The organism is Nitrincola lacisaponensis, assembly GCF_000691225.1.
Taxonomy (GTDB): Bacteria; Pseudomonadota; Gammaproteobacteria; order Pseudomonadales; family Balneatricaceae; genus Nitrincola; species Nitrincola lacisaponensis.
Map to the genome: position 1 here is coordinate 340,588 of NZ_JMSZ01000016.1, position 115,343 is coordinate 455,930.

Here is a 115,343-nt window from a genome sequence, read left to right on the forward strand (position 1 = left end):
CGAAATAGGGGACTACGGCTGTAATGCGCATCGCAGATGCACGACGCATGGCGTCGGCAAAGACAATCAGTTCCATCAGATTGTCATTGGTCGGTGCACAGGTAGACTGGATAATGAAAACGTCCTTACCGCGGACATTTTCCTGAATTTCAACGCTGACTTCGCCGTCGCTGAAACGACCGACATCGGCCTTGCCCAGTGGAATATCTAAGCGTTCTACCACCTTCTTTGCCAGTTCAGGATTGGCATTGCCGGTGAAGATCATCATGCTGGACATGCGCTTTACCTTCTTGATCGCTTCAGAGTGGATTTCAGGTGCTGAAAGGTTATCAGTCATCATAACATTTGGCTGGGGTAGTAGGACTCGAACCTACGCATGCTGGAATCAGAATCCAGTGCCTTACCAACTTGGCGATACCCCAGTAACTCCTCCGGCATAAACTAGCCTTGAAAGGAAGGCGCGTATTCTGTGCAAATTCAGATCAAAAATCAACCCCTATGCGTTGGCCCGTGCCAGAATAATGGCGATTGAGCCTGAGAGGTTACAGGTTAAGATCCCAGCGACCAATCACCAGGTTAACGGTGAGTCCATTATGCACCATTCGTAAGCGTGAGGGTAGGCGGTTACCGGGCGTGACTTCCTGGTAACGCAGGATGTCGACATCCCATCCTTGCTGCTGGAAGCGAAAGCTGGTTTCGTTGGTGACTACCTGATGAGGTCGTGTCGGATCCGGTATGCCGCGTATCCACCAGACGGCATGGCTGACCGGCAGGTTCCAGCCCAGCAGTGCCTGCATCAGTGCTTCAGGTGAGCGGGCGACATAACGGTCATCCTCACCAGCTACCTGAATTTCCACACGCCCGGGTCTGCCTGTCATGATCGCGACGGTCTGATTAAACGGGCCTGCAGTCAAGTCAATGCGGTAATCTGCCTGTTGTTGGTCCCAGCTGACTCTGGCGGTATCCGTCCGATCTGTTTGTGTAATGCTGATACGCCCGTCCATGGACCAGTTCTGCATGCGGTAGATAAATTGCTGCTCGTCTGTATCCGGTGGCGGCAGTCGTGGTGTTGAGCTGCAGGCTGCCATGATCAGGAGTAGGGGCAGCAGTGCTAAAATTTTCATCTGTTTAGTGAGCTCCGATGCGCTCGGCTGCATCCAGCAGATGGCGATCATCCGGTGTTTGCTGCAGATAGTGTTCGAGTATCTCCAGGGCTTCCTCCTGGCGGTTCAGGCGATGCAGTACGCGAACCAGATGGGCGACGACTTCAGTGTCCGGAAACAGTGCGTAGGCGCGCTGGAGAAAGGCCAGGGCTTCTTCAACACGGTTGAGCTTGAAGAGCACCCAGCCCATTGAGTCCAGCGTAGCTGGATCGTTGGGTTGTTGCGCCAGCGCCAGCGCGATCAGGTGATGGGCTTCTTCGTATTTTTGTGTGTGCACAGTCAAAGTGTAACCCAGGGCGTTCTGAAATACCGGATTGTTGGGCTCAAGCTCAAGTGCGCGGCGCAGGTCAGCCAGGGTGCGTTGTGGTGCTTCCGGTTCATAGAAGAGTGCCCGGGTGTACAGCAGGCGAGTGTCATCCGGTGTTTTGTGTAATTCGTTACTCAGTCTGAGCAGGGCTGCAGGTTTGAGATCGTGACGCTTGTACCACTCGGCCAGCATGATGATCAGGCCGCTGCGAAAGCCAGGTTGTTGAGCAATGGCTTCATTAATAGTGTTTTCAGCGCGCTGCCGGTAACCTGCATCGTTGAATAGCTCAAGCATTCTCGCCCGGGCTTGCAGGAATGTATTGCCTTGCTCTACAGCACGGTAGTAAGACAGCGCCATGTCGCGCTCGCCGCGTTGTTGTGCCAGATGCCCCAGATAGAAGTCGATCTCGGTATTGTAAGGTGTTTTGCGTTTCAGTGACTCTAAAAGCTCCCGACTGGCATCATAGCGTTCGTGATCAAGCAGTAGCAGTGCAAAGTACAGATGGAGCTGATTATCCTGTGGGCGTTGCTCCAGCAGCTCTTTCATCATCAGCTCGGCACGTTGAAAGTTACCGGATAGCATCAGTAGCTGCGCTTGTTGTATATGCAGTTGGTTATGGTGAGGGTGCCGCAGCGCTGCGCGATTGACCAGGTCCAGTGCGGCGGTGATCTGATTGCGTTGACGCAGGAGTTCTGCTTTTTGCATGACCAGTTGTGGCTGGTAAGGCTCGATGCTCAGGCCGCGATTAAATGCCTGGAGTGCGGCATCCGTTTCTTCCATGCGTAAAAACAGCAGGCCGGTTGCCAGATGCAGATCAGTACGTTGGGGTTGCTCTGCAATAATCTGGTCGAGCAGTGCAAGATAGTGCGTCGCTGTTTGAGGGTCTATGGCTTCAGCCTGAGAGCTGATCAGTAGTGCAGCATCTGATTCCGGGTCGCTCAGGACGGTTTCGAGCCAGGGGAGTGCTTCATCAAAGCGACGTTCATGTAACAGGATGCCGGCCAGCAGTTCACGGGGCTCGCTGTTGTGTGGATCTGCCTTGGCCCAGACCGCTGCGGCGGTCAGTACCGCTTCGCTGTCGCGCATAAACTGCGCAATACGTGTGGCTCGTTCAGCAACTGCTGCATCGCCGGTATGGTTTGCCTGGCGCAGGTAGAGGCTCAGGGCTTCATCATATTGTCCGATATGGCCTGCCATTTCTGCACTGAGCAGATCCAGCAATATCTCTCGGTTCAACTGCCCCTGTTGATAACTGACTTCGGGCAAAGGGATGTCCAGCAGTTCGAATCTGCTGGTTTCTGTGGAATCATGGGGCAGGCTGGAGCAACCGCTCAACACCAAGCCTGTCATGAGAGCCAACAGCATCTTTTTCATCTTTAACCATCCTTCAGCAGATCGCTACGCATCTGCACTATAGTGGAAACCGGTCCTGTTTGTCGATTGTCGTTACCCTGTTCTACTACGCAGGCAGGTCGTACTTGGTTCCTTCCTGTGCATCGGCAACGCATGGCTTAATCCGCGCTGCGTAAAGGTGTATGATAGGCGGCTTATTTCAAGGTAGTCGGGTTGCTGATTCTATTCTATGACACTGCTGGCATTAGGTATTAATCACAAAACAGCGCCGGTTGAGGTGCGTGAACGGGTTGCGTTTGCACCTGAACGCCTCGCTGAGGCCATGCAACATGCCTGTCAGGCAGCTGGCTTGCGTGAAGTTGCGATCTTGTCTACCTGTAATCGTACAGAGGTTTATGGCAGCAGCCTTGAGCCGGGTAGTGAGAAACTGCTGGCATGGCTGGCACATTATCATGGTCTGGATGTGGCCCGGCTGCAGGATTGCAGTTATCGTTATGAAAATGATGCTGCAGCGCGTCATATGATGCGTGTTGCTTCGGGGCTGGATTCGCTGGTGCTGGGAGAGCCTCAGATTCTGGGGCAGCTGAAGTCTGCCTACAGTGTGGCTCAGGAAGAAGGGGTTGTGGGTGCCGAGCTTGGGCGCCTGTTTCGTCATGCCTTTAATGTTGCCAAACAGGTACGCACACATACAGCGATCGGTCAGAACCCGGTTTCAGTCGCCTATGCTGCAGTCAGTATGGCGCAGCATATTTTTGCTGATCTGAGTCAGTCTCGTGCGTTATTGATTGGTGCGGGTGAAACCATTGAGCTGGTTGCTCGACATTTGTACCGTGCCGGGGTCAGGCAGTTGACAGTTGCTAACCGGACGCTCAGCCGCGCACTGGATCTGGCGGCCCTGTTTGATGCCAGGGCGATTGCATTGGGTGACATTCCTGATGTGTTGCCAGATGTCGATATCATTATTTCTTCGACGGCCAGTCAGTTGCCGATACTGGGCAAGGGGGCTGTCGAGTCAGCGTTGAAAAAACGCCGCCATAAGCCATTCTTTATGGTTGATATAGCAGTACCCCGGGATATAGAACCTCAGGTCGGTCAGTTGGATGACGTGTATCTCTATACCGTCGATGATCTGAAAGAAGTTATCGAAGAAAATCAGCGTGGCCGAGAGACTGCTGCGCGCGAAGCAGAGCAGATTATTGAGGTGGGCGCTAATGAGTTCATGCGTCAGTTGCGTGAGCTGGATGTGGTGGATACCGTTACAGCCCTGCGTCAGCATGCACACAACCTGTGTGAATCCGCACTGGAAAAGGCTCAGCGTCAATTGCAGGCAGGCAAGGCACCGGAGCAGGTGCTGGAAGTGCTGGCTCGCGGTTTGACCAATAAACTGCTGCATCAGCCAACAGTGAAGTTACGGGAAGCCTCGGCTGAAGGGCGCGATGAGTTGCAGCAACTGGTAAAAGAACTCTTCCAACTTCCAGGTGCCGATCTGCCAGATCGACAGGACTGAAAACAGGTATTCATGAAAGCCTCTATACGTAATCGATTGGAAACGCTGGCCGAGCGTTTTGAAGAACTGTCTGCTTTGCTCAGTGATGCTGGCGTAATCAGTGATCAGGCGAGTTTTCGCCGTTACTCGGTTGAGTATGCTGAACTGGAGCCAGTTGTGGAGCACTACCGTGAGTGGTGTCAGACGCTGGCCGACCATGAAACTGCTCAGAGTATGGCCCAGGACAGTGATCCTGAGATGCGAGCCATGGCGCAGGAAGAAATTGAGGTCGCATTGCAGCGCCGAACTGAGCTGGAACGTGCGTTACAGCTGTTGCTGTTGCCCAAAGATCCGAATGATGACCGTAATGTGTTCCTGGAAGTGCGGGCCGGAACCGGTGGTGATGAAGCGGCTATCTTTGCCGGTGATCTGTTTCGCATGTACTCCCGCTATGCCGAACTGCAGGGTTGGCGTGTGGAAATCATCAGTGCCAGCGAAGGTGAGCATGGTGGCTTCAAGGAAGTGATCAGCCGCATCAGCGGTCAGCAGGTATATGCCCGGCTGAAGTTTGAATCCGGTGCGCATCGGGTGCAGCGTGTTCCTGAAACTGAATCGCAGGGCCGCATTCATACCTCTGCCTGTACTGTAGCTGTCTTGCCTGAGTTGGATGAAGCCGCAGCGATTGAGATCAACAAGGCGGATTTGCGTGTGGATACTTTTCGTGCGTCCGGTGCTGGTGGGCAGCATATCAACAAGACTGATTCGGCGATTCGTATTACCCATTTGCCGAGCGGCCTGGTGGTGGAGTGTCAGGATGAGCGCTCACAGCACAAGAACCGTGCCAAGGCCCTGGCGCTGCTGGCATCACGTCTGCAGCAGGCCGAAACCGATCGTCAGCATGCCGCTCAGGCTTCAACGCGCAAAAGTCTGGTAGGTAGTGGGGACCGCTCTGAGCGTATCCGAACCTATAACTTTCCGCAGGGACGTGTTACTGACCATCGCATCAATCTGACACTTTACAAGCTGAATGAAGTCATGACGGGTGATCTGGCATCGGTTATTGAGCCACTTCGGAATGAATATCAGGCCGAGCAGCTGGGTGCTTTGAGTGATGAGGGTTGATCAGGCATTGGCATTGTCTGAGCGTCTGGCCGGGTTGACGGAAACGCCCCGGCTGGATGTAGAGCTGTTGCTGTGTCATGTGTTGCAAAAGCCGCGCAGCTATCTGTATACCTGGCCGGAAAAACGCTTGAGTGCCGAACAGCAGCAGGCATTTTTGTCGCTGTTGGCGCGTCGTGAATCCGGTGAGCCCGTTGCGCATCTGACCGGCGAACGGGGCTTTTGGACCCTGGCACTGGAGGTGAATGCCTCAACCCTGATTCCCAGGCCTGAAACTGAGCTATTAGTGGAATGGGCGCTGCAGCACTTGCCGGAAGCCGGAGTGCGTATGGCTGATCTGGGGACTGGAACGGGCGCGATAGCGCTGGCTCTGGCCAGTGAACGGCCAGACTGGCAGATTCAGGCTACAGAGTTGCAGGTTTCTGCAGTTGAGTTGGCACGGCGCAATGCTCGACGTCTGGGTCTCGATCAGGTAGAAGTATTGCAGGGCAGCTGGTGCGAGCCACTCAGTGGTCACTATGATCTGTTGATCAGCAATCCGCCCTATATCGATCCTCAACACCCCTGCCTGATTGAGGGCGATCTGCGTTATGAGCCGCGTAGTGCGTTGGTAGCGCCGCTGCAGGGGATGGCTGATATTCTCACGCTGATAGCACAGGCGCCTGACTATCTGAAGCCGGATGGCTGGCTGGTGTTTGAGCATGGTTATGATCAGGGGCAAGCGGTACAGCAGGCGCTGCTGGGTGCGGGGTTCAGTCAGTGCTTTACCTGGCAGGACCTGAATGGCAAGGATCGGATTACTGGAGGTCGCTATGTTACTGAATGATGATCAGTTGTTGCGTTACAGTCGTCAGATACTTTTGCCAGATGTGGATATTGAAGGTCAGCAGCGCCTGTTGTCCAGCCGAGTTTTGATTCTGGGGTTGGGTGGATTAGGAAGTCCGGTCAGTCTTTACCTGGCCGCCGCCGGTGTGGGGGAGCTCTGGCTGGTCGATGATGACCAGGTTGATCTGACCAATCTGCAGCGTCAAATAGTGCATACGCATGACCGTATCGGCATGAGTAAAGTGGCGTCTGCACGACAGGCGCTGCAGGCGTTAAACCCTGACGTGAGTCTGCACTGTATTGAGCAGCGGCTGGATGCTGACAGTCTGCAGGCGCAGATTGCTCAGGTTGATCTGGTCGTGGATTGCAGTGATAACTTCAGTACCCGCTTTGCACTGAATGCAGCCTGCTTTGCGGCGGGTGTGCCGCTGGTATCGGGTGCGGCGATTCGTTTTGACGGGCAGATCAGTGTATTTGACCCGCGTAATCCGCAGTCACCCTGTTATCAATGTTTATACCCGCAGGGGGATGATGCTGCACTGACCTGCTCTGAATCAGGCGTTTTGGCACCACTGGTGGGGGTGATCGGTTCGATGCAGGCGATGGAGGCAATCAAGTTGCTCAGTGGTGCAGGTAAGCCGCTGACCGGGCGCTTGCTGTTGCTGGATGGGCGTCGCATGGAATGGCGTGAGATGCGTCTGTCGGCTGATCCAGACTGCCCGGTGTGTGCCGGGCGACATCTGCATCCGTCTTCAGACCCAGCCCAGTAAGCTGGCGAGGTAAATGGCCAGACTGAGTGTCAGCACAGAGCCCAGTGTGGTCGTCAGAATAATGTTGGCAGTCAGTTGGGCGTTGGCGCCCATGGTTTTGGCCATCACAAAACTGGCGGCTGCGGTCGGGCAGGCAAAGAGCACCATCATCACGGTCAGATCCTGACCTCTGAATCCGACCAGCCAGGCCCCTAAGGTCAGTATCAGGGGTAAAAAAAACAGTTTGGTACTGGTCGCCCAGAACGCCTGGCGTGAGCTGTCGCGCAGGCTTTTCATATTCAGCGTACCGCCGATTGCCAGTAGTGCCAAGGGTAGTGTCAGATTGGCAAAGTAGCGTCCCGTGGTGGCAACCACGTCCGGGAGTTTGATACCAAAATACGAAATAGGCAGTGCCAGTACGACGGCCAGAATCAGAGGGTTTTTTGCCACTTCTGCAAGGGTTGACCAGAGGCTGATTGACTGGCTGCTGCGTAGCGGGAATGTCAGGCAGATAATTGCCAGCACGTTGTACATGGGAATCACCAGCGCCAGCAGCAAGGAAGCCTGAGCCAGTCCGGACTGACCGAACAGGTTAAAACTCACTGCCAGACCAATAATGCCGTAATTGCTGCGGAAAGATCCTTGAATGAAGGCGCCCAGATCGGCGGGACTGTCAATCCAGCGTGCTGCCAGCCACCAGATCAGAGCGTAGCTGATCAGGGTCCCGATGATTACATAGCTGAGCTGCCCAGGGTTAAAAACAGCGTGAAAGTCCATCTGGGCAATCGACATGAACACCAGTGCCGGTAAGGTTACCGTAAACACCAGACGTGAACTGACATTGACAAAACCGGTATCGATAATCCCCAGGCGGCGCAACAGATAGCCCAGAAATACTATAAAGAAAATCGGTGTGACGATGGTGGCGGTAAAGCCCAATGCTTCAATATACAGGTCCACAGTATAATTCCTGATTCAGAAAAACAGCTGATTTAGTTCGCATGCAAGCCAGGGTAGTCCAGTCTCAGGCAGCGTCCTGTTTGCGGGGCGCAGTCAGACCAGTGATCTATATCGAGTTGCAGTTGTAACACTGCACTGGTTGGAAAATGCGGTACTGTATCGCCTAGCAGGAAGCTGCCCAGGTCCTGCAGGCCAGGATTATGGCCCACCAGCATCAGGTGGTTGATGCTGTCTGGTTGTATCTGGATCTGTTCCAGCAGTGCTGTAGTGCAGGCCTCATAGCAGTCTGGGCATTCCTGGCAGTGTTCCAGTGGAATACTCAGTCGCTCAATAATCCTCTCTGCCGTCAGGCGTGTTCGGGTCGCTGGACTGAATAACAGTCTGTCAGGCTGAGCGCTGAAAGCGATGAGGCGTTCGCATAGAGCAGGAAGATCACGCTTTCCGCGTTTATTTAACGGGCGCTCAAAATCCGGCAGATCTACTGCCTTCCAGCTGGATTTTGCATGACGTACCAGTGTCAGATATTTCATTGCTGATTCACCTTGTGGGTGCTGTCACTCAGGAAATTTTCAGGCCAACCCGGATAATGGTGTCGCCCTGCATCGCTTTTACCACCAGAGTTACTGGACCGATTTTTACCCGGTCACCGACAACGGGATGATTTGGCAGTCGACTGGCTACATAGTCTGCCAGGCTTTGCTGTGAGTCGGCGCCTTCAACATCTATACCAAAGCTGGTTTGCAGATCTTTAATCTGTATGGCGGCGTCCAGTTCGAACAGACCGAAAAAGACATTCTCCCGCAAGGCGGGGATGGACTCTGTTGAGCTGAACAAGCGCGCCAGAGCCGCTTCGGTGTCAACCGGACCGATAACAGCCAGACGGTCGCCGCCACTCAGTTTCAAGGTTTCTTGCCAGGGTATCAGCTGATCATTACGCAAAACGGCGCAGACTACAATGCCATCGGGTAGGCGAATACCCGTCAAGGAGCGAGGCGGTGTCCAGTGTTCGCCATCCAGCTCAAACACCATCAGTTGATGTTGTGTATCATCACTCCATTCCAGGGCTCTATGTTGCAGGGCTTTGGGTTCGGCAGGCAATTCCAGCTTTAACCAGCGCGCAGATGCGGCCAGCGTGGTGCCCTGTACCAGCAGTGACATAATCACCACAATAAAGGCGATGGTGGGGAACAGGTGGGCGCTGTCGATGCCTGCCATCAGCGGGAAGAGTGCCAGTACTATGGGTACGGCGCCGCGTAAACCTACCCAGGCGATGAATAGCTGCTCCTTGAAACGAAAACCGAATGGCCAGAGCGTCAGGGCAACAGCCAGTGGACGTGCAACCAGAATCAGCACAGTACCCAGCAGCACCCCTTCCAGAATATGACTCATTTTCTCTTCCGGTGCCAGCAGCAGTCCAAGCATCAGGAACAGACACAATTGCGCCAGCCAGGCGAGGCCGTCGTGGACCTGAAGAATGTCCTCCATGCGCCGGACTTTACGGTTCCCGACGATAACGCCCATCAGATAGATGGCTAGAAAGCCACTGCCATCCAGAAGTGTGGTAGCTGAGAAAATGCTTAGTCCGGCAGCGGTGACCAGCAGGGGATAAAATGCATCAATGAGTGCAAAGCGCTTCAGCAGCCAGGCAAGCAGAAGGCCGCCAAGAACGCCGCCGATACCGCCGAGAGACAGTTGCTTGATCAATAACCAGACGGCTTCCAGTGCATTGGGTGGCGTTTCCTGAATGATCAGTTCCAGCAGAACGATGGTGAGGAAGATCGCCATCGGGTCATTGCTGCCGGATTCAATCTCCAGTGTGGCACTGACGCGCTGATTGAGTCGCAGTCCGCGGTTTTGCAGCAGTGCAAATACAGCGGCAGCGTCTGTTGAGGAGATAATGGTACCGATCAGCAATCCGTAGATCAGCGGAAGATCCAGTATCCATACGGCAGCCAGCCCCGTAATGGCTGCCGTGATGACGACACCGAGTGTCGCCAGCGTCAGGGCCGGTTTCAGACCGACCCGGAAGGTTTCTGCCCGGGTGCGCATGCCACCATCAAGCAAAATGATTGCCAGTGCCAGGTGCCCGACCATGAAAGTGGTTTCGGTATCTGCCGGTAACAGATGCCCAAAGCCGTTTTGTCCGGCCAGCATGCCGACCCCGAGAAACAGCAACAATACCGGTAAGCCGATACGGTTGGAGAGGGGGCTCAACAGAATGCTGATCATCAGCATCGCCGCGACAAAAAACAGGGTCAGGATCATAATGGCGTCGGTCCTTGGTCACTTGGGATCCTATTATGCCATAAACCCCTAGCAGCGCGGCGCCGGACTTTCTTTTTTGTGTAAAAGAGGCAATAGTTGAAGCGCCAGGTCAGTTCTACTGAACAATATTGTTACTCAGGCTGGCGGCTAGTGTTATTGAAGCGGGTGCCCGTATACGCGATGCTTTCGGTCATCTATATCCTGTATAAATGCAATAAAAAGGATCTTGTCATGAAAACCCGTGACGTTTATGTCGTAGCAGCTGTCAGAACAGCGATTGGTGGTTTTGGTGGGTCGTTAAAAGATCATCCCCCTGCTGACTTGGCTGGAAAGGTGGTTGCGGAAGCCTTGACGCGCAGTGGTCTGGATGCCTCTCAGATAGGTCATTGCGTATTTGGTAATGTGGTGCCGACGGAGCGTCGTGATCTGTATATGTCTCGTGTTGCCGCACTGCAGGGTGGCCTGCCTGACACTACGCCTGCGCTGACGGTGAATCGTTTGTGTGGCAGCGGCCTGCAGGCGATTGTGACGGCCGCTCAGCAGATTGAGTTGGGCGTGTGCGAAGCCGCCGTTGCCGGTGGTGCTGAATCCATGAGTCGTACCAATTACTGGATGCCATCTGGCCGCTGGGGACAGCGTATGGGGGATGCCCAGGTGCTGGACTCAATGGTGGGTGCGCTGACCTGTCCGATGGAAAATGTCCATATGGGCGTCACTGCCGAGAATATCGCTGAAAAATGGCAGATCAGCCGTGAAGATCAGGATATGCTGGCGATGCAGAGTCACTTGCGTGCACAGCAGGCGATAGAAGAGGGTCGGTTCAAATCTCAGATTTTACCCGTTGCGGTCAAAACGCGTCAGGGTGAACAGCTGTTCGATACGGATGAGCATCTGCGTTATAACTGCACACTGGATGATATGGCAAAATTACGCCCGGTGTTCCGTAAAGATGGCAGTGTCACGGCAGGTAATGCATCAGGTCTTAACGATGCAGCCGCTGCCGTTGTACTGGTCAGTGGTGAGTTGCTGGAGTCCAGTGGTGCAAAGCCTATGGCGCGTCTGGTGGGTTACACCTTTGCTGGTGTTGAACCTCGCTATATGGGAATCGGGCCGGTACCCGCTGTGAAGTCACTCCTGGATCAGCATGGCTTGCAGGTTGGTGATATCGACCTGTGGGAGGTCAATGAAGCCTTTGCTGCACAGGCCTTGGCGGTGTTGCGTGATCTGGATCTGCCCAATGAGCGGGTAAATCCGAATGGCAGCGGTATTTCACTGGGGCACCCCATTGGTGCCACGGGGGCGGTGATCAGTGTCAAGGCGCTTTACGAGCTGGAGCGTATCCATGGGCGCTACGCAGTCGTCACCATGTGTATTGGTGGAGGTCAGGGCATCGCTGCATTGTTTGAGCGCAGCTGATGTTCGGTCCCCTGGTTTCAAAAAAAACTGACAGCGATACAACAATAATATGCTGAAAATGCGTGTGTTACGTTTAATTCTGGTCGTGCTGGCGATATTGGTCATGCCGGTGTCAGCTGGTCTTCCTGACCGGCTGACGCAGACTGCTCCACAAACTGCTGCGGCGCATGCGGTGATGTTGACCGATCTTGCGCGGGCTGGAGAGCGCCTGGTCGCCGTGGGCGATTTCGGTGTGGTGCTCTATTCCGATGATCATGGCCAGGTTTGGCAACAGGCTCAAGTGCCTGTTACAACGCTGCTGACGTCCATACACTTCACCTCGGACAATCAGGGCTGGATTACCGGTCATGATGGTGTGCTGTTATCCAGTGATGATGCGGGTATGACCTGGGTGGTGCGCCTGGATGGTGATCGTATCAATCAGTTGCGTATCGAGTCGCTGGAAGCGGCGCTTGGCGCTCTGACAGATGAACTGCTTGAGGACGATCCCTATCTTGAAGAGGATCTGGCTTTTGCGCTTGAAGATGCCGAGCTGGCTCAGGAAGAAGGCCCTGTTAATCCCTTGTTGAGCGTCTGGTTCCGTAACCCGGATGAAGGTTATCTGCTGGGTGCCTATGGTCTGGCGCTGCGGACGCGGAATGCCGGAGAAAGCTGGGAGTTTATCAGTGAAGAGCTGCCTAATCCGGATCAGTTGCATCTGAATGCGATTACTCAGCATGATGGTAGTCTGATTATTGCGGGTGAGGCCGGGTTGTTGATGCGTTCAGATGATCAGGGTGACAGTTGGTACGAGCTGCCTTCTCCTTACAGTGGTTCTTTCTTTGATCTGCTGGCGCATGATCGCAGTCTCTATGCGCTGGGTTTGCGTGGGCATCTCTTTGAAAGTCTGGATGGCGGTTTTGAATGGCAGGCAGTGCCTGTTGATACCACTGTCAGTTTCATGGGTGGCTACAGCGACGGTCGGCTGCTGGCCATTACCGGACTGGGTGGCACGCTGCTAACGGCCAGTCAGGAGAGCTCGCTGCAGCCACTTGATCTCGGTGTGCGACGTCACTTCAATGCAGTGATCGCAACGCCAGAAGGTTGGGTGTTGGCAGGAGAGCAGGGCATCTTTCGTGTGAATTTCCAGGGAGTTGCTCAATGAAGCGCATGGCTGAACGTTTGTTGTTACCTATTCGCCGTTCAGAGCAATGGGTTGAATATCTGCTGTTTCATCAGCGTCCCTGGGTTTTATCCCTGTTTGTGCTGGTGACGTTGATACTGGGCTGGCAGGCGGTGCAGATTCGTCCTGACGCCAGCTTCGTCAAAATGATTCCCGCCAGTCATCCCTATGTGGAAAACTATTTAACCTACCAGCAGGACCTGTCAGGTTTGGGGAATAGTGTTCGTGTGGCGGTGGCGACCACTGAAGATGATATCTTTAACGCGGATTTTCAGGATGTGCTGCGTCAGGTGACTGATGAGCTGTTCTTTATTCCGGGTGTGGATCGCGCTGCCATGCAATCGATCTGGACGCCAAATGTACGCTGGACCGAGGTGACAGAACAGGGTTTTGTCGGTGGCCCCGTGATTCCGCCGGATTATGATGGCAGTGAAGCCAGTCTGGATCAGTTGCGTATCAATGTGCTGCGTTCAGGTCAGGTGGGGCGTCTGGTTGCCAATGACTTCCGTTCTGCAATTATCGAAGTGCCTTTGCTGGATTTCGATCCAGAGACTGGCGAACGGCTGGACTATCAGGCTTTTTCACAGCGTCTCGAACAGCGTGTTCGTGATGCTTATGTGACAGACTCAGTCAGTATTCACATTACCGGTTTTGCCAAAATTGTGGGTGACCTGATTGATGGTGCCAAGCAGGTAGCGCTGTTCTTTGCGCTGGCTATTCTGATTACCCTGGTATTGCTCTATCTCTATTCCCGCAGTATCAAGGGTACGCTGGTACCGCTGCTATGTTCGCTGATTGCCGTCATCTGGCAGCTGGGTTTGCTGAATGCATTGGGCTACGGGATTGATCCGTACTCCATGCTGGTGCCTTTCCTGGTCTTCGCCATTGCGGTGAGTCATGGTGTACAGATTGTTAACGCCATACGTCTTGAAAGTCTCCAGGACCAGGATAAGTGGCGTGCAGCGCGCAGTGCTTTTCGCCTGCTGTATATTCCCGGGCTGACAGCGCTGGTCTCGGATGGTATTGGTTTCCTGACCCTGATGGTCATCGATATCCAGGTGATTCAGGAGCTGGCTGTTGCAGCCTCGTTGGGTGTAGCTGTGATTATTCTGACTAACCTGTTGTTGCTGCCGCTGCTCATGTCTTACGTGGGTGTCGGCTCCCGGGCGATAGAGCATGCACGCCGACAGGCTGAACAGGGTGGTGAGCATTGGCGAGTATTGACCTGGTTTGCGACAACGCGTGGCGCTGCAACGGCATTGAGTGTGGCGGTTGTTTTGATGGTGCTCGGGCTGTATGTGGCTCAGGGGCTGCAGATCGGTGATTTGGATCGTGGGGCACCTGAGTTACGGGCAGACTCGCGTTACAATCAGGATAATGACTTTATTACCGCCAATTACTCCACCTCCAGTGATGTGTTTGTGGTCATGGCTGTCACCGCTGCGGATCAGTGCAGTGCTTTTGAAACCCTGTCATCGGTTGAGCGCTTTCAGTATGCCATGCAGTCTGTGCCAGGCGTGCAGTCCAGTGTCTCATTGGCTGATCTGTCAAAACGTATTACTGCCGGCTTGAATGAAGGTAATCCCAAGTGGCGTGCAATCAGTCGTAATCAGTTTGTTATCAATGCTTCATTGGCCTATGTGCCAGGTGGGTTGATGAATGCAGACTGCTCTCTGCTCCCGGTTATTCTGTTCCTGGATGACCATAAGGCGGATACGCTGACCCGTGTCAGCCAGGCAGTCGAAACCTTTGCTGAAACCTATAACAGCGATGCGCTTGAATTTGTTTTGGCTGCCGGAAACAGTGGTTTTGAAGCGGCGACCAATCAGGTGATTGCGCGTGCACAGTACGAGATGCTGGCATGGGTATACGGGGTAGTGAGTTTGCTCTGTTTGCTGACCTTCCGTTCATTCAAGACTGTACTCTGTATCATTTTGCCACTGGCGTTGACCTCGCTGCTGTGTCAGGCACTGATGGCGATCCTGGGTATTGGTGTCAAGGTGGCGACGCTGCCAGTGATTGCTCTGGGTGTCGGTATAGGTGTGGATTATGGTATCTATATCTACTCACGCTTGAGCAATTACCTTGAGCAGGGGTTGAGTCTGACCGATGCCTACTTTGAAACCTTGAAGACCACCGGGAAGCCGGTTGCTTTCACCGGTTTGACCTTGGCGATCGGTGTGGTTTTGTGGGTCTTTTCGCCTATCAAGTTTCAGGCGGACATGGGCATTCTGCTGACCTTCATGTTCTTGTGGAATATGCTCGGAGCCTTGATTTTGTTGCCAGCACTGACCGCTTTCCTGAAGCCTCATCCTGAGCTGACCTCCAGTCCGGAGCTGTTTGCACCTGATCGGTGACCTTTTACAGGCGTTCGCTGTTAAAATCCTGTTCATTGGAATGATGAACAGGATTTTTTTATGTTGAAGAAGTTACTCTTGCTGCTGTGTTGCAGCTGTGTCTTGTCAGTGCAGGCGCAATATGTACAGATCGAACAGGCGACCATCGAGGCCTACATCAGCAGTTTGCCGGATGTAGACGCGCTAGGTCAGCGTGTCGAGGCCAGTGGGCAGGTGGATCAGTGGTTTGTTGAGCTGGTACCGATGCCGGGAATGCCATTTAATCCACACCAGCAGGCAGTTGAGCGTATGGCTCAGCATGCACCTGCATATCATGCTGAATTGAACAAAATTGTTATAGGCTATGGCTTTACCAGTGTGCAGCGTTGGGCAGAGATGGGTGATCGTGTGCTGCTGGCGTATGCGGCAGTAAAAGCAGAGCAGGAAAACCCGACGTTATGGCAGCTGGCCAGCCAGGAATATACTCAAGTCCCGGCAGAAATGGTCAGAATGTTGCCGGAAAACCTCAAGGATGAGGTCAATCAGGCCCTGACAATCACCCGTGCGCTGGTGTTGGCGCCACGTGCAGATCGTTATGCGATAGCCCCCTATATGACACAGCTGGATACGGCTTTACCACGCTAGATCGGTTTTGTCAGTGATATTGGTAGCTTTTGTTATTGGTGTATTGCAGCGCTTCGTCCATCCTTTACCCATCAAGTGAGTACAATAACGATAAAGATGAGGTTTGCGTTATGGCCGAATATAAAGCTCCGCTGCGTGACATGCAGTTTATCCTCAACGAGGTATTGTCGCTGGAGTCGCACTATCAAAACCTCCCCGGGTGTGAAGAAGCAACCCCGGACATGGTTGCTGCCATATTGGAAGAGGGTGCAAAGTTTGCAGAGCGGGTTCTGTCTCCGCTGAATCAGGTTGGAGACCAGCAGGGCTGTCAGTTCAATGATGGCGAAGTCAAAACGCCAGAAGGTTTTCGTGAAGCGTACCAGGCGTTTGTTGAAGGCGGTTGGCCTTCCCTGGCGCATGATCCCGAGTGGGGAGGGCAGGGGCTGCCTGAGTCGCTGGGTATTGTGCTGAATGAGATGGTCGGTTCCGCCAACTGGGCCTGGAGTATGTATCCGGGGTTAAGTCATGGTGCGATGAACACCCTTGAAGCCCATGGCACTACCGAGCAAAAACAGACCTACCTGACCAAGCTGGTATCCGGTGAGTGGACAGGCACCATGTGTCTGACTGAGGCGCATTGTGGTACTGACCTGGGCATGCTGCGTACCAAAGCTGAGCCGCACGCTGATGGCAGTTATCGTATTACAGGTACCAAGATTTTTATCTCCGCCGGTGAGCATGATCTGGCAGACAACATTGTCCACATTGTCTTGGCGCGTTTGCCGGACGCACCTGCGGGTACCAAGGGTATTTCCCTGTTTATCGTACCCAAGTTCCTCCCGGATGCGAATGGAGAGGCAGGTGAGCGCAATGCGGTCAGCTGTGGTTCCATTGAGCATAAAATGGGTATTCATGGTAATGCGACCTGTGTGATGAACTTTGATGGTGCGACCGGGTTCCTGATCGGTCCTGCCAATAAAGGCCTGAATTGCATGTTCACCTTTATGAACACTGCACGTATCGGTACGGCATTACAGGGTCTGGCGCATACTGAATGGGGTTTCCAGAATTCACTGACCTATGCGCGTGAACGTTTGCAGATGCGTGCGTTGAGTGGTCCGAAGCAGCCTGAAAAAGCGGCAGATCCAATCATTGTGCATCCGGCTGTTCGCAACATGCTGTTGACCCAGAAAGCCTTTGCTGAAGGTGGCCGTGCGCTGATCTATTTCGCTGCACAGCAGGTTGACCGTTCACGCCTGGCTGCGACTGCTGAAGAGAAGCAGGAAGCTGAAGATCTGTTGTCCTTGCTGACGCCGATTGCCAAGGCCTTTTTGACAGAGGCGGGTGTGGAATCTGCCAGTCTGGGTATGCAGGTCTATGGTGGTCATGGCTATATTGCTGAGTGGGGTATGGAGCAGAACCTGCGTGATGCACGTATCTCAACGATTTATGAAGGTACGACACAGGTTCAAGCACTCGACCTGCTGGGACGCAAGGTGCTGATGACTCAGGGTGAGTTGCTCAAGCGCTTTACCAAGATGATTCATAAGTTCTGCCAGGCTCAGGAAGGTAATGCAGCAATGCAGCCGTTTGTTGCGGCCCTGTCCCGTCTGAATAAAGAATGGGGTGATCTCACCCTGCAAATCGGCATGAAAGCGATGAAAGACCGTGAAGAGGTCGGAGCGGCTGCAGTTGAGTATCTGATGTATTCGGGTTATATCACGCTGGGATGGCTCTGGGCACGGCAGGCAGAGGTTGCGTTGCGCAAACTTGATGAAGGTGTGGCGGATGCTGACTTCTACCAGGCCAAGCTGAAAACAGCGCAATTCTACTTTGACCGTCTGTTGCCGCGCACTCGTACGCTGGCGGAAGTGATGCTGTCAGGTGCGGATAACCTGATGTCGCTGGAAGCTGAACACTTTTCATTCTGAGGAATACTGAAGAATGAAATCTTTACTTCGTACAAAAGCCGGGCAGCGTGTGCTGTCCGCCGCTTTGAACCTGAATGCCAAACGCTATAAACATCAGCCCCGAACAGGAGATACCCCTATGGCAGATTTGAATGCAGTATTTGCAGCAATGGAACAGCGTTTCAACCCGGCCGCAGCAGGTGATCTGCAGGCTGTTTTCCAGTATCAGATTACCGACGGTGATCCCTGGGCGGTTACTGTGGATGGTGGTAGCTGTAAAGTTGAACAGATCGCTCACGATGCACCGACAGTGACACTGACCATGGATAGCCAGACACTGGAAGAGGTCATGAGTGGCGAGACTGATGGTATGCAGGCGTTTATGACAGGACGTATCCAGGCAGATGGCGACATCATGCTGGCGACGCGCCTGGCTTCCTTGTTCCCGTTATAAGTGCCCGGTACCGGATTACCTGCCGGTAACCGGTACGGCCTGCTATACTCAGGCTATGTGATTGAATGTATAAAAATAATATCAGGATCGTCCTATGGATATGCCACGCGGGAGTCAAATACCCGAGTCGCTGAACCCTCAGGGTTACAGCAATATTGTCGATGTCTTCGAAAAAACGTGTCAGGCGTTCTCGTCCAAGCCAGCATTTACCAGTTTTGGTCGTACACTGGATTACGCTGAGCTGCATCAACTGGCGGATGCTTTCGCTGTGTATCTGCAGCGGGAAACAGACTTGAAGCCAGGAGACCGTATCGCTATACAGCTGCCCAATTTGATTCAATATCCTGTGGTGCTGTTTGGTGCGCTGAAAGCGGGGTTGGTGATTGTAAATACCAATCCGCTCTACACCCCTCGTGAGATGGAGCATCAATTCAAGGATTCCGGTGCCAAAGCACTGGTAATTCATAAAAGCATGGCGCACAAGGCAGAAAAAATTCTGGCCAATACGGATATTAAAACGGTTCTGTTAACTCAGGTTGGCGATCTGCATGGCTTTGTTAAACGCTACTTGCTGAATGCTGCTGTGAAGTACCTGAAGAAGATGGAGCCGGATTTCTATCTGCCGGGCGCATTGCATTTGCGTGAAGCGCTGCTCAAGTATGTGGGGCAGCAGCCAGAGCCTGTAAGAATACAAACGGCCGATATTGCGGTACTGCAATATACAGGCGGCACGACTGGACTTTCCAAAGGTGCCATACTCACCCATGGTAACCTGATCTCCAATATGCTGCAGGGCGTAGATGTGCTGGATGAAGCGCCGTCAGGGTGTGTAGAAACCGCGATTGCTCCTCTGCCTTTGTATCATATTTATGCCTTTACCATTTCCCTGATCATTATGGGCTATGGCGGACACAGTGTCCTGATCCCTAATCCGCGTGATATCGATGGCTTTGTCAAAGAGTTGCGTAAATGGAAAATGACCGCATTTATGGGGTTGAATACTCTGTTTATTGCGCTGTGTAACCATAAGGATTTCCCTACGCTGGATTTCAGCCAGTTCAAGCTGACCATATCAGGTGGCTGTGCCTTGACGCACAAGGCGGCTGATCTTTGGAAAGAAAGTACGGGCTGCGAGATCATGGAAGGTTATGGTCTGACAGAAACTTCGCCGGTCGTGTCAATTAACCGCCCTGGTGCGATTCGTCTGGGTACTATTGGTGTACCGGTAGCCGCTACAGATGTCGCTATTCTGGATCCTGAAGGGCGTCCTGTCGTTGAAGGGATGCCGGGTGAACTCTGTGTCAAAGGCCCCCAGGTTATGGTGGGCTATTGGCAGGCTGAACGTGAAACAGCGGCCTGCTTTACCGACGATGGTTATTTCATGACAGGTGACGTCGCCGTTCGCGAGGCAGATGGTTTCCTGCGTATTGTTGATCGTGCCAAGGATATGATTCTGGTGTCGGGCTTTAACGTCTACCCGAATGAAATAGAGGATGTTTTCTGTTCACATCCAGCGATCCTCGAATGCGCTGCCATCGGTATTCCCGATGAACACAGTGGCGAGGTCGTGAAGCTGGTAGCAGTCGCTCGCGATGAAATACCGGACGTTGAAGAGCTGAAAGCATGGAGCAAGGAGCGGCTGACCCGTTACAAAATACCCAAACAGATAGAGTTTGTGGATGAGTTACCGAAAACCAATGTTGGTAAAGTACTCAGACGCAAATTAAAAGAGCAGCAGGTCAATAAAGAAGTGGCCTGATCTGTGATCTACAGGCCATTTCAGGAGAGTACTGCATGCCGTTATCCAAACCTGTTCGTCGTACACTGCATCATCGCCGTCAGATCGTTTGTGAAGGCTATGAGCGTGAAGACGGTTTATGGGATATCGAAGCACGCATGACCGATAAGAAGGCGCATACTCTGGATAACCCCGAACGTGGCGGGTTTGTCGCAGCGGGTGAATATTTTCATGATATTCGCATGCGCCTGACGCTGGATCGGGGACTGCAGATTCATCAGGTTGAAGCCAGTATGGATGCAACACCCTTTCAGATGTGTCCCGGAATTGTCAGTGTGTATAAACGTTTGGAAGGTACGCGCATCGGTCCGGGGTGGCATCGTAAAGCACTGGAGCTGACAGGCGGGGTGCAAGGTTGTACGCACCTTAATGAGTTGTTGAAACCACTGACTACGACGGCCATACAGACGCTTTGGCCCAGTGGAGATGATGATATGGTCAAGCTGGGTGCCAAGGGTTTGCTGAACTCTTGTCATACCTGGGCACAAAACTCACCGGCAGTAGAGCGCTATCTGCCGGAACTCTACCACTCTGAGCCGCTGGAAAGCTGACGCTCAGATAAACACATGGAGAACAATGTCATGAGTATCCCTGAATCCTTTCAGGGCAGGTTACGCTTGCCCCTGATTTCGGCGCCGATGTTTCTGGTCTCAGGTCCGGAGCTGGTGATTGAAGCTTGTAAAGCAGGCGTGGTTGGCACCTTCCCGGCATTGAATGAGCGCAGCAGTGAAGGCTTTGAGCAATGGTTGATTCAGATTCGTGAAGCCCTGGACACCTACGAGAAAGAGACCGGTAAGCAGGCTGCCCCGTTTGGCGTCAACCTGATCGTGCATCAGACAAACCCTCGCGTAGAGGCAGATCTGGCGTTATGCATCAAACACAAGGTACCGCTCATTATCACATCACTGGGTGCGGTCAAGGACCTGGTGGATGCGGTGCACGGTTATGGCGGTCTGGTGTTTCATGATGTGATTAACCTGCGCCATGCGAAAAAAGCCGCCGCTGCAGGTGTTGATGGATTGATTGCGGTGTGTAATGGTGCGGGTGGCCATGCAGGTACTTTGAACCCCTTCGCGCTGCTGAATGAAATTCACCAGTTCTATTCAGGTACAGTGATTCTGTCGGGTTCCTTGTCCAGTGGTCAGGATATCGCCGCTGCGCAGATGATGGGCGCTGATCTGGCGTATATGGGTACACGCTTTATCAATACCCGGGAAAGCCGTGCGGTGCCTGAATACAAAGAGATGATTATTGCCTCGACGGCAGCGGATATTACCTACACACCGAAAGTGTCTGGCATCTGGGCAAATTTCCTCAAGCCCAGTCTCACTCAGGCGGGTCTTGACCCCGAAAGCGGGGAAAAGAAAAAAGTGGATCTGGGTGAGGAACTGCAGGCTCCTGAGGGCGGTGCCAGTGCCTGGAAGAGCATCTGGTCAGCGGGACATGGGGTCGGCTCTATCAGCGATGCACCCGCGACCTCAGAGCTGGTGGACCGGATGGTGGTTGAATATCAGCAGGCATTCGATCAGTTTCAGCAGGCTTCAGCGGCCTATCGGGAGTCTTGAACATGACGGATACTCTGCTTAAATCATCTGTTGATACCGGTATTCTGCAGCTGACGCTGAACCGTCCGGAAAAGAAAAATGCCCTGACTGGTGAGATGTATCAGGCACTCACAGATGCCCTGCACGAAGCCGCACAGGATGATGCTGTCCGCGTGGTCGTGTTGCGGGGTGCGGGCGAAGACTTCTCGGCGGGCAATGATATTCATGATTTTGTCGTTGCCATCAATGACCCGGAAAAAATCCGCATCCCGCTGGGATTTCTGCAAACCTTATCCACGTTTCCCAAACCGATTATTGCCGCCGTATCAGGCGTTGCCATAGGTATAGGTACCTCTCTGCTGCTGCACTGTGATCTGGTCTATGCCGATTCCAGCGCACGCTTCCAGTTGCCTTTTACGCGTATGGGGCTGGTGCCGGAAGGGGGCACCAGCTTGCTGTTGCCGGGAGCCTTGGGGCATCGTAAAGCCTTCGAGCTGCTGGTGCTGGGAGAGCCCTTTGGTGCCGATGTGGCGGAACAGGTCGGATTGATTAACGCCTGTCTGGACAGTACCCGGTTGATCGATTTTGCCATGGAAAAAGCCAGAAGTCTGGCAGCGATGGGGCCAGACGCCGTTCGACAAAGCAAGGCAATGATGAAGCAGTACGATGAGAACAAGCTGCAGTCAGTGCTGGTCTCTGAGGTGGATGCTTTTGCTGCTCGCCTCAACTCGGAGGAAGCACGGGCTGCGTTTATGGCGTTTTTGCAAAAACCTAAAGCTAACCGGGACTGATCACTTTTGTCATCGACACGGGTGGATTTTGTTATTGTTAAATCCACCCCTCTGAACCATATTGTTACCATTCCGTATGGAGCAGTCTCAAACAATAACAATGCGAGGAATGGTAATGAAAATACTCGTCGCCGTGAAACGGGTGATCGATTATAACGTCAAGGTGCGGGTCAAGGCAGATCGCACGGACGTGGATCTCGCCAATGTGAAAATGGCCCTTAACCCCTTCTGTGAAATTGCCGTTGAAGAAGCGGTGCGTCTGAAAGAACAAGGCGTTGCCAGTGAAATCCTTGTGGTATCGATTGGTAGCAAACCCTGTGAAGAGCAACTGAGAACAGCGTTGGCGCTGGGAGCGGATCGTGCCCTGCGGGTGGATACCGATGTGTTGCCGGATGCTTTGTCTGTGGCGCGTGTGCTGGCCAAGGTGGCTGAAACGGAACAGCCTGATCTGATTTTACTGGGTAAGCAATCCATTGATTCTGATAATAACCAGACAGGTCAGATGCTGGCTGCACTGCTGGACCGTCCTCAGGCAACCTTTGCGTCTGAAGTGAAAATTGACGGGGATCAGCTGCAGGTGACCCGTGAAGTGGATGGTGGTTTACAAACCCTGAATCTGAAAATGCCGGCGGTGGTGACCACTGATCTGCGTTTGAACGAGCCGCGTTATGCTTCCTTGCCAAACATCATGAAAGCGAAGAAGAAACCGCTTGAAGTGAAAACGCCTGCAGATCTGGGGGTGTCCATCAGCTCCCAAATCAAGCTGATTTCTGTCGAGCCGCCTGCTGAGCGTAGTGCGGGTATCAAGGTGGGTTCAGTGGCTGAGTTGGTAGAGAAACTGCGTAATGAAGCAAAGGTGATCGCATGAGTATTTTGATTCTGGCGGAACATGATAATCAAACCCTGAAACCGGTCACGCTGAATGTGTTGGCTGCTGCCGGTGAAATCGGTGGTGATATCACACTGCTGGTGGCCGGACATGGGTGTCAGGCGGTTGCGGAGCAGGCCGCGCAGGCTGCTGGTGTTTCCCGGGTATTGTTGGCTGACGCGCCGGCATATGCGCATCAGTTGGCTGAAAATGTCAGCAAGCTGTTGCTGAATTTGGCTGATGATTATGAGCACATACTGGCTGCGGCCACGACAACAGGTAAAAATATTTTACCTCGTGTTGCCGCACTGCTGGGTGTTAATACGCTGACTGATGTGCTGGGTGTTGAGTCTCCCAAGCGTTTCAAGCGAGCTATTTATGCAGGCAATGCCATCGCGACCGTAGAAATTGATGAGCCCAAAGTGGTGATGACCATCCGTGGAACTGCGTTTGATCCGGTGGCTGCAACGGGCCACAACGCCAGTATTACACAGCTTGATCAGGTTTATGAAAGTGACGATGTCAGCTTCAGGCATGAAGCATTGGCAGCATCGGATCGACCTGAGCTGACCGCTGCCCGTATCGTGGTTTCGGGTGGTCGTGGCTTGGGTAATGGTGAAAACTTTGACCTGCTGTATCAGATGGCTGACAAGCTTGGCGCAGCAGTGGGGGCCTCCCGTGCCGCTGTGGATGCAGGCTATGTGCCCAACGATATGCAGGTAGGACAGACCGGCAAGATGGTTGCCCCCGAGCTCTATATAGCCGTTGGTATTTCCGGTGCCATTCAGCATCTGGCGGGTATGAAGGATTCCAAGGTGATCGTTGCCATCAATAAAGATGAAGAAGCACCGATTTTTCAGGTGGCCGATTATGGCCTGGTAGCGGATCTGTTTGATGCCGTTCCCGAGCTGCAAGCCAGCCTCTAATACAGGAGAACACGCATGATATATCAGGGTAAAGCCATTACGGCCCAGCAGATTGACGGGGGCGTTGTTGAGGTCCTGTTTGATCTTCAGGGCGACAGTGTCAATAAGTTCAATCAGCTGACGTTGAATGAGCTGCGTGAAGCTGTGGCTGCTATTCAGTCAACCAGCGACGTGACCGGTGTACTGTTCAGCAGTGCCAAAGACTGCTTTATTGTCGGTGCCGATATCACTGAATTCAGCCAGATGTTTGACCAGACCGAAGAGGCAATTGTTGAACACCTGCTGTCTCTGCATCAGATCTTCAATGCGATTGAAGATTTGCCTTACCCAACGGTAACGGCCATCAATGGCATCGCTCTGGGTGGCGGGTTTGAGTTGTGCTTGTCAACCGATTTTCGGGTGATGAGCGAGTCTGCCAAAGTGGGGTTGCCGGAAGTGAAGCTGGGTATCTACCCTGGTTGGGGTGGTACTGTGCGTCTGCCGCGTCTGATTGGTGTGGATAATGCCAATGAGTGGATCTGTGGTGGTGCTGAAAAACGCGCTAAAGATGCACTAAAAGATGGAGCTGTTGATGCGGTTGTAGCCACCGCTCAGGTGCGTGAGGCTGCACTGGATCTGCTGCAAAAAGCACGTGAAGGGGTGTTTGATTACCAGGCACGTCGTACAGAAAAAACCACGGCGATCAAACTCAATCAGATTGAGCAGATGATGGCATTCGAGTCTGCCAAGGGTTTTATCGGTGCCAAGGCGGGTCCACACTATCCGGCGCCGATGGCGGCACTGAATACGATTCAGAAAGCAGCCAATATGGGCCGTGATAAAGCCATTGAAGTGGAAGCCAAGGGATTTGCCAAACTGGCAACCAACAGCGTCACCAAGGCGCTTGTTGGTCTGTTCCTGAAAGACCAGTATGTGAAAAAGGTCAGTAAGGCCTTCGAGAAAGACAGCCAGCCAGTTAAACAGGCTGCGGTGTTGGGAGCCGGCATTATGGGCGGCGGTGTGGCCTATCAATCCGCATCCAAGGGCGTTCCTATCCTGATGAAGGATATTAATGACAAGGCACTGCAACTGGGTCTGGATGAGGCGACCAAGCTGTTGAACGGTCAAATCAAGCGTGGTCGTATGGACGCGCAGAAAATGGCCAAAGTGCTGACCCAGATTACCCCGACGTTGAGCTATGGTGATTTTGGTCGCGTCGATCTGGTAGTAGAGGCCGTTGTTGAAAACCCGAAAATCAAAGGTGCTGTTCTGGCCGAGGTGGAAGCTGCTGTCGCAGAAGATGCAATTATCACGTCCAATACCTCAACGATTTCTATTACAGAGCTGGCCAAAAACCTCAAGCGCCCGGAAAATTTCTGTGGTATGCATTTCTTCAACCCCGTACATCGTATGCCTCTGGTTGAGGTCATCCGTGGTGAGAAGAGTTCAGAGGTGGCGATTGCACGGACAGTCGCGTATGCCAAAGCGATGGGCAAAACGCCTATCGTTGTTAATGACTGCCCAGGCTTCCTGGTGAACCGTGTGTTGTTCCCTTACTTTGCCGGCTTCAGTCTACTGATGCGTGACGGGGCAAACTTTGTCCAGGTTGATAAAGTGATGGAGCGTTTTGGCTGGCCAATGGGTCCGGCTTATCTGCTGGATGTGGTCGGTATCGATACCGGTCATCATGCCGATGCCGTGATGGCAGAAGGTTTCCCTGATCGTATGGGGCATGAAGGTGAAAATGCGATTGATCGCATGTACAAGCTTGAGCGTTATGGTCAGAAAAACAGCAAGGGCTTTTACCGCTATGAGCTGGATCGCAAAGGCAAGCAGGTCAAGGTCATTGATGAAGACGTGCCGGCGCTGCTTGAGGGTGTTGTGGGTCAGTCTCGTGAGTTCTCTGATGATGAGATTATCGCACGTATGATGATCCCGCTCTGTATTGAAACGGTGCGTTGTCTGGAAGATGGCATCGTCGCGACTGCTGCAGAAGCCGATATGGGGCTTATTTACGGTATAGGTTTCCCTCCGTTCAGAGGTGGAGCGCTGCATTACCTGGATCAAATGGGGCTGCAGAGCTTCATTGACATGGCAGCACCCTATGCAGACCTGGGACCGCTCTATCAGCCAACTGAGCGGATGAAGCAAATGGCTGCCAATGGCGAAACCTATTTCGGCGAATAACGGAGGAAGGCACATGAGTTTACAACCAAATGATGCGGTGATCGTGGATGCAGTGCGTACCCCGATGGGCCGTTCCAAAGGCGGTTCCTTCCGCAATGTCCGTGCAGAAGCGCTGTCTGCGGCAGTGATGCAGGGTATTCTGAAACGCAACCCGTCTCTCAATCCGGCGCTGATTGATGACATTATCTGGGGGTGTGTGAACCAGACCCTGGAGCAGGGCTTCAATATTGGCCGTAATGCTGCGGTCATCGCAGGTCTGCCGCATACGGTAGCGGCGCAAACGGTTAACCGTTTGTGTGGCTCTTCCATGGCGGCAATGCATACGGCTGCAGCCTCTATTATTGCAGGTCAGGGTGATATTTATCTGGTCGGCGGTGTAGAGCATATGGGGCATGTGGATATGACCCATGGTGTGGATATCAACCCACAGGCATCCAAGTATGCCGCCAAAGCGGCGATGCTGATGGGTGTTACGGCAGAAATGCTGGGCAAGATGAACGGTATCAGTCGTGAAATGCAGGATGAGATGGGCGCACGCTCACATCGTCTGGCACAGGAGGCGACACTCAACGGTGGTTTCAAAAATGAAATCATCCCGGTAGAAGGGCATGATGAACAGGGCTTCAAGTCCTTGCTCACCTACGATGAAGTGATACGTCCGGAGACGACCGTTGAAACCCTGTCACAACTGAAGCCGGTTTTTGTTCCCAAGGTGGGTACAGTCACTGCAGGGACCTCTTCCGCCTATTCTGATGGTGCTTCTGCCATGCTGATCATGTCAGCTGCCAAGGCGCAGGAGCTGGGCCTGAAACCGCGTGCCAGAATTGTCAGCATGGGTGTGGCCGGTTGTGATCCGTCTATCATGGGCTTTGGTCCGGTTCCCTCAACGCAAAAAGCGCTGAAAAAGGCCGGGCTGACCATTGAAGATCTGGATTATGTCGAGTTGAATGAAGCGTTTGCTGCACAGGGACTGGCTGTGCTGAAAAACCTGAAGCTGCTGGATAAAATGGATGACAAGGTTAACCTGAAAGGTGGCGCAATCGCCTTGGGTCATCCGCTGGGCTGCTCAGGTACGCGTATCAGTACAACGTTGCTGAATATTCTTGAAGAAAAAGGTGGCCGTCTGGGCCTGGCAACCATGTGTGTTGGCATGGGTCAGGGTATTTCGACCATTATTGAACGACTGGACTAATTATCCAGCTGCTGTACTTCGCCCGCCTTGCGGGCGAAGTCCTTTTTGTTACTAGTAATCACCCTTCTCTGACCAGAGCGCTTTATGAAAGCGCACGACCTGATTGCGACCACCTTCCTTCGCGGCATAAAGTGAGACATCTGCAAATTTGAGTACTTGCCAGAAGGCTTGCCCATCATTGGGATAGTCCGCAAGTCCCGCTGAAATTGTTTTGCTGAGACTGGTGCCACCCACCTTGAACTTGTGTTTCTCGACAGCAGATCGAATTTTCTCAGCCACCAGCAGTGCTGCTTCAGCATCTGTTTCCAGCAGTACGATTAAAAACTCTTCGCCACCATAGCGGATCACCAGGTCGGATTCGCGTACATTGTCCTGCAGTATCACAGCCAGTTCACGCAGCACCTGATCACCGGCATCATGGCCGTAGGTGTCATTCACGGGTTTGAAGTAATCCAGGTCCATCATCAGTAATGTCATCGGTACTTTGCGCCGTTTGCATTGGCTGATCAGGGTTTCTGCATACTCTTCCAGGAAGCGGCGATTGCGCAGGCCGGTCATGGCATCTTTCAGGCTCGACTCTCTGAGACTGGCCATCAGGCGTTTGGCTTGCAAAACAGGTGCAGCCTCACGCAGATAGGCTTCCAGCATCGGACGCAGATTACGGACACGCTGCGCATCGGCAGGATCAAACACCAGTTGGACGACACTGCCGACGCTGCCACTTTCGATGACTGGCAGGCAAAGATAGCGCTTGTCCTGACTGGCCGCTTCCATACTGAAGGAGCGGCAGATCTGTGTATTGTCTGATCCATCGATCATATGACCGGTGCGCACAGCCCGACACCCGGTGCAATGATCATGAATGGCCTGTTCACACCAGTGAATTTTGGCATCCGGAACGCTGTCGACCATCACTGAACGGAGGATTTTCTTCTGCGCGTTGACTTCATAGATGGAGAAGGTTTCGATGCCAAACTCCTGTTCCAGCACTTCACTGATACGCAGAAACACCTCGCTGGCCGTCTCATCCTCTTCTATCGCCTGTTTAAACCGGGATACGCGCACCAGTCCCGATACGGTTTCAGCGGTTTCTGTCAGCAGGTTACTGCCGTTATAGTCTGGCTTGGATTGCACCAGTTGTACGACGTTTTCACGTATGCGACTGAGTTTATGAGTAATGCCTTCAGACAGCGCATTAAACTGCCGGGCGATCTTGCCGATTTCATCATTGGTACGGCTTTCGACCCGATGGCTGAAGTCGCCCGCAATAGCGCCTTCAACCGCTATTTCGATCTCATTGGCGGTCATCACCAGGGGTTGCAGCAAGCGACGCAAAAACAGAATGGAGATAATGGCGAACAGGGCTACGGCCATGACCAGGAAACTGACGGTCATGATTGCGGCTGATTTCATATGCTCAATGGAGGCCGTCAACGTGACGGCACCCAACACGGTATTTTCAGGAACGCTATGACACAAAAGACAGTTTACATCGCCATCTGAGGTGGCTATGTAAGGAATCGTGGCCCTGAATTCGGGGCTGAAGATGCCACCAATAAGGGTGAAGACGGGTTCACCACTATTCAGTACACTGAGATCTATCGGATCGGCGGCCATTTCTGCCAGGAGCCCGCTGCCATATTGCTGTTCGACTTGGTGGCCACGGATTACGCGTGCTTCATCCAGGCCATTCACGCTGGCGATACGTTGAAGTAGCGAGTCGCGCTTGTCGATGGTGCCGGTGAGCATGGCTTCAGTCAGGGCAACGCGAATCACTTCAGCCGCTGTTCGGGTGTGCTCAGTGGCCGCGCGAATGGAAAAGTCTCGAAAAGACGCGAGGCTGGCAAGGGTGATGACCAGGGTCAGTAGCAGCATGACACTGGACAGGGCGAAGATAATTTTGGTCTGTAGCTTATGCATGGACAAAGCCGCTATTCCATTAGTATTTTTAGATGAGCTTAGACTATGGCTCAGTCGCATGCAGTTTATCAATAGAAAATATAGGTATTTGTTTTGAAATCATCCATAAAATTGACTTTTATCAGTAGTTTGTTTTCTGCTTATGTTTTGAAAACGCTGCTGCTTCTGAGTTTGTCCACGGCTGTGCATGCAGGCAGCTGTGATCTTCCGGATGCTGCTGTGCTGCATTCGGTTAAGCGGGTGATTGATGCGGATACCCTTGAGTTGGCGGATGGGCAGCGCGTTCGGCTGATAGGTGTGGATGCACCTGAGCTTGGCTATCGGGGACAAGCTGATGAGCCCTTTGCGCGTGAAGGTAAACAGGCGCTGGAGGAGCAGTTACGCCATGTTGGTTGGCAGCTCTGGGTGGCGTCAGGAGAAGATGCTCAGGATCGCTATGGTCGACTCTTGGCGGATCTGTTCCTGCCTGATCAGCGATCCCTGCAAGCCTGGTTATTGGAACAGGGGTGGGTGATGCAGGTGCATGTGCCGCCAAATCTACGATATGCTGATTGTTATCGCGTCGCTGAAGCGTCTGCCAGGAAAGCAAGACTGGGTATCTGGAGTCTGCCAGCTTATGAACCGGGGATCGCTTCGACACAGATTCCTGAGGGAACACGGGGAGCCGTGATTTTGCATGGAGCTGTTGTACGTATTGGTCAGAGTCAGGCCAATATCTGGTTGAACCTGGAGGGGGGGGTTGCAATACAGATTCCCCGTGATGCCTTGCACCGTTTCAGTGAACCCCTGGAAGATCTGCAAGGCCAGACCCTGCGTGTCAGAGGTTGGCTGATCCCCGAAGAGACGCGTCATCACCAATGGCGTATTCGGGTAGAGGATGGGCGGGCACTGGAACGATTGTAAGCGCTTGCCAGCAGAGGTTGACCCTCCGCTGGTGGCTGTTGATCAGGTTTTTGTTGATCAGGCTTTGCGATTACGCAGGTAACAGATTGGATGGAACACCAGCCAGGCATAAATACCCAGACCGATAGATGCACCAATCAAATTCATCCAGTCCACCCAGGTATTAACATACGCCAGCGTAGACTGGGTATGGATGGGCAGCAGGAACAGGGATGCAATCGCTACAATGGGCGGCAGTATTTTCGAACCCAAGCCGCCTGTTGAACCAAATCCATAACCTTTCATGCGCGCAATAATCTGCGGTACCAGAAAAATTACCAGCATCAGGGCAATCAGCCACAACCAGGGCAGGGCGGAGTACCAGAGTACAGTCAGAATACCAGTCAGTGTCATTGGGGGCTCCTTAAATCTTGCCTTCAAGCATGGCGTAATATGCGGGACGTAGCATGCGTTCTTTCATTACCCAAACTGTCCAGGACTCTTCTTTGGGGTCGATAAAGGAGAACGAAGGTAGCAGTTTGCTGTCCCAGCCAAACTCCACCAGCATGGCTTTACCTATGCCGGTAATCAATGGACAAGAGGTATATCCATTATGACGTGCAGGTAGAGGCTGGTCCTGCAGAAATGCCAGGAAGTTTTGTTCCAGCACATTAGCCTGCATTTTGACACTGGCAGCAGTTTTGTTACTGGGCATGCCCATCACGTCACCGATACCCCAGACATTGGGATAGTTGGGGTTTTGCAGGGTTTCCCGATCCACCTCCATCCAGTCCCGGAAGGGCGAGTCATCCGCAAAACGCAGCGGGCTGTTCAGCAGTGAATCTGGAGCAGTCATTGGAGGCACTACGTGGATAAATTCGTAGTCCTTAACCTGATCTTCGCCATCGCGTACGCTGTAGTATGCCTTTTTGGTGTCCGCATCAATGCCGGTCAGTGTCCAGAAGTCATTTCGGACAACACCTTGATCGGTAAAGCGCTGCTTGACGAAGTCATTATAGAAAGGTACACCAAACAGGCCACCTGAGGGTGTCATGAACTCTACAGTAAATTGATTGCGACGACCGGAGTCCTCCAGACGTGACAGGGTCGTAAAAGTCATTTTCAAGGGGGCGCCGGCACATTTGAGTGCTGTGGGCGGCAGATTGAAGAGACCTGTCCCCTGTCCGCGACTGATCCAGCGGCTGATTTCATCGTTGGTAGCTGCTGCCGCATCAATACTGGCATAGACGCTACCAACACCTTTCCCTTGACCGATCAGAGCTGTATCCATGCCTTCAATACGCTCATAACGAAGTTGCAAACCACAGGCGACGATCAGATAGTCATAACGGATGGTTTCACCGTTGCTGACTTTGACCTGGTTATTGTCAGGGTCATACTCGGTGACCATGCCGCGTACCCAGTTAACCCGTGATGGTATCCATTCGCCTGTCTTTGACAGGGTTTTGGATTTGTTCCATACACCGGAAGCAACCAGTGTCCAGCCAGGCTGATAGTGATGATCCTCACGGGCATCAATAATAGTAATGCGTGCATTGGGCAGGCTACGGGCAAAACGGTTTGCCATGGCAATGCCACCAGCGCCGGCACCACTGATGACTATATGGGCATTGCTCTGCACACGGCTGGCGGCAGCATTCCCGGCCATACTGAGAACGGGGGCGGCTACAGCCGCGCCAAGACCTATTTTCAGCAGGTCGCGTCGGCGTTCATTCGCCGTGGAAAAGGGTTTGGATGACATACTGGGCTCCGGATTTGTTCTTCTGATCAGTTCCCGGTCCTTGGTGAAGGAAGTTCCTGGCTGAGTATATGAATTATAGGTTAGATTGACCTAAAGTAAATATAACTAATGTATTATGTGCATATGCGGAAAATTTATAAAGCAGAACGGCCATACTGTTCAGGCTGGATTGATTATTCTGCTGCGCTGCTGGTCACAGCTTTAAAACTATCGTTATACTAGCGATATCATCAGGCTGACGACGAACTGGATGAACCCAAGAAAAATTACCTATGCAGATAAGCATGTCCTGTTGATCGAAAGCAGCGGAAACATGCGCGCCACAATCGTGCAGATGTTGAGGCAGCTGGGAGTGGTCAATATCAAACCCATCACAGTCAGTGAGCGGGTACTGGAGTTATTGCAGCAGGAGCGTTTTGACATCATTCTGCTGGGCCATAACGCCAGTGACAAGGTGACCGGGATTCAGTTGCTGGAAGAAGCACGCTATCGAAACTATATGCGTCCAACGAGTGGCTGGATCTTCATGACCAGCGATTCCTCACAGCAGGTTATTCTGCATGCTATCGACAGTAACCCTGATTATCTGCTGACCAAGCCTTTTACCGTCGAAGAGTTAAAGCACCGTATTGATGCCTTGATTGTACGCAAGCAGGTATTGCGTCAGGTGGATGAGGCTGTTGAGCGTGGTGACCTGGATGAAGCGCTGCAAGCCTGTGATCTGATTTCTGTGACTGATCCCAGCTATGACTTGGCGCAGCGTTACAAAGGGCGCTTGTTATTGTGCCTTGAACGTCCTGAGGAAGCGCTGAATCTGTTGCAGGAACGCTTCTGGCAAAACGGTGAGAAGGATACCGGGTTGTTAATTGCACAGGCGCTGCTGTCGTTGAAGCAGCCAGAAGAAGCTATTCAGCAGTTGCAGGAGTTGATCGAGAGTTATCCTCTTTTGGTGCCTGCGTTAGATCTGCTGGCTCAGGCTTATGAAATGCATGGCGATCTGGAGCAGGCTCGAGAAGTGCTGCGCGAAGCGGCACGCAAATCCCCTTTGGGTATTCCCAGACAAATGGAGTTGGGACGTATCGCTACGCAGACGCGTGCGTTGTCATTGGCGGAAGGTGCATATAAACGCTCTATTGTGTTAGGACGCTCCAGCTGTTATCGCTCACCAGAGCCCTATCTACGGCTGGCCAATATTCGTCGTCTGGAAATGCAGGATGCAGATAATGACCGGCGTATAGAACTGCATAATGATCTGGACGCACTACTCAATCATGCCGAGTTCAGTTTTCCCAAAGATGAATCCCTGAAGGTTAAATCGTTACTGGTACGCTCGCAGGTGTATCGTGATCTGGGCAAGCAGGTTAAGGCGGATGGATTGCAGCGAGAAGCAGAAAAGCGCAATACCCAGCTGGCCGAGCCACTTGACCTGGCACGTGAGTCGTTGTTGCTGGCCGGTGACTCTGTCCCTGTCTTGCAGGAACAATCGGAACAGACAGAAGTGAAAACACGTTTACCGTACGACGAGGCCTTGAGTGACAAGATGAATCGTATGGCAATACGTCATTACATGGCTGGAAAATATGCCCAGGCGATGCGCTGTCTGAATATGTCGATTGAATACAATCCAACCAATGGTTCGGCGATGTTGAATCTGGCTCAGTTGTACCTTGAGGTTGCACGGGATCAGTCTGAACGCCGTGAGGAGCGTTTGACAATGGTGAGGCGCTTTGTAAAGTTAAGCTTAAGAGCGCAGCTGAGTGAAATTGCCAAACTACGTCAGCATGAGCTGATCGGGTATCTGCGTCAGTCTATTGAAACCTTGCCCAAAGGTTCGCTGGGTGTTTTGTTGCGTTAAGCTTCCCGGATGCTCACAATGCATGGAATCGAGCACAGGATAAAATGATCATGGCTGACAGGTTGATTCGAGTCCGTTTCCGAGCAGAGAAGGTGGCCTTGGCCTATTTTCTGTTTGCTATGTTGTGGATTCTGACGTCAGATCATTTGCTGGGAATGTTAGTTGACGATCCCGCGCTGCTAGTGTCGCTCAGCACCTATAAAGGCATTTTGTTTGTTGCCACAACGGCGTTACTGCTCTATCTGGTGTTGCGTGTGTGGATTTTGCCTGAGCAGGAAACATCCGCACAGGTGGAAACACCCCGAGGCCTGATTATTGTCTTCTCAGGTATGGCGTTGTTAGTACCGCTATTGGCGCTGAGTCTGTTGCAAATTGCGACACCTCAAGCACTGCAGACGGCTCGAACCAATGTCGAGATGGTTGCCGGTATGAAGGCAGTCCAACTGGATCAATGGCTTACTCATCGCCAGATGCAAGCTGATCTGATTCAGTTGGATAACTCGCTGAATCGCCGGTTGAACGCCTGGGAAAGCGAATCTGATTCACTGGTTATTGTGGGTGAGCTCACTGATTACCTGAACCGTCTGCACGCGTATCATCAGTTCGATGGCGTCTATTTGTACCACCTGGATGCTGGCAGGGGACTGTCTGTTGGACAGATACGTCATCGTCAGACAGATATTGAACGGTTTATTGAGCAGTCGCAGCATACCCGAGCACCTTTCTTGGTCGGCTTGCACCCGGTGATACAGGGGTTGGGATTGTCCTGGGTGATTCCTTTACGCCAGCCTGGACATTTGAGTGAGCTGCAGGCAGTGCTTGTACTCAGTCTTGATCCTGAAATACACCTTTATCCGCATCTATCGCAATGGCCTGTGGAGAGCCGGTCGGCTGAGCTGGTTTTACTTGAGCGCTCACCATCGGAAAGTGTGCGGCTGTTAAGCCCGAGTAAAATGACTCAGGCTGAAGTGTTGTCGTTTGTGAATGCTTCTGTTGATGCGGAGGCCAGAAACGAGGATATGTTGACAGCCCTGCTACCCTTATCTCATCCGCACTGGTATTTGCTGGCACAACAAAGCCGCCAGGAGGTATTGGCGCCTGTCTATATGATGGCCGCCTGGCTGGCACTACTGTCTCTGGCGACAGTGATCAGTATTATGTTTGCGCTGCGTCTGGTTTGGCAGCAGAACCGCCGCTTGCAGCAGGCAGCATTTCAGGTACAGGCTGCCGAGAAAGACAAACTGCTGCTCAAGTTTTTTGAAATGCCCTTCGTGGGTATGGCGATTACGGATCCTGAATCAGGTCGCTGGTTAAGGTTTAATCCTGAACTCTGTCGTTTATTGGGCTACCCGGAAGAGGAACTGAAAACCCTGACCTGGCAAGCCGTCACGCATCCGGATAGTCTGGAGGCGGATCAGCAGGCCTTTCAGCGTTTGCAGGAAGGCTTGATTGACAGTTATACCCTGGAAAAACAGTTTGTACGCAAGAGCGGCAGTGTGTTTACGGCACTTTTGAATGTCGGTGCAGTCAGGTTTGCCGGTGGGCAGCTGCAGTATTGTATTGCTACGCTGCAGGATATTAGTGATCAGAAGCGCTATGAAAGTGATATTTTGCATCAGCGCGACCTTTACAGCACCTTGTCTGAGACTAATCAGGCAATTATTCGTTGTACCCATCGAGCCGAACTCTTCTCTGAGGTTTGCCGTATTGCTGTTGTGTTTGGCAAGATGCGCTATGCCTGTTTGATTGAAGTGAATGAAACGTCAATCAAACTGGCGTCTGCTTACGGCGATATGCCTGTCTCCCTGGATTGGCTGGCGAGGGATGAATGGGTGCCACTGCACCAGAGTACGGTCTTTTCCAGTGTGATCGACAGTGCAAACCCTGTGATTATGAATCCGCTGGAAGGGAAGTCATCACAGGCCTGTTTTCCGGTAATGGTGGATACACAGGTTGTTGCACTATTGACGTTGTATGCTGAGGACACCGAGTTTTTCAGTCCGGATATTATTGAAACCCTGTCGGAAATGGCTGGTGATATTGGTTTTGCCATTCGCTTTATTGAGCAGGAAGAAGCACTCAAAGCGGCTGTGCAGGTGGTTGAGGCCAGTCCGGTCGTACTGTTCCGCTGGGAAAATCAGCCAGGCTGGCCGGTTACTTACGTGTCTGCTAACGTCAGTCGTTGGGGCTATTCAGCCCATAACTTTCTTTCCGGAGAGGTGAATTTCGATCAGTTGGTCCATCCGGATGACCGCCAGTGGTTGGTCGAAGAGGTTGCACTGTATCTGTCACAGCGCCGTGAAGAGTATTTACAGGAGTATCGCGTGCTGACCCGAGAGGGACAGGAGCTGTGGGTAGAGGATCATACCAAGGTTATTTATGGCCTGACAGGAGAGGTTGAGGTGATTGAGGGGGTTGTGACGGATGTCACTTCGCGAAAAACCATCCAGCAGCGCATAGAGTTTTTAGCTCGGCATGATTCATTAACGGGATTGCCTAACCGGCTGGATGTGCTCACCTCTATCGAGACTCGCGGTAATCCGCAAACTGCCTTGTTAATGCTGGATCTGGATCGCTTCAAGGATGTGAATGACAGCTTTGGCCATCGCACGGGTGATCAGCTGCTTTGTCGGGTCGCAGAATTATTGCGTAAGGAGTGCCCTGCCGATGGGCTTTTGGCACGTTTTGGTGGTGATGAGTTTGGGGTGTTGATTGATCGGGATCAGGATGCTCTGATGGAATTGGCAGAGGCGCTGATTGAAGCACTGCGGACACCGATTCAACTGCCTCAGGGGATGGAGATCAGGATCGGTGCCTGTGTTGGGGTTGCACGTTTCAGTGACGCAGAGCAAAGTGCTGAAGAATTGATGCGACAGGCAGATGCGGCACTGTATAAAGCCAAGGAAGCAGGTCGTGAACAACTGCGCTTCTATACCAATGAACTAACGCGGGCGGCCCTGATTCGTCTGGATACTGAGGCCCGACTGCGTCAGGCAATGAGTGACAGGCAGTTATCAGTTTATTTCCAGCCACAGATTGATATTGAGACAGGTCAGCTGCTGGGCGCTGAAGCGCTGTTACGCTGGCAGGATCCGCAGTTGGGGTTCGTGTCGCCTGCCAGTTTTATTCCGGTTGCTGAGCAAAGTGGTCTGATACATGTCATCGGTGAGTGGGTGATGGATCAGGTCTGTATGACCGGACGTCGCTGGCTGGATCAAGGCTACCCGCCATTGCGTCTGGCCGTTAACCTGTCATCTTTCCAACTGCGTCACGGTGATATTGTCGGCATGATTCGCCAGACGCTGGAAAAGCATGACTATCCGGCTTCCGGGCTTGAAGTTGAACTGACGGAAAGTGCGTTGATGCGGCGGGAAGATGAGGCTGAAAAAGTGTTTGAGGCCTTGCAGGCGATGGGCGTTTCGCTGGCAATTGATGATTTTGGCACAGGTTACTCGTCACTGGCTTATCTGAAGACCTTCCCTCTGGATGTGCTGAAAATTGATAAAAGTTTTATTGAAGACCTGGAAGTCAGTGCGGATGACCGAGAGATTGCTGCCGCTGTGATTGTAATGGGGCATACGCTGGGCTTGAAAGTGTTGGCAGAGGGTGTTGAAACAGAAGCGCAACTGGCGCTGTTACGTGAGCTGGGGTGTGATTATTACCAGGGATACCTGAAAAGTCCGGCAGTCAGTGCTGATGCATTCGAGCAGTTCTTCAGAAATTGATGGCCTCCCCACAGGGACTCGAACCCCGATCTGGCCCTTAGGAGGGGCCCGTTCTATCCAGTTGAACTATAGGGAGAAGGCGGCATATTGTAGCGGGATTTATAGTGGCCTGCCAGACGATGGCTGTATTCAGGCCTTGCCAATACGCCGTTGTGCAGCGTAATTCCCTTTGCCGCCTGTCGGGTCATAGAGCACGTTGGAGCTTTGGTGGCCCTGAAGTAAGGCCAGGAGCTGATCAACGTTTTGCTTGCTGCGGACCAGAACCTGTTCATTGCGTCGGCTGATGGCTCTGACGTCATTGAGTAGCCATTGGAGTTTTTGCCAGCTTTCCAATAAGGAAGCTCGTGCTGACTCAGGTAGTTCGAGTATAAACTCTTCAAAGCCGCTTTCGGAAGGCGAGTGCCCGGCTTGTGTCAGCAGTTGGTTACGCTCACGAATATTGGCTTCGATCTTGAGTAGCAGGTCATGCTTGTCGCGAGTGGTTTGCTTGAGGGCTTCAAGATCGCGTTGCTGAAGCGCATGATGCTCCTGCTCCAGCGCATCCTGCAAGGCGCCCAATAGCACACAACCCTGATGAGTCAGGGTTGCGAAGGATTCATGCAGCGAGCCTTGCGGTGGTGTGTGTATCACACGGTCAGCCTTCAGCTAAACAGTTTTTCAAACTGTAACATTTTATCGGCAACCCGTTCAGGGTTAATACTGTAACTACCCTCTGCAATGGCTGCCTTGATTTCGGCAACGCGATCGGCATTGAAGTCACTGCTTTGGTCCGACTGACGGTTGGCAGCCTGGAGTGCCTGGACTGTATCACTCAAACGCACAGTATCTGCTTGCACAGGGGCCGCAGCATTGCCTTTTTTCTCGGCTGTAACACCGCTCTGTTCCGCGGGTTTGCCTCGTGTGGCTGTCGTCTGATTGGAGGACAGGCCGTTCAGTTCAATAGCCATCCTGAATCACCTCGTAATCTGGTTATGCTGTGGTTATCGGTCAACTGTTGAACTTCTTTAGCATTATTTTAATTATTTATACGACAGCACGGCATTTGTGCTCTCAGTATAGCAAATCTGTCGCATCACTGTACCTGAATCATGCCATTGCCGATCACGGTACCGCGAATCTCTGTGCCGCTCTGTTCGTTTCGGACACGGATCTGTTGTCCTAATTGGCCATCTTCCAGCGCAATGCCGGGTGTGCGTATGACCAGACTGCCACGACGTGCTTCGATGCTGACCTGGGCGCCACGGGTGACAGCCAGTGCTGTCTCAATCATGCGTGATGTGATGACCTGGTCGTTCCCTATTGGCCGCCGAACCTGCTGTCCTATGACATCTTCCAGCCGGACAAAATAGTCACCACTCATACGAATGACATCCTGTTCAGACAAGCGGATATCGCTGGCACTGATCCGGCTGTTTCGGGGCAGGGGGCGGTTAGTCACAATAACATCCATGAGCTGTCTGACCTGAGCCGTGACAAACAGACTCCATACAGGGCTGTGGCAGTTAACGCGTGCTGTAATGCGTTGACCACTACTGAACGGCAGGGTGATTTCCAGGGGCGTCAGACATCTGGGCAGATCCAGTGTTGTATTTACTGGGTTTATTATGACTTCAACCCGGCTTTCCGGTAATCGTGTGTTAAACTCAGTTAAGATGGCATCGTGAACCTGTTGCTCTATGGTTTCCGGGGACATTTGAGCATTGGCAGAAGTTATGGCCAAAAAATTAGCCAAAAACAATGCAACTAGTGTTAAATTAACAGTATTCACGCGTATCCTGTCTCAACGGGAAGATGCAACCCTTGTATAACGTCGGCTTGAGGTTTATTGAATCATGTCAGGTATCTTGGATAGTGTAAACCTTCGGACCCAGATGGTCGGTCAGAACCGCCTGGAACTGCTGTTGTTTGGTCTGGAAACAGATCAGCGTTATGGTATCAACGTCTTCAAGGTGCGCGAGGTGCTGCAGTGCCCTGAGCTGACAGAAGTGCCACGTAAAACCAGTGTGATCAAGGGAATGGCGCATATCCGTGGTGAGACAATACCTGTTCTGGACCTGTCGGAAGCGATTGGTCGCAACGCGATACCACCTGAAGAAGAGCGTAGCTGTTTTCTGATTGTCGCTGAATACAACAAGCGCACCCTGGCTTTTCTGGTACGAAAGGTTGACCGTATTCTGAATACCAACTGGGATCAGATCATGGCGCCTCCAGCGGAAATCGGTTCTGATAATTACCTGACAGCCGTATTCGAATACGAAGGTAAACTTATCGAAATTATTGATGTTGAGCAGATTCTGGCTGATATATATCCTGCCTCCACGGATGTCAGTGGTGATATTGCTACCAAGGAAGTTAAATCCAAAGCGGAGCAGTTTCGCGTATTGATCTGTGATGACTCGCAAGTTGCCCGGACACAGATGATCCGCAGCCTTGAGGGGATGGGGCTTAAGGTGACGGCCGCTAATAACGGTCGCGAAGCCTGGAAAATCCTGAAAGACCTGGCTGAGCGCGATGTGGATGTAGCCAGTTACTATCTGTTGCTGATTTCGGATATCGAAATGCCGGAAATGGATGGTTATACCCTGACCTCAATGGTTCGCGGTGATACCCGAATGGATAAACTGCACATCATCCTCCATACTTCGCTGAGCGGTGGCTTTAACGTGTCCATGGTTAAAAAAGTCGGTGCGGATGGTTTTCTGGCGAAATTCAATCCGGATGATCTTGCATCGGTGGTGGTTAAGCGTATTAATGCCGTCAATCAACACTGACGCCTGACAGGTGGTATCGAGTGAAAAGTGGATTCACGATTACCTCTGATGAATTCAGGGGGTTTAGTCAGTTCCTGGAAAAGAGTTGCGGCATTCTGTTGGCTGAGCATAAGCAATATCTGGTACAGAGTCGTCTGAGCCGGATTATGCAGAAGGAAGGCTACAGTAGCTTGTCAGAGCTGATTCACCGTCTCAATCAACCCGGTAATGCAACCCTCAAAGAGCAGGTTATCGATGCGATGACTACCAACGAAACCTTATGGTTTCGTGATATTCACCCCTATGAGATTTTGAAAAACCAGCTGTTACCTGAACTGAGTAGTGGTACCGGGTTCCAGAAGCTGCGTATCTGGTCAGCTGCCTGTTCCACAGGTCAGGAGCCCTATTCTATCAGTATGGTGATAGAGGAATTCAGGCAAACCAAACCTGGTGCTTTTTCCTCCGGGCAGGAAATTGTTGCAACCGATATCTCATCGACAGTACTGGATCAGGCGCGTAAAGGTGAGTATGAGATGCTGGCGCTGGGGCGTGGTTTGTCACAGGATCGTTTAACCCGTTTTTTTGCCAAGACATCAGAAGGCTCCTGGCAGATCAAACCAGAGGTGCGTAACCGGGTCAAGTTTCAGAGTCTGAATCTGCTGGGGCAGTACTCTATTCTGGGACAGTTTGATATCGTTTTTTGTCGTAATGTGTTGATCTATTTTTCATCAGATGTGAAAAATGAGATTTTGCGTAAAATTCACAAGCAGTTGAAACCCGGTGGTTATTTGATCCTGGGTGCATCTGAGTCCCTGTCAGGCCTTCCGGACCTGTATAAAATGATTCATTGCCGTCCCGGTATCATTTACCAGGCGATCTGATTTGCCGCCTGGGTGGCAAAAACAGGTGGCAGCTCCTTGCCGCTTTTTCACACCTGCCTCTTCTTTATTTTGACTCAAGCCCGCTATTGCGGGCTTTTTCATTTCTGGCATAACTATTGCTTTGATTATGTAAACAGATATTACAGTGCGTTTGGGAGCAGGTGGCAATATGGCATTCAGTTTTGATTCAGCGTTAGGCATACATGCAGATGCATTGGTGTTGCGCGCCCGCCGTGCTGAAATTCTTGCCAATAATATCGCTAACGCGGATACCCCTAACTTCAAAGCACGTGATATCGACTTTGCCAGTGTGCTTGAGGGTGTCAATGCCGGACAGGCTTCTCCGCTGAAGCTGAGTACGACGCATGCAGGCCATAAAGCGCAGATTGCCGACCCGGATTTTGCCGCTGATTTGATGTTTCGTATTCCCAATCAGCCTGCGGTAGATGGCAATACGGTTGAGGTGCAGGAAGAAATGGCGCGCTATACCGATAATGCCTTGCGTTATCAGGCCAGTTTTGAATTTTTGAACAGCAAGTTTTCCGGTTTAACCAAAGCCATTAAGGGTGAATAAGCATGTCACTGTCGAATGTTTTTAACATTTCGGGTTCGGCAATGAGCGCTCAGACCATTCGTCTGAATACGACCGCCAGTAATATGGCGAATGCGCAGAGTGTCAGTTCCAGTGAAGGTGAAACCTACCGGGCACGCCACCCAGTATTTTCGTTAAAAGCACCGGAGCCTGAGCAAATGCCCTCTCTGCAGCCAGGGCTGGTCCCGGGTCAGGGGGTTAAGGTACTGGGGATTGTTGAGAGTCAGGCGCAGCCGCGTATGAGCTATGAGCCCGATCACCCGCTGGCCGATGAGCAGGGTTATGTCTACTACCCGAACGTGAATGTGGTGGAGGAAATGGCTGACATGATCTCTGCATCCCGTTCGTTCCAGATTAATGCCGATGTTATGAATACGGCCAAGCAAATGCTTCAGCAGACCCTGAGGCTGGGTCAGTAAGCAGATTAAGAGGAAATCGTCATGAGTACGATTAATACCAATAACATCTTTGATCAGATTAACCAGAAGAATCAGCAGAACTCTACGCAGAAGTCTGGTAATGATGACAATCAGATGTTCATGAAGCTGCTGATTGCTCAGCTGCAGAATCAGGATCCTACCAGTCCGGCGGATACCAGCGATTTTATGCAGCAGATCTCCAGCATGACCATGGTTGAAACCATGACTGAAATGTCGAAAACCTTTCAGACCATGAGTAACAGTCTGCTGAGCAGTCAAAGCGCCTTACAGGCGTCTTCCATGGTGGGGCAGCGTGTCTTTATCAATACCGATATTGCCCAGCTGACACAGGATGGGGGTGCAATTCAAGGCACTCTGAGCCTGGATACTTCATCAACGAATGTACGGGTTTCTATCTATGATCAGGGTGGCAATCTGGTAGATCGGGTGAATATGGGCAGTGTACCGGCGGGTGAGCGCAGCTTTGTCTGGAATGCTGGTGAGGATGTGCCTGCGGGTAACTATCAGATAGTGGCAGAAGCTTTCGAAGGTGACCGTTATAAGCAGGTTGATACCTGGATGCCCTTTACCGTGAACAGTGTTTCACTGGGACAGAACGGGATAGGCATGAAAGTGAATACATCGATCGGCAGTATCGATTTCAGTGATGTAAAACAATTGGGTTAAGGTGAGGATAGCGCCATGTCATTCAATACCGCGATAACCGGTCTTAAAGCAGCGTCAGCGATGCTGGATGTGACCGGTAATAACATTGCAAACGTTAGTACCACGGGCTTCAAATCCTCGCGCACTCAGTTTGCGGATATCTATGCAACCGCTGTTGTCGGTGCAGGCTCCAGTAATACGCCGGGCTCCGGTGTTACCGTCTCCGGTATTTCCCAGGACTTCAGTGCCGGTACGATCGAATTTACCAATAATAATCTGGATCTGGCGATCAATGGGTCCGGCTTTTTCCAGCTGGATGATGGCCAGGGCAGTGTTACCTACACCCGTTCAGGCGCTTTTGAACTGAATAAAGACGGCTTTATCGTGTCCAAGAACGGCAAATATCTACAGGGCTATGGACTGGATGAGCAGGGCAACCGCTTGCCGATCGGTAATCTTGCGGTGACTCAGAAAGAGAGCCCCCCTAAAGCAACTGAGCGCATTGATTTGTCATTTAACATCGATGCGCGAGCCGATTCATCTTTGCTTTTACCCGATTATAACAAGGATGAGCCGGGGTCCTTTACCTATACCACCACGGTCAGAACCTATGACAGTCTGGGTAATGAACACACCATCAAGTATAACTTTGCTGAGCAGCGTCCAGTTCGCGAATTTTTTACCTTTAATGTCGCAGATGCCGGTGGTACTGCGAGTGTTTTGGTCTCTGGCGAAACTCTGACGATTACCGAAACCTCTCCAGGTGTGTGGGCGTTTTCAGCGGCAGAGCTTGAAGCACTGGAGCAAAAAGATCCGCGCTTTGATCCGGCATCCTTTACCTATAACGGTTCTCAGCTCTATTTTGAGCTTAAGGCAAGCTCTACTGATGCGGGTGATGTGGTAGTTACAGACGGTACGGATCGTTTAGATCGAACTAACTCTGCCAATAAATACCGTGATGCCAATGAAGTCAGAACCTACAGTTTTACAGGTGGAACTCCTGGTACTGTTGTCATCGGTGGTATTACAATTAATGTTGATGGTGCCACAGGAGCGGCTAATGCTGAATCTATTGCCGCCCGAGAGGCGCAAATTATTGACCGAAATCCGTCCATTGAGTCGGTACAGGTGAATAGTGCAGGGCAATTAGAGGTGCGCTTCAAAGCTGATGAAGGAAATATCCCGGATAGTCCGGATGCCTTCCCTATAACCGCTACAGGTATTTCTGTCACGATGGAAAATACCGTTGAGGGGGATAACTCCTACCGTGGCTACTACCGCATGTACGCCTACCTGAATGGCGAAGAGCTGCTGGATCTGGGTAAGGTGAAAGACTGGGGTAACGGTGGAGGGCCGGCTGCGCTTGGTGGTACTGGCGATACTGAGCCGGGTCCTATCCTGCTGCAGTTTAATCCAACCAATGGTTTGCTGCGTTCAATTAATGGTACTCAGTTCCCGGCCGGTGGACAGGTACCAGCTATCACGATCAGTGGGGCAGATCCTGCCAATCCTCTGACGCAGATTTCGTTGCGACTGGATAATACAACCCAGTTCGCGTCAGCTTCAATTGTGAAAAATAACCAGCAGGACGGTTATACCAAAGGGGATTTGATTGGTGTGACCTTTGCGCCTACCGGTGAAATGATCGCGTCTTTCAGTAATGGTCAGAATCAGGCGCTCGGTGTTGTGGCGTTTGCAACCTTTGAGAATCAGGATGGGTTGCAGCCATCGGGTGATACGGAATGGATTGCGACGCTGGAATCTGGTAATGCGATTTTGAACCCACCGGGTACCGGTCTGAATGGTACGTTGCGTTCAGCCGCTTTGGAGCAATCCAACGTTGATCTCTCCACTGAGCTGGTGAATCTGATCCAGGCACAGCGTAACTTCCAGGCCAGTTCTAAAACCCTGGAAACTGCGAACAACATTACTCAGACAATCTTGAATATCTAATCCTTTCCTGGATAGAGGGGCTGGCTTATGTAGCCTGCCCCTCTTTTTTTCTATCTGTACGAGCAGCTACAGCACCTTCCTGATACCGATCTGATCGCTACCTGACAATACTTGGCACAGCAATTGCTTTATACCCTGTAGTCCCGATAAAAGCGGCAAGTCTCTACCGCCGCACAGAGGAGAGCAGATGGATAAAGTCTTATATGTTGCCATGACCGGCGCGCGCGAGAATATGAACGCGCAGCAGGTGCGTGCCAACAATCTGGCTAATGTGACCACCACAGGCTTCAAGCAGGACTTCGAGCAGGCTCGCTCCATGCGCGTGTTTGGTGATGGCCATGCGTCGCGGGTCTATTCCATGGCGGAGTCACCGGGTACGAACCGTGCTTATGGGACGTTGCAGCAGACGGGACGAGATCTTGATGTGGCGGTGGCCAATGGTGGCTGGTTGGCCGTACAGGCACCGGATGGCACAGAAGGTTATACCCGTGCCGGTGACCTGCAAATCAATGCCGCCAATCAGTTGGTCACGGGCAGTGGCTTGCCGGTCCTGGGAGTCGGTGGTGCTCCTATCGTCATACCACCGGCTGAAAAGATTGAGATTGCCAATGATGGCTCGATCAACATCCGCCCTCTGGGGGATGATGCCGTGGGCCTGGCAATGGTGGATATGCTCAAAATTGTTGAGCTGGATCCAGCGACATCGTTTAAAGGAACATCGGGTCTGCTGCGCACCAATGATCAGCAGCCTCTGATGCCCATGGCTAATGCCCAGGTACGTTCCGGGTATCTGGAAAGCAGTAATGTGAATGCCGTTGAAGAGCTGACGGCGATGATCACTTTATCTCGTCAATATGAGATACAGGTGAAAATGATGAAAACAGCCGAAGAGAATTCCAGCGCTGCCGCCCGCGTGCTGCAGTTGAGCTGATAAACAGGAGAATACAATGCACGGTGCACTTCATGTCGCAAAAACCGGATTGAGCGCTCAGGATACCAATCTGCGTGTAATTTCCAATAATCTGGCGAACGTCAGTACGGTTGGGTTCAAAAAAGATCGTGCGGTATTCGAGGATCTGCTCTATCAGATTCGTCGTCAACCCGGTGCGCAGAATGCCGATGATGCACAGCTTCCTTCCGGTCTGCAGTTAGGCCACGGCGTGCGTACTGTCAGTACCCAAAAGCAGTTCGAAACCGGGGATCTGCAGATTACCGATCGCACCTTTGATATTGCCATCAATGGCCGTGGTTTTTTTCAGGTACTGCAGCCTAATGGTGATGCAGCTTACACCCGTAATGGTCAGTTCCACCTGAACGGTGATGGCCAGATCGTCACTGCTGAAGGCTACTTACTGGATCCGGAAATCACCTTGCCCGGTGAAGTAGTGAACTTCAGTGTTGGTGTCGATGGTACGGTATCAGCTGTCATTGCCGGAGATCCCAACCCACAGGTACTGGGTCAGATCGAGCTGGCAGACTTTGTGAACCCTGAGGGCCTTCAGGCTATCGGACAGAATCTGTTTATTGAAACAGCTTCGAGTGGTCCTGCCAATATTCTGAATCCAGGTGAAGAAGGTGTAGGTATTTTGAAGCAGGGTATGCTGGAAGGTTCTAACGTCAATGCTGTTGAAGAACTGGTCAATATGATTACCACTCAGCGTGCCTATGAGATCAATTCCAAAGTGATTTCAACTGCGGATCAGATGCTGGGCTTCGCGACACAGCAGCTGTGATGAATGATTGAGTAAAGGGGCAGAAAATGAAAAGTTGGATGAAAACTCTGTTATTGGGAAGCTGTATGGTGCTGATGGTGGGCTGTGTCAATAAAGCGCCCAAGCCAGATAATCCTTATTATGCACCCGTGCAGATGCCCAGCTTTGAAACGCCCAAACCGATCAATGGTGCCATTTATCAGGCATCAACCAGCCGGGATATCTACAGTGACGGGCGGGCGCATCGTGTGGGTGACATCATCACCATTAATCTCACTGAGCGCACCCAGTCATCCAAACAGTCCAGCACCAGTCTGGACAAAAGCACTAACGTGAATCTGAATGCGCCGACGGTCATGGGATCTCCGGTGACCATCGGAGGGCGTGAGTTGTCAGCAGGATTATCCAGCAATAGTGCCTTTGATGGTGATTCTTCATCGGATATGAGTAACCGTCTGACCGGCAATATTACTGCAACTATTCATGAGATTTATCCTAATGGGGTGATGCTGGTGCGCGGTGAGAAATGGCTCACGCTGAATCAAGGGGATGAGTATATCCGCATCAGTGGTCTGGTCAGACCTCAGGATATCGCCGCTGATAACTCACTGGACTCCACTCGGCTGGCCGACGCACGTATCACCTACAGTGGTACCGGTGCTACATCTGACGTCAATGTGATGGGTTGGCTGGGACGCTTCTTCATCAGTGCATTGATGCCGTTTTAAGTGAGGTGGACGATGAAAAAAATACTGTGTTGCCTGGTCATCTTGTTACTGAGTGCAGAAACAGCCCTTGCGAATGTAAACACGTCACGTCTTAAAGACCTGATTACGGTATCCGGAGTGCGTAACAACCAATTAGTGGGCTATGGCCTGGTTGTCGGCCTGGATGGCACGGGTGATAGTCGTGCTAATTTTACCTCTCAGACATTCCGCAACCTGCTGAACAATATGGGTGTGGCGATGCCGCCGAATGTGAACCCTCAGTCCAAAAATATTGCGGCTGTTGCGATTCATGCTGATTTACCGCCCTTTGCAAAACCGGGGCAGGCGATCGATATTACTGTCTCTGCCATAGGGGATGCGAAAAGTCTGCGTGGAGGCTCGTTATTGATGGCTCCCTTGAAAGGGGCCGATGGACAGGTTTACGCCATGGCGCAGGGAAATCTGATTGTTGCCGGTTTCGGCGCAGAGGGGCGTGACGGATCGCGTGTATCTGTCAACGTACCCAGTGTCGGCCGTATACCAAATGGTGCGACGGTGGAGCGAGAGGTGGTCAGTGGCTTTAATCAGGGTGATAGTCTGACACTCAACCTGAAAACACCTGACTTCACCACAGCGCGGACAGTATCAGAGCAGATCAATAATCTGCTGGGACCGGATGTCGCTGCTGCGCTGGACTCCACCTCTATTCGTGTCAGGGCACCACGTGATCCATCGCAACGCGTAAGCTTCTTGTCAGTGCTGGAAAATCTGCCGATCGAAACAGCAGAGGAAACAGCCAAGGTCATCATCAACTCGCGTACTGGCACCATTGTGATTGGCCAGCATGTGCGGGTTTCGCCCGTTGCGATTACGCATGGTGGTCTGACGGTAAACATCACCGAAGCTTTTGATGTGGATCAGCCTGAGGCGCTGTCGGGCGGCAGAACAGTGATTACACCACGTACTGAACTGGAGATAGGTGAGGGCTCTGGCCGGATGTTCGAATTCTCTCCAGGCGCTTCGCTTCAGGATATCGTAGAAGCTGTCAATAATGTGGGTGCTGCACCAGGTGACCTGATGGCGATCCTGGAAGCACTTAAACAAGCCGGCGCGCTACGTGCTGAGTTAGTGGTGATTTAAATGGTTACGGGTAAGCCACCAGTCATTTCACAAAGTCCGCAGTTCTACACTGAGCTGAACCAGCTAAATGATTTGCGTCGGCGTGCGGGTTCAGATGAAGAGGCTGCTTTGCGCGAGGTGGCCCAGCAGTTTGAACAGATATTCCTCAGTATGATGCTGAAAAGCATGCGTGACGCCAATGCATCCTTTGGTGAAGACAACCCGTTCAATAGTCACAATACACGTTTTTTTCAGGACATGTATGACCAGCAACTGACACTGGAATTGTCTGGAAAAAGTGGCCTGGGACTGGCTGATGTGATGGTCAGACAGTTGAGTCAACACAGTGATATCCGTTCTGATCGAGAGCGGGATGAGCGCGAGCGTCCGCTGACAGAAGCCGAAATGCTGCTGAATCGTGCCATGAATGCCACAGCAGGTATGGCGGCATCTGCCGTGCTGGGACAGGCGCATGCCAGTGCATCGCGAAACAATGCATCGGCCGCTGAGCCTGACGCGGATGAGGCCAACCGGGTAGATGCCGTGTCGTCCAGGGCAGAGCGGCTGGCTTCGCCTGAAAATCTGCCTGCACGTTTTGAGTCACCCCAGCAGTTCGTCGACAGTTTGTTACCTCTGGCGGAAGAGATGGGGGCAGAGCTGGGTGTGGATCCTCGAGTTTTACTGGCTCAGGCAGCACTGGAGACAGGTTGGGGGCGTTTTATCATCAATGGCAGCAATAATCTGTTCAATATTAAAGCAGACAGCCGCTGGCCGGGTGAGCGGGTCAGTGTGTCTACCCTGGAATATCGGGATGGCGTTGCGGCTAAAGAGGTGGCTGCTTTCCGTGCTTATGGTTCCTATGCAGAGAGTTTCCGGGATTACGTCGATTTTCTGAGAACGAATCCGCGTTATCAGGTGGCATTGCAGAATACTGCAGATCCCGCTGCCTATTTACGAGAGTTGCAGGCCGCGGGTTACGCTACGGATCCGGCCTATGCTCAAAAAATTGAACGTATTTTTACCGGCAACCTGCTTGCACAAGCCGGACGTGATACTCAAGAAGGTTAAGCGCTGGCCGATATAATCTGTCAGTAACAGGCTGTACACAGTGACAGCGGGGAGTGGGAAATGTCATCTTTATTGTCGTTGGGTGTGCAGGGCGTCAGGGCCAGTCAAGGTGGTTTGAACGTCACCGGTAATAACGTGGCCAACGTGAATACTCCGGGGTATACCCGACAGGTACCGCAGTTCCAGAGCCTGGAAGGTGGTGGCGTCAAACAGGAATATTCCCAGCGGATTGTTAACCAGTTTATTAATGCACGTATCTGGGCTGACAGCTCCCGTTTCGAAGCGGCGCGTGCGTTTGAACAGTTGTCCAACCAACTGGATAACACTCTGGCCAGTGAAAGCAGTAGCCTGGCGATTAAACTGGATGACTTTTTTGGCGCACTGCAAGCCGCCAATGATGATCCAACATCCATCACCAGTCGTGAACTGATGGTGGCTGAGAGTGAAGCGACTGTCAGACGTTTTCGGGATCTCTATGGTCGTATTGATGAACAGAATCAGACAGTCAATACCCGGATTCGTGAATTGACGGAAGAGATCAATACGCAGGCAAAAAATATTGCCGCATTGAATGACCGTATTCGTATTGCCCAGGCGGGCGGAAAAGAGTCATTTGAGCTGCTGGATCAGCGTGATCAGGCCATTAAAGAGCTGTCTGAGTTGATCGATATTCAGGTAATTGAGCAGTCGAATGGCGAAAGCACTATCTTTATCGGTAACGGTCAGCCGCTGGTTGTGGGCCAGACATCCAATCAGTTGATTGCCACACCTGGTAAACTGGACCCATCCCAGTTGCAGGTAAATCTGCTCATTGCCGGGCGGCAAAATAACATCACCAACTATATAGGTGGCGGTGAGCTAGGCGGCATTCTGGAGTACCGCAAGGATGTCCTGAACAGTGCGTTGGATGAGTTGGGGCGTCTGGCGCTGGTATTTGCGGACACCATGAACAGCCAGCATGCTCTGGGTATGGATCTTGACGGCAATATGGGACAAAAGCTGTTCCGTGATATCAATGATCTGGTATTGATGAACTCACGCTTTCAGGCTGATTTTGCGCAGGGTAATGTCAGGATTACGGACACCAGCCTGTTGCAGGCGTCTGAGTATGAACTGGTGTTTACATCAGAAAGTGATTTTCGACTGACCCGATTGTCTGATGGCAAGACCTGGACACAAAACTCTTTTGAAGCCCAGGCTAGTGCCGGTGATGTCGATGGTGAGCAGCAGCTATGGTTTGATCCGGGATCGGGCGATCTGGTGTTGCAGATTGATGGTATGCGTATTACGGCAGATAAAAATACGCCTTTCAGCATAAACGAACGTTTTTTGATGCAGCCTACCCGTACAGCAGCAGATGATATGCGTACGGACATCAGTAGTGGGCGCCAGCTGGCTCTGGCTTCACCCGTCAGCATTTCAGCAGATTCGGCCAACACTGGCACTGGCAGCGCGACCCTAAGTGTGACTGAAGTCGTAGCATCTGAAATGAGCCCGCTGGAGGCTCTTAAAAATCTGCTGCCTGAGGCCGGTGCGCAGATAGAGTTGACGCGTAATGGTTCAGGCTATGATATAGCACTGTTTGACGCGAATGGTGACCCGGTCATTCCTTCAGAACTGACTGCCACCATCGATCCTTCCAATCCCAAACAGTTAATTGTCCGGAATACTGATGCAGGCTTGCCGGGCGAGATTCGGGTTGATATCAATGGGGTACCCCAGGATGGTGATCAGTTTAGAATCGGATATAACTTTGAAGTCGATAGTGTCACTGGTGCGATTACGAATATTGGTGTTTCAGATAACCGTAATGGATTGCTGATGGCTGATTTGACCAAGCAGAAAACTTCTCTTGAGGGTACCTACCAGGACACCTATGGTCGATTGGTAGAGCGCGTGGGCATTACAACCAAAATTGCGCAGATGGACACCAAAGCCTCTCAGGCGGTATTGCAAAACTCGATCAATCAGCGCGAAGAAATCAGTGGGGTGAATCAGGATGAAGAAATGGTGCGGCTGATTCAGTTTCAGCAGGCTTACCAGGCGGCCACCCAGTTGATTACAGCCTCACAGCGTACCTTTGATGCGCTGATTAATGCCGTATAACGGAGGTAGACAATGAGACTCTCCACACAGCAGTTTTTTATTCAGAACCTTGTCAATGTTCAGCAGAGCAATGCCAATGTATTCAAATATCAGCAGCAGATGTCCACGGGTAAAAAGCTTTCCAAGCCATCTGATGACCCGCTGGCGGCGACGCAAATCAACAAGTTTGAGCGTCTGATTGCCCGTAATGAAGTGTTCAGTCGCAATGTGGATGTCGCTGAACGGCGTTTGAAGCTGGAAGAGTCGACATTGACGCTGGTGATTGATACAACCTTGCGTATTAAGGATTTGAGCATTCAGGCGAATAATGGCGGTATGTCCGATGCTGACCTGAAAATCATTGGAGCAGAGCTGGAGCAGTTGCTGGGACAGCTATCTGGTGCAGTGAATACACAGGATGCCCAGGGTGAATACCTGTTCTCCGGATTTAAAGGCCAGACACAACCCTATCAGCTCGATACGGCAGGGAACTATGTGTATCGTGGCGATGAAGGGCAGCGATTTTTGAATGTCGGTGAAAATACGACTATTGCCTCAACTGATGCTGGCGCGGGCATTTTTGGTACAGGAGAAGAGAATCTGCTCAATACAGTTAAGCGGATGGCTGATGCACTTAACGCAGATCCGCCAAATTTGCAGGACTTTAACGCAGAGCGGGCTGATCTTGATCGTTTCTTTGAGCAGAGCATTACAACCCGGTCACAGATAGGTGCCCGCTTAAAAGTGTTAGAAGATCAGCGCGAGCAACTGGCAGATATCAAGCTGTTTACCCAGAATACTTTATCCAGCTTTCAGGACACGGACTATTACGAAGCCGCCAGTAAGCTGGCGCTGGAGCAAAACGCACTGGAAGCAACTTATCTGACATTCAGCAAGATACAGCAGCTGAGCCTGTTTAACTATCTGCGTTGAGGTTTGCATGAAGCAGGAGCAACTGGATCGTTTACAGGCGATACAGGACGAGCAGTTTGAAGCATTATCTTTAAAGCAGATGGATCATCTGCAGGCGCTGGAAACGGAGAAAACCCGGTTGCTGCATGGATTAGGTGATCTCAAAGGGCTAACACCAGAGCAGCAGCAACAGTTGAAGGTTTGTTTAGACCGGCAGACTGAGCTGGAGCGTGTCTGTACGGAAATCCGTGATGCTCTCGGAGACCAGATGAAACAGGAAATGCACCGACAAAAAGCAGTTCAGGCTTATAAGGATAGCGGATACTAGATTGATACTGGCAGATAGCGGCAAGTTGACTGTACTTTTGCTAAAGTTATTCAGAAGACCGCCGATATATCGGGATAGAATCTAATTATTATTCGCCGGAGCCCGTATACTCGTATCCCGAATACCTGTATAGCAGCCCCGAGACAGAGGGAGTCTACCATGTCTATTGATACCAGTATCAACACCGGGGGCCTGGATCGTTCCGCCAGCCAAGGGCAGCCAGCCGATATAGGGCTGCGCAATCAACGTCAGGCTGGACAGGTCGAAGCCCGTGCCATAGAGGCCACGCAGCGTACCGCTGAACCCAAGCGTATGGATCCTGAGCGTGAAGCACAGGCAATTCAGGAAGCAGCAGATCAACTGGGTGAGTTTCTCAGTGTGATCAACAGCGATCTTAATATTACCGTTGACCGCGATGTAAATAAAACTGTCGTGAAAGTGATTAATCGGAGCAGCGATGAAGTGATTCGTCAGATCCCTTCTGAAGAAGTGTTATCCCTGATGCGCCGGATGAGTGAAATCGCTAATCAGGCCAGTGGCGGTACATCAGGGATGCTGTTATCGGATCAGGCGTGATCCTGTTATCGTTCCATTAACGGAGGTTTACAATGTCAGCTATATCATTTTCAGGTGTCGGTTCAGGTATCGATACTAAAACTATTGTAAACGCTCTGGTGGCGGCTGAAATCGATCCTCAGCGTGCTCAGTTATCGAGCCGTAAAACTACGCTGGATGCACAGTTATCGAGTTTTGGTCGCTTGAAAAGTGCCTTGAGTGAGTTTCAGACAACGCTGAATAACCTGAAAACCCCGGATAAGTTTCAGGTACGCTCAACAACGGTAGGTAATGAAGAGCGCTTCACTGCAACCGCCAGGTCGAATGCGCAGCCGGGTGATTATCAGGTGTCCGTTGAGCAGTTGGCTAAATCCCAGCGCCTGATGACGGCTGATAACGCCTTTGCCAGCAGCAGTACGGTTGTGGGTAGCGGTACGCTGACAATCAGCACGGGTGGTGCCTATGATCCGGATCTGGGGAATGGTTTTACTGTTAATATAGATCCATCGAAAGCCACTCTGGATGATATTCGTCGTGCCATCAATAATGCACCTGGTAATGACGCAGTCACTGCGAGTATTGTTAATGTTGATGATGGCAATGGAGGTACCCAGGCACGGTTGATACTGACAGCCAAAGAGACGGGTGTTGCAAATGCATTAACAGTGGCGGTTACAGAAGGCACTGAGCCGGGTTTGTCAGCCTTGGCATCTGCCAATCTGGTTGAGTCACGTGCAGCAGAAGATGCCATCATTCGTGTGAATGGCCTGTCAGCAACGCGTTCTACAAATCAGATTACCGATGTTATCCAAGGTGTTACGCTCAATCTCAAGAGTGAAGAGCCTGGAGCTGAAATCGATCTTCGTATCGGTACTGACAATTCGGCGATTGAAAAAAATGTACAGAGTTTTGTCGATGCCTATAACAAGCTTCAGAATGTACTGAAAGACATTGCGGGTAAAGATAGTAGTGGTTTAAGGGGTGACTCAACGGTTCGTAACTTGAGCTCGCAGCTACGCTCCCTTACCTCTGGTGAAGTTGATGGAGCTGATCCCCAGGCCAGAATTCTGGCGCAGATTGGTGTTACGATAGATAAAGATGGCAAAATGAGTTTGAATAAATCCACTCTGAATGAACGTCTGGATGATGACTTCAATAGTGTGGCTAATCTGTTTACCAGTGAGCAGGGTATTGCCAAGCGCCTGGATGCGTTTGTTAAACCCTATACTCAGGCGGGTGGTTTGCTGGATAACCGTACGGAGGGTGTAAACTCTCGTTTGCGTATGCTGAATGATCAGCAAGATCGCTTGGATATTCGGGAAGAAAATCTGTTTAACCGTTTGTCTCGTCAGTTCAATGCAATGGACAGTATGGTTGCACAGATCAACAGTAATGGAGCATTCTTGTCAGCGCAATTGGCGAGTATGCAATGGTAATTGGGTTGTATTAAAGAAAAAGGAGACCTGAGGGTCTCCTTTTGTCATTTGATGCGGTATTAACGAGATAGTAGGCATCACTGCTAGAGAGTGACTCATGAATAAAGGTATAGGGCAGTATAAGCAGATAGGTGTGGAAACAGCGTTGGTGAACGCAAGTCCACATCGGTTGATACAGATGCTATATGAGGGAGCGCTGACACAGCTGGCCAATGCGAAGGGTGCCATTCAAAACGATCAAATTGAACTACTGTCTGTCAGTATCAAGAAAACATCCAATATCTTGATTGGTCTGGAAGAGGGGCTTGATTTGGAAAAAGGAGGGGAGATTGCCTCAAATTTACAGGCACTCTATCGATTTTTACAAACAGAGTTAATCGCAGCCCAGTCGACACAAAGTGTAGAGAAAATTGATGCCATGATCAGTGTGTTGGTGGAACTGAAAAGTGCCTGGGACGCGATAGAACCTGGAAAAATCAGTGACGAAACAATCTCTTCTGATAAAACGTAAAAAAATCCTCAAGTGATTGTCTGAGCCGCCGATAACCTAATCACAAGAGACAATTTCTACGCCTAAAAGCGTAACTGAGGAGATAAGACCATGTCTAATGTAGTCGCAACAAACCTGTTCTCATTGAACGCACAGCGTAACCTGGCAAACAACTCTATGGGCATGAACACCGCAATGGAGCGTCTGTCTTCCGGTTTGCGTGTAAATGGCGCCAAAGATGATGCTGCTGGTCTCGCTGTTGCAGAGCGTATGAATGCACAGGCTCGTGGTATGGGTGTAGCCATCCGTAATGCCAGTGATGCAATCTCAATGGTACAAACAGCAGAGGGTGCATTGCAGCAGGTTACAGATACTCTACAACGTATGCGTGAGCTGGCTGTCCAGTCTGCGAACGGTACTTACGACGATGATGATCGTGCTCTGATCGAGACAGAGTTTGCATCACTGCAAGAAGAATTGACTCGAATTGCCGATGTAACTCAATTTAATGGCCAGAAAATTCTGGATGGTACTACTACAACAGTAACCTTCCAGGTTGGTGCTAATACAGCAGCCAATATAGATACTATTGATGTCGAATTTACAAACGTCAAAACAACTGTGTCTGGTATGGGTAATATCAGTACAGCTGCTGGTGCAAATTCAGCAATCGCTAGTATCGATGATGCACTGGATGAAATTGCTGAAGCAAGGTCTACCTTCGGTGCTGCACAAAACCGTTTTGAGGCAACCATTATCAACTTGCGTAATGCCCAAGAAAACCAGATGGCTGCTAAAAGCCGAATTATGGATGCAGACTTTGCAGCAGAAACTGCAGCCTTAACCAAGGCGCAGGTGTTGCAGCAGTCAGGTATCGCGATTTTGGCGCAAGCAAACCAAGCTCCACAGGCTGTACTCGGCTTGCTACGTTAAGAAAATCCAAAATAAAAAAGCCTTGGTTGATCCAAGGCTTTTTTTTTAAGCTAGCTCAGGAAGTTCAAAGGATTGTTTAGCATTGATTGACGGATTGTCTTTAAAACGTGAATAAAGCATTTTTAAAGCCAGTTCATAATAAGCAGTAGGTTTATGACTGGTTTTATCAGTCGACCTGTTAAGAACGGTAGCTAAGTTCTGTAAGCAGGCGCTTCTGAAGTTTTCATCTTGAATATAGCGACTGGCTATAGTAATAAATGATCTATCATCATGTGCAATTAGTGAGTCGAGGTTTGCGCAGGTTAGGTGCAGCGCTGAGATTTGAGCGGCTTGACTTATTCCACGGTATGCTATGATAGGGGTACCTGACTCTAATGCCATCTTAGCAGAACTATGATTTCCATAGGGAAAAGTATCAAGGAGGAGATCTGCAAAGTGTAGCCTTTGTTTGTGCTTATCAAAATCTAGTTTTTCAGCAAAAATAATTCTTTCCCGATCTATTCCATTAGCTTCTGCTTCGTCCAGTATTTTTGTGCGCCTTTGCTCATCTGCTGCGTAGATCCATAAAATTGTATCTTTGTTTTCATGAAGCAGAGAACACCATATTTTAAAAATATGCCTGGTTATTTTGTGAGGTTCATTGAAAGAGGCTAGTACGAACTTATTGTCCGGAAGGTTAAAGTCCGATCTTGTTAGGTTGTCTGAAAGATTACACTTGTTAAATGCTGTTTCAATAATATGAGGCTGTATTATTAGAGATTCAGCATAATAGGGAATCGTTTCTTCAGATAAGTAAAATTTGTTTACTAACATGTAGTCATATACATCAGGTGCTCCAGATGTTGATGGGAAGCCTGTGTGATGCATTTGTATGGGAGCTGGCCGATAACTCATTATGTTGCTTCTGCTTGCGGATGTATACAGGGTCAAGTCTATAAGGATGTCAATTTCATTGTTTGTAATTAATATGGCAGCATCACGATCATTGATTTTAGAAATGTCATGAAAGTTTGATTGCTCTTTTATGTTTTTATAGTAATCGGATCCGTCGTCTGGACGATATGAGAATACAAAAGGTTCAAAATATTCTCTATCGAGGCTGCTGAGTATAGGTAAGAATATATGTGATACAATATGTTCACCTATGTCTCCGGAAAGATAGCCTACACGAATTTTTTTATGATTTTTATACAGATTAAATCTCTCAGTAAGAGTGAAGTCTTTTTTTCTAAGAATCGACTTGGAAGTCAATTTAGCTACTTCAACGTGCTTCTTGAAGTCGTCAGTCATGGATAATATAAAAAATGCGGCCACTATAGTATCTAAGCTGCTGACCTTGTCTATCGCCGACAGTGTTATAGATAGCTCAGCATCAATATAGTCCCATTCATTTAAAAAGCATGCGCATAGTAAATTGTAGAATCGCTTTTGAATATCATTCATATATTCGGGATGAAGGCTAAATAGCCTGTTGAAACTCTTGTGTGCTGCTAGAAACTGCTTCGAATCAAAGCTGAGTAAAGAAAGGTTTAAAAGAGTTTCAGGGTTTTTGTCGTTAATCTCATGTGATTTTGAAAGCAGCTTAAAAGCTTCTTCATAATGACGAGTTAAATGAAGTCTTTTCGCTTTTAAGTTTATAATGCCCGTATCTGGTTTGTTTTTTGAAATTATCTTGTCTATAAGATTATCAAACAAATATAGCTTGCTGATTTTGTTTGAAGCTAACAATAGATGATCAAGGGTAAATTTTTGAACTTTAAGAGTGCAGGCTTCTACTGATGCTTTGAAAGCATTCAGCGCTTCGTCTGCGATAATTAAGGTTCTGGAAAGTAGAGCCCAGAATCTGAATTCTGTAGGTATTATTTCAATTGCACATAAAAGATTGTTTATTGCTATGTTCTTATCGTTTTTCTGTAGAGCATCAAAGGCAATGGCGTAGTGGTAATATGCAATTTCTCCTAAATCATTGCTGGTTGGCTTTTTCTCAATTAGTGATTTTAATCGTTCTGGACTTTCAGTTGTTAGGCATCTGTTTGCATATGCATTATTCGATGCATATGGTGTTTTTAAGTTTATTATTCCTGGATGTCTTTTGGTTTTCTTTAATGCATCGTTAATTTTATTATCAGATGCTTTTTTTGCTCCCATCCTTTCAAGTGTTATGATGGTAAATGCCCATGCTGCTATATTAGATGGATCGATTTTAAGAGATAATTCAAATATCGTAAGTGCTTCTTTAAATTTTCCTGAGCGCAATAGATATTTCCCAAAACATATAACGGTTTCTATCTTGAGATTGTCTTTTTTAGATATTTTTATTATTTCAAGTGGTATATCATTGAATTGACTGTTTTCATATAGATCAATTATTTTTGGAACTGAAATATCCTTTGGTATTTTGTTGTAAACTTTTATTGTTTCCTCAAGTATTTTGTCATGCTCTTGGTTGTTTTCTGTGCTGCTAGGCGAGGGCATGAGATAGCTCCATTGTGTTTTTGCTTCTGTATTTATGTAAATTGATTCGACAGCGGACTTTTAGTTACGATTTTTTATTCGTATGTTAAAAGTTCGCTAAAGTCATTTAATTTGAGAGATTTTATGAATTTAAACTCTGAACCAAAACTGTTCGCAAAAAAACCATATGGAAGAGTGTTTTCTTGAGGTAGGGGAGAGAGTTCTCTATCAAGCATTAACGTTAGGTCTTCAGTCCTTTCAGGTTCATGCGTGGCGCCTAATCCTTTATAGGGGCTGTTTCCTATTAATATAGATGGAATTCCTAAGTATGCAGCTTCAATTCCTGTTGTTGAAAGAAAGCTAATGGACTTTTCTGACGCAAGCATGAGGTTGTATGAGTTTATATTTGAATGAGATGGCACTGTAATCAAGTTCTCACCACATATTTGGTTCCAAAATAATCTATCTTCAGCGGACTTTTCTTCATAGTGGGGGTGGACACGAAGTACAAGGGTGTATTTATTTTGATTTTTTGCCCAGTTGGTTAGCCATTCTATTGCATGTCTTTGGTTTTTAAAAATATTGCTTGTTTTGATTGATGGGTGAAGTGATGCAAACTCATCTTCGCTTGAGATAAAAAAGGTGACTATTTTTTTGTCTGTGTTTACTTTTTCATGATTAAAGTTTTTAGTGAATTTATTATTCAGGTGTTTTTTAAAAAAATCGTGGGCGATTATTGATTTCTGAGATGTTTCTAGATTTGAAGAGTTCCAGAAGTTTTCTATTAATGCTTTTCTCTTTTCAAAATCGTGAATTCTGTTCGGTATAATGCACAGTCTTTTCCCATAATCAAATCTTTCATAGTAGTAAGTGTGTTTTTCAGGTGTTAATAACGATATGGGGTATGTGTTGTAATGGCGACCGTTGTATATGTAATAGTTGAATGTTTTTTTATTTTTTGACATGAAGTCTATAAAAGATATGTATGTAAAAAGAGAGTACTTTATATAGAGGTATATTTCGTCAATGTGGTCTATTATTTTTGGATGTATGCTATTTGTCTTAGAGATTAAGTTTGATAATATTGGGATCCCGAGATTGTGATCTTTGTATATTATATCATATAGGCTCTCTGTATTTTTTATTTTTTTTAGTTGAGCTTCTGCGAAGTTTTTTATTTCGTTCTGTGTTTTATTTGAAGTCGATTTTATTCCATCATATATAGTTATTCTTTCTTTTTGTATTCCGGTTTTTAATGTTAGCTCTAGTATTTTTTTTAGGTTTTTGCTGTGAGCGTCGCCAATAATTATGCAAGCGCTATTTTTCCCTGGAGTCTCGTTTTCAAGCTTGAATAATAGTTCAAGAAATGTTCCATATATAAAGGGTTGGTTTATATCTGTGCATATCACGAGATTTTCAGCTTGAACTGCCAATTTGCTATCCTTTTATATTGTTTTTCTATAGGTTGTGGTTGATGTTTTTTTTAATACAGGCTGCTATTGATTGTAAGGTGTGCTCTATAGGCCTGGATGGTTTCCATTTGATGGATTTTTCTGCTTTTGATATATCCATTCCAAAGCTTTTTTGCTTATCGTTTTCCACTTTTTCAAGTAAGTGGCCTTTATCTATTGATGGGTAAATGGTTTGAAGGCACTTGTAGGCCAGATTTTCTACGCGTATAGGGTTTCCTGAGCCAATATTTAACGTTTTTGGCCATTCTTTAAGAGGTATCTTAATAAGACTTATTACTGAATCTACAGCATCCTGTATATCTAGCAAGTCAAGTGTTTGCTGTCCGTCAATAATTGTTACTTTTGATTCTTGTAAGAACTTTGCTGTCATTGAATGAGGTGCTTCTGTTGTACGAATAACTGGGCTTGCTCCAATTATTTGTGAAAAACGCAATGATACTCCGTATGCATGTTTGTTATGCACTGATATTGAGCTGGTCATTAGCTCGCTTGCCCATTTTGATTGTGCATAAGGGGTTTCAGGTGATGCAGGCATATCTTCAGTCCATAGTGATATATGGTTAGTTCCATATATGGCTTGACTTGATGCATTAATAAATCCTGAAACCTGAAATTTTATTGCCATGTTAACAATTTTTTGTGTGAACTCTAATGAAGCCGCAATTTCCTGGTTTGAACTTCCCGGCCTGGCTGAGGCAAGATGGCAAATTATATCAACATTACTTAAATTGATTTGGCCATTGTCGAGTGATGATATATCCTTTAACGTGATACCGGGAGTATGAAGAGGCGATTCAGTGATTTTTCTAAATCGCTCTGGATTTCTGACAAGTGCGACTACTTCCGATATGTTTCTATCTGTGGCTAACTTTCTAACTAATTCTAGTCCGAGATAACTATTAGCTCCAGTGACTAATATTCTGTATTGTTGTTTTTTTTCTTTATTTGGATCTATTTTTTTTGTATTAATTTCTACATCTTTGTTGAATGCTATATTGATGGTTCTGTTGCTTGTTTGCCTTATTCCTATTTTTTGTATATTTGTAGATAGATGGCTTTTTCTGTTTAAACTGTCTAGGATTATTGCTTCGACTTCATTGAATCCCATCAGAGCTCTGAGTCCAGTTATCCCTGTGAATCTTGCGTTTAACTCAAATATTTTAAGGCCATTATCGGTCATTCTTCCTTGAAAGTTTATTGGTCCGTACAATCCCTTTTTTATTAGTGTCGGAATCAGGGGGTTTATTTCGTTCCATATGTCTGGAGAGGAAATTGGTATTATCTCGATTGGAATTCCATTTTGAAGTTTGTTGTAGCTACAAAATCTACCAAGCTCGATTCCATTTTTACCAATGACAATTTGAAAAGAAAATTCGCTCACCTGAATTAGTTGGTTCTTGTTCAGTGCATCAACAAATGCTTGGTGGTTGTTGTCTGACCTTTCAGGTATTGCTATTTCTTGAATGACATGGCTTTCGGTAACTTTGTTTAGATCTTCTTTGCTTTTTATTATGAAAATCCCCCTCGATGCGCAGCCTGATTTTGGTTTTGCAATTAGAGGTAATATTGTGTTTTCATTACTATGTCTTTCAATTTCCTGCTTCTCGTAGCATTTAACAAATATGCTTTCATATTTATTAAGCTCTTTTGACATGAGCTCTTTGTCTCGGCAGTAGTTTATTATTTCTTCTGAGCTTATGGGGATTGTTGTTCCGTTTTTTTCAAATTTTTTTTTGTTTTTTGATAATAATAATAGCTCATCATCTAGTCCTGGAAGAAGAATCTCAATGTTATCTTTTTTGCATGCTTCTAATAGATGAAGAAGATAATCCTTGTCGTAAATTCCTGGAAGTATTTTTTGATCATCACAATCGAAGGATCCGTAGGCATAGGGATTATTTCCATAGCCGGTAATGTGCATTGGAAGTCCAGATAATCGGCATGAGTCAACAATTGACTGCCCAACTCCACTGCCAATGCTCGTTATACCTATGCGTGTTTTATTCATTTTGATTTTCTTGTGATGTATATTTTTTGGGGGCTGTGTCATAGCGCTTTTGTTATGCCGCTTAGACTTTGTCTCTCGATGCTGTTTGTGGTTTTACTAAGATCACGGATAAGCCTTGCGATGCTTGCTATATGTAGATCTTCAAATGTCGCATAAGTCGGTAAGCAAAGGATACGACTTGAAATGTCTCTTGAAACTCGGCATTTGTGTTTGCGTTTAGTAAGTATTCGCAAAGTATCTAAGCTGGGGTTAAAGTAGCGTCGTGCCTGGTAGCCATTTTGATGTAGTATGGCTTTCACTTTCAGACATGTATCCTCATCATTGAATAATACAGGTACATAAGCGTGATTCTCACGTATATCTGTATGCTGTTTTTGAAATGTGACTGAAGCTGCGTAGTAACCAGCTTTTAATAAATTCTCGTAGGTTTTATAGACTCTTTCTTTTCCATTAAGATTCTGTGTGATTTCGTCAAGAACACTGAGTCCCATGGCTGCCTGAAATTCTGTCATTTTGGCATTAATTCCCAGTGCCTCAATTTGTTCCGGTCCGGTAATACCAAAATTGATTAATTTGCGTGCTTTTTTCAAATCACGTTTTCGTTTGAATATGATTGCTCCACCTTCAATGCTGTGAAATAGCTTAGTTGCATGAAAGCTTAGTGTTGATGCATCACCCAAAGAAAGTAAGCTTTGTTTCCCTAGTTTGACACCAAATGCATGAGATGCATCATAGATCACTTTCAGACGATGTTGTCTGGCGATTTTATTTATTGACTCCACATCACAGCTGTTTCCAAACACGTGGACAGGCACCAGTGCGCGGGTACGGCTGGATATTTTCTCCCGGATTCGTTCAGGATCAATACACCAGGTGTTGGCATCGATGTCTGCAAATACGGGCTCTATGCCTTCCCATTTAATGGCACTTGCCGTGGCAATGTAGGTGAAAGGTGTCGTGATTGCTTCTGCTGACCGTTTGCCAACTGGGCGTTGTATGCCCAGAGTCCGAAACGCGATTTGCAGCGCCAAAGTGCCATTGCCAACCAATAGCAGGTTTTCGACGCCCAGGTAGGCTTCGAGTCGTTGCGTCAACTCCTGTACCAGCGGTCCATTATTGGTTAGCCAGCAGCGTTCGTAGATTCCGTCTATGTATTTATCGAGCCTGCTGCGCTCTGGAAGGTAGGGCTGTGTCACCGGAATCATGTCGAAGGGTACTCCTGCGCTGTATGCAGACACGCTACCGCCCGGAGGTGTGCGTATCCTCAACAGCAAGTAACGTTTGATTTTATTGCCATCCTATGTGATATCGGCTGATATGTGGAGAGTTTTAGTCATGGAAGTTATGATTTAGTCTATGAACCCGGATCTTTAGTCAGCATCTGTTAATGTCAGGATGGATATGGAGTTACGAAGAATCACAGCGCATGAAGCTGAAGACTTGTTTGCGTTAATTGACAGCAATCGCAGCTACTTGCGTGAGTGGTTACCCTGGCTGGATGAGCACTGCTCAGTTGAAGATACTGTTCGGTTCTTGCACAACATTGCGCAGCATTTTGAACAGCAGTATGCGTTTCATCTAGGATTATATGTGAATGGCCAGATCGTGGGGATGCTAAGCATACATCATCTGGACTGGCGAAACCGTAAGGCATCTCTGGGCTACTGGATCGGATCCGAGTTTCAGGGGCAGGGCTGGATGACTGAAGCATGCAAGACGTTAATGGCTTTTTGCTTTGATGATCTGAATTTGCATCGACTTGAACTGCATTGTGCCGAACATAATCTGAGCAGTCGAAAAGTGGCTGAGCGGCTGGGCTTTGCACTCGAGGGCGTCATGCATGAGGTCGAGTGGCTTTATGATCATTGGGTTGATCATGCGGTATACGCAATATTGAGCAGTAACTTTCGTTCAGGGTCATCATGTCAGGATGCTGCTGCGATACTTGAATAGTGTTGCAGCAGCAGAGCGTGTCAGGGCAAGGCGCGAATTAACGTGATCCGTTCAACGCGCGGCAGTGGAACCTGTATGGCTTTTCTGGAGCGGGCATTGATCACGACCGGGCCGGTCAGGTTGGCCCTGATACGAGAGTCTGATGGGACAGCTTCGGTACTATCATTTGCTTCAGTGTCGCTTTTGCACAGGATCAGCACCACGGTGAGCTCATCTTGGTCCTGCAAGTCAATCAGCTCCGCCTGCTCAGGCGTCAGGCTGAATTCGTATCCCAGATCCAGCAGTTTCGGCTCCATCACTGACAGGCAGAGATCTGCATCATCTACAGACTGCAGCCAGTGCACTGTGGGTTTGCCTTCTTCATGGAATACTTTGAACTGGGTGTTATTTTCAAACCCCGGAACGCCCAGTGGGAAGGTGATGAGGTCATCATCGTTGATCTCCTGAGGGCCAAACAGGGCGGTATTGATCTGCATAATTATCCTTAGAATTCAGTTATGGTTGTTTCTGATCAGCTGCAGCTGTTTTCATCATCGCTACCCGGCAGGATGGCGATACGATCTGCCTCGTAAAACTCAACCATACCATCCATGTAGATCAATTCCACGCCTTCAATTTCGAAGCAGCGCAGGTTGTGATTCTGCCAAAGCTGTTCCCAATGACGACTGCCACTGGCTTGTCCGGGTGCGAAGGGTCCGGCAACACGTAACCAGGTGTTCGGGTCGCCAGAGCGCTTGGAGGGCACAACGCGTCCATGGTGGTCATAGGCGGTGGTTTTGAACATCACGTATTCGACGGTAAGGTCGGTACCGTTGATAAAGTTGATGTAAGCACCCACATCGCCGCGAGCACGTGGCGTTTCAGGCAGCATTTGACTGATCAGCAGGGCGGGTTTGGGCAGTGGCGGTGGTGGTGGAACCTCAACCACGGGCTCGGGTTCGGGTGTTTTTTTGCTGAAGCTCAGACAGCCGCTGAGTGTTGCTGTTGCCAGTATCAGCAGGGTGGTACGGAACAACAGTTGTGAAGCAGTATTCGGTTTGCGCAGGATGGTTGCGGCTTTCATGGAGCTACTCCAGGTGGTTTCTTGTGTAGTGCATCGGCGCGAGCAGGGTTTTCGAGGGTTTGCCGGGTATCTCGACTGCCAAACGTGGTACCAGGTAACCGGGTAGCTGTGCCTGTAAATCAGCCATCAGCTGGCGTGCTTCAGCTTCTGTCAGATCAAAATGAGACGCCCCTGCTACAGGATCGAACAAAAACAGATAATAAGGCAATATGCCGGCATCGAAAAGAGTTTTGCTGAGTGTTTTTTGTACAGTGACGCTATCATTGACGCCGCGCAATAAAACACTTTGATTCAGCAGTGTAATCTGAGCCTGCCGTAAGCCCTGCATCGCCGTGGTAACGGATAGGTCAATTTCATTGGCATGGTTGATATGCAGTACTATGACACTCTGCAGGCGTGTTTCAGCCAGTAGCCGGATCAATGTCGGTGTGACACGCGATGGAATGACAACAGGCAGGCGCGTGTGAATACGTAAGCGCTGCAGATGTGGGATCTGCTCCAGATCCTTGATCAGACGCTCCAGGCGGTTATCAGGTGTGGCCAGAGGGTCTCCGCCTGAAAAAATGACCTCTTCCACTTCCGGGTGTGCTGCTAAATACGCCAGAATGGCTTGCCACTCGTTGCGTCCTAGCTGGTTGTCCTGATAGTCAAAGTGGCGGCGAAAGCAGTAACGGCAATTGATTGCACAGGCACCGCTGAGGATCAGCAAGACCCGATGGGTATATTTGTGAATCAGTCCTGGTAGCGGATTCGCCTGTTGCTCCTCGAGTGGGTCCTGGCTGTAGCCCGGTGGCGTCAGGGTTTCCTGCTGCAACGGCAGAATCTGGCGTAGTAACGGGTCGTTCGGGTTGCCCTTCTCTATGCGTGACAGGTAGGGGTAGGGGACGCGCAGTTTAAATAATGCATCGCCTGCAAGCGCACCCGGTAATAGCGACATAGGTAGATCCAGCTGGGTCAGCAGGGCGTGTGGATCGGTGATCGCTTCCCGCAGTTCATCCTGCCAGGATCGAAGCGGCTGAAACGGGATCGGCTGCATGGGGCTCCGGGTCGATTATTTGCACAGCAAAATTGGCCTGCATTCTCGTTTGAAGTAGAATGCGTGTCAATTCTTACAACACTGCTTTCTTCAAGGAAACCTGAATGGCTAACTATTCTGCGAATCAGTTCAAAAATGGCCTTAAAGTGATGCTGGATGGTGATCCCTGCAGCATGCTGGATGTCGAGTTTGTCAAACCGGGTAAAGGGCAGGCATTTACCCGCGTCAAAATGCGTAACCTGATTACCGGACGTGTCTGGGAGCGGACCTTTAAATCCAACGAATCGATTGAAAGTGCTGACGTAATGGATACTGATATGGAGTATCTCTACGGTGATGGTGAAATGTGGCACTTCATGGACCCGAACAGCTTTGAGCAGGTGGCTGCCGATCAGAATGCGATTGGCGATGCAGCCAAGTGGCTGAAAGAGCAGGACAAGATCACCGTGACCTTGTGGAACGGCAATCCGATTGCCGTTACTCCGCCGAATTTTGTTGAGCTGGAAGTAATCGAGACAGATCCGGGTGTTAAGGGTGATACGGCACAGGGTGGTTCCAAGCCCGCGACACTGAGCACCGGTGCTGTTGTGCGTGTCCCGCTGTTTATTGAAACGGGTGAAGTGTTGCGTATCGATACCCGTACGGGTGAATACGTCAGCCGTGCCTGATAGCCTGTCTGATTGGCAACCCTCGGCTGCGTTGGCGCATTTGCGTCAGCGCGCCGCCTTGTTGCAATCGATTCGAGACTTTTTTGCACAACGTCATGTTCTTGAGGTCGATACACAGATTCTGTCGCACTGCGCAGTCAGCGATCCTTTTATCGACTCCATCACGGCCCAGTATCAGTCGGTGCCGGGCGGCGATATTCAGCCACTCTATCTGCAAACGTCACCCGAGTATGCGATGAAGCGCCTGCTGGCGGCGGGCAGTGGGGATATTTATCAGCTCGGCAAGGTGTTTCGTAACGGCGAAGTTGGGCGGCGTCACAATCCGGAGTTTACCCTGCTGGAGTGGTATCGGGTGGGCTTTTCGCTGGGCGATCTGATGGATGAGGTTGAGTCGCTGGTCAGTGCCCAGATTCCGGGTTTGTCCTGGCAACGGGTTTCCTATCGTGAGCTGTTTCTCCATTATCTGGATCTGGACCCCTGGACGGCTTCTCTGGAGCAGTTGCAGCAGGCCTGTCGGCAACAGATCGAAGCCGCTTTTGAAGACGACGACCGGGATACCTGGCTGAATTTGCTGATGTCCCATCTGATTGAACCGCAGTTACGTGGCGCTGTGTTTGTCCACAGTTATCCGCCGACACAGGCGGCACTTGCCTGTGTCAGGCAGGATGCTGACGGTTTGCCGGTGGCGGAGCGCTTTGAGTTGTATATAGACGGTCTGGAGCTGGCGAACGGCTATCATGAGCTGGCGGACTCTCAGGAACAGGCTGCCCGGTTGACGGCGGATCAGCAACAGCGTGCTGCGCTGGGATTACCTCAGCGCCCGCTGGAGCAACGCCTGATTCAGGCGCTGCAGCAGGGCTTGCCTGACTGCAGCGGAGTGGCACTTGGCGTGGATCGCCTGCTTATGCGGCAGTTGGGTGTGGAATCCATTGCCGAGGTGCTGCCATTTAGCTTTGAGCGCGCCTGACCTAGGCTGGCAGGTGGTTCAGCAGACTGCGGCGAATGCGGTCTGTTGCTTCCACCAGTAATGCCCTGGGGCAGCCAAAGTTCAGTCGCATAAAGCGCTCATCACCAAAGTCACGTCCGGGTGACATGCCGACACCGGCCTGTTCAAAGAAATGAACCGGATTCTCAAGATGTGCCGCACTGATGTCGATCCAGGCGAGATAGGTTGCTTCGATCGGTAACAGGCGCAGTCCGGGAATGGCGTTCAGCTGCTCAACCAGGTAATCGCGGTTACCGCGCAGATAGTTCAATTGCGCCTGATTCCAGGCATCGCCATCGCGAAAGGCTGCCAGTGCTGCGGTGTAGCCGAGCAGGTTCACGTCTGGCACGATACCTTTGCGCGCCCGCTGAAAATCACGCCGTAGCTGCGGGTTTTGAATCACTGCGAAGGAGCAGCCAAGTCCCGCAATATTAAAGGTTTTGCTGGGCGCCATCAGTGTGATGGTGCGTGCTGCTATCTCGGGCCCCAGGCTGGCCAGCGGGATATGTTTCAGTCCGGGTTCAAGTACCAGATCGCAATGAATTTCATCTGAGCACACCACCAGATTATGACGCAGCACCCATTCTGCGAGCTGCTCCAGCTCCTCACGTCGATACACAGTTCCGCCGGGGTTATGCGGGTTGCAGAACAGCAGTAACCGGGTGTCTGCCGTGACACTACTATCTAATGCATCAAAGTCGATCAGGTAGCGCTGACCTGTCAATCGCATGGGGACTTTAATCAGTTGCCGGTCGGACAGGTGAGGTGCTGTCATGAAAGGCGGGTAGACCGGACAGGGAGACATAACCGCCGAGCCTGCACTGCCGGTTGCCCGGCAGGCCAGATGCAGCCCCGGAACCAGCCCCGGTAGCCATTCCAGATCATCGGCACTGACCTGCCAGTTGTAACAGGTGTCGAGTCGTGCCTGCACCTGCTCAATCAATTCGGCGGGTGTGTTGGTATAGCCGAAAATGCCATGATCTATGCGTTGATGCAGTGCATCCAGCACAGCCGGCGGTGCCATGAAGTCCGTATCGGCCACCCACATCGGCAGAACGCTGGTATCACGATAGCGTTCCCATTTTTGGCTGGCAGTGTGGCGGCGGTCAATCAGGCGATCAAAATCGGTTGGACTCATATCTGTATCCTGTTAGCAGTTCTGAGTATTCAGGAATTGTAGCTGATCTTGTCGTCGGTGGGGTAAGTGAACATTTTACGGTATCATTAGCGGTTCAAGTTGCTTAGGTATTAAACTAAAAGAATACCTTGAGTGCCGCCTTGACCTGTAGAGGGTGAATAGAGGCACCACGATCTGATTGGGAGCCCTCCGATGAGCCAGAATAACGTCATTATATTTGATACGACCCTGCGTGATGGTGAGCAGAGTCCCGGGGCATCCATGACCCGTGATGAAAAGCTGCGTATCGCCCGTCAGCTGGAAAAAATGCGTGTTGATGTGATTGAAGCCGGTTTTGCGATTGCCAGCCAGGGCGATTTTGAAGCAGTTAAAGCGATCGCGGACACGATTCAAGACAGCACGGTCTGCTCTTTGTCACGCGCGCTGGATGCCGATATTGATCGTGCCGGAGAAGCGTTGGCGAATGCCAATTCCGGACGTATTCATACATTTATTGCCACCTCGCCAATTCATATGAAGTACAAGCTGCAAATGCAGCCGGATCAGGTGGTTGAGAATGCAGTGAGAGCAGTGAAACGGGCCAGAAATCTGGTAGCGGATGTCGAGTTTTCACTGGAAGATGCCAGCCGTTCAGAGCTGGATTTTATGTGCCGTATTATTGAAGCGGTCATAGATGCGGGTGCGGGTACGATCAATATCCCGGATACGGTGGGTTATGCCGTGCCCCAGGAGTTTGGTCATACGCTGGGTCAGCTGCTGAACCGTATTCCGAATGCGGATAAGGCGATCTTTTCGGTGCATTGTCATAATGATCTGGGGTTGGCGGTGGCCAACTCACTGGCGGCTGTTGCAGCCGGCGCACGTCAGGTCGAGTGTACGGTGAATGGACTGGGAGAGCGTGCCGGTAATGCGTCACTGGAAGAGATCGTCATGGCACTGCGTACCCGCAAGGATGTGATGGGACTGGAAACGCGTATCGATACGACGCAGATTGTTCCGGCTTCACGTCTGGTCTCCAGTATTACCGGTTTTCCGGTACAGCCGAACAAGGCCATTGTCGGGGCCAATGCGTTTGCACATGAATCCGGCATACATCAGGACGGTGTGTTAAAGCATCGCGAAACCTACGAAATCATGACGGCAGAAAGTGTGGGCTGGAATACCAACCGGATGGTCCTGGGTAAGTTGTCAGGCCGTAATGCCTTCCGCACGCGCATGGAAGAGTTGGGTACAACGTTTACTTCCGACGCTGAGCTGAACGATGCGTTTGCTCGTTTCAAAGATCTGGCCGACAAGAAAAGCGAAATTTTCGACGACGATCTGGTCGCGCTGGTCAGTGATGCACGCGCCAGCAGCGGGTATGAGAAGTTTCGTTTAAGCAGTTTGCAGGTCACTTCTCAAACCGGTGAAATTCCTATGGCGCAACTGGTGCTGTCGGTAGCGGGTGCAGAGCAAAAGGCGCAGTCACCCGGCAGTGGTCCTGTCGATGCGGCGTTCAAAGCGATTGAGTCGATTGCACAGACGGGGGCCAATCTGTTGTTGTACTCCGTCAATGCTATTACCAGTGGTACGGATTCACAGGGTGAGGTTACTGTACGTCTTGAGAAAGGAGGCCGGATTGTGAATGGTCTGGGAGCGGATACCGATATCATCACGGCATCGGTCAAGGCGTATATTCATGCGCTGAATCTGCTCGATGCTAATTTGCAGAAAGCACATCCGCAGGTATGAGTCAGGTGAACGCGGCTGCAGATCAGGTACAGCAGCAACAGGTTTATCTTGAAGCCATGGGAATTCAGCGCTGGTTGCCTCGGCGCGCAATCGCCGCTGCGCCCGCGCCTGCGGCCTGGGTGGCTGAGTTTGTGTGGCCGCCTGTCGCGGGTGATGAAGCCCCGCAGCCGCTTTCAGTCGCCAGATCGTCCGTGGCGACTGAAACACCAGTCATGCCGTCGGCCGAGAGGCAGCGCTCACGTCAGGATGCTCTCGCTTCCCTGAAACTGGATGACAGCCTGGGTGTCTCCGGGGCTACTCACAAGGTCGAGCCAAAGATACCGGTAGCAGAGGTCGATACCCAGATAGCTGAGGCACCTGTGGAGCAGCCGCAGCGTTTCCTTAACCCAGCCTTTTCGCTGGTGTTTGTACCTGCAGGCGATCTGTTGTTAATTGACAGTTTACCGCCGCATGCACGGGAAGCGGTCAATCCTGCTTACCGCAAGCTGCTGTCAGGTGTCTGCCGTGCATTAGGCAGTGCTGCACAGCTGGATGCGATGCGTCTGCATCACTGGCCAGTATTTGCAGGTTCTTCATTGAATCAGGGTGGCGAAGAGGCTCAGCGAGCGGTCAGAAGACAGTTGGAAGTGATGTTTAAGGCCTATCCCGCCCGTCGCATTCTGCTGCTGGGTGAGCCTGCCGCTCAGTGGCTGCTGGAGCAGGATCAACCCCTGGAAGCGATGCGTGGGCTAACCTTTAGTCTGCGTACAGGGGTGACAACGGTCGTCAGTTACAGCATTACCCACATGCTCAAATTGCCTGAATTCAAGGCAGACTGCTGGCAGGATTTGCAGACCTTGCTATGAACCTCGAACCGCTCGACAATCGCTGGCTGGAGCCTGCGCGTGCACTGGAAGCGCATTGCTTTGAGGATGCCTGGTCTGTCGCCCTGTGGCACAGATTTTTGCCGCAGAGTTATGTGTTGATTGCCCAGGATCAACTCATTGGTTATGCCCAGTGTTCTAAAGTACTGGATGAAGCCGAGCTGTTACGCATAGCCATTTCGCCTGCATATCGACGTCAGGGCATGGGGCGACAGTTGCTGCAGCAGCTATGTGAGCAGTTGCGACAGCAGGATATACAGCGGCTGATGCTCGAAGTGCGTGAGTCCAACCGGGCGGCTCTGGCGCTCTATCAGTCGTGTGGCTTTCAACTGGATGGTCGGCGTACCGGTTATTATGATACGGCGATACCAGGCGTGCATGAAGATGCCTTGTTGTTTGGTCTGGACCTTTTATCACTCCAAGTGAGCGACTGACATGAATGTGACGGTGGGGGTACTCAGCACCTCATGGATCTGGGGCAGTGCCGTATTCTACGGTGTTCTGCTGTTGTGGATTGTAAAGCGAATTCCCTGGTCGGTTATTCTGAGGGAGCGGGGTATTCAGCATTTGCTGTTCGGTTCAGCCGCGCTTCTGGTGTTGCTATGGCAGCTCAGGGCGGGTGTGACGGATTATCTTACCATTTATTTTTTGGGGCTGACCACGCTGACCCTGATGTTTGGCTGGGATCTGGCGGTGCTGGTGGGTTCTGTCGTCATGTTGGTCATGACCTTGCTGGGGGTTGAGTCCTGGCAGATGTTGCCGGTTAACCTGGTATGCAATGTGGTGATTCCAGCCTGGGTCAGTATCGCTGTGTTGCGTGTTGTAGAAGCCCGGTTGCCGAAAAATTTCTTTATTTATATGTTCCTCTGTGCCTTTGCCGGTGCCGGACTGGCGGTGGGTATTTCCGGGTTATCCATGGCGCTGATTTTGTGGCTGGATGGTATCTACAGCTGGGCAAAAATCTACCATGACTATGCCCAGTATCTGCCTCTGATCATGCTGCCTGAGGGGTTGATTAACGGCATTATCATGACGGGTATGATGGTGTTTCATCCGGACTGGATTCGTACATTTGACGCCAAAATCTATATTGATGACCAGTAGGTCACTCAGCGTTTGACCGGGTATTTGGCCAGCTTGCGTTGCAGTGTGCGGCGGTGCATGTTCAGTGCCCGTGCAGTCGCCGAAATATTACCTTCATGTTGCTGCAACACTTGCTGGATATGTTCCCATTCCAGGCGATTGACTGACATGGGTTCATGCGCGACGGGTTGTGCCAGATTTGGCTGGACTGCGTTCAGCGCGGCCAGAATCTGATCCGTATCGGCTGGTTTGGGCAGGTATTGATCTGCGCCGAGCTTGATTGCATCCACTGCTGTGGCAATACTGGCGTAGCCGGTCAGCACCAGAATCCGTATCTCTGGATACTGTTCACGTAGCCAGGGAATCAGTGATAATCCCGATGCGCCGGTCATTTTTAAATCCAGCGTTGCCCATTGGATGCCTGTTTGGCTGTCCAGATTGCGTGCCTGTTCTGCTGAGTGGGCAATCGTTACCTGAAAACCGCGGCGGGTCAGCGAGCGCCCCAATACCCGGGTAAACACTTCATCATCATCCACGACCAGAAAGTGCTGTTCAGACATTCTCGGCTTCCTCCGGGTCGCAGGGGCAGGTTGGCAGGCTGACTTCCGTCAAGGTGCCACCGCCAGGGTGGTTATACAGGCGTACCTCGCCCTCTTGCGTGGCCAGTGACGTTACCGTCAGAAAAAGTCCGATGCCGAGGCCCCCTTTGGTGGTAAAAAAGGGTTTGCCCAGGTTGGCCAGTTGTTCTGCTGTCAGGCCTGGTCCGCGATCACGCAGGGTGAGGGTAATCCGGTCAGTCGCAGTGGCGGTCAGAGAGATCTCAATAGCATCGGGGCTGGCATCCGCCGCGTTATTCAGCAGATTGATCAGGGCTTGCTGCAGCGTCATGCTGGCTTGAATGCAGGGGGCAGGTTGGAGCACATCCGTCAGCCGATAGGCTGCCTGGGGGCGCATCAACTGCCAGGCATCCAGCAGACTGGACAGAAACAGATCACAGCGTTGAGGTTGTGGCTGGCTGAGAGTGGCTTCCTCACTGAGCTGACGCAACCTGCTGTTGCACAGATCGATCTGTTGTTGCATCAGGCTCAGATCTGCATCCAGTTCGGGGTGCTCTTGTTGCAGATCACTGAGCACGACACGTAATGTCGACAGGGGCGTGCGCAATTCATGTGCTGTGCCCGCCGCCAGCGTGGCCAGTGTCAGTAGCTGGCGGTCATGGATACGTTGTTCGCGCGCTTTGCCAAGTTGTTGGTCGCGTTCAATCAGGGCGTTGCGCATCTGCACGACATAGACGCTGATGACACCGACTGTTAGCAGAAAGCTGATCCACAGACCGGTGATATGCTGGTGGAACAGCTGCACCAGCGTATGTTGATGTGCCGCAGAAAAATCCAGTAATGGCAGGTGGTTAAACATCAATGAGCTGTATAATCCCGCAACCAGCAGGGCCATCAGCAGGGTGAACTTGCGAGGCAGGGTGGTGGCGCACACGATCAGAGGCAGCAGCAGAACAAAGACAAAAGGGTTGCTGGCACCACCGAACTGATAGAGCAGAGCTGCATAGATAATGACATCTGCACAGAGCTGGGCGAAAAATTCGGCATCCAGTACCGGCCAGTTGGAGTGCAGTCGCAGGTAGGTCATCAGGTTCAGTAGAATCAATGCTGCCAGGCACAGGCCGGTGCTCAGTAAGTCTGGCTGCAGGCGCAGGCGCGGGACTGCAATCACCAATGTAATACAGACCACAAACAGTATCAGGGTGCGGATGTAGGTAAGATGCAGTAAGTGGTGCTGGTGTCGATTCAAGCAGGCCTCCTGAGCAGCTGTCGGAATTATACCCTGTTTAGGGGAACCTGTGGCGCGTCAGAATGTCGCAGTTAAAGTTTTAGCATTAAGCAAGTATGGAGCAGGTATGAAAGCAAAGCTGATGATTATGATCATGATGCTGGGGAGTTGTGTGGCGAGTGTTCAGGCTGACAGCATGAAACCGGAGGACAGTGTTGAATATCGCCAGTCTGCTTTCCGGTTGATGAGTTATCAGCTTAATGTCCTGAATCCGTTGCATCGGCGTCAAGCCTACTCCGATGAATCTTTCGCCTACCGGGCAGAGACGCTCAGTCGTTTGGGTGAGCTGGCGCTGGAGGGTTTTACTGAGGACAGTCAGAGCGCTGCCAGTCGAACCGCTTCACGTGCCTGGGACAATCGTGATGACTTCGATGAGCGTATGCGGCGATTTATAGAAACAACCGCTCAGATGGCAGAAGCATCACGTGCAGGGAATGACCGTCAGACTCGTGACCTGTTTCGACAGACATTGCAGAGTTGCCGAGCCTGTCATGATCAGTATCGGCTGGATTGATTGTGTCTGGCGAGCAGATGGGCGAAAATAGACCAACAGATTAGTCCATTCGCGGAGCCGGTTTTGTCCAGGTCTGACAGATCAGATGCTGTCGCTGCTGAGTGCCCGCCTACATAACAGAAGATTCTATTTCATGTCACAGAGTTCAATTGCCTCCGAGGTGTCTGTTCGACGCACCTTTGCCATTATTTCCCACCCGGATGCGGGTAAAACCACCATTACCGAAAAACTGTTGTTGATCGGTCAGCTGATTCAGGTGGCGGGCACTGTCAAGGGGCGCGGCAGTGACCGGCATGCAACCTCTGACTGGATGACGATGGAGCAGGAGCGTGGTATCTCGATCACCTCATCGGTGATGCAGTTCCCGTACAATGGGCGCACGGTTAATCTGCTGGATACACCGGGGCATGAGGATTTCTCCGAGGATACCTATCGTACACTGACGGCTGTGGATTCAGCATTGATGGTGGTGGATGGCGCCAAGGGTGTTGAAGAGCGGACAATCAAACTGATGGATGTCTGCCGCCTCAGAGATACCCCTATTTTCTCGTTCGTCAACAAACTGGACCGTGATATCCGTGACCCGATTGAACTGCTGGATGAAATTGAAGAGGTCTTGAAGATCGAGGCGGCTCCGATTAACTGGCCTATTGGCTCAGGCAAGTGGTTTAAAGGTGTATACAACCTCTATACCGACAGGATTCATGTTTATACACCTGGCATGGGACATACCCTGGCAGAAGATAAGCAGATTGAAGGTCTCGACAGTGATGAAGCCCGGGCTCTGCTGGATGATGAGTATGATGCCTTTGTCGATGAGATCGAACTGGTCAAGGGTGCCACGCACCCCTGGGATCTGAAAAGCTATCTCGAGGGTCGTTTAACGCCAGTGTTTTTCGGAACAGCGTTGGGCAACTTCGGTGTGCGTGAAATGCTGAATGATTTTGTTGAGTGGGCGCCAGCCCCACCTGCACGTCCGACTGAAACCCGTGCGGTAGCTGCGGATGAAGACAAGTTCAGTGGCTTTATCTTCAAAATCCAGGCCAATATGGACCCCAAACACCGTGACCGCATTGCGTTCATGCGTATCTGCTCCGGAAGCTATACCCGCGGCATGAAGATGCGTCATGTTCGTACTGGCAAGGATATTCGCATTGCCGATGCTGTGACGTTTATTGCCGGTGATCGTGAAAATGTCGAAGAAGCCTGGTCAGGAGATATTATCGGATTGCATAACCATGGCACCATACAGATCGGTGATACCTTCACAGAAGGCGAAGCACTGAAATACACCGGTATCCCGCACTTTGCTCCCGAGATGTTTCGCCGGGTGCGTCCTAAAGATCCGCTGAAAATGAAACAGCTGCAGAAAGGCTTGCAGCAGCTGTCGGAAGAAGGGGCGGTGCAGTTGTTTATGCCCTTGAAGAACAATGATCTGATATTGGGTGCTGTCGGGCAGCTGCAGTTTGAAGTGGTGGTGTTCCGCCTCAGAGATGAATACAAGGTTGAATGTCTGTATGAGCCAATCACGGTACAGACAGCCCGCTGGGTGGAGTGTCAGGATAACAAAATGCTGGAAGAGTTCCGCCGTAAAGGGTATGACAATCTGGCGCTGGATGGCGCGGGTTTGCTGACGTACCTGGCGCCGACCCGGGTCAACCTGTCGCTGACTGAAGAGCGTTGGCCGGATATCCGCTTCCGGGCTACACGCGAGCATTAAACGTGCTGTTTGATACCCATTGCCATCTCGATTTTCCGGTATTCGATACCGGACGAGATGAGTTGATGCAGCGTGCTGCGGAAATGGGCATTGAACAAATACTGGTACCCGGTGTAGAGCTGGCGCATTTTCAGCGAGTGCTGGAACTGCAGCAGCGTTGGCCTGAACGAATACAGATTGCGTTGGGCCTTCACCCTTGTTTTATTCATCAGCATCCCGCCAATGCCGTATCCCAACTGCAAGGATGGCTGGAGAGCTGTGAGAGTCTCTGTGCGGTGGGCGAGATCGGGCTGGATGCACGACCGGGAATGGCCCCTGAGGCTGTGCAGGTGATGTTGCTTGAAGCGCAGCTTAAACTCGCCAGAGAGCGTGAACTGCCGGTCATTCTGCATGTTGTCAAAGCACATGAACGTATGCTGGGCTTGCTGCGCCGTTATGCCTTGCCTGTGGGTGGTGTGGTACATGCCTATTCAGGAAGTCTTGAACAGGCACATCAATATGGCAGGCTGGGTTTTAAGCTGGGCTTTGGTGGTGCGATAACTTATGCCAGAGCCTTGAAGCAGCAGCGACTGGTGCGCGAACTGCCGCTGGAGTGGTTGCTGTTGGAAACCGATGCACCGGATATGCCGCTGGAAGGTTTTCAGGATCAACCCAACACACCCTTGCAGGTGTATCGGGTCGCACAGGTTATGGCCCAGCTCAGAGATGTGCCGCTGGATGAGGTGGTGTCTCTGACGGGGGAGACCGCCAGATCCTTGTTTTACAAGCGTCGGTCATAGTGCGCTTTATACACATTTACGAGGCTTTCCCAGGCAGTATCCGTCCATTCATTCACAGGTAAGTGATAGTAGCGATCACTGACCTGTTCAGGGGTATAGCTGCCAGCTGGTGGATTGATCAGCATGCGGGCAAAGTTGACCGGGTAGTTAGGACCACTTACGCGCTGGCCATAGCGTGCTTCCATTGGGCGCAGGTGGTGTTGAGCAGATGAAATATGCGACAGGCCAAAGCAGTCAGTGGTTTCACCGCGGCAGAGTCGTAGATCACGTGTGTCCAGCTTGTAATACTCGCGTGCTGTCGGGTCGCGCTGGAGCAGATTGTCTGTTTTGATGCAGCCGGACAGTAATATACCCAGTAACAGAACAGAGCCGATCTTGTAAAACATACCGCTGTACTCCTTTAAAAATCGTGACTGAGCTGTGACGCTCACTCATTAAAATCCTGATAAGGGTTGCTGACGTCAATAGAGACCGGATTTGCATAGCCTGGCAGGTGAATGGCTTTATCATCAATACGCAGATCTTCGCCGGTGAGTACCTGGTGATCGTAGAGATAGTCAGGACGGCTTAATCCCCGCGTGGCTTCCTGATCATAGTCGCGTGCGGTTGTCTGTACCTGCTCATTGCGCTGACGCCATTGTTGCATGCCTGACTGCCCATAGCGTTTGCCGAGCAGCGCTTCGGTAGCCTTGGGTGACAGCAATACTGCGCTGGCATTATTGCCACCAAAGCCCTTGGCATTGATGAGTACGCTGTCCATCTGCTCAGCAGCGCCGACCAGATGTTCGAGTGGCAGGTTCAGGTGTGATTGATGTACATCATCAGCAATTTCGGGTGTGGTGATCAGTCCGGGAATCACCCCGTATTGCCAGGCACCCAGTGATGACATGATCTGATCACCACCAGCACAGCCCTGTGAGTGGCCAATATAGGCTTTGACTGCAGAGACGGTCCAGCGGTCAATGCCAAAGGCTTTGGCAGTTTCATTAATCACATGAGACTCGGTGACCCGGTTTTGCGGAGTGCTGGTGCCATGTGCCTGAACATAGCTGCGCTGGCGCAACGCGGTTTCACCCAGCAGACTGCGTACCAGTGATGCAGCTTTGCCCAGGGTCATATAGTTGCCGATGCCGGGAGCCGAAATCGACTTTTTATGGCCATCGGCATGTACAAAAACATCGCCGACGGCCCCCAGTATCTGAGCACCGGTTTCGATGGCCAGGTCATCACTCATCAAGACCAGGTACTGGCTTGATTCGCCAATGGTAAAGCCGCAGTTATTGCCAAACGGGCGGCAAGCCCGGCGATAGTCATCATCTTGCAGGGATGAAAGATTATCCAGTGCCATGAGATATTTGTCTTCAGCCAGCGCGCCCATGGCGCGGAAGCCTTCAATAATTTCGGGTGTTACCGGCGCATCGCTGCCGCCGACCATCACCAGCTTTCTGCGACCGGAACGTATCTCTTCAACGCCGCTGCGCAGGTTGTACAGGAAGGTTGCACAGGCACCCAGTGCACCTCCGGTCAGGCCCACATTTCCCAGCAGGTAGGCGTTGATAAAATCAGCGGGCATCTGTGCATAACCCAGCGGCATCTGTTTGGAGGTGGTGCGTTTCCCCAGTGCCGGGAACTTGGTCAGACCACCAAAACCGTTGTCATCCAGCTGTCCTATGGAGTTGCTGGCAAATACGGCTATCTGATCGGGCGACAGCTGGGCAGCCAGTTGCTTGAAGTTGATACCGACAGAGCGTATGGCATCTGAAGCAGCATAGACGCTCATTTGCAGGCCGCGGGGGTGGTTACGTGACTGATACAGGGAGCCAGGATCAAATCCTGTCGGCAACATGCCCGCACTTTGTACGGCAGCTTCACGGTAATCAGGGAATATAACATCACAGCCCCCCAGTACCTGTATTTCTGATTCGCCGCCTGTCAGTGGCGTAATCTGCCAGTTCGCCGGTGGATTCTGTGGCAGGTGACGGTTGCGCAGACGGAAGGTGACCGGTCCTTGCTCAGCCTGCAGCGTAGCGGGCTTGTTCAGCATAACCGCTGACACGTCGAACCAGTCAGGGTGGATACGGCGAATCAAGGTGTCAGCACGCAGCTCTGCATCCAGCGCTTGTGCCAGACTGGTGCTATCCATGACACGGCCATCACGCGTGGTGTATTGGCCATCAGTAAAACGGGCGCGCTGCATCAGGGTCGCCAGTGCTGTCAGGGTTTCAATCCGGCTCTGGCTGTCCAACTGATCCAGAATCAGACGGCGATAGCCATGGTGAAAAGATGATCGTCCGGCTGGGCTGATGCCGCCGAAACCCACAATGACAGGAAGCTGTGACAAGAGGGTGGCTCCTTGAAGCTGAAAGGCTGAATAGACGCTGCGATCTCCCTATTTTAGCGGTTAGGCTCTGGCTGTACCAGCTCTGATCCACGTTTGCCTGGTATTGATGTGATAGTTGGCTATTCTTCATATAAGGTTCAGTTTCGATCACGTATAACCCCTCTATAATAGTGAACAATTTGATCCTGCAGATGGGAGAACAAAGCGATGAAAGCTAAATGGGTGTTGGCGTCAGCGTCGGCTTCAATGATTTTTCTGGCGGGTTGCACGGCAAATCCCTATCAGCCTTCCAATACCGTAAAAGGTACAGCGGGTGGTGCTGTGGGCGGTGCTGCGCTGGGAGCCGCGGTAGCCGGCTCGGGAAAGCGTAATGAAGGCGCACTGGTTGGTGCGCTGCTGGGTGCAGCTGTGGGTGGTGGTATCGGCTATTACATGGATCAGCAGGAAGCACATTTGCGCCAGCAGTTACAGGGTACGGGTGTGGATGTGAACCGGGTCGGTGATGAAATACAGCTGGTGATGCCCGGGAGTATTACCTTTGCGACCAATGAGGACCGGATCGAACCTGCGTTTCATGACACTTTGAACCATGTAGCGAATGTGCTGCGTCAGTATGATCAAACATTGATTGATGTTGAAGGTCATACGGATAGCACCGGCAGTCTGCAGTATAACCAGCAACTGTCTGAACGGCGCGCCCAGAGTGTTGCGCAGTATCTGATCAATTCAGGCGTGTCTCCGATGCGTGTCAGTACGCGCGGATATGGCCCATCAATGCCGGTAGCCGGAAATGATACAACACACGGTCGCTCCCTGAATCGACGTGTTGAGATCAAGATTCGCGGTCAGGAATAAGGCTGGACTTTACTGACTGCGCACCAGGTCGTCACGTTGAATGTTGACGTGACTGGCCTGGCTGTTGAGTGTGCCACTGGCAAAGGTGGGCTCTACCCGATCGAGTGTCAGAGTTGTACCTGTGCCGACAAATTCCGAGAAGGCTTCATTACGGCTGTCATAATGCACCTGGCGTCGGTATACGGACAGTCGATCTCCCGGGTTCAGTCCACTGAGCGATCCGGCATTGATCCACAAGCGATTCTGCTCAGCACGTGTAATGCGTGCACTGAATGGCTCACAGCGTAAACGGTCATTCAGGTCTGCAACCACCTGACGCATTTCCCGCCGCACCTTGTCACCATAGTCCTGCAGCCAGAACGCATCTGTTGCAAAGCCGGTTCGTTGTTGTCCTGCATTCCAGATGCCGCCGGTCATATAGCGCTTTTGCCAGATCAGCCCGCCGCTGAGAGCATCATGCAGGTATACGTCCAGAATGAATGCGCGCATGTTGCGCTCATGATTGGCATCGAGGCGGTGGTAGAGATCGGTCAAAATATGCGGTTCGCGTCCGCCCTGTGGATTGCGCTGACTGATATCGCGAATGACACCCGAGACAATGTACTGCATATTGGTTTGTTCAGTGTGACGCTGCAGGTTGGTCAGGGTGCCGTCATCCAGCATCTGTGTCGGTGCGTTATCCAGATTGCTGTGCAGCCGCAAGTGGGTCGCTGTGTGGCTGTCAAAGCCTGGGCGCTGTTTGAGTTCTCTGGCAAGCAGTTCAGGAAGGCGGACAGGCATGTCGTGCAGGCCTCCCGCATTGGCTTGAGACGGTTGTACCAAAGGAAAGGCGGTGAAGCCTACGTTACGCAGATAAGCCACTTCCGGCAGGCTGCCAGGGCAACCCTGAGCGGCGTTGAGTTGTGCGCGAATTCTGACAGTCAGTTCATTTCCTTGCAGGCGTTCTTCAATAATATGGAGATCGCTCAGCAGAGCGCTGCTGGAAATACGGGTGTTGTCAGCAACGATTACGCCATTGCGAACCTCTGTGGTGGAGCTGATAAATGCAGCGGCACGTTGGGTGGCGGCTTCAGATGCTTGCTGGACAGCGGTGCGTCGAGCGGTGATCAGGTCGCCATGAATGACCGTGGCACTGCCTTCCGCCTCAATGACGGAGGGTAAGGGGGTGGCCTGAACTGAGATACTCAACAGGCTGAAAATCAGCCAGGAAAAAATCAACAGAGTCCGCTGTGACACCTTATTCGACCCGATCATTAACAGCTGGTACGCGATCAGCGCGCAGAATCTGTACATAGCTATGGTGATTGAATGTCTGGAGTACGACGAGCGCACCTCCCGCCTCTCTGCGCTGGCCGGGAAGTGTCTTGTAAAAGTGTAACAGGTGTCCTGGAAGCAGGCGATCCTGCTTGCCCAGATTTATCACGGCAAACAGGCTTTCAGGTTCATTCCAGAAAATTTGTTGTATCTGACCCTGAGTGCCTGCTGGTGGGTAATCAAAGACAAAGGCATCAGGCAGGAACTCCAGACTGGAACCCTGTTGTTGCTTGAGAAAGCGCTGGTAGTGCCCCGCACGAATCTGATCGCGGGCGAGGCTTGCCAGGTTGCTGTCAATCCGGACTGTAGCGGTCTGGTGTGCCCAGGCCTGTGGTGTCAGGAGTAATGACAGCAACAGGGTGGCTATCCAGCCGGTCGTCAAGGCTTTGCACACAGGGTTGTACCAGGTTCCGAAGTTAAGCACTGTCAGAAAGTATAGCCGGGATCACGGACAGCTCCGCCTGGTACCAGCCCTGCTCCACGACGAACCGGATTGGTGTTTTCTTTTTCCAGCATACGGATTAGTTGGCTACGGCTGACCTGCATCGACATCTGGGTGACGGCTACACCATCATCCAGAATTTCCTGATGGGTGATCGCTGCGCCCTGTATATAGGTATTCAGCTGTGTCCGCAGACGATCATTGCCAGCCATGTAGTCATTCAGGTCGCTGTCTCCGGTGATATAGATACCGGCAACCTGTTCGGCAACCTTGCGATAGGCATCTATCTCCGATGCGCGCATGGTCATCAGTCGACGTTGAGCGGCATTGGCAAAGGTGTTTTTCGGAGCACCATAGCCGGTGACCTTGACGATAATAATGTCACTGTCATCGCGGAAAGCATCCGTGCGCGTATGATGTTGAGTAGTACAGCCACTGATGATAACCAGTAGGGCGAGCAGGGGTAGATAGAGTTTCTTCATAATCTGGGTCTCTTGTTACGCTGCACGGAATACTAACACTGAATATACTAGTTACCTATATCGGGTGCTGCCAGAAAAACTTTAAAACTTCAGTATAAACCACTGTTTTTAGCAATCAGTTACTGTGCTGGATATGTTCATCCAGCTTTTGGCAGATGGCTTGCTGTAACTGTTGGCAAAGTTCCGGGTCACTGATCGGGTTGCCCTCGGCATCGGTAATAAAGAAAAAGTCCTCTACGCGCTCGCCAATGTTGGATATTTTGGCTTTGCGTACCGAAATATCAAACTCAACGAAGATGCGTCCCAGGCGTGCCAGCAGTCCTGGTCGGTCCGAGGTGATCACTTCCAGCACTGTTTGTTGACTGCTGGGGTCGTTGCTCAGATTGACGCTGGTCGGGATGGTGAACAGCTTGAGGATGCGAGGCACGCGTCGCTGAATGATTTCCGGAAAGTCATCCGGATCATCCAGCTCTTCAGTCAGGTGTTGCTGTATACGGTTCAGATAGCCCGGATCGTCGGACAGAGGCTGATTGTCTTCTGTCAAAACAGTATAGGTGTTCAGCGTACGCCCATTGTCGGTCGGAATGATGCGTGCATCGACGACGTTCAGGTGCAGTTGATCCAGTGCTGCTACGGTCGCCGGGAACAGGTAAGGCAGATCATCGGCGTAGATGAAAATCTCGGTGGCCCCTTCGTACAGGCGATAAGAGGTTTTATGTACCTGTATCAACGGCAGGGGACGATCTGCATGCTCCAGAATAATCTGCGTGTGCCAGGCGATATTGGCTGAGTCTTCGCGCATGAAATACTCATCCCCGAGCAGGGCCCAGAAACGACGTACTTCAGTTTCGCTTTTGTTCATGCGTTGCAGCAGTTGCAGCGCTTCCAGTTGGAGCTGCTCGATACGGTCTTCCTTGTTCATCGGGTTTTCCAGTCCCCGGCGCAGCGCGCGCTTGGTTTCCGTATAGAGTTGGCGCAACAGGGTGCCGCGCCAGCTGTTCCAGAGTGTGTGGTTGGTGGCGTTGATATCAGCCACGGTCAGCACATAGAGATAGTTGAGGTGGACAATGTCGCGGACCTCCAGTGCAAACTTGTGGATCACTTCAGGGTCGGAGATATCGCGGCGCTGTGCTGTCATGGACATCAGTAGATGACGGCGTACCAGCCAGGCAACCAGTTGCGTGTCCCATTTGCCGATATGATGACGGCGACAAAAGCCGATAACATCATCGGCGCCCAGCTCTGAGTGGTCGCCACCGCGTCCTTTGGCGATATCATGGTAGAGTCCTGCAATATAGAGCAGTTCGATCTTGGGTAGCTGGTTGATGATGCGGTGAGCCAGCGGAAAGTGTTGTTGCATGTTTTCATGCCGGAACTGGCGCATCATCTGAATCACTTTGAGCGTGTGTGCATCAACTGTGTAGATGTGAAACAGGTCATGCTGCATCTGGCCAACAATTTTGCCGAATTCAGGCAGGTAGCGCCCCAGGATGCCGTAGCGATTCATACGTTTCAGTTGGGTTGAAACGCCCTCTTCTGAGCGCAGTAACTCCATGAACAGAGAGGTGTTGCGCAGATCCTGACGAAACTCGCGATCAATCAGATGGCGGTGTTCACGAATCAGTCGGATGGTGGATGCGCGCACACCTTTGATCTGCGGGTTCTGAGCCAGCAGAACAAACAGCTCCATCATGGCAAAAGGGTGGTGCTCAAACACCTTGTCATACACTACTTCGAGATAGTCATTGCGTATCTGGAAGCGATTGTTGAGTGGCTCAATCTGATGGGGATCATCACCGCGCAGAATGACTTCGTCAAAGTATTGCAGCAGCATGTCGTTGAACTCCGACATTGCCTTGGCAACACGGTAGTAGTTGCTCATGAACTGCTCTACAGCCAGGGCACCCTCCTGGTCTTCATAGCCAAAAAACGCGGCCAGACTGCGTTGGTGGTCAAACAGCAGGCGGTCTTCGCGACGCTTGCAGAGCATGTGCAGGGCGTAGCGAACTGTCCAGAGATAGAGCTCACCCTTGTTCAGTGACTCCAGTTCGCTGTCAGTGACAAAGCCGTGGCTGACCAGATCGCGCAGATAGGTGGCACCAAAATGGCGTTTCGCTACCCAGCCAATGGTTTGCAGGTCCCTGAGGCCGCCGGGAGAGTTTTTCAGGTTGGGCTCAAGATTATATTCAGTGTTATTGGTGCGCTGGTGACGTTCTGACTGTTCCTGAAGTTTTGCTTTGAAAAACTCCTGATCAGACCAGGCCTCTTCTGATGTAACCTGGGCATACATGCGCTGCTGTAGTGCAGGATTGCCGCTGATGGTGCGTGATTCAATCAGGTTGGTCGCAATGGTGATATCGTTGCGTGATTCTTCGTAGCATTCGCGGATAGTGCGAACACTGGAGCCGATGTCGAGCTTGAGGTCCCAGAGTAACGTCAGAAATGCGCTGATGCTGTCAGAAAAGCTGCTCGCGTCAATTTCATCGGTCAGCAGCAGGATATCAATATCTGAAAAGGGGTGAAGTTCGCCCCGTCCATAACCGCCGACGGCAATCAGTGCAATATGTGAGTCGTCGGGCCAGGAAAACAGGTTCCAGGCCAGTGTCAGTACCTGATCCAGTACCCAGGCGCGACCATAGATCAGCTTGCGGATGTCGCCGCCCTGGCGGAAGTCGCTGTCCATCAGCGACTCGGCATTGCGAAGCGCCTGGCGCAGCAGTATCAGGGGCTTTTCATTGCCCTGTTGGATGGCCTGGCGCAGTGTGTCGAGATCCAGGTATTCAGGAACCGGCTGGGTATAGACAGGAGACTGGCTCATCGTCAGAAAGACTCGTCGCTGCGGCGTGTCAGGACTTCCACGCCGTCAGCTGTGACCAGCAGGGTGTGCTCCCACTGTGCGGACAGGCGGCGATCGGCAGTTTCGACAGTCCAGCCGTCCCGTTTGGATAGTTTGACCTGACGTTTGCCGGCATTGATCATGGGTTCGATGGTGAAGGTCATCCCTTCATGTAGAAGTTCGCCGGTGCCGGCCTTGCCGTAATGCAGTACCTGAGGGTCTTCATGAAATTCACTGCCGATGCCGTGGCCGCAGTACTCACGTACTACGCTATAGTGGTTGCTTTCTGCATGGCGCTGGATAACTTCGCCGATGTCGCCTAAACGTGCGCCGGGTTTGACCAGTGCTATCGCCTTGTAAAGACATTCCTGGGTGATTTCGCAAAGACGCTGGGCATGCTCGGCAACCTTGCCGACATAAAACATCTTGCTGGTATCACCATAATAGCCATCCTTGATGACGGTGATATCGATGTTGATGATATCACCATCTTTGAGCGGTTTGTCATTGGGTATTCCATGACAGACCACCTGGTTAACTGAGGTGCAGATAGATTTCGGAAAGCCGTGATAATTCAGTGGGGCCGGAATGGCTTGTTGCACTTGGGTGATATAGTCGTGACATATCTGGTTGAGTGCATTGGTCGTAACCCCGGGTTTGACATGGGGTTCGATCATTTCCAGTACGTCTGCAGCCAGTTTGCCTGCAATGCGCATCTTTTCAATTTCATCCGGTGTTTTCAGGCTGATACTCATGGCTCTGTTTATTTCCTGCTTGATCGAAGGTCATTATTTCGTCAGTCGTGAGCTCTATTGTAGCGAATAACTGAGTGGAGTGATAAGGGTTAGGCAGTTCACAAAATCAACTTTAAATATGGGTTGGGTTGTGGTATAAAATGCGCTCCAAAAAATCCGTGCTTTGCACACTTAACACACACACTTACCGGCACAGGCTTTCTGGGTGCTGCCTCTGGCAGTGGGAAGATGGGGTAGGTGGAGGTTAAACCCAATTATAGGAAATCTTTGAAATGGCAAAAGTTTCAATGCGTGACCTGCTGAAAGCAGGCGTACACTTCGGTCACCAGACACGTTACTGGAACCCGAAAATGAACAAGTTCATCTTCGGTGCACGTAACAAGATTCATATCATCAACCTGGAGCACACCCTGCCAGCGCTGAATAATGCACTGGATGTGGTACACAATATGGCTTCCAACAAGAACAAGATTATGTTCGTTGGAACCAAGCGTGCTGCGGGCAAAGTCATCCGTGAAGAAGCTATGCGTGCTGGCATGCCTTACGTCAACCATCGCTGGTTGGGTGGCATGCTGACCAACTATAAAACCATCCGTCAGTCTATTCGCCGTCTGCGCGATCTGGAAGCCATGTCTCAGGATGGTACCTTCGACAAGCTGACCAAGAAAGAGGCGCTGATGCGTGCTCGTGAAATGGAAAAGCTGGAGCGTTCCATCGGTGGTATTAAAGAGATGGGCGGTCTGCCTGATGCGCTGTTCGTGATCGATGTTGATCATGAGCGTATCGCGATCAACGAAGCAAACAAGCTGGGTATCCCTGTTATCGGTGTTGTTGATACCAACAGCAATCCGGATGGCGTGGATTACGTTATTCCAGGTAACGACGATGCATTGCGTGCGATTCAGATCTATGCGCGTGCAATTGCAGACGCTTGCATTGAAGGTCAGGGTAAAACTGTAGCTGACAAGAGCGAGTTTGTTGAAGTCGAAGAGACTGCAGCTGAGTAATCAGTTTGTAAGCCTGATATGACAGGCTAGGCAATTGTCAGAGGGGGAGCGGTGCTCCCCTTTTTTCGATCAGAGTTAATGATTAATTGAGTGTTGAGGATACTAAGATGGCGAATATCTCTGCTGCGATGGTTAAAGAACTGCGTGAGCGTACCGGTCTGGGCATGATGGAGTGCAAAAAAGCACTGGTAGAAGCTGAGGGCGACATCGAAAAAGCGATTGATGATCTGCGCAAGTCATCCGGTATGAAGGCTGCTAAAAAAGCAGGTCGTACGGCTGCTGATGGTGTGGTCGCGCTGCGTGTTGCTGATGACAACAGCTATGCGGTTATTGTTGAAGTCAACTCTGAAACAGATTTCGTTGCCCGTGATGACAACTTCCTGGGCTTTGTTGATAAAGTGCTGGCTAAAGCGTTTGCTGACAAGCAGACAGATGTTGCTGCGCTGATGGCGGGTGAGCTGGAAACTGCTCGCGAAGCGCTGGTGCAGAAGATCGGTGAGAACATTTCTGTTCGCCGTGTATTCCTGGTTGAGGGTGCAATGGTTGATGGCTATGTCCACAGTACGAATCGTCTGGCTGCCGTTGTTGCGCTGACGGCAGGTACTGCTGATGTGGCGCGCGATGTGGCAATGCATGTGACCGCGGTTAACCCGCGTGTTGCCAAGCCTGAAGATATGCCACAGGAAGAGCTGGCGCGTGAGAAGGATATCATCATGGCTCAGCCTGACATGGAAGGTAAGCCACAGGAAATCAAAGAAAAAATGGCGATGGGTCGCATCAAGAAGTTCCTTGCTGAGAACAGCCTGGTTGAGCAGGCGTTCGTCAAAAATCCTGAGCAGACGGTTGGTCAGCTGGTTAAGGCGGCAGGTGCTGACGTTGTCTCCTTTATCCGTGTGGGTGTGGGTGAAGGTATCGAAGTTGAGAAGAAAGACTTCGCAGCTGAAGTGGCTGAGCAGCTGAAAGGCTGATTCATTGGTTGTACTCTGCTGAGCCGACCGCTTCATGATTGTCGGTTCAGTCTCTGGACCGGGCAAGCGTTGCGCTGTGCCCGGTTTAGTTGTGGGTAACACCTTGGCGCTTTAAAAAAACTGCGTAATTGCGCCGTTTTCGAGTACACTGTGGCAACTTATTAAGTGCGGAGAACCTATCGATGCCGAGCGCTGATAAACAATCCAGATATAAACGAATTCTGCTCAAGCTCAGCGGTGAAGCGCTTTTGGGGGATGAGAATTTCGGCATCGACCCTAAGGTACTTAACCGTATGGCACTGGAAATCGGCCAATTGGTCGGTATCGGTGTGCAGGTTGGTATTGTGATTGGTGGTGGTAACCTGTTCCGTGGTGCAGCCCTGAGTGCTGCGGGCCTGGACAGGGTTACAGGTGACCATATGGGTATGCTGGCTACGGTCATGAATGCCTTGGCGATGCGAGACGCTCTTGAGCGTTGTAATATTGCCACGCGCGTTATGTCTGCGATTCCGATGTCGGGTGTGGTGGATCATTATGATCGCCGTAATGCCATGCGCTACCTGCGTCAGAATGATGTCGTTATCTTTGCGGCGGGTACCGGCAATCCATTTTTTACCACGGATTCCGCAGCCTGCTTGCGCGGCATTGAGATAGAAGCCGATGTGGTGGTGAAAGCAACGAAAGTGGATGGTGTTTACACCGCGGACCCGATGAAGGATCCGACGGCGAAACGTTACAAGCACTTGAGTTTTAATGAAGTCTTGGATAAACAGTTGGGCGTCATGGATATGACGGCGATCTGTCTGACACGTGATCATGATATGCCGGTACGTGTGTTCAATATGAATAAACACGGTGCGCTGGTGAATCTGGTGATGGGTGGAGATGAAGGTACGCTGATTGATGCGGGACCTGCTGCAGGAGAAACCTATGCTGAGTGAAATTACAAAAGACGCTGAAGTGCGTATGGCCAAAAGCATTGACGCTTTGGTGGAAAACTTTAAAAAGATTCGTACCGGACGAGCACATCCCAGTATTCTGGACAGTGTTCAGGTGTCCTACTATGGATCTATGATGCCGATTTCCCAGGTGGCGAATATCACCGTTGAGGATTCACGTACCCTGACCATTATTCCCTGGGAAAAGAAAATGGTTCCAGAGGTGGAAAAGGCGATCATGAAATCGGATTTGGGTATCAATCCGAATACATCCGGTGATGTGATTCGTGTGCCCATGCCTGCATTGACACAGGAAACGCGTAAAGGCTTCATCCGTCAGGCGAAGGCTGAGGCTGAATCGGCCAAGGTTGCGATTCGTAATATCCGCCGTGATGCAAACGGTAGTATCAAGGATCTGCTCAAAGAAAAGTCGATCAGTGAAGACGAAGAGCGTCGTGGCGAAGATCAGGTTCAGAAACTCACCGATAAGTTTGTATCGGAAGTGGACGCATTGCTGGCTCAGAAAGAGTCAGATCTTATGGAAATTTAATGTATCTGCCGGAGCGCGGGGTTGATGCCCCGCCACTCGTCTTATGTCCACATCTGCAAGTCAAATAACCCCTGTTGCAGTGCCACGGCATGTTGCCATTATTATGGATGGTAATAACCGTTGGGCGAAGCAACGCCATCTGCCTGGCCTTGCGGGTCACAAGGCGGGAGTCAGCAGCGTACGGCAAACCATTGAGGGTTGTGTTGAGCTGGGAGTTGAGGTGCTGACGCTGTTTGCGTTCAGTAGTGAAAACTGGAAGCGTCCCGAAAATGAAGTGCGCGGTCTGATGGATCTGTTTATGCTTTCATTGGATCGAGAGGTTAAAAAACTGCATCGTCATGGCATCCGTCTACGGATTGTCGGGGATCGCAGTCGCTTTTCTGAGCGCTTGCAGGCGCGTATGGCGGAAGCCGAGGCCTTGACCGCAGGCAATCAGCGACTGTTGCTGAATATCGCCGCCAACTATGGGGGGCGCTGGGATATTGTTCAGGCTGCCAGGTATATGGCTGAAGCCTGTGTGGAAGGGCGCTTGTCTGTTGATCAGATGGATGAAGCCTGCTTTGATCGGTATACCGCCTTGGCGGGTGTACCGGAGCCGGATCTCTGTATTCGTACAGGGGGGGAGCAGCGCATCAGTAATTTCCTGATTTGGCAGATGGCGTATACAGAACTGTTTTTCTGTGACTGTTACTGGCCGGACTTTGGCAAGGCCGAGTTGCACCAGGCTATTGAAAGTTATGCTTGCCGGCAGCGACGATTTGGAAAAACATCAGACCAGATAGAGGCGTGAATTAGTGCTGAAACAACGCGTGATAACAGCCCTGGTGTTGGGTGTACTGGTTTTGAGTGCAGTGCTCTGGGCGCCGGTTTGGTTGTTCTCGCTGTTGGTTGCAGTCGCAACCCTCTACGGGGCCTGGGAGTGGTCTAATTTCTGTCGCTTTCGTCGTCAGGGGCGTATTGCCTATGTGGCTCTGGCAGCTGCGTTGATATTGTTGCTGACCTGGCTGGGTTCACCGGCACTGCTTGCAGGCCTGATGTGGTTGGTGGGCTTTTTCTGGTTGTTGGCTGTGGTCATGGTGTTGCGTTATCCGGAAGGGTTGCGCTGGACCGGGAGCCTGCCTAAGTTGGTGATTGGCTTGTGGGTGCTGGTTCCGGCCTGGGCGGCTCTGAGTGAAATCAAAGCGCTACCAAATGGTGAGTGGCTAATTCTGTTACTGTTATTTCTGGTATGGGGGGCGGATACAGGGGCCTACTTTACCGGACGTAAATATGGCAAGCGTAAACTGATGCCGCGCGTCAGCCCGGGAAAAACCCTGGAGGGATTGCTGGGTGGTCTGCTGACCTGTGTGGCCATTGGTCTGCTCTATGCTGTGTTACGTGAACTTTCATTCCTGTCTACGGTCTTTTTGATACTGTTGGCGGTATTGACCGCTGTCGCTTCTGTGCTCGGTGATCTGTTTGAAAGCATGTTCAAGCGTGAGCGTGGTATTAAGGATAGTGGTACTTTGTTGCCGGGTCATGGAGGGGTGTTGGACCGTATCGACAGTCTGACGGCTGCGGCACCTGTTTTCCTGCTGGGGTTGATGTATTTTCCGCTGTTGTAACGAATCACCTTGGCTGAGCTGGAGTAATTAATGGGCTTGATCCAGACCTTGTTGGCAACGCTGGTCACTCTGGGCATCCTTGTGACTATTCATGAATGGGGGCACTACTGGGTTGCGCGTCGATGTGGCGTGCGTGTATTGCGCTTTTCTGTCGGATTTGGCAAGCCGCTGTTCTCCTGGCGTGGTAAAGATCAAACAGAATATGTCATTGCGGCCATTCCATTGGGTGGCTATGTCCGTATGCTGGATGAGCGTGAAGATAATGTACCGCCTGAGTGGCAAGGGCAGGCGTTTAATACCAAGCCTGTGCTGCAGCGAATCGCCATTGTAGCGGCAGGCCCTCTGGTCAATTTGTTGTTTGCTGTGCTGGCTTACTGGCTGTTGTTTGTTGTCGGCACCAGTGTGGTGATTCCTAAAGTGGGTGAGCTGCGTCCAGGCTCGCCAGCTGCACTGGCCGGCATGCAGTCAGGTGAAGAAATAAAATCTATCAATGGCTTTCGTGTCGATTCGTGGGATCAGGTGAATCTGCGCCTGGCTGCTCTGATTGGTGATACGCGCATCATTGAGATAGAAGCGGCTGAGCCGGGGCGAAGCGAGCGCCGTTATCAGGTCGCGTTAAATGATTGGCGTGTCGATCTGGAGCGTGAGTCCCCGGTCAGTGCGTTGGGGTTTATTCCCTGGCGTCCGGATGTGGCGCCAGTGCTGGGTCAGCTGCTGGACGATGGTCGTGCTGCGCAAGCAGGCTTGCAGACGGGTGATCGCATTGTCAGTTTGAATGGTGAGCCGGTTGCCAGTTGGCAGTGGCTGGTAGAGCAGGTTCAGCAACATCCTGAGCGTAGTCTGAGTCTGGGTATAGAGCGCGGTGATCGAGAGCTGGTACTGGACGTGACGCCAGCAGCCCGTGCCGGTGAAGATGGCAGTGTGTCTGGTTTTATCGGTGCCGGGGTGCAAACGCCGGAGTGGCCGGATGAAATGTTGCGCGAAATACGTCATGGACCTGTTACGGCACTGGTCATGGGAGTGGAGCGTACTGGTCAGATGATCATGTTGACGCTGGATTCGATTCGCAAGATGATCGTTGGCATCATCTCGGTGAAAAACTTGAGTGGACCGATAACCATTGCTAAAGTGGCGGGAGATTCCGCCGCCTCCGGGCTGGAAACCTTTATCAGTTTTTTGGCGTATCTGAGTATCAGTCTGGGTATACTGAATTTGTTGCCAATACCGATGCTTGATGGTGGTCATCTGATGTATTATATGATCGAGCTGATCAGAGGTAAGCCAGTCAGTGAGCAGGTGCAACTCCTGGGTCTGAAAATCGGGATGTTCCTGTTATTCAGTCTTATGGCATTGGCTATTTTTAATGATCTGGCACGCCTGTAAGCAGGTATTCACAAACCGACGGACTAACTGAAAGTATCAACACCATGAAGCGTACGCTAATTCTGATCCTGATCTCTTTGCTGTGGGTGGCTCAGGTACAGGCCAATCCTTTGCCTTTTGTTGTCAGTGATGTTCGTGTCGAGGGCTTGCAACAAGTCGACCCCGGAACCGTTTTCCGGAATTTCCCGATTGCTGCCGGTGATCAGGTGGGTGCTGCGGAGCTTTCTTCAGCTACACGTCAGCTGTTTCGTTCAGGCTACTTTGATGATGTTCAGTTGAATCGTGATGGCGATGTGCTGGTACTGGTACTGCGCGAGCGTCCCGCTGTAGCGATTATTCGTATTGACGGCAACAAGGCGATCAAGACCGATCAGTTGCGCGAAGGTTTGCGTCAGTCCGGGTTGCAGGAAGGCGACGTATTTCGCCGGGCGACTCTGGATCAGATCGAGCTCGATCTGATGCGTGTCTATGCATCTCAAGGTCGTTATGGTGCAGATATCAATACCCAGGTCGAAACCCTGCCGGGGAACCGCGTCGCGTTGAATATCAACATTACGGAAGGCCGTATTGCGACCATTCAGCATATCAATATTGTCGGTAATGAATCCTTTTCAGACTCTGAACTGACCGATCTGTTTTCATTGAAACTGCCGAATTTCTGGTCTTTTTACACCAAGTCAGATCAGTATTCACGGGAAAAGCTGGCCGGTGATCTGGAGCGTTTGCGCTCTCATTATCTGGACCGTGGGTACATTAACTTCTCTATCGACTCAACACAGGTCTCGATTTCACCCGACAAGCAGGACGTCTTCATTACTGTAGGTATTACTGAAGGTCAGCAGTATCGTGTCGGTGAAGTAATCATGGTTGGTAATCTGGTGGTGCCGGAAGATCAGTTGCTGAGTAAAATGAGTCTGGGTGAGGGTGATGTGTTCTCCCGCCGTGAAATGACGGATTCTCAGGAGCGTCTGGAGCGTTTGCTGGGTGATCAGGGCTACATGTTTGCCAATGTGAGTCCGATTCCTCAGGTGAATGAGCAAGACGGTACCATCTCATTACGCTTTTTCATTGAGCCGGGTAAGCTGACGTATGTACGTCGCGTGCTGGTACGTGGTAACAGTCGTTCGGCCGACGAAGTGGTGCGACGTGAAGTTGAGCAGATGGAGGCAGCAATTGTCTCTACCAGCGCTATTGAGCGTTCCAAGCAGCGTCTGGAGCGTACTGGTCACTTCCGTACGGTGAATGTTGAAACCCGTCCGGTACCGGGTACTGATGATCAGGTTGATATTGAGTTTGCTGTAGAAGAACAACAGTCCGGGCAGTTAACGGCCAGTGTTGGTTTTTCTCAGAGTGAAGGTATTATTCTGCAGTTCGGTGTGGCACAGGAAAACTTCCTGGGTACAGGTAAGAGCGTTGACTTCAATATTTCCAACAGCTCGACCCTGCGTGAGTACCGCTTCAATTTCCTCGATCCCTATTTCACCGTGGATGGTGTCAGCCGAGGCTACAACTTCTACTACCGCGAAGAAAACTTTGATGAAGATGATCGTGGTGACTACAACACGGATGGTATCGGTGGCGGTATTACCTTCGGTTATCCGATCGATGACTACCAGCGTTTGAGCTTTTCCGGGGATGTTGAATACCTGCGACTGAAACCAAACGATATCTTTGTAGATGGCGATTCTTATAAAGCTATTCGTGAGTATATTGATAGAAATGGCGATGATTATCTCAATGTAAAACTGACGGCTGGCTGGAGTGATAATCGTCTGAACCGTGGCTTCTTCCCGACACGAGGCTATGCGCAAGGGGCTACACTGGAAGTGTCTTTGCCGGGTAGTGATCTTGAATACTACCGGGCACAGTATAATAACCGCCTCTATTGGCCTATCAATGATGATGAAACCTGGATAGCGGCGCTGCGTGGGCGTGTTGGTTACGCTGATACCTATGGCAGTGACAAGGATTATCCGTTCTTCAAAAACTTCTATGCCGGTGGTCTGAATACTGTGCGTGGTTTTGAAGCCAACACTTTGGGGCCCCGTTATAGTAGAGGGGCAAACAGTTCACGTGCCCGGTCAATGGGTGGTAACGTGTTGGTGGCTGGTAGTGCCGAGTTGATTTTCCCGACACCTTTCCTGCGTGACAACAGCAGCTGGCGTACTCTGGTATTTATGGATGCCGGTAATGTGTTTTCGACCAAGTGTTTGACAGTGGGTGGGTCTAAGCCTGCTAACTGTGTTGAGGGGGTCGATTTTGGCGAGCTCCGCTATTCTGCCGGGGTTGGTTTGAGCTGGTTGACACCGATTGGTCCGCTGTCGATTTCACTGGCCAAAGCCCTGAACAGCAAAGATGGTGATGAAACCGAGGTGTTCCAGTTCGTACTGGGACAGACATTCTGATATTGAGGTCATGATGAAAGTTAAAGCGTTCGCGTTTGTCGTATTGTTGTGCTGCAGTAACTGGGTAATGGCGGATAAGGTGGTACGTGTGTTGGGCGTGCAGGAGGCATTGCTCAGCTCTCGTGCTGCCAATGATTTTCGTGCGCAACTGGAGCGTGAGTTCGCCAGCGAAGAAGCGGCTTTGATGGATCTTGAGCGTCAGGCTGTCGCAGCCCGAGACCGGATGCAACAGAACCGTGGTCTGGTATCGGATGAAGAGTTTCATCAGTTGGGTTTGCAGTTCGAGAAAGCCTATCTTGAGTTTCAGGGGCGTGCCGAACAGATGGGACAGCGTCGTATGGAGCGTGAAGAAGAGTTTCTGACGCAGATGCGTCCCAAATTGGATCAGGCAATTCGGACCTTGATCGAAAACGAGAATATTGAAGTCATTGTTGCCAAGCAGGCGACGGTATACACCAGCAGTGCAGTGGATATTACCCCACGTGTTATTGAACTGCTGAACCAGCAGTAACTCGCGTGTATATCCTGAATGAGCTGGTAGAGCGGGTCGGCGGACAGCTGATTGGTGATGGTACGCGTATCATCCGCAGTCTGGCGACGCTGGAAGACGCGGGCCCAGAGCAGCTTTCTTTCTTTGCCAATCCGCGTTATTTGAAACAGCTCCGGGCTTCCCGCGCCGGAGCTGTGCTGGTTCAGGAGAAAATGTCTGGTGACGTTTCGGGCGCGGCCATTCTGGTTGCAGACCCTTATCTGGCCTATGCACAGCTGAGTCAGTTATTTGATTGGCGTGCCGGACCGGTTCCGGGAATTCATGCCAGCGCTGTTGTGCACCCCAGCGCACAAGTGCATCCGACAGCCGAAATTGCAGCCCAGGTGGTAATCGGAGAGCGGGCAATTATTGAGGCAGATACCTATATTGGCCCCAATACGGTAATTGGTCGTGATTGTCGCATTGGTGAGGCGAGTCGTCTGGAGGCCAGTGTAGTACTGTATCCGGACGTGTGGTTGGGCGAACGTGTGATTGTACACAGTGGCAGTGTGTTGGGAGCCGATGGTTTTGGTTTTGCCCGGCATCAGCAGCGTTGGGTAAAAATCTATCAGAGTGGCGGTGTACGCATCGGTGATGACGTTGAAATTGGTGCAGGTGTCACCATTGACCGTGGAGCACTGAGTCCGACGCGTATTGAGCGTGGCGTCAAGCTGGATAATCAGATCCAGATAGCCCATAACGTGGTGATTGGTGAGGATTCTGCCATTGCCGGTTGTACCGGTATTGCCGGCAGTACCCGCATAGGCAAGCGTTGTACACTGGCTGGAATGGTCGGTGTTACCGGGCATTTGCAGATTGCTGATGATACGCATATCACCGCCATGTCGTTGGTTAGCAAGTCAATCAATACTCCGGGTGCTTATTCTTCAGGCACCGGGCTGGAACCCCATCAGCAGTGGAAGCGTAATGTTGTGCGCTTTCGGCAATTGGATGAATTAGCAAAACGGGTGCGTTCGATTGAACTCACTCAGGCCGATAAGACTGAATAAGGTTATTGAAACATGATGGATGTAAAAGAGATCCGCAAATACCTGCCACACCGCTATCCTTTCTTGTTGGTGGATCGTGTCATTGAGCTGGTGCCGGGTGAGTCAATCGTGGCGATCAAAAATGTCACGGTCAATGAACCTTTTTTTAATGGCCACTTCCCTGATCATCCGGTGATGCCTGGTGTACTCCTGGTTGAGGCTATGGCTCAGGCAGCGGGTGTGCTGGGTTTCAAAACCATGGACAAGACACCTGAAGATGGTTCGATTTACTACTTTGTGGGTGCGGATGATTTGCGCTTCAAGCGTCCTGTTGTGCCGGGCGACCAGGTTCGCCTTGAGGCGCAAGTGCTCTCTGAGCGTCGTGGTATCTGGAAATTTGCAGTTAAAGCCAGTGTGGATGGGCAGATCGCCTGCAGTGCGACGATTCTCTGTGCAGATCGGAAGGTATGAGTTTGATACACCCAACAGCAATTATTGACCCGGCTGCAGAGCTGGGACGTGATGTGGAAGTTGGTCCCTGGACCTGGATCGGTGCCGGGGTGGAAATTGGTGACGGATGTGTCATAGGTTCGCATGTCGTCATCAAGGGGCCGACCCGCATAGGACGCCACAACCGTATTTTCCAGTTCGCCAGTGTAGGTGAAGAGTGCCAGGACAAAAAATATCGGGGTGAACCGACGCGTCTTGAGATAGGCGATCACAACGTTATTCGTGAAGGTGCGACGTTGCATCGTGGCACGATCCAGGATCAGGGACTCACCCGTATCGGCAGCCACAATTTGTTGATGGCTTACACCCATGTGGCGCATGACTGTATCGTCGGCGATCAGGTCATACTGGCGAACAATGCAGCCCTGGCAGGCCATGTTCAGGTTGATGACTTTGCCATTCTGGGTGGTTTTACTGCAGTACATCAGTTCTGCCGTATCGGCGCACATGTCATGTGTGGTGCAGGTACGGTGGTGCTGAAGGATATCCCTGCCTATGTGATGGCGAATGGTAATACGGCGAAACCTCATGGTATCAATACCGAAGGGTTGAAGCGTCGGGGTTTTTCTGCAGAAGCGCTGACTCAGTTAAAACGTGCTTATAAAATTGTCTATCGTCAGGGATTAACCCGCGAGCAAGCCTTGCCCGAGTTACAGGCACTGGCGGACAAAGAACCCGCTGTACAGCTGCTGATTGAGTCCTTGCAACAATCATCACGCGGCATCATACGCTAGGAGTTACAGGTGACAGTGCCTCTACGGATTGCAATGGTGGCCGGTGAGGCCTCAGGCGATATTTTGGGTGCCGGTTTACTGCAGGAACTGCAGCAGCAGTTTCCGGGTCTTCAGGCCGAAGGGATAGGTGGAGAGTTGATGCTGGCTCAGGGCTTTGACAGTCTCTATCCTTTGGAGCGTCTGTCGGTCATGGGATTGACTGAGGTGTTGGGGCGTTTGCCTGAGCTGCTGCGTATTCGTCGTCAACTGGTGCGCCGTTGGCGTGATAACCCGCCAGACCTGGTGATAGGCATCGATGCTCCTGATTTTACGCTGGGATTGGAGCGACAGTTGCATGACGCCGGACTGACAACTGTTCACTATGTCAGCCCCTCAGTCTGGGCCTGGCGCCGGAAACGGGTGGTATCGATCAAGCGCGGTACTGACCTGATGCTGACATTGCTGCCTTTTGAAGCAGAGTTTTATCGACAGCACCAGCAGCGTGTTGCTTTCGTTGGTCATCCTCTGGCAGATCAGTTCCCCTTGCTACCGCAGACCGCAGAAAATCGTGCGCGTCTGGGGATTGATGCCGATGCGCGTGTCGTGGCGCTGTTACCTGGCAGTCGTGGTGGTGAGGTTAGTCGGCTGGCAGAGCCTTTTCTGCAGGCAGCACGCCTGTTGCATCAGCGTTTCCCCGAGTTACAGTTTCTCTTGCCTGCCGCGAATACATCCCGTTATGACACACTGGAACAGCTGATTGACGAGAAGTTTGCTGATCTGCCTGTGCAGTTGTTACTGAAGCGTTCAGGTGAGGTCATGGCTGCTAGTGATGTCATCCTGATTGCATCGGGTACGGCGACGCTGGAAGCGATGTTCTGCAAAAAGCCCATGGTAGTGGCCTATCGCTTATCGGGACTGACCTATCAGATTCTCTCACGTCTGGTGAAAAGCCCCTGGATTTCCTTACCTAATCTGTTGGCTGGTGAAGGGCTGGTGCCGGAAATTTTGCAGGATGCAGTAACACCTGAGCGCTTATGTCAGGAAGTGACTCATTGGTTGGAAAGCCCCCAGGCCTGTCACGATCTGGCTGAACAGTTTACAGCGTTACACCAGACATTACAGGGTGGCGCCAGTCGTCGAGCCGCTCAGGCTATTGTTGAGTTGTTGAAAGATAAGCAGGTGCAAAATGTCTGAGCTGCAGCAGTATGTTGCCGGGGTGGATGAAGTCGGGCGGGGGCCCTTGGTGGGGCCGGTGGTTGCCGCAGCAGTCATTCTCGACCCGGCGCGTCCTATCGACGGCCTGGCAGACTCCAAAAAACTCAGTGAGAAGCGTCGTAATCAGCTGGATCAACTGATTCGTGAGCGCGCGTTGGCTTTTGCGGTGGCCAGTGCGTCCGTGGTCGAGATTGATAAGTTAAATATTCTGCATGCCAGTCTGTTGGCTATGCGTCGAGCTGTTGAGCAGCTCTCTCTGCGGCCAGATGCGGTGCTGGTAGATGGCAACCGCTGTCCGGAACTGGATCTGCCATGCCAGGCTGTCGTTGGGGGGGATGCCCTGCATGCGAATATCAGTGCTGCTTCTATTCTGGCCAAGGTCGCACGGGACAAAATGATGTTGGAACTGCATCAGAGCTACCCGGATTATGGCTTTGACCAGCATAAAGGCTATCCGACACGGGCGCATCTTCAGGCGCTGGAGCGTTTAGGGCCTTTAACAGAACATCGCCGCAGTTTCAGACCCGTCCGCCAGTTGTTGCAAGGAGAGGTCTGATATGAACCAGCAGCCTTTTATACATTTACGCGTACACAGTGAGTATTCGCTCTACGATGGCCTGGTTAAGGTCAAAAAACTGGTTGCCGTAGCAGCTGAACAGCAGATGCCAGCAGTCGCTTTAACTGACCAGACTAACCTGTTTGCCCTGATCAAGTTTTATAAAGCTGCATTGGGACAGGGAATCAAGCCGATCTGTGGTGTCGATCTATGGGTCGTCCATCCTGAGGATGATGGTGCCGAGCCCAGTCGGTTGACGCTTCTGGCGCGTAATGGCCGGGGATATAAAAACCTGATGGAGCTGGTGTCACGTGCCTATGCTGAAGGCCAGACGTTGCAATCCGAACGTGCGCTGGTGCGTCGTGAGTGGGTCAAGGAAAAGGCTGAAGGGCTGATCGCTTTGTCTGGCGCTGGCCGGGGTGAAATTGGCAGAGCTCTGCTTGATGGGCATGATGAGTCCGCTGAATTATTGTTGCGTGAGTGGATGGAGGTCTTTCCCGATGCCTTCTATCTGGAAATACAGCGCACCGGGCGACCCGGTGATGAAGAGTTGGTGCATGCCAGTGCTGTGTTGGCCAGCCGGGAGAATTGTCCTCTGGTTGCCACCAATGAGGTGATGTTTCTCTACCCTGAAGATTTTGAGGCGCATGAGGCGCGAGTCTGTATTAACCAGAGCCGCACCCTGGCCGATCCATCACGGCCGCGTGATTACTCGGAGCAGCAGTATTTTCGTAGCAGTGCAGAAATGGCGGCGCTGTTTGCAGATCTGCCTTCGGCTGTTGAGAATACCCTGGAGATTGCCCGGCGCTGTAATATCGAGATTGAGCTGGGTACCTACTATCTGCCTGAGTATCCTATCCCGGAAGGGATGACCATGGATGAGTTTTTCCGTCTGGTGTCGGCGGAAGGGCTGGATTTTCGTTTGCAATCTATCCTGGATCCGGCTGATCCTGAGTATGCTGCCAAACGCCAGGTGTACCTGGATCGTCTGACCTTTGAGCTGGATATTATTATTCAGATGGGATTCCCGGGGTATTTCCTTATCGTTATGGATTTTATCCAGTGGGCCAAGGATAACGATATCCCTGTGGGTCCAGGGCGGGGCTCTGGTGCGGGTTCACTGGTCGCCTATGCGCTGAAAATTACCGATCTGGATCCGCTGGAATACGATCTGCTGTTTGAGCGATTCCTGAATCCTGAACGTGTCTCCATGCCTGACTTTGATATCGATTTTTGCATGGATAACCGTGACCGGGTCATTGATTATGTAGCGGACCGTTATGGTCGTGATGCGGTGTCGCAGATCATTACCTACGGCACCATGGCGGCCAAGGCGGTTGTACGTGACGTTGCGCGAGTGCAGGGCAAACCCTTTGGTTTGGCTGATCGCTTGTCAAAAATGATTCCGTTTGAAGTCGGCATGACGCTGAGCAAGGCGATTGAGCAGGAGGCTGTGCTCAAAGAGTTTATTGACAGCAATGAAGAAGCGGCTGAAATCTGGGAGATGGCGCTGAAGCTGGAGGGTATTACCCGTAATGTGGGTAAGCACGCTGGAGGAGTGGTGATTGCACCGACCCGCCTGACGGACTTTTCAGCGACCTACTGTGATGAGCAGGGCCAGGGCCTGGTCACTCAGTACGACAAAAATGACGTGGAAGAAGCCGGTCTGGTCAAGTTTGACTTCCTCGGATTGCGCACGCTGACGATTATCGATTGGGCGCTGAACACCATCAATACGCTGCGGCGGCGTCAGGGAGAGGAGGATCTGGCGATCGAGTCGATCAACCTTGAAGATGCTGAAGTGTTCAAGCTGCTCCAGCGGGCTGAAACGACGGCGGTGTTCCAGCTGGAGTCCTCGGGGATGAAGGATTTGATCCGTCGTCTTCAGCCGAGCCGCTTTGAAGACATTATCGCTCTGGTGGCTTTGTTCCGACCCGGACCCTTGCAGTCCGGCATGGTGGATGACTTCATCAATCGTAAGCATGGGCGTGCGCCTCTTGCCTGGCCTCATCCGGATTATCAGCTCGACAGCTTGCAGCCAGTACTGGAGCCGACCTACGGGATTATCCTCTATCAGGAACAGGTCATGCAGATCGCTCAGGTCATGGCGGGTTACAGCCTGGGTGAAGCGGACTTGCTGCGTCGAGCCATGGGTAAGAAAAAACCGGAAGAGATGGCCAAACAACGTCAGTTCTTTCTGGATGGTTCCGTTAACCAGGGGATCAGTGTTGACCTGGCGGGTAATATCTTTGATCTGGTGGAAAAATTTGCCGGGTACGGCTTCAATAAATCCCACTCGGCGGCGTATGCGCTGGTCTCCTATCAGACGGCCTGGCTGAAAACCTATTATCCTGCGCCTTTTATGGCTGCCGTACTGTCTTCGGATATGCAGAACACCGACAAGGTGGTGATCTTCATCGAAGAGTGCCGGCAGATGAAGTTGAAGGTGAATCTGCCTGACGTGAATGCCAGTGAGTTCATGTTTACCGTGAATGATGCCGGTGAAATTGTCTACGGGCTTGGAGCCGTTAAAGGGGTGGGCGAGGGCCCGGTGGAAGCGATTGTCAGTGCTCGTCAAACAGGCGGTCCTTTTAAAGATCTGTTTGATTTCTGTGATCGAGTCGGTGTCAAGCGACTGAACAAGCGGGTCATGGAAGCGCTGGTACGTTGTGGTGCGCTGGACAGGCTTGGCCCCAGTCGAGCGGTGCTCTGGCAGGCAATAGGTGCCGCATTGCAGTCTGCTGATCAGGCTGCTCGCAATGCGGATGCCGGTATGCTGGATCTGTTTGGTGAGGTGATTGCCGAGCAGCCGCAAGATCCCTACGCCGATTTCACTCAGGTACGTGATTGGAGTGACAAGGAGCGTTTGCAGGGCGAAAAAGAGACCCTGGGGCTCTATGTGACGGGGCATCCGATTGATGAGTATGAGCCTGAACTGTCTCGCCTGGTGAGTCGTAAGCTGGTGGATATTCAGCCGCAGCGGGGTCGCAGCCAAAAGATGGCGGGCCTAGTGGTGGACTTGCGCATCAAGAAGACCAAGAAAGGCGATAATCTGTGTATTGTGATGCTGGATGATCGCAGTGCGCGGATGGAAATTACCCTGTTTGGTGATGTTTATGATGCATCCCGTCACCTGGTTAACAAGGATGTTGTGCTGCTTATCGAAGGCGAGGTTGCGCCGGATGAGTACAATGGCGGTGTTCGTGTTCGCGGGCAGAGCGTCATGAGTGTGACGCAGGCCCGTGCTCGCCATGCCAGTCATATAGAAGTCTCTTGTGATGCCTCGGTATTGACGCCCTCAAAGTTGCGGCAGCTGGTGGATTGCCTGGCTCCCAGTCGACAGGCGCAGGACCGGATTCCGTTGGCGCTGCGCTATCGTCGTGAGGATGCCGAAGGTGATCTTCGATTGGGCAGTGACTGGCATCCAGAGCCTTCAGATGAGCAGCTGATTGCACTGAAAGAGCTGTTTGGTAATGATGCCGTGCGTCTGGCATGGCCAGACGCCTGACGGCTGTTGTCAGCACAGGGCTACTTGTCAGGCTGGTGATCGAGAAGCACAGCAGGTAAAATCCCTGCCTAATTGAATTTTAATGTTTGACTAACGCAGAACTGGAAGCGCATGAATCCAAATTACCTCGATTTTGAACAGCCTATTGCCGAGCTGGAAGCCAAAATCAATGAGTTACGCCATGTAGGTGAGGGTAATGCAGATCTGAACCTGTCAGAAGAGATCAATAATCTGCAGGAAAAGAGTCAGCGGTTAACCCGATCCATCTTTAACGATCTGAGCGCCTGGCAGATCTCTCAATTGTCTCGCCATCCTCAGCGCCCCTATACGCTGGACTATCTGGCGTTGGCGTTTGATGACTTTGATGAGATACATGGCGATCGTCACTTTGCAGATGATCCAGCTATCGTAGGCGGGATTGCCAGACTGGATGGTGTGCCGGTAGTCGTGATCGGTCATCAAAAAGGCCGTGAAGTGAAAGAGAAAGTGCGTCGTAACTTCGGTATGCCGCGACCTGAAGGTTATCGCAAGGCCTTGCGTATTATGGAAATGGCAGAACGTTTCCGCTTGCCTGTGCTGACCTTCATCGATACACCGGGTGCCTATCCCGGGATAGATGCCGAGGAGCGTGGTCAGTCTGAAGCGATTGCCTTCAATCTGGCAAAAATGTCGCGCCTGCGTACCCCGATTATTTCCACTGTTATTGGTGAAGGGGGGTCTGGTGGCGCCCTGGCGATCGGCGTATGCGATGAGCTGCTGATGCTGCAGTATGGCACTTACTCGGTTATCTCTCCTGAAGGCTGCGCCTCTATTTTGTGGAAAAGTGCCGAGCGTGCTTCGGATGCGGCCAAGGCGATGGGGATCAATTCTGAACGCTTGCATGAGCTGGGACTGGTTGATCGGGTCATTCCTGAGCCGTTAGGTGGCGCACACCGTCATCCGGCCGACATGGCTGCCAGTCTGAAAGTGCAGCTGCAGGCATCGCTGGAACGTCTGGGTCAGCTGGATCTGGATACTCTGATCGAACGCCGCTATGAGCGTTTGATGTCCTATGGGGTTGGCTCTATCTGAGCCAGCCTGTCGTGCCCGGTATGCTGACACCAGTCTCCTGTCTGGCAAGCTTGCCGAGTCGCTATCCCGGGATCCGCCGCTGGTGTATTGCATTCAGTGGCGGTATGGATTCCCATGTGCTGTTATTTGCTGCTGTCCAGGCTCTGCCGGATGCCTCCTTGCTTGCCCTGCACATCAATCATCAGTTGCAACCTCAGGCTTCGGCCTGGCAAGTACATTGCCAGCAGGTGGCCGCGCAGCTGAACGTGCCGTTCAAAGCGCTGCAAGTATCACTGTCTTCAGCGTCAGAACAGGCCGCCCGAGAGGCGCGCTATGCGGCATTTGAGCAGGTGTTGCAGCCGGGTGACGGGTTGCTGATGGCGCATCATGCCGGGGATCAGGCTGAAACTCTGTTATTCCGCCTGTGTCGGGGTACGGGTGTGGCCGGTCTGGCTGGTATGCCAGAAGCCCGACCGTTGCAGCAGGGTATGCTGCTGAGACCCTTTCTGGCATTGTCCCGTCAAATGCTGCAAGACTGGGCAGTAGAGCAGGGGCTTCAGTGGATCGAAGACCCCAGTAACAGTACGTTGCACTATGATCGTAACTATCTGCGTTTGCAGGTTCTGCCCGCGCTGACAGCGCGCTGGCCCGCGCTGGTCAGTCGGCTGACAGAAACAGCTGGACATATGTCAGAAGCTCAGTCGCTGCTCAATGAAATGGCGCTTGCTGATCTGCAACTGTGTCAGGAGCGCCCGGAAGTGTTGCTCCTCCCGGTCCTGCAGCATCTGAGTCAGCCGCATCAACATAATCTGTTGCGCTATTGGTTGGCCAGTTGGGGGGTGCGTTTGAGTGAAACCCGGTTACGGCAGCTGAAGCAGCAGTTTTTTGTGACGGCTGAGAACCCGGAGCGTGAGTTGCGCCTGTCGCCGGACGTGTTCCTGCGTACCTATCGGCAGCGCTTGTTCCTGTGTCCTGCATCCCGGGTGGTTGAGCCGCTGGATCGTCTATTGACGCCTGAAGATTGCAGTTTGACACTGCCTTCGGGGCGGCTGCTGCTACCTGACGAGTTGTTGCAGACAGAGCAGCCCTTAAGGCTCAGTTATCGACGTGAGGGCGACCGGATTCGCCCTGCCGGACGCCAGGGGCAGCGCAAATTATCACAGCTGTTTCAGGAGGCCGGTGTGCCGCCCTGGCTGCGCGATACCTGGCCTATTATCCGCGATGCTGAAGGGGTTCTGTGGGTTCCGGGTCTCTGTTATGACATGCGTTGGCAGAAAAAAACAGCTTCAATGGGTCGCTGGCAACCTTTTGGATTGTCTGGAGAGCCATTTTTTGTTAGTCTGCAATACCATCTTGACCCCTCCTAAAATCACGACTTTTACAGGTTTCGCATGACGCGGTATATATTCGTCACAGGCGGTGTAGTGTCCTCACTGGGCAAAGGTATTGCCTCAGCTTCACTGGCAGCCATTCTTGAGGCCCGCGGTCTCAAGGTCACTATGCTTAAGCTCGATCCATACATTAACGTGGATCCGGGTACTATGAGTCCATTCCAGCATGGAGAGGTTTTTGTTACCGATGACGGTGCCGAGACCGACCTGGACCTTGGACACTATGAACGCTTCATTCGTACTACCATGACGCGTCGTAACAATTTCACCACCGGACGTGTGTATCAGCACGTGCTGCGCAAGGAGCGCCGGGGTGATTATCTGGGGGGGACCGTTCAGGTTATTCCTCATATTACCGATGAAATCAAACGCCGAGTTGTCGAAGGCGCCAGCGGGGCAGATGTTGCCCTGGTGGAAATCGGCGGTACAGTCGGTGATATTGAATCACTGCCGTTCCTGGAAGCTGTGCGTCAGCTGCGTATTGAAGTGGGTGCCAATAACGCCCTGTTCATGCACCTGACACTGGTGCCTTATATTGCCACGGCTGGTGAAACCAAAACCAAACCCTCTCAGCACTCGGTTAAAGAGTTGCGCTCTATCGGTATTCAGCCCGATATTCTGGTGTGCCGTTCTGAGCAGGCTTTACCAGCGTCGGCGCGCCGTAAACTGGCGATGTTTACCAATGTTGAAGAGCGTGCGGTAATTTCCCTGCCGGATGCGCGTTCGATCTATTCAATCCCGCGCATGCTGTTCGAGCAGGGTCTGGATGACATCGTTGCAGACCGTTTCCGTCTTGACTGTCCGGTCGCCGATCTGCAGGAGTGGGACCGTGTCGCGGACTGTTTCCTGAATCCGGAAGGTGAAGTGCGTATCGCCATGGTGGGCAAGTACATGGAGTTGCTGGATGCGTACAAATCGCTGATTGAAGCGATTACGCATGCAGGTATCGCGCTGCGTAAAAAAGTACGTATTGAATATATCGATTCCGAGCGCGTTGAGCGTGAAGGCACGGCTATTCTGGAGGGCGTTTCAGCCATACTGGTGCCGGGCGGCTTTGGCGAGCGTGGTGTGGAAGGTAAAATTCTGGCGGCCCGCTTTGCGCGTGAGAACAAAGTGCCCTATCTGGGTATCTGTCTGGGTATGCAGGTGGCCGTGATTGAATATGCCCGTCATGTGGCTGGGCTGGCACAGGCAAACTCAACCGAATTTGACAAGCATTCGGCACATCCGGTGATCGGCTTGATCACTGAATGGGTGGATCTGGATGGCAATGTCGAGCAGCGCAGTGCCGAAACTGATCTGGGCGGGACCATGCGCCTGGGTGCACAGGTCTGTCATCTGGTTGAAGGCTCGCGTTCAGCGCAGATGTACGGTGCGACCGAGATACGCGAGCGTCATCGCCATCGTTATGAAGTGAATAATCACTACGTCCCTCTGTTGGAAAAAGCCGGGTTACTGATTGCCGGTCGTTCAGCAGACGGTGAGTTGGTGGAAGTGGTTGAGGTACCTGATCATCCCTGGTTTGTGGCCTGCCAGTTCCATCCGGAGTTCACTTCGACCCCTCGCTATGGACATGGTTTGTTTACAGGCTTTATCCAGGCGGCTTTGGATTACAGTGCATCGGTCTGATGCATACAGGATATGAGCGTTATTTACCCATTTAATCGGAGAGTATAAGTCATGGCAAAGATTGCTGATATCAAGGCGCGTGAGGTTCTGGATTCGCGTGGCAACCCAACCGTTGAAGCGGATGTCATTCTGGACTCTGGCGTTATTGGCACGGCTTGTGCGCCCTCTGGTGCTTCAACCGGTTCTCGCGAGGCGCTGGAACTGCGTGATGGCGATAAGTCACGTTACCTGGGTAAAGGTGTACTGAAAGCAGTAGCTGCCGTGAACAGCACGATTCGTGAAGCTCTGCTGGGCATGGATGTTACGGATCAGCGTGCGCTGGATGGAAAAATGCTGGCGCTGGACGGGACAGAAAACAAGTCTGTGCTCGGTGCCAACGCCATTCTGGCGGTATCACTGGCAGCGGCAAAAGCGGCAGCTGTTGCTAAAGGCGTCCCTCTCTATGCACATATTGCTGATTTAAACGGTACTCCGGGGCAATACTCCATGCCTGTGCCCATGATGAATATTCTGAATGGTGGCGAACATGCTGACAATAACGTTGATATTCAGGAATTCATGGTTCAGCCGGTGAACTTTACCTGCTTCAGTGAAGCCTTGCGTTGTGGTACCGAAATCTTTCATGCATTGAAGGCAGTGCTGAAAGCGCGTGGTTTGAACACGGCTGTGGGTGACGAAGGTGGTTTTGCACCGAACCTGGGTTCCAATGAAGAAGCGCTGGTTGTGATTCGTGAAGCGATTGAAAAAGCGGGCTATGAGCTGGGCAAGGATGTGACGCTGGCGCTCGACTGCGCTGCTTCTGAGTTCTACACCGCAGGACAATATGATCTGGCTGGAGAAGGTCAGGTATTTGATTCAGCAGGTTTTGCAGACTATCTGAAGAGCCTGTCTGAGAAATATCCGATTGTATCGATTGAAGATGGCATGGATGAGTCAGACTGGGCCGGTTGGGCAGACCTGACACGCAAGATCGGTGACAAGGTCCAACTGGTTGGTGATGACCTGTTTGTGACCAATACCAAGATCCTGCAGGAAGGTATTGAAAAGAATATCGCTAATTCAATACTGATCAAATTCAATCAGATCGGTTCTCTGACTGAAACGCTGGATGCGATTCGGATGGCTAAAGAAGCAGGCTATACTGCAGTCATTTCGCACCGTTCAGGTGAAACTGAAGATACGACTATTGCTGATCTGGCTGTAGGTACTGCTGCGGGACAGATTAAAACCGGCTCTTTGTGTCGTTCTGACCGTGTGGCCAAGTATAACCGTCTGCTGCGCATTGAAGCTGAGCTGGGTGATCAGGCGATCTATAACGGTCTTGCTGAAATCAAAGGCCAGGCCTGATGAGCTGTTCCGGGGAAGCAGAGCTTCCCCGGCTTGAGGCAGGTGACTGAGTGTTTCGTCTGTTAATTCTAGGGTTACTGCTGTTATTGGCAGGTTTGCAATATCGCCTGTGGCTGGGTGATCCGAATCTTCGTCAGGTTTGGCAGCTGGAGCAGGCGATTATTGAGCAGCGTCGGGAAAACCAGTTGCTGACCGAACGTAATCAGCGACTGGAGGCTGAGGTGGCGGATCTTAAACAGGGTCTAAAGGCTATCGAAGAGCGTGCACGCAGTGAAATGGGGCTGATCCAGGAGGGTGAAACCTTTTTCCGTCTGATCGAGCCCGGTCCGACTCGGCGGCCACAACCATGAGCCTGATAGAATCGCTGCATCAAACTGAATCCTATTTGCTTGGGCCTCCCGAGTGTTGTGCGCTCTTTCGTGCAGAGCCAGCAGATTTTCAGGTCGAAGAAATTCTGGGGTTTGAGCTGGATGGGCAGGGTGAGCACCTGTTCGTGCAGCTGCGTAAAACCGGTGAGAATACCGACTGGGTTGCGCAGCAACTGGCACGTCATACACAAACGCATGTCCGTGATATAGGGTATGCGGGCAAAAAGGATCGTCATGCTGTCACCGATCAGTGGTTCAGTCTGCGTCTACCATTGAATCAGTCCATAGACTGGAGCGGGTTTGAATCTGATTCTATTCAAGTGCTGCAGCAACAGCGGCATGGTCGTAAGCTGAAAACCGGTGTTCATCAGGGAAACCGCTTTGCGATACGTCTACGTCAGGTCAGTGACCCTGAGGCGTTGCAGTCACGTTTTCAGCAGTTGATCCAGTTGGGTGTTCCCAACTACTTTGGTGAACAGCGTTTTGGTCATGGTTATGGCAACCTTTACAAGGCCGAGCAGATGTTGCTGGGTAGCTTGAGAGAGCGTAATCGGCAAAAGCGTGGGCTGTATATTTCTGCGTTACGTTCCATGCTGTTCAACCGGGTTGTGTCTGCCCGTATTGATGCGGGGCGATGGAACAGGCTTGCTCTGGGTGAGGTATTGATGCTTAATGCCAGTCAGAGTTGTTTTTGTGTCAGTGAAGAGGCAGAGCTGCCAGCCTTGCAAGAGCGATTGGATCAGGGAGAGTTACACCTGACAGCTCCGCTCTGGGGGCGTGGCGGTTTGATGACTGGTGCAGATGCTGAGGCTTTTGAGTTGTCTGTTCTGGAGCCTTGGCAGGCTCTGTGTGTCGGGCTTGAATCCCTGGGGCTGAATCAGGAACGGCGCGCCGTACGTGTTAAAATGCAGTCGCCAGCGATTGAGCAGGTGGATACGGCCGACTGGGTGATTAGATTTGCCTTGCCTGCGGGTGTGTTTGCAACCAGTGTGTTGCGTGAGCTGTGTCAGCTGCAAGCCGGTCGTTAGAAAAAATCAGCTTGATGAGTTGTTCAAAGTGCTAATTAAAGACGTTGCCATACAGCGTCCAGAGAGAAGAGATGAAAATTTTAGTCTCCAATGATGATGGGGTATACGCACCAGGCCTTGCTATTCTGGCAGAGGCTTTGCGACAGGATGCCGATGAATTGTGTGTGGTCGCACCGGATCGTAATCGCAGTGGTGCAAGTAATGCGTTGACGCTGGATCGGCCTCTGGAAACCTACCGCCATACCAGTGGTTATTTCAGTGTTAATGGGACACCGACAGATTGCGTGCATTTAGGGCGCTCCGGGTTGTTTCTGGATGGTTTTGTGCCAGATATCGTTGTTTCCGGTATTAATGTCGGGGCTAATCTGGGTGACGATGTACTCTATTCCGGGACAGTCGCTGCGGCGATGGAAGGGCGTACCTGTCGTTTGCCACCTATAGCGGTATCAATGAACAGCTTTCATCCCCGGCATTTTGATACGGCCGCTGAAATTGTTCGGAGTATCGTGGCTAAACTCGACTCTTTGGTCATAGCTCCGCGTACTGTGTTGAATGTCAATATTCCCGATTTGCCCATGGAACAGATTCGTGGCATTCATGTAACACGACTCGGACACCGCTTGGCCGCAAATCTGCCCGTACCCGCTGAAGATCCGCGCGGCAAGGTGCGTTACTGGATTGCTGGCGCCGGAGATGTTGCTGACCGTGACCCGGGCACTGATTTCTTTGCCCTTGAGCAGCACTGCGTCTCTGTGACGCCATTGCAAATTGATATGACCCATTATTCCGGAATGGATAATCTGGCCAGTTGGCTTGAGGAACTGTGATGGTAGATCTGGACCTTCAGGGAATAGGTATGACCTCACGACGTACACGTGAGCGGCTGATTTCCAGATTGAAGGAAAAAGGCATTAGCGATCAGCGTGTGCTGGATGTGCTTTTGGCAACACCGCGTCATCTGTTTCTCGATGAGGCTCTGGCTCACCGCGCCTATGAAGACACGTCGTTGCCGATCGGGTTTAATCAGACGATCTCACAGCCTTATACCGTCGCGCGAATGACTGAAGCCTTGTTGGCAGATGGCCCATTGAAAAATGTGCTCGAAGTCGGAACAGGTTCAGGCTACCAGACAGCGGTATTAGCGCAACTGGTCGATCAATTATGCAGTGTTGAGCGGATACGTCCTTTGCAGGATAAAGCGCGCAGTCGCTTGCAGCGCCTGAAACTCTACAATGTTACTTTACGTCACAGTGATGGTGGTATGGGGTGGCCTGAAAAGGGTCCCTTTGATGGCATTCTGGTGACAGCCGCTCCGGCTGAGGTGCCTTCCGAATTGCTGGCACAGCTGGCGCCTGGTGGACGATTGGTGATTCCTGTTGGCGGTGATTTACAACAGCTCAAACGGGTAACGCGTTTGGAAAATGGCAGTTACACCACAGAAGTTCTGGAAGGTGTTAAGTTTGTTCCGTTGTTGAGCGGACTGGTACGCTGATAAGGATTTGAGTACAGATGCAGCGAAGCAAAAAAGAGTATGCGGTGTTGGCGGGTAAGGGAATGCTTATGGGGGCAGCTGATGCTGTACCGGGTGTCTCAGGTGGCACTGTTGCATTTATTACCGGCATTTACGAAGAGCTGATTCATAGCCTGAAGCAATGTGGCCCGGAAGCGCTGAAGGTGCTCTTTACACAGGGTATAGCCGCCTGCTGGCGCCATATAAACGGGACGTTTTTACTGACACTGGTTGGCGGCATTCTATTCAGCCTGCTGACGTTGGCCCGGGTCGTGCTGTATCTGCTGGATCAATACCCCGTCCTGCTCTGGTCATTTTTCTTTGGCCTGATTCTGGCGTCCACCTGGAGCGTCATGCGTCATACCGGGCGTTTTGGCTGGAATGTTGCCGCTGTTTTTGTATTGGGGACTCTTCTGGCATTGCAGGTCACATCCATGACACCGGGCGTGGCTGATCCAGGTTATATGATGATTTTTGTGTCTGGAATGGTGGCGATTTGTGCCATGATATTGCCAGGTATTTCAGGCAGCTTTATTCTTCTGTTGCTTGGCATGTATGCGCCGGTGCTGATGGCATTGAAAGCATTCCAGCTGGATTTTATTGCCGTATTTGTGTTGGGTTGCGTGATTGGCCTGCTGAGCTTTTCCCGGGTATTGAGCTGGGCTTTTGCACACTATCGGGTGCTGACGTTGTCTTTGCTGGGCGGATTCATGCTGGGTTCTCTGAACAGGGTCTGGCCTTGGAAGTACACTCTGTCGTACAGTATCAACCGTCAGGGCGAAGAGGTCCCGATACAGCAGAAGAATATTCTGCCAGATACCTTTCATGCCTTGACCGGACAGGATCCTATGACACTGGTCGCGGTGGGTCTGATGGTGTTGGGTGTCATATTAGTACTGGTACTGGATAGACGTTGATCGGGAGTCAGTGTGCGCAGGGGCAGGATCGCTTATATCGTCGGGATACTGTCACTGGGCCTTTTTCAAGGCTGCAGCACCGGCTATGCGCCTGTCACTGACCGTTCAATGGGTGCTCGCCAGATAGGCGTGCCCGTCACCGCACCCGCCACAGCCAGTCGTCCTGCTCCCTTGCCTAATCCTGGCAGCTACACGGTGAATCGTGGTGATACGCTCTATTCGATTTCCTGGCGCTATGGTCTGGATTACCGTGAAGTGGCGCGATGGAATAACCTTAATGAGCGCTTTCAGATTTTTCCGGGGCAGGTTTTACGTTTGAGCCCTGGAGGCAGTGCGGCTGTTGCAGCGGCACCTGTGGCAGCCACACCAGCACCGGCTTCATCATCGCAACAGACTACAGCGCCTGCTGCCCAGACCTCAAGTCAGCCGGCATCATCATCTACTGCACAGCAGCCTGCTGCTCGACCCGTTGCCTCATCACCTTCGCCAGCGACAAGCAGTGGCGCTCTGGTCTGGCGATGGCCGGCTGAAGGGCCTATTATCCGCCGCTTTTCTTCTCAAGAAGGTGGAAATAAAGGGATCGATATTGCTGGGCAGCAGGGTGATCCCGTGAGGGCAGCAGCCGATGGTCGAGTAGTCTATGCCGGCAGTGGTCTGTTAGGCTATGGCAATCTGGTCATTGTGAACCATAACCGTGAGTTTTTAAGTGCCTATGCGCATAACAGTCGCATTCTGGTCAGTGAAAATGATATGGTTAAAGCTGGTGATAAAATCGCGGAGATGGGGCAAACAGGGACAGATCGGGTGCAGTTGCATTTTGAGATCCGGCGCGACGGCAGACCCGTAGATCCTTTGAGTTATCTCCCGAGACGATAACAATAATGACTGGATCATCCAGAGGCCTACTGAAGGGTTAGTACATGGTGTCAATGAACGACAGCGACAAGCTAGAAGACGAATTCATTCTGGATTCGGATGACTTGGTAGATGAACTCGATCAACAGGATGAGGAGGACGATATCGACACGGATGCCGATGAGTTTTTGAACAGCGGTCGTGGCCGTGGCAGCGCGACGCATCAGGATCTGATGAATGCAAAAAGTCTCGATGCCACACAAATCTATCTGAATGAGATAGGCTTTTCTCCGTTACTGACAGCGGAAGAGGAGGTCTATTTTTCACGTTTGGCGCTCAAGGGTGATGAAGCTGCACGCAAGCGTATGATTGAAAGCAATCTGCGCCTGGTGGTTAAAATTGCCCGTCGTTACATCAACCGGGGACTCACGCTGCTGGATCTGATTGAGGAGGGTAACCTCGGACTGATACGTGCAGTAGAAAAATTTGATCCAGAACGAGGGTTTCGTTTTTCAACCTATGCGACCTGGTGGATACGTCAGACAATTGAGCGTGCCATCATGAATCAGACCCGCACCATTCGCTTGCCGATACATGTCGTCAAAGAGTTGAATCTGTACTTGCGGGCATCGCGCCAGTTGGCACAGAAGCTTGATCATGAGCCGACGGCTGAAGAGATTGCGACACTGGTCGAAAAGCCGGTTGAAAGTGTTGAGCGCATGCTGGGCCTGAATGAGCGTGTGGCATCGATTGACGTCCCTGGTGCAGGCGGCAGCGACAAGCCTCTGCTGGATACACTGGCAGATTCGGAAAACTCTGATCCCGAGTCTTTGCTACAGACAACCAATATCAGCGGTAATCTGAACCGTTGGCTGGATATGTTGCCGGAGAAACATGCCGAAGTCATTGCACGACGCTTTGGGCTTCGGGGCTATGAAATGAGTACGCTGGAAGAGGTGGGTAATGAAATCGGCCTGACCCGCGAACGGGTCAGACAGATTCAGGTTGAGGGTCTGCGAAAGCTACGTGAGATCGTCGAGAAAAACGGCCTGACGGGCGAAGACCTGTTGCAATAATCAGCCTGTCCTTGATTCCAGCAGGGCTTTGAGTTCATACACAAGGTCCAGTGCCTGGCGGGGTGTCAGCTCATCCGGGCACAGGGCTTTCAGTCTGATCTCTGCAGGTCCCGGCTGTGGGCTGGCAAACATATCTGGCTGTACCGGTCCACCCGTTTCACGTGGTATTTCATGCTGTCCTGGTACCGGACGAGTGTCCTGTTCCAGTTGAATCAGCTTCTCCCGTGCCCGTTCAATGACCTTGGGTGGCACACCTGCGAGCTGGGCGACCTGCAAGCCATAGCTTTGGCTGGCTGCACCATCACGCACTTCATGCATAAACACTATCGAGTCCTGATGTTCAATCGCCGTCAGGTGAACATTGCGAATACCCGGAATGCGTTCCGGCAGCGTGGTGAGTTCGAAATAGTGGGTTGCAAACAATACCATGGCGCGAATTTCACTGGCGAGCTGTTCGGCGCAGGACCAGGCCAGCGATAAGCCGTCAAAAGTGCTGGTGCCACGACCCACTTCATCCATCAAGACCAGGCTTCTGGGTGTTGCATTGTGCAGAATATTGGCTGTTTCGTGCATCTCGACCATAAACGTGGATCGCCCACCTGCCAGGTCATCTGAAGAGCCCATGCGTGTGAAAATACGGTCTGTCAGACCGATGCGTGCGGTGTCAGCCGGAACATAGCTGCCAATCTGCGCCATCAGTGTAATTAAGGCGACCTGTCGCATATAGGTCGATTTACCACCCATATTGGGGCCGGTAATGATCAGCATATGCTGTGATGCATCGAGGTGCAGATCG

Annotated in this window: 106 protein-coding genes and 2 tRNA genes (2 of these 108 only partly in view); 76 read left to right on the forward strand and 32 right to left on the reverse strand. The window is 51.4% G+C overall.

Features of this window, described 5'->3' with window-relative positions:
• From ADINL_RS04925 to ADINL_RS04940, 4 genes are all read right to left on the reverse strand, one after another.
• Positions 1-277 carry the 5' portion of a ribose-phosphate pyrophosphokinase gene (locus ADINL_RS04925; RefSeq protein WP_152547612.1) on the reverse strand. The gene continues 665 nt to the left of window position 1, outside the view, so only the first 277 of its 942 coding nucleotides appear in the window; the start codon lies at positions 275-277; the stop codon falls past the left edge of the window.
• A gap of 69 nt (positions 278-346) precedes the next feature.
• Positions 347-422 (reverse strand) — tRNA-Gln (locus ADINL_RS04930).
• Between the two features lie 120 nt (positions 423-542).
• On the reverse strand, positions 543-1,124 hold the full coding sequence (gene lolB, locus ADINL_RS04935; RefSeq protein WP_051632569.1) for a lipoprotein insertase outer membrane protein LolB: 582 nt from the start codon (positions 1,122-1,124) through the stop codon (positions 543-545).
• Positions 1,125-1,128: 4 nt separating this feature from the next.
• Positions 1,129-2,844 (reverse strand): tetratricopeptide repeat protein, encoded by a 1,716-nt coding sequence (locus ADINL_RS04940; RefSeq protein WP_036544518.1) that lies wholly within the window; start codon positions 2,842-2,844, stop codon positions 1,129-1,131.
• Between the two features lie 208 nt (positions 2,845-3,052).
• On the opposite strand from ADINL_RS04940, the gene hemA reads away from it, so the two are divergent.
• Genes hemA through ADINL_RS04960 form a run of 4 tightly spaced genes read left to right on the forward strand, consistent with a single transcriptional unit; the run spans position 3,053 to position 7,023 of the window.
• Positions 3,053-4,330, forward strand: a complete 1,278-nt coding sequence (gene hemA / locus ADINL_RS04945) for a glutamyl-tRNA reductase (protein ID WP_036544520.1) — start codon at positions 3,053-3,055, stop codon at positions 4,328-4,330.
• Between the two features lie 12 nt (positions 4,331-4,342).
• Positions 4,343-5,431 (forward strand): peptide chain release factor 1, encoded by a 1,089-nt coding sequence (gene prfA, locus ADINL_RS04950; RefSeq protein ID WP_036544522.1) that lies wholly within the window; start codon positions 4,343-4,345, stop codon positions 5,429-5,431.
• Entirely contained in the window at positions 5,421-6,254 is an 834-nt protein-coding gene (prmC, locus tag ADINL_RS04955) for a peptide chain release factor N(5)-glutamine methyltransferase (protein ID WP_036544524.1), read from the forward strand. Before prfA ends, prmC begins: the two co-directional genes overlap by 11 nt.
• Entirely contained in the window at positions 6,241-7,023 is a 783-nt protein-coding gene (locus ADINL_RS04960; RefSeq protein ID WP_036544526.1) for a molybdopterin-synthase adenylyltransferase MoeB, read from the forward strand. The genes prmC and ADINL_RS04960 overlap by 14 nt, the downstream gene beginning before the upstream one ends.
• Here ADINL_RS04960 and ADINL_RS04965 read toward each other — a convergent pair.
• From ADINL_RS04965 to ADINL_RS04975, 3 genes are read right to left on the reverse strand one after another with little or no spacing between them, the layout of a single operon-like run.
• Positions 7,006-7,962: an AEC family transporter gene (locus ADINL_RS04965; protein ID WP_036544528.1), complete on the reverse strand. Its 957-nt coding sequence runs from the start codon at positions 7,960-7,962 to the stop codon at positions 7,006-7,008. The two genes, ADINL_RS04960 and ADINL_RS04965, sit on opposite strands and share 18 nt — an antisense overlap.
• 32 nt (positions 7,963-7,994) lie before the next feature.
• A complete protein-coding gene (locus ADINL_RS04970) occupies positions 7,995-8,492 on the reverse strand; it encodes a SixA phosphatase family protein (RefSeq protein WP_036544530.1) in 498 nt (165 codons plus the stop codon).
• 28 nt (positions 8,493-8,520) lie between these two features.
• Entirely contained in the window at positions 8,521-10,227 is a 1,707-nt protein-coding gene (locus tag ADINL_RS04975) for a potassium/proton antiporter (RefSeq protein WP_036544532.1), read from the reverse strand.
• 231 nt (positions 10,228-10,458) lie between these two features.
• Between ADINL_RS04975 and ADINL_RS04980 the strand changes: the two genes are divergently transcribed.
• From ADINL_RS04980 to fadA, 14 genes are all read left to right on the forward strand, one after another.
• The gene (locus tag ADINL_RS04980; RefSeq protein ID WP_036544534.1) at positions 10,459-11,643 is read left to right on the forward strand and encodes an acetyl-CoA C-acyltransferase family protein; all 1,185 of its coding nucleotides are present in this window, start codon (positions 10,459-10,461) and stop codon (positions 11,641-11,643) included.
• A 49-nt stretch (positions 11,644-11,692) separates the two neighbouring features.
• Positions 11,693-12,787 carry a WD40/YVTN/BNR-like repeat-containing protein gene (locus ADINL_RS04985; RefSeq protein ID WP_051632570.1) on the forward strand — a complete coding sequence of 365 codons (1,095 nt, stop codon included), beginning with the start codon at positions 11,693-11,695 and terminating at the stop codon, positions 12,785-12,787.
• Complete coding sequence (locus ADINL_RS04990; RefSeq protein WP_036544536.1) at positions 12,784-15,162, forward strand: efflux RND transporter permease subunit; 2,379 nt, start codon at positions 12,784-12,786, stop codon at positions 15,160-15,162. The genes ADINL_RS04985 and ADINL_RS04990 overlap by 4 nt, the downstream gene beginning before the upstream one ends.
• A 60-nt stretch (positions 15,163-15,222) precedes the next feature.
• Positions 15,223-15,786 carry a hypothetical protein gene (locus ADINL_RS04995; RefSeq protein WP_036544539.1) on the forward strand — a complete coding sequence of 188 codons (564 nt, stop codon included), beginning with the start codon at positions 15,223-15,225 and terminating at the stop codon, positions 15,784-15,786.
• 110 nt (positions 15,787-15,896) lie between these two features.
• Positions 15,897-17,696: an acyl-CoA dehydrogenase C-terminal domain-containing protein gene (locus ADINL_RS05000; RefSeq protein WP_036544541.1), complete on the forward strand. Its 1,800-nt coding sequence runs from the start codon at positions 15,897-15,899 to the stop codon at positions 17,694-17,696.
• Between the two features lie 13 nt (positions 17,697-17,709).
• A complete protein-coding gene (locus tag ADINL_RS05005) occupies positions 17,710-18,129 on the forward strand; it encodes an SCP2 sterol-binding domain-containing protein (RefSeq protein WP_239644334.1) in 420 nt (139 codons plus the stop codon).
• 94 nt (positions 18,130-18,223) lie between these two features.
• Entirely contained in the window at positions 18,224-19,888 is a 1,665-nt protein-coding gene (locus ADINL_RS05010) for an AMP-binding protein (RefSeq protein WP_036544543.1), read from the forward strand.
• Between the two features lie 35 nt (positions 19,889-19,923).
• Complete coding sequence (locus tag ADINL_RS05015) at positions 19,924-20,478, forward strand: DUF2889 domain-containing protein (protein WP_036544545.1); 555 nt, start codon at positions 19,924-19,926, stop codon at positions 20,476-20,478.
• Between the two features lie 30 nt (positions 20,479-20,508).
• On the forward strand, positions 20,509-21,492 hold the full coding sequence (locus tag ADINL_RS05020) for an NAD(P)H-dependent flavin oxidoreductase (protein ID WP_036544547.1): 984 nt from the start codon (positions 20,509-20,511) through the stop codon (positions 21,490-21,492).
• 2 nt (positions 21,493-21,494) lie between these two features.
• Positions 21,495-22,262: an enoyl-CoA hydratase gene (locus ADINL_RS05025; RefSeq protein ID WP_051632571.1), complete on the forward strand. Its 768-nt coding sequence runs from the start codon at positions 21,495-21,497 to the stop codon at positions 22,260-22,262.
• Between the two features lie 115 nt (positions 22,263-22,377).
• On the forward strand, positions 22,378-23,130 hold the full coding sequence (locus ADINL_RS05030; protein ID WP_036544550.1) for an electron transfer flavoprotein subunit beta/FixA family protein: 753 nt from the start codon (positions 22,378-22,380) through the stop codon (positions 23,128-23,130).
• Positions 23,127-24,056, forward strand: a complete 930-nt coding sequence (locus ADINL_RS05035) for an electron transfer flavoprotein subunit alpha/FixB family protein (RefSeq protein WP_036544552.1) — start codon at positions 23,127-23,129, stop codon at positions 24,054-24,056. Before ADINL_RS05030 ends, ADINL_RS05035 begins: the two co-directional genes overlap by 4 nt.
• Before the next feature lie 15 nt (positions 24,057-24,071).
• A complete protein-coding gene (fadB, locus tag ADINL_RS05040) occupies positions 24,072-26,222 on the forward strand; it encodes a fatty acid oxidation complex subunit alpha FadB (RefSeq protein ID WP_036544554.1) in 2,151 nt (716 codons plus the stop codon).
• A 13-nt stretch (positions 26,223-26,235) separates the two neighbouring features.
• On the forward strand, positions 26,236-27,414 hold the full coding sequence (gene fadA / locus ADINL_RS05045) for an acetyl-CoA C-acyltransferase FadA (protein WP_036544556.1): 1,179 nt from the start codon (positions 26,236-26,238) through the stop codon (positions 27,412-27,414).
• A gap of 51 nt (positions 27,415-27,465) precedes the next feature.
• Here the strand turns inward: fadA and ADINL_RS05050 are convergent, their stop codons facing one another.
• Positions 27,466-29,334, reverse strand: coding sequence for a diguanylate cyclase (locus ADINL_RS05050; RefSeq protein ID WP_051632572.1), 1,869 nt, complete (start codon positions 29,332-29,334; stop codon positions 27,466-27,468).
• A 147-nt stretch (positions 29,335-29,481) separates the two neighbouring features.
• Between ADINL_RS05050 and ADINL_RS05055 the strand changes: the two genes are divergently transcribed.
• Positions 29,482-30,237 (forward strand): thermonuclease family protein, encoded by a 756-nt coding sequence (locus tag ADINL_RS05055; protein ID WP_161667733.1) that lies wholly within the window; start codon positions 29,482-29,484, stop codon positions 30,235-30,237.
• Between the two features lie 57 nt (positions 30,238-30,294).
• On the opposite strand, the gene ADINL_RS05060 is transcribed toward ADINL_RS05055, so the two are convergent.
• Both ADINL_RS05060 and ADINL_RS05065 read right to left on the reverse strand, forming a co-directional pair.
• Positions 30,295-30,630, reverse strand: a complete 336-nt coding sequence (locus ADINL_RS05060) for a hypothetical protein (protein ID WP_036544558.1) — start codon at positions 30,628-30,630, stop codon at positions 30,295-30,297.
• Between the two features lie 10 nt (positions 30,631-30,640).
• Positions 30,641-31,978, reverse strand: a complete 1,338-nt coding sequence (locus tag ADINL_RS05065) for an NAD(P)/FAD-dependent oxidoreductase (protein ID WP_036544560.1) — start codon at positions 31,976-31,978, stop codon at positions 30,641-30,643.
• Between the two features lie 250 nt (positions 31,979-32,228).
• On the opposite strand from ADINL_RS05065, the gene ADINL_RS05070 reads away from it, so the two are divergent.
• Together ADINL_RS05070 and ADINL_RS15900 are read left to right on the forward strand one after the other, a co-directional pair.
• Positions 32,229-33,833, forward strand: coding sequence for a tetratricopeptide repeat protein (locus ADINL_RS05070; RefSeq protein ID WP_036544562.1), 1,605 nt, complete (start codon positions 32,229-32,231; stop codon positions 33,831-33,833).
• Between the two features lie 50 nt (positions 33,834-33,883).
• A complete protein-coding gene (locus ADINL_RS15900) occupies positions 33,884-37,558 on the forward strand; it encodes a sensor domain-containing protein (protein ID WP_051632574.1) in 3,675 nt (1,224 codons plus the stop codon).
• Here ADINL_RS15900 and ADINL_RS05080 read toward each other — a convergent pair.
• The 4 genes from ADINL_RS05080 to flgA form a co-directional block, all read right to left on the reverse strand.
• Positions 37,559-37,634 (reverse strand) — tRNA-Arg (locus ADINL_RS05080). It lies immediately after the preceding gene.
• Between the two features lie 53 nt (positions 37,635-37,687).
• Positions 37,688-38,188, reverse strand: coding sequence for a flagella synthesis protein FlgN (locus ADINL_RS05085; RefSeq protein WP_036544564.1), 501 nt, complete (start codon positions 38,186-38,188; stop codon positions 37,688-37,690).
• 11 nt (positions 38,189-38,199) lie between these two features.
• The gene (gene flgM / locus ADINL_RS05090) at positions 38,200-38,505 is read right to left on the reverse strand and encodes a flagellar biosynthesis anti-sigma factor FlgM (protein WP_036544567.1); all 306 of its coding nucleotides are present in this window, start codon (positions 38,503-38,505) and stop codon (positions 38,200-38,202) included.
• A gap of 125 nt (positions 38,506-38,630) precedes the next feature.
• Positions 38,631-39,278: a flagellar basal body P-ring formation chaperone FlgA gene (gene flgA / locus ADINL_RS05095; RefSeq protein ID WP_161667734.1), complete on the reverse strand. Its 648-nt coding sequence runs from the start codon at positions 39,276-39,278 to the stop codon at positions 38,631-38,633.
• A 112-nt stretch (positions 39,279-39,390) separates the two neighbouring features.
• Here flgA and ADINL_RS05100 point away from each other — a divergent pair, with 112 nt between their 5' ends.
• The 18 genes from ADINL_RS05100 (at position 39,391) to ADINL_RS05185 (ending at position 56,164) form a co-directional block, all read left to right on the forward strand.
• Entirely contained in the window at positions 39,391-40,329 is a 939-nt protein-coding gene (locus tag ADINL_RS05100; protein WP_036544569.1) for a chemotaxis protein, read from the forward strand.
• A 20-nt stretch (positions 40,330-40,349) separates the two neighbouring features.
• On the forward strand, positions 40,350-41,189 hold the full coding sequence (locus ADINL_RS05105) for a CheR family methyltransferase (protein WP_152547613.1): 840 nt from the start codon (positions 40,350-40,352) through the stop codon (positions 41,187-41,189).
• A gap of 169 nt (positions 41,190-41,358) precedes the next feature.
• Positions 41,359-41,763, forward strand: a complete 405-nt coding sequence (gene flgB, locus ADINL_RS05110) for a flagellar basal body rod protein FlgB (RefSeq protein ID WP_036544571.1) — start codon at positions 41,359-41,361, stop codon at positions 41,761-41,763.
• Between the two features lie 2 nt (positions 41,764-41,765).
• A complete protein-coding gene (flgC, locus tag ADINL_RS05115; RefSeq protein ID WP_036544573.1) occupies positions 41,766-42,200 on the forward strand; it encodes a flagellar basal body rod protein FlgC in 435 nt (144 codons plus the stop codon).
• A 21-nt stretch (positions 42,201-42,221) separates the two neighbouring features.
• Positions 42,222-42,887, forward strand: a complete 666-nt coding sequence (locus ADINL_RS05120) for a flagellar hook assembly protein FlgD (RefSeq protein ID WP_036544575.1) — start codon at positions 42,222-42,224, stop codon at positions 42,885-42,887.
• Positions 42,888-42,902: 15 nt separating this feature from the next.
• Positions 42,903-44,819 (forward strand): flagellar hook protein FlgE, encoded by a 1,917-nt coding sequence (locus ADINL_RS05125; protein ID WP_036544577.1) that lies wholly within the window; start codon positions 42,903-42,905, stop codon positions 44,817-44,819.
• A 187-nt stretch (positions 44,820-45,006) separates the two neighbouring features.
• A complete protein-coding gene (gene flgF / locus ADINL_RS05130; RefSeq protein ID WP_036544579.1) occupies positions 45,007-45,750 on the forward strand; it encodes a flagellar basal-body rod protein FlgF in 744 nt (247 codons plus the stop codon).
• A gap of 16 nt (positions 45,751-45,766) precedes the next feature.
• A complete protein-coding gene (gene flgG, locus ADINL_RS05135; protein ID WP_036544581.1) occupies positions 45,767-46,552 on the forward strand; it encodes a flagellar basal-body rod protein FlgG in 786 nt (261 codons plus the stop codon).
• A gap of 26 nt (positions 46,553-46,578) precedes the next feature.
• Complete coding sequence (gene flgH, locus ADINL_RS05140) at positions 46,579-47,259, forward strand: flagellar basal body L-ring protein FlgH (protein ID WP_036544583.1); 681 nt, start codon at positions 46,579-46,581, stop codon at positions 47,257-47,259.
• A 12-nt stretch (positions 47,260-47,271) separates the two neighbouring features.
• Positions 47,272-48,378, forward strand: coding sequence for a flagellar basal body P-ring protein FlgI (locus ADINL_RS05145; RefSeq protein WP_036544585.1), 1,107 nt, complete (start codon positions 47,272-47,274; stop codon positions 48,376-48,378).
• A complete protein-coding gene (gene flgJ, locus ADINL_RS05150; protein ID WP_036544588.1) occupies positions 48,379-49,425 on the forward strand; it encodes a flagellar assembly peptidoglycan hydrolase FlgJ in 1,047 nt (348 codons plus the stop codon).
• A gap of 60 nt (positions 49,426-49,485) precedes the next feature.
• Positions 49,486-51,531 carry a flagellar hook-associated protein FlgK gene (flgK, locus tag ADINL_RS05155; RefSeq protein WP_036544590.1) on the forward strand — a complete coding sequence of 682 codons (2,046 nt, stop codon included), beginning with the start codon at positions 49,486-49,488 and terminating at the stop codon, positions 51,529-51,531.
• 12 nt (positions 51,532-51,543) lie between these two features.
• Complete coding sequence (gene flgL / locus ADINL_RS05160) at positions 51,544-52,443, forward strand: flagellar hook-associated protein FlgL (protein WP_036544592.1); 900 nt, start codon at positions 51,544-51,546, stop codon at positions 52,441-52,443.
• A gap of 7 nt (positions 52,444-52,450) precedes the next feature.
• Positions 52,451-52,750 (forward strand): flagellar protein FliT, encoded by a 300-nt coding sequence (gene fliT / locus ADINL_RS05165; RefSeq protein WP_036544594.1) that lies wholly within the window; start codon positions 52,451-52,453, stop codon positions 52,748-52,750.
• A gap of 159 nt (positions 52,751-52,909) precedes the next feature.
• Entirely contained in the window at positions 52,910-53,326 is a 417-nt protein-coding gene (locus tag ADINL_RS15905) for a flagellar protein FlaG (protein ID WP_051632576.1), read from the forward strand.
• Positions 53,327-53,358: 32 nt separating this feature from the next.
• Positions 53,359-54,741 (forward strand): flagellar filament capping protein FliD, encoded by a 1,383-nt coding sequence (gene fliD, locus ADINL_RS05175; protein ID WP_036544596.1) that lies wholly within the window; start codon positions 53,359-53,361, stop codon positions 54,739-54,741.
• 97 nt (positions 54,742-54,838) lie between these two features.
• Positions 54,839-55,252: a flagellar export chaperone FliS gene (gene fliS / locus ADINL_RS05180; RefSeq protein ID WP_036544599.1), complete on the forward strand. Its 414-nt coding sequence runs from the start codon at positions 54,839-54,841 to the stop codon at positions 55,250-55,252.
• A 90-nt stretch (positions 55,253-55,342) separates the two neighbouring features.
• Entirely contained in the window at positions 55,343-56,164 is an 822-nt protein-coding gene (locus tag ADINL_RS05185) for a flagellin N-terminal helical domain-containing protein (protein WP_036544601.1), read from the forward strand.
• 45 nt (positions 56,165-56,209) lie between these two features.
• On the opposite strand, the gene ADINL_RS05190 is transcribed toward ADINL_RS05185, so the two are convergent.
• The 4 genes from ADINL_RS05190 to ADINL_RS05205 form a co-directional block, all read right to left on the reverse strand.
• The gene (locus ADINL_RS05190; protein WP_036544603.1) at positions 56,210-58,639 is read right to left on the reverse strand and encodes an O-linked N-acetylglucosamine transferase family protein; all 2,430 of its coding nucleotides are present in this window, start codon (positions 58,637-58,639) and stop codon (positions 56,210-56,212) included.
• Between the two features lie 74 nt (positions 58,640-58,713).
• A complete protein-coding gene (locus ADINL_RS05195; protein ID WP_036544605.1) occupies positions 58,714-60,051 on the reverse strand; it encodes a glycosyltransferase family protein in 1,338 nt (445 codons plus the stop codon).
• 25 nt (positions 60,052-60,076) lie between these two features.
• Positions 60,077-62,098, reverse strand: a complete 2,022-nt coding sequence (locus ADINL_RS05200; protein ID WP_161667735.1) for an NAD-dependent epimerase/dehydratase family protein — start codon at positions 62,096-62,098, stop codon at positions 60,077-60,079.
• A 38-nt stretch (positions 62,099-62,136) separates the two neighbouring features.
• The gene (locus tag ADINL_RS05205) at positions 62,137-63,303 is read right to left on the reverse strand and encodes a DegT/DnrJ/EryC1/StrS family aminotransferase (protein ID WP_051632577.1); all 1,167 of its coding nucleotides are present in this window, start codon (positions 63,301-63,303) and stop codon (positions 62,137-62,139) included.
• Positions 63,304-63,499: 196 nt separating this feature from the next.
• Here ADINL_RS05205 and ADINL_RS05210 point away from each other — a divergent pair, with 196 nt between their 5' ends.
• Complete coding sequence (locus tag ADINL_RS05210) at positions 63,500-64,051, forward strand: GNAT family N-acetyltransferase (RefSeq protein WP_051632578.1); 552 nt, start codon at positions 63,500-63,502, stop codon at positions 64,049-64,051.
• Positions 64,052-64,071: 20 nt separating this feature from the next.
• Here the strand turns inward: ADINL_RS05210 and fliW are convergent, their stop codons facing one another.
• Genes fliW through epmB form a run of 3 tightly spaced genes read right to left on the reverse strand, consistent with a single transcriptional unit; the run spans position 64,072 to position 66,150 of the window.
• On the reverse strand, positions 64,072-64,527 hold the full coding sequence (gene fliW, locus ADINL_RS05215) for a flagellar assembly protein FliW (protein ID WP_036544609.1): 456 nt from the start codon (positions 64,525-64,527) through the stop codon (positions 64,072-64,074).
• 35 nt (positions 64,528-64,562) lie between these two features.
• Positions 64,563-65,114: a hypothetical protein gene (locus tag ADINL_RS05220; protein ID WP_036544611.1), complete on the reverse strand. Its 552-nt coding sequence runs from the start codon at positions 65,112-65,114 to the stop codon at positions 64,563-64,565.
• Positions 65,115-65,118: 4 nt separating this feature from the next.
• Positions 65,119-66,150: an EF-P beta-lysylation protein EpmB gene (epmB, locus tag ADINL_RS05225; protein WP_036544614.1), complete on the reverse strand. Its 1,032-nt coding sequence runs from the start codon at positions 66,148-66,150 to the stop codon at positions 65,119-65,121.
• A 104-nt stretch (positions 66,151-66,254) separates the two neighbouring features.
• Here epmB and efp point away from each other — a divergent pair, with 104 nt between their 5' ends.
• Positions 66,255-66,818 carry an elongation factor P gene (efp, locus tag ADINL_RS05230; RefSeq protein WP_036544616.1) on the forward strand — a complete coding sequence of 188 codons (564 nt, stop codon included), beginning with the start codon at positions 66,255-66,257 and terminating at the stop codon, positions 66,816-66,818.
• Positions 66,811-67,785: an EF-P lysine aminoacylase EpmA gene (epmA, locus tag ADINL_RS05235; RefSeq protein WP_239644335.1), complete on the forward strand. Its 975-nt coding sequence runs from the start codon at positions 66,811-66,813 to the stop codon at positions 67,783-67,785. Before efp ends, epmA begins: the two co-directional genes overlap by 8 nt.
• A gap of 1 nt (position 67,786) precedes the next feature.
• Here epmA and ADINL_RS05240 read toward each other — a convergent pair whose 3' ends face one another.
• Entirely contained in the window at positions 67,787-68,941 is a 1,155-nt protein-coding gene (locus ADINL_RS05240) for a MalY/PatB family protein (RefSeq protein ID WP_036544618.1), read from the reverse strand.
• 192 nt (positions 68,942-69,133) lie between these two features.
• Here ADINL_RS05240 and ADINL_RS05245 point away from each other — a divergent pair, with 192 nt between their 5' ends.
• From ADINL_RS05245 to ADINL_RS05260, 4 genes are read left to right on the forward strand one after another with little or no spacing between them, the layout of a single operon-like run.
• Positions 69,134-70,672, forward strand: coding sequence for a 2-isopropylmalate synthase (locus ADINL_RS05245; RefSeq protein ID WP_036544620.1), 1,539 nt, complete (start codon positions 69,134-69,136; stop codon positions 70,670-70,672).
• Positions 70,669-71,517 (forward strand): uracil-DNA glycosylase family protein, encoded by an 849-nt coding sequence (locus tag ADINL_RS05250; RefSeq protein WP_036544622.1) that lies wholly within the window; start codon positions 70,669-70,671, stop codon positions 71,515-71,517. Before ADINL_RS05245 ends, ADINL_RS05250 begins: the two co-directional genes overlap by 4 nt.
• The gene (rimI, locus tag ADINL_RS05255; protein ID WP_051632579.1) at positions 71,514-71,969 is read left to right on the forward strand and encodes a ribosomal protein S18-alanine N-acetyltransferase; all 456 of its coding nucleotides are present in this window, start codon (positions 71,514-71,516) and stop codon (positions 71,967-71,969) included. Before ADINL_RS05250 ends, rimI begins: the two co-directional genes overlap by 4 nt.
• 1 nt (position 71,970) lies before the next feature.
• Entirely contained in the window at positions 71,971-72,639 is a 669-nt protein-coding gene (locus tag ADINL_RS05260) for an energy-coupling factor ABC transporter permease (RefSeq protein WP_036544624.1), read from the forward strand.
• A 5-nt stretch (positions 72,640-72,644) separates the two neighbouring features.
• Here ADINL_RS05260 and ADINL_RS05265 read toward each other — a convergent pair whose 3' ends face one another.
• Positions 72,645-73,178, reverse strand: coding sequence for a response regulator transcription factor (locus ADINL_RS05265; protein WP_036544626.1), 534 nt, complete (start codon positions 73,176-73,178; stop codon positions 72,645-72,647).
• Positions 73,171-74,424, reverse strand: a complete 1,254-nt coding sequence (locus tag ADINL_RS05270) for an ATP-binding protein (RefSeq protein WP_036544628.1) — start codon at positions 74,422-74,424, stop codon at positions 73,171-73,173. Before ADINL_RS05270 ends, ADINL_RS05265 begins: the two co-directional genes overlap by 8 nt.
• Before the next feature lie 106 nt (positions 74,425-74,530).
• Here ADINL_RS05270 and ADINL_RS05275 point away from each other — a divergent pair, with 106 nt between their 5' ends.
• The 3 genes from ADINL_RS05275 (at position 74,531) to ADINL_RS05285 (ending at position 77,476) form a co-directional block, all read left to right on the forward strand.
• Positions 74,531-74,977 (forward strand): c-type cytochrome, encoded by a 447-nt coding sequence (locus ADINL_RS05275; protein ID WP_036544630.1) that lies wholly within the window; start codon positions 74,531-74,533, stop codon positions 74,975-74,977.
• A 133-nt stretch (positions 74,978-75,110) separates the two neighbouring features.
• Complete coding sequence (locus ADINL_RS05280) at positions 75,111-76,697, forward strand: peptide chain release factor 3 (RefSeq protein ID WP_036545508.1); 1,587 nt, start codon at positions 75,111-75,113, stop codon at positions 76,695-76,697.
• A 2-nt stretch (positions 76,698-76,699) separates the two neighbouring features.
• Entirely contained in the window at positions 76,700-77,476 is a 777-nt protein-coding gene (locus tag ADINL_RS05285; protein WP_036544632.1) for a TatD family hydrolase, read from the forward strand.
• Here the strand turns inward: ADINL_RS05285 and ADINL_RS05290 are convergent.
• Both ADINL_RS05290 and ADINL_RS05295 read right to left on the reverse strand, forming a co-directional pair.
• Positions 77,458-77,862, reverse strand: coding sequence for a hypothetical protein (locus ADINL_RS05290; RefSeq protein ID WP_036544634.1), 405 nt, complete (start codon positions 77,860-77,862; stop codon positions 77,458-77,460). The genes ADINL_RS05285 and ADINL_RS05290 overlap by 19 nt on opposite strands.
• Positions 77,863-77,903: 41 nt before the next feature.
• Positions 77,904-79,817 carry a beta-ketoacyl synthase gene (locus tag ADINL_RS05295; protein ID WP_036544636.1) on the reverse strand — a complete coding sequence of 638 codons (1,914 nt, stop codon included), beginning with the start codon at positions 79,815-79,817 and terminating at the stop codon, positions 77,904-77,906.
• 207 nt (positions 79,818-80,024) lie between these two features.
• Here ADINL_RS05295 and ADINL_RS05300 point away from each other — a divergent pair, with 207 nt between their 5' ends.
• Entirely contained in the window at positions 80,025-80,672 is a 648-nt protein-coding gene (locus tag ADINL_RS05300) for a YiaD family glycine zipper/OmpA-like lipoprotein (protein ID WP_036544638.1), read from the forward strand.
• Positions 80,673-80,681: 9 nt separating this feature from the next.
• Here the strand turns inward: ADINL_RS05300 and ADINL_RS05305 are convergent, their stop codons facing one another.
• The 5 genes from ADINL_RS05305 to map all read right to left on the reverse strand — a co-directional run bounded on the left by ADINL_RS05305 (position 80,682) and on the right by map (position 86,513).
• Positions 80,682-81,908: a flagellar assembly protein T N-terminal domain-containing protein gene (locus ADINL_RS05305; RefSeq protein ID WP_036544640.1), complete on the reverse strand. Its 1,227-nt coding sequence runs from the start codon at positions 81,906-81,908 to the stop codon at positions 80,682-80,684.
• Between the two features lies 1 nt (position 81,909).
• A complete protein-coding gene (locus tag ADINL_RS05310) occupies positions 81,910-82,380 on the reverse strand; it encodes a hypothetical protein (RefSeq protein ID WP_152547614.1) in 471 nt (156 codons plus the stop codon).
• Positions 82,381-82,412: 32 nt separating this feature from the next.
• On the reverse strand, positions 82,413-82,910 hold the full coding sequence (locus ADINL_RS15910; RefSeq protein WP_051632581.1) for an LPP20 family lipoprotein: 498 nt from the start codon (positions 82,908-82,910) through the stop codon (positions 82,413-82,415).
• Positions 82,911-83,025: 115 nt separating this feature from the next.
• A complete protein-coding gene (locus ADINL_RS05320; RefSeq protein WP_036544643.1) occupies positions 83,026-85,728 on the reverse strand; it encodes a [protein-PII] uridylyltransferase in 2,703 nt (900 codons plus the stop codon).
• A 2-nt stretch (positions 85,729-85,730) separates the two neighbouring features.
• Entirely contained in the window at positions 85,731-86,513 is a 783-nt protein-coding gene (map, locus tag ADINL_RS05325) for a type I methionyl aminopeptidase (protein ID WP_275574404.1), read from the reverse strand.
• Between the two features lie 260 nt (positions 86,514-86,773).
• Between map and rpsB the strand changes: the two genes are divergently transcribed.
• The 26 genes from rpsB (at position 86,774) to rpoS (ending at position 114,547) form a co-directional block, all read left to right on the forward strand.
• On the forward strand, positions 86,774-87,508 hold the full coding sequence (rpsB, locus tag ADINL_RS05330; protein WP_036544648.1) for a 30S ribosomal protein S2: 735 nt from the start codon (positions 86,774-86,776) through the stop codon (positions 87,506-87,508).
• Positions 87,509-87,615: 107 nt separating this feature from the next.
• Positions 87,616-88,476, forward strand: a complete 861-nt coding sequence (gene tsf / locus ADINL_RS05335) for a translation elongation factor Ts (protein ID WP_036544650.1) — start codon at positions 87,616-87,618, stop codon at positions 88,474-88,476.
• A 182-nt stretch (positions 88,477-88,658) separates the two neighbouring features.
• Complete coding sequence (gene pyrH / locus ADINL_RS05340) at positions 88,659-89,417, forward strand: UMP kinase (RefSeq protein ID WP_036544652.1); 759 nt, start codon at positions 88,659-88,661, stop codon at positions 89,415-89,417.
• Entirely contained in the window at positions 89,407-89,964 is a 558-nt protein-coding gene (frr, locus tag ADINL_RS05345; RefSeq protein ID WP_036544654.1) for a ribosome recycling factor, read from the forward strand. Before pyrH ends, frr begins: the two co-directional genes overlap by 11 nt.
• Before the next feature lie 103 nt (positions 89,965-90,067).
• On the forward strand, positions 90,068-90,754 hold the full coding sequence (gene uppS / locus ADINL_RS05350) for a polyprenyl diphosphate synthase (RefSeq protein ID WP_239644336.1): 687 nt from the start codon (positions 90,068-90,070) through the stop codon (positions 90,752-90,754).
• A 4-nt stretch (positions 90,755-90,758) separates the two neighbouring features.
• The gene (locus ADINL_RS05355; RefSeq protein ID WP_036544656.1) at positions 90,759-91,568 is read left to right on the forward strand and encodes a phosphatidate cytidylyltransferase; all 810 of its coding nucleotides are present in this window, start codon (positions 90,759-90,761) and stop codon (positions 91,566-91,568) included.
• A 30-nt stretch (positions 91,569-91,598) separates the two neighbouring features.
• Complete coding sequence (rseP, locus tag ADINL_RS05360) at positions 91,599-92,951, forward strand: sigma E protease regulator RseP (RefSeq protein WP_036544659.1); 1,353 nt, start codon at positions 91,599-91,601, stop codon at positions 92,949-92,951.
• Between the two features lie 44 nt (positions 92,952-92,995).
• Positions 92,996-95,356 (forward strand): outer membrane protein assembly factor BamA, encoded by a 2,361-nt coding sequence (gene bamA / locus ADINL_RS05365; protein ID WP_036544661.1) that lies wholly within the window; start codon positions 92,996-92,998, stop codon positions 95,354-95,356.
• Between the two features lie 10 nt (positions 95,357-95,366).
• Positions 95,367-95,867, forward strand: a complete 501-nt coding sequence (locus ADINL_RS05370; RefSeq protein ID WP_051632583.1) for an OmpH/Skp family outer membrane protein — start codon at positions 95,367-95,369, stop codon at positions 95,865-95,867.
• A gap of 5 nt (positions 95,868-95,872) precedes the next feature.
• Complete coding sequence (lpxD, locus tag ADINL_RS05375) at positions 95,873-96,895, forward strand: UDP-3-O-(3-hydroxymyristoyl)glucosamine N-acyltransferase (RefSeq protein ID WP_036544666.1); 1,023 nt, start codon at positions 95,873-95,875, stop codon at positions 96,893-96,895.
• A 12-nt stretch (positions 96,896-96,907) separates the two neighbouring features.
• On the forward strand, positions 96,908-97,345 hold the full coding sequence (gene fabZ, locus ADINL_RS05380; protein WP_084154403.1) for a 3-hydroxyacyl-ACP dehydratase FabZ: 438 nt from the start codon (positions 96,908-96,910) through the stop codon (positions 97,343-97,345).
• Between the two features lie 2 nt (positions 97,346-97,347).
• Entirely contained in the window at positions 97,348-98,118 is a 771-nt protein-coding gene (gene lpxA, locus ADINL_RS05385; protein WP_420835593.1) for an acyl-ACP--UDP-N-acetylglucosamine O-acyltransferase, read from the forward strand.
• Between the two features lie 9 nt (positions 98,119-98,127).
• The gene (lpxB, locus tag ADINL_RS05390) at positions 98,128-99,291 is read left to right on the forward strand and encodes a lipid-A-disaccharide synthase (protein ID WP_084154404.1); all 1,164 of its coding nucleotides are present in this window, start codon (positions 98,128-98,130) and stop codon (positions 99,289-99,291) included.
• Positions 99,284-99,868 (forward strand): ribonuclease HII, encoded by a 585-nt coding sequence (gene rnhB / locus ADINL_RS05395; protein ID WP_036544672.1) that lies wholly within the window; start codon positions 99,284-99,286, stop codon positions 99,866-99,868. The genes lpxB and rnhB overlap by 8 nt, the downstream gene beginning before the upstream one ends.
• Position 99,869: 1 nt before the next feature.
• A complete protein-coding gene (gene dnaE / locus ADINL_RS05400; protein WP_036544674.1) occupies positions 99,870-103,376 on the forward strand; it encodes a DNA polymerase III subunit alpha in 3,507 nt (1,168 codons plus the stop codon).
• 111 nt (positions 103,377-103,487) lie between these two features.
• Positions 103,488-104,447: an acetyl-CoA carboxylase carboxyl transferase subunit alpha gene (accA, locus tag ADINL_RS05405; RefSeq protein WP_036544676.1), complete on the forward strand. Its 960-nt coding sequence runs from the start codon at positions 103,488-103,490 to the stop codon at positions 104,445-104,447.
• Positions 104,448-104,467: 20 nt separating this feature from the next.
• Positions 104,468-105,793 (forward strand): tRNA lysidine(34) synthetase TilS, encoded by a 1,326-nt coding sequence (tilS, locus tag ADINL_RS05410; RefSeq protein ID WP_051632584.1) that lies wholly within the window; start codon positions 104,468-104,470, stop codon positions 105,791-105,793.
• 24 nt (positions 105,794-105,817) lie between these two features.
• Positions 105,818-107,446, forward strand: coding sequence for a CTP synthase (locus ADINL_RS05415; protein ID WP_036544678.1), 1,629 nt, complete (start codon positions 105,818-105,820; stop codon positions 107,444-107,446).
• Positions 107,447-107,497: 51 nt separating this feature from the next.
• A complete protein-coding gene (eno, locus tag ADINL_RS05420; RefSeq protein ID WP_036544679.1) occupies positions 107,498-108,793 on the forward strand; it encodes a phosphopyruvate hydratase in 1,296 nt (431 codons plus the stop codon).
• 50 nt (positions 108,794-108,843) lie between these two features.
• Complete coding sequence (gene ftsB, locus ADINL_RS05425) at positions 108,844-109,143, forward strand: cell division protein FtsB (protein ID WP_036544681.1); 300 nt, start codon at positions 108,844-108,846, stop codon at positions 109,141-109,143.
• Positions 109,140-110,189, forward strand: coding sequence for a tRNA pseudouridine(13) synthase TruD (truD, locus tag ADINL_RS05430; RefSeq protein WP_051632585.1), 1,050 nt, complete (start codon positions 109,140-109,142; stop codon positions 110,187-110,189). Before ftsB ends, truD begins: the two co-directional genes overlap by 4 nt.
• A gap of 71 nt (positions 110,190-110,260) precedes the next feature.
• Positions 110,261-111,016 (forward strand): 5'/3'-nucleotidase SurE, encoded by a 756-nt coding sequence (gene surE / locus ADINL_RS05435; RefSeq protein ID WP_036544683.1) that lies wholly within the window; start codon positions 110,261-110,263, stop codon positions 111,014-111,016.
• Positions 111,016-111,681, forward strand: a complete 666-nt coding sequence (locus ADINL_RS05440; protein ID WP_036544685.1) for a protein-L-isoaspartate(D-aspartate) O-methyltransferase — start codon at positions 111,016-111,018, stop codon at positions 111,679-111,681. The genes surE and ADINL_RS05440 overlap by 1 nt, the downstream gene beginning before the upstream one ends.
• A gap of 17 nt (positions 111,682-111,698) precedes the next feature.
• Positions 111,699-112,616: a polyprenyl-phosphate transporter gene (locus ADINL_RS05445; protein WP_204368196.1), complete on the forward strand. Its 918-nt coding sequence runs from the start codon at positions 111,699-111,701 to the stop codon at positions 112,614-112,616.
• A gap of 12 nt (positions 112,617-112,628) precedes the next feature.
• Positions 112,629-113,492, forward strand: coding sequence for a peptidoglycan DD-metalloendopeptidase family protein (locus ADINL_RS05450; RefSeq protein ID WP_036544687.1), 864 nt, complete (start codon positions 112,629-112,631; stop codon positions 113,490-113,492).
• 53 nt (positions 113,493-113,545) lie between these two features.
• Entirely contained in the window at positions 113,546-114,547 is a 1,002-nt protein-coding gene (gene rpoS / locus ADINL_RS05455) for an RNA polymerase sigma factor RpoS (RefSeq protein ID WP_152547633.1), read from the forward strand.
• On the opposite strand, the gene mutS is transcribed toward rpoS, so the two are convergent.
• Positions 114,548-115,343, reverse strand: partial view of a DNA mismatch repair protein MutS gene (gene mutS, locus ADINL_RS05460; protein WP_051632586.1) — the 3' portion only. 1,766 nt of this gene lie beyond the right edge of the window; the window shows 796 of its 2,562 coding nt (coding positions 1,767-2,562); its start codon lies off the right edge, out of view — the gene reads right to left on this strand; it ends in the stop codon at positions 114,548-114,550. It lies immediately after the preceding gene.

Bases quoted from the DNA above. Each gene is read 5' to 3' on its own strand.
- lolB (WP_051632569.1), bottom strand. From the start codon at position 1,124: ATGAAAATTTTAGCACTGCTGCCCCTACTCCTGATCATGGCAGCCTGC.
- ADINL_RS04940 (WP_036544518.1), bottom strand. From the start codon at position 2,844: ATGAAAAAGATGCTGTTGGCTCTCATGACAGGCTTGGTGTTGAGCGGT.
- hemA (WP_036544520.1), top strand. From the start codon at position 3,053: ATGACACTGCTGGCATTAGGTATTAATCACAAAACAGCGCCGGTTGAG.
- prfA (WP_036544522.1), top strand. From the start codon at position 4,343: ATGAAAGCCTCTATACGTAATCGATTGGAAACGCTGGCCGAGCGTTTT.
- prmC (WP_036544524.1), top strand. From the start codon at position 5,421: ATGAGGGTTGATCAGGCATTGGCATTGTCTGAGCGTCTGGCCGGGTTG.
- ADINL_RS04960 (WP_036544526.1), top strand. From the start codon at position 6,241: ATGTTACTGAATGATGATCAGTTGTTGCGTTACAGTCGTCAGATACTT.
- ADINL_RS04970 (WP_036544530.1), bottom strand. From the start codon at position 8,492: ATGAAATATCTGACACTGGTACGTCATGCAAAATCCAGCTGGAAGGCA.
- ADINL_RS04975 (WP_036544532.1), bottom strand. From the start codon at position 10,227: ATGATCCTGACCCTGTTTTTTGTCGCGGCGATGCTGATGATCAGCATT.
- ADINL_RS04980 (WP_036544534.1), top strand. From the start codon at position 10,459: ATGAAAACCCGTGACGTTTATGTCGTAGCAGCTGTCAGAACAGCGATT.
- ADINL_RS04985 (WP_051632570.1), top strand. From the start codon at position 11,693: ATGCTGAAAATGCGTGTGTTACGTTTAATTCTGGTCGTGCTGGCGATA.
- ADINL_RS04990 (WP_036544536.1), top strand. From the start codon at position 12,784: ATGAAGCGCATGGCTGAACGTTTGTTGTTACCTATTCGCCGTTCAGAG.
- ADINL_RS04995 (WP_036544539.1), top strand. From the start codon at position 15,223: ATGTTGAAGAAGTTACTCTTGCTGCTGTGTTGCAGCTGTGTCTTGTCA.
- ADINL_RS05000 (WP_036544541.1), top strand. From the start codon at position 15,897: ATGGCCGAATATAAAGCTCCGCTGCGTGACATGCAGTTTATCCTCAAC.
- ADINL_RS05005 (WP_239644334.1), top strand. From the start codon at position 17,710: ATGAAATCTTTACTTCGTACAAAAGCCGGGCAGCGTGTGCTGTCCGCC.
- ADINL_RS05010 (WP_036544543.1), top strand. From the start codon at position 18,224: ATGGATATGCCACGCGGGAGTCAAATACCCGAGTCGCTGAACCCTCAG.
- ADINL_RS05015 (WP_036544545.1), top strand. From the start codon at position 19,924: ATGCCGTTATCCAAACCTGTTCGTCGTACACTGCATCATCGCCGTCAG.
- ADINL_RS05020 (WP_036544547.1), top strand. From the start codon at position 20,509: ATGAGTATCCCTGAATCCTTTCAGGGCAGGTTACGCTTGCCCCTGATT.
- ADINL_RS05025 (WP_051632571.1), top strand. From the start codon at position 21,495: ATGACGGATACTCTGCTTAAATCATCTGTTGATACCGGTATTCTGCAG.
- ADINL_RS05030 (WP_036544550.1), top strand. From the start codon at position 22,378: ATGAAAATACTCGTCGCCGTGAAACGGGTGATCGATTATAACGTCAAG.
- ADINL_RS05035 (WP_036544552.1), top strand. From the start codon at position 23,127: ATGAGTATTTTGATTCTGGCGGAACATGATAATCAAACCCTGAAACCG.
- fadB (WP_036544554.1), top strand. From the start codon at position 24,072: ATGATATATCAGGGTAAAGCCATTACGGCCCAGCAGATTGACGGGGGC.
- fadA (WP_036544556.1), top strand. From the start codon at position 26,236: ATGAGTTTACAACCAAATGATGCGGTGATCGTGGATGCAGTGCGTACC.
- ADINL_RS05050 (WP_051632572.1), bottom strand. From the start codon at position 29,334: ATGCATAAGCTACAGACCAAAATTATCTTCGCCCTGTCCAGTGTCATG.
- ADINL_RS05060 (WP_036544558.1), bottom strand. From the start codon at position 30,630: ATGACACTGACTGGTATTCTGACTGTACTCTGGTACTCCGCCCTGCCC.
- ADINL_RS05065 (WP_036544560.1), bottom strand. From the start codon at position 31,978: ATGTCATCCAAACCCTTTTCCACGGCGAATGAACGCCGACGCGACCTG.
- ADINL_RS05070 (WP_036544562.1), top strand. From the start codon at position 32,229: ATGAACCCAAGAAAAATTACCTATGCAGATAAGCATGTCCTGTTGATC.
- ADINL_RS15900 (WP_051632574.1), top strand. From the start codon at position 33,884: ATGGCTGACAGGTTGATTCGAGTCCGTTTCCGAGCAGAGAAGGTGGCC.
- flgM (WP_036544567.1), bottom strand. From the start codon at position 38,505: ATGGCTATTGAACTGAACGGCCTGTCCTCCAATCAGACGACAGCCACA.
- ADINL_RS05100 (WP_036544569.1), top strand. From the start codon at position 39,391: ATGTCAGGTATCTTGGATAGTGTAAACCTTCGGACCCAGATGGTCGGT.
- flgB (WP_036544571.1), top strand. From the start codon at position 41,359: ATGGCATTCAGTTTTGATTCAGCGTTAGGCATACATGCAGATGCATTG.
- flgC (WP_036544573.1), top strand. From the start codon at position 41,766: ATGTCACTGTCGAATGTTTTTAACATTTCGGGTTCGGCAATGAGCGCT.
- ADINL_RS05120 (WP_036544575.1), top strand. From the start codon at position 42,222: ATGAGTACGATTAATACCAATAACATCTTTGATCAGATTAACCAGAAG.
- ADINL_RS05125 (WP_036544577.1), top strand. From the start codon at position 42,903: ATGTCATTCAATACCGCGATAACCGGTCTTAAAGCAGCGTCAGCGATG.
- flgF (WP_036544579.1), top strand. From the start codon at position 45,007: ATGGATAAAGTCTTATATGTTGCCATGACCGGCGCGCGCGAGAATATG.
- flgG (WP_036544581.1), top strand. From the start codon at position 45,767: ATGCACGGTGCACTTCATGTCGCAAAAACCGGATTGAGCGCTCAGGAT.
- flgH (WP_036544583.1), top strand. From the start codon at position 46,579: ATGAAAAGTTGGATGAAAACTCTGTTATTGGGAAGCTGTATGGTGCTG.
- ADINL_RS05145 (WP_036544585.1), top strand. From the start codon at position 47,272: ATGAAAAAAATACTGTGTTGCCTGGTCATCTTGTTACTGAGTGCAGAA.
- flgJ (WP_036544588.1), top strand. From the start codon at position 48,379: ATGGTTACGGGTAAGCCACCAGTCATTTCACAAAGTCCGCAGTTCTAC.
- flgK (WP_036544590.1), top strand. From the start codon at position 49,486: ATGTCATCTTTATTGTCGTTGGGTGTGCAGGGCGTCAGGGCCAGTCAA.
- flgL (WP_036544592.1), top strand. From the start codon at position 51,544: ATGAGACTCTCCACACAGCAGTTTTTTATTCAGAACCTTGTCAATGTT.
- fliT (WP_036544594.1), top strand. From the start codon at position 52,451: ATGAAGCAGGAGCAACTGGATCGTTTACAGGCGATACAGGACGAGCAG.
- ADINL_RS15905 (WP_051632576.1), top strand. From the start codon at position 52,910: ATGTCTATTGATACCAGTATCAACACCGGGGGCCTGGATCGTTCCGCC.
- fliD (WP_036544596.1), top strand. From the start codon at position 53,359: ATGTCAGCTATATCATTTTCAGGTGTCGGTTCAGGTATCGATACTAAA.
- fliS (WP_036544599.1), top strand. From the start codon at position 54,839: ATGAATAAAGGTATAGGGCAGTATAAGCAGATAGGTGTGGAAACAGCG.
- ADINL_RS05185 (WP_036544601.1), top strand. From the start codon at position 55,343: ATGTCTAATGTAGTCGCAACAAACCTGTTCTCATTGAACGCACAGCGT.
- ADINL_RS05190 (WP_036544603.1), bottom strand. From the start codon at position 58,639: ATGCCCTCGCCTAGCAGCACAGAAAACAACCAAGAGCATGACAAAATA.
- ADINL_RS05200 (WP_161667735.1), bottom strand. From the start codon at position 62,098: ATGAATAAAACACGCATAGGTATAACGAGCATTGGCAGTGGAGTTGGG.
- ADINL_RS05205 (WP_051632577.1), bottom strand. From the start codon at position 63,303: ATGATTCCGGTGACACAGCCCTACCTTCCAGAGCGCAGCAGGCTCGAT.
- ADINL_RS05210 (WP_051632578.1), top strand. From the start codon at position 63,500: ATGGAGTTACGAAGAATCACAGCGCATGAAGCTGAAGACTTGTTTGCG.
- fliW (WP_036544609.1), bottom strand. From the start codon at position 64,527: ATGCAGATCAATACCGCCCTGTTTGGCCCTCAGGAGATCAACGATGAT.
- ADINL_RS05220 (WP_036544611.1), bottom strand. From the start codon at position 65,114: ATGAAAGCCGCAACCATCCTGCGCAAACCGAATACTGCTTCACAACTG.
- epmB (WP_036544614.1), bottom strand. From the start codon at position 66,150: ATGCAGCCGATCCCGTTTCAGCCGCTTCGATCCTGGCAGGATGAACTG.
- efp (WP_036544616.1), top strand. From the start codon at position 66,255: ATGGCTAACTATTCTGCGAATCAGTTCAAAAATGGCCTTAAAGTGATG.
- ADINL_RS05240 (WP_036544618.1), bottom strand. From the start codon at position 68,941: ATGAGTCCAACCGATTTTGATCGCCTGATTGACCGCCGCCACACTGCC.
- ADINL_RS05245 (WP_036544620.1), top strand. From the start codon at position 69,134: ATGAGCCAGAATAACGTCATTATATTTGATACGACCCTGCGTGATGGT.
- ADINL_RS05250 (WP_036544622.1), top strand. From the start codon at position 70,669: ATGAGTCAGGTGAACGCGGCTGCAGATCAGGTACAGCAGCAACAGGTT.
- rimI (WP_051632579.1), top strand. From the start codon at position 71,514: ATGAACCTCGAACCGCTCGACAATCGCTGGCTGGAGCCTGCGCGTGCA.
- ADINL_RS05260 (WP_036544624.1), top strand. From the start codon at position 71,971: ATGAATGTGACGGTGGGGGTACTCAGCACCTCATGGATCTGGGGCAGT.
- ADINL_RS05265 (WP_036544626.1), bottom strand. From the start codon at position 73,178: ATGTCTGAACAGCACTTTCTGGTCGTGGATGATGATGAAGTGTTTACC.
- ADINL_RS05275 (WP_036544630.1), top strand. From the start codon at position 74,531: ATGAAAGCAAAGCTGATGATTATGATCATGATGCTGGGGAGTTGTGTG.
- ADINL_RS05280 (WP_036545508.1), top strand. From the start codon at position 75,111: ATGTCACAGAGTTCAATTGCCTCCGAGGTGTCTGTTCGACGCACCTTT.
- ADINL_RS05290 (WP_036544634.1), bottom strand. From the start codon at position 77,862: ATGTTTTACAAGATCGGCTCTGTTCTGTTACTGGGTATATTACTGTCC.
- ADINL_RS05300 (WP_036544638.1), top strand. From the start codon at position 80,025: ATGAAAGCTAAATGGGTGTTGGCGTCAGCGTCGGCTTCAATGATTTTT.
- ADINL_RS15910 (WP_051632581.1), bottom strand. From the start codon at position 82,910: ATGAAGAAACTCTATCTACCCCTGCTCGCCCTACTGGTTATCATCAGT.
- ADINL_RS05320 (WP_036544643.1), bottom strand. From the start codon at position 85,728: ATGAGCCAGTCTCCTGTCTATACCCAGCCGGTTCCTGAATACCTGGAT.
- rpsB (WP_036544648.1), top strand. From the start codon at position 86,774: ATGGCAAAAGTTTCAATGCGTGACCTGCTGAAAGCAGGCGTACACTTC.
- tsf (WP_036544650.1), top strand. From the start codon at position 87,616: ATGGCGAATATCTCTGCTGCGATGGTTAAAGAACTGCGTGAGCGTACC.
- pyrH (WP_036544652.1), top strand. From the start codon at position 88,659: ATGCCGAGCGCTGATAAACAATCCAGATATAAACGAATTCTGCTCAAG.
- frr (WP_036544654.1), top strand. From the start codon at position 89,407: ATGCTGAGTGAAATTACAAAAGACGCTGAAGTGCGTATGGCCAAAAGC.
- uppS (WP_239644336.1), top strand. From the start codon at position 90,068: ATGGATGGTAATAACCGTTGGGCGAAGCAACGCCATCTGCCTGGCCTT.
- rseP (WP_036544659.1), top strand. From the start codon at position 91,599: ATGGGCTTGATCCAGACCTTGTTGGCAACGCTGGTCACTCTGGGCATC.
- bamA (WP_036544661.1), top strand. From the start codon at position 92,996: ATGAAGCGTACGCTAATTCTGATCCTGATCTCTTTGCTGTGGGTGGCT.
- ADINL_RS05370 (WP_051632583.1), top strand. From the start codon at position 95,367: ATGATGAAAGTTAAAGCGTTCGCGTTTGTCGTATTGTTGTGCTGCAGT.
- fabZ (WP_084154403.1), top strand. From the start codon at position 96,908: ATGATGGATGTAAAAGAGATCCGCAAATACCTGCCACACCGCTATCCT.
- rnhB (WP_036544672.1), top strand. From the start codon at position 99,284: ATGTCTGAGCTGCAGCAGTATGTTGCCGGGGTGGATGAAGTCGGGCGG.
- dnaE (WP_036544674.1), top strand. From the start codon at position 99,870: ATGAACCAGCAGCCTTTTATACATTTACGCGTACACAGTGAGTATTCG.
- accA (WP_036544676.1), top strand. From the start codon at position 103,488: ATGAATCCAAATTACCTCGATTTTGAACAGCCTATTGCCGAGCTGGAA.
- tilS (WP_051632584.1), top strand. From the start codon at position 104,468: ATGCTGACACCAGTCTCCTGTCTGGCAAGCTTGCCGAGTCGCTATCCC.
- ADINL_RS05415 (WP_036544678.1), top strand. From the start codon at position 105,818: ATGACGCGGTATATATTCGTCACAGGCGGTGTAGTGTCCTCACTGGGC.
- eno (WP_036544679.1), top strand. From the start codon at position 107,498: ATGGCAAAGATTGCTGATATCAAGGCGCGTGAGGTTCTGGATTCGCGT.
- truD (WP_051632585.1), top strand. From the start codon at position 109,140: ATGAGCCTGATAGAATCGCTGCATCAAACTGAATCCTATTTGCTTGGG.
- surE (WP_036544683.1), top strand. From the start codon at position 110,261: ATGAAAATTTTAGTCTCCAATGATGATGGGGTATACGCACCAGGCCTT.
- ADINL_RS05440 (WP_036544685.1), top strand. From the start codon at position 111,016: ATGGTAGATCTGGACCTTCAGGGAATAGGTATGACCTCACGACGTACA.
- ADINL_RS05445 (WP_204368196.1), top strand. From the start codon at position 111,699: ATGCAGCGAAGCAAAAAAGAGTATGCGGTGTTGGCGGGTAAGGGAATG.
- rpoS (WP_152547633.1), top strand. From the start codon at position 113,546: ATGAACGACAGCGACAAGCTAGAAGACGAATTCATTCTGGATTCGGAT.